We start from the raw sequence: 101968 nt of genomic DNA, 5'->3' as shown, positions 1-101968 counted from the left end.
CTTATAATAAATTGGTTGTGAGAATAGCACACAGATGATACTGATGAGACACGATATTCACTGATGAACAATCTTGTGGTCATCTGTCCAATCTGTGTCATCTGTGTTCAAAAACTTATAATAAATTGGTTGTGAGAATAGCACACAGATGATACTGATGAGACACGATGTTCACTGATGAACAATCTTGTGGTCATCTGCTCAATCTGTGTCATCTGTGTTCAAAAACTTATAATAAATTGGTTATGAGAATAGCACACAGATGACACTGATGAGACACGATATTCACTGATGAGTAATCTTGTGGTTATCTGTCCAATCTGTGTCATCTGTGTTCAAAAACTTATAATAATTTGAGGTAGAATTATGGAAGTAAGATATTCACCTGATCAAAATGGTTTTAAAAGAATGACCACTGAAGAATTAAGAAAAACTTTTCTGATAGAAAATTTATTTCAAGCAGACGAAATTCCAATGGTTTATTCAGATATAGATCGTTCAATAACAGGGAGTGCTGTTCCCAAAACTCGATCACTAAAGTTAACTGCCACAAAAAAGGAAATGGCAGCTGAATATTTTTGTGAAAGAAGAGAAATTGGAGTGATTAATATTGGTGGATCTGGTAAAATAATTCTTGATGGCAAAGAATACATAATGAATAATAAAGATGCTCTTTATATTGGTCGTGGTGTAAAAGATGTTGAGTTTATCAGTGATGATTCAAATAATCCTGCTCAATTTTATTTTGTTAGTTATCCTGCACATAAAGAATATCCATCAAAACATATTACTTATAACGATGCAATTCATCGTCATCTCGGTTCAGTTGAAACATCAAATAAAAGAACAATTCATCAATACATTATTCCAGAAATTTTACCAACATGCCAGATTGCAATGGGTTTAACAGAACTCGAAGATGGTAGTGTCTGGAATACTATGCCTGCTCATACACATCAAAGAAGATCAGAAGTTTATATGTATTTTAATTTGAAGCCAGATTCTTTTGTAGTTCATTTAATTGGCGAACCAACAGAAACAAGACATTTGATAATTCGTGATAGACAGGCTGTGTTATCGACAAGCTGGTCTTTACATTCAGGATGTGGAACGCAAAGCTATTCATTTATATGGGCAATGGGCGGAGAAAATCAAGTATTTGATGATATGGACTGGATACCAATGGAGAATTTAAAATAAAAATTAAAGGAGGTAAAAAAAATGGTTCTGGATCTTTTTAGATTAGATGGGAAAATTGCAATAGTAACTGGTTCTAACCAGGGAATTGGACAAAAATATGCACAAGCATTAGCAGAAGCTGGAGCAGATGTAATTGGCGTTTCTTATGTTGATGATTTTGCTGAAACAGAAAAACTGGTTACTTCAGCAGGAAGGAAATTTAAATATTATGTCGCAGATTTTTCTAAAAGAGAATCAACTTATGAATTTATAAACCAGGTTAAAAAAGATTTTCCACGTATAGATATCTTGGTTAATAATGCTGGTACAATTCTACGCAAACCAATTGCTGAGCATCCAGATGAATGGTGGGATAGAGTAATTGAAATTAATTTAACAGCTCAATTTATTTTAACAAGAGAAATTGGAAAAGATATGGTTGCACGTGGTTATGGTAAAATTGTCTTCATTGCTTCCTTGCTTTCATTTCAGGGTGGAATTCTTGTTCCTGGTTATGCTGCATCAAAAGGTGGAGTAAAACAATTAACTATGGCTTTTGCTAATGAATGGGCATCTAAAGGTGTAAATGTAAATGCAATTGCACCAGGTTATATTGCAACTGAAAATACAAGACCATTGCGTGAAGATCCTGTTCGTAATAAAGCAATACTTGATAGAATTCCAGCTGGTAGATGGGGAACACCAGAAGATTTAATGGGTGCTATGGTATTCTTGTGCTCAGATGCTTCGAATTATGTTAATGGAACTGTTCTTACTGTTGATGGCGGCTGGATGGGACGCTAAATTTTTTTACAATTTTGTTTTAGCGTTTAAGTAAAGCATAAAATAATAGGTGTTGCAAAATTATGTTATAAAATCAAATTCACTTTTATTATTTAAAGCAATTTTAGAATGTGTTTTAATTAAATTAAAAAATGGTTAATAATGAATGAACCTAAAAAAATATCTTATTAGAATAACTATTCTGCTTATCATTAATAATGTTTTAATGTTTTCTCAACAACTGGCTTTTCCTGGTGCAGAAGGTTATGGAAGATTTACCACTGGCGGAAGAGGTGGTGCTGTTTATGAAGTTACAACGCTCGAAGATAATTCACAACCTGGAAGTTTAAGATATGCAATTAATCAAAAAGGTCCCAGAACAATCGTTTTTAGAGTTTCTGGGACTATAAGATTAAAATCTTCTCTTTCAATTAAAAACGGAGATCTAACAATTGCAGGACAAACAGCTCCAGGAGATGGAATTTGTATTGCAGATTATCCAGTTACTGTTGATGCAGATAATGTAATTATTAGATTCTTAAGATTTCGCCTGGGTGATATTTATAAACTGGAAAGTGATGCGATAGGTGGTAGAAATAGAAAAAATATTATAATTGATCATTGCTCAATGTCATGGAGTGTTGATGAAACCGCAAGCTTTTATGACAACACAAATTTTACGATGCAATGGTGTATAATTTCAGAGTCATTATATAATTCATCCCATAGTAAAGGAGCTCATGGTTATGGAGGTATATGGGGTGGTATGGGTGCTACTTTTCATCATAATCTCCTGGCTCATCATTCAAGTCGCAATCCAAGATTTAATGGTAGTAGATATCATAAACAACCCGATAAAGAAATTGTAGATTTTGTTAATAATGTAATTTATAACTGGGGTGGCAATAGTGTATATGGTGGAGAAGAAGGAAATCAAAATGTTAGACTAAATTATTATAAACCTGGCCCTGCAACTAATTCAGGTGTGAGAAAAAGAATACTGAATCCTACTACCGATAGTGGTACAAATACAGGTTATGGAAAATTTTATGTAGATGGAAATTTTGTCGAAGGTTATCCTGATGCAACTGCTGATAACTGGGGTATTGGAGTACAGGGAGTCTCTTCAACAATTAAACAGCAAATTAAAGTCGATAGCCCATTCCCGATTGCTGATGTAACAGTTCAATCACCAGAAGAAGCTTATGAATTAGTATTAAAATATGCTGGAGCAATCTATCCTAAACGAGATTCTGTTGATTTAAGAATTATTGAAGAAGTAAGAACTGGTACAGCTAAGTACGGGAAAACGTGGGGCGGTGGTGGTAAAGGAATAATTGATTCTCAAGAAGAAGTTGGTGGCTGGCCTGAATTAAAAACTTATAATGTTCCTACAGATTCAGATCATGATGGAATGCCAGATGATTGGGAAATTCAACATGGACTAAATCCTAACGATGCTAATGATAGAAATATTGTTAATCCCGATGGCTACACAAATTTAGAAATATATTTAAATAGTCTTGTAAAGGAAATTATTGTAACAACAATAAAAAAAAATAAAGATTCGTTACCATTAAATTTCGAATTAAAGCAGAATTATCCTAATCCATTTAATTTAATGACAACTATTGGTTATCAAATATCAAGTGATAGTCAAGTTATAATAAAAGTTTATGATGTCTTGGGAAGAGAAGTAGAAACATTAGTTAACGAAGTCAAACAACCAGGAGTTTATGAAATTAATTTTGATGGTTCCAATTTATGTAGTGGAGTATATTTTTATAAAATGCAGGCTGGAGAATATTCTAACACAAAAAAGATGATGTTACTCAAATAAATTATTAAAGTGGTTCTGGAATTTAGTTATCCATAAATTCTATTCCATTTATGATTAACATATTTTTAATTATATCTTACAGGATTTCATTATGAAGAAAAAGTTAGCTCTGTTAACTTTTTTGGTTCTTGTAGTGAATCTATTTAGCCAGAATTCTAAAAATACACTTCAGAGTAATGAAGTATGGATTCCAGATAACAATGATGGAACTTATTCTAATCCAGTAATACATGCAGATTATTCAGATCCAGATGTAATTCGTGTTGGGAATGATTATTATATGACTTCATCAAGCTTTTCTCATTTCCCGGGCTTACCAATTTTACATTCAAAAGATCTTGTTAATTGGAAAATTATTTCACACGCAGTTATAAAATATCCAATCGATGAATTTAATAAACCACAACATGGCAATGGAATCTGGGCTCCAAGTATTAGATATCATAATGGTGAATTTTACATTTATTATGGAGATCCCGATTATGGAATATTTATGACAAAAGCTAAAGATCCAAAAGGTCCATGGTCCCCGTTAAAATTAATCAAAAAAGCAAAAGGCTGGATTGATCCCTGTCCACTCTGGGATGATGATGGTAATGCATATTTAGTTCATGCCTGGGCTCGAAGTCGTTCTGGTATTAAACATCGATTAACTGTGAATAAGATGAGTTGGGACGGCGAAAAAATTCTTGATGAAGGTGTTCTTGTTTTTTGTGATTCTATAAAACATCCTACAATGGAAGGACCAAAGTTTTATAAACGAAATGGTTACTATTATATCTTTGCTCCAGCTGGTGGTGTAAAATCTGGATGGCAGGTTGTTCTTAGATCTAAAAATGTTTATGGACCTTATGAAGATAAAATTGTTTTAGAACAGGGTTCAACAGAAATTAATGGACCACATCAAGGGGGTTGGGTGGAGACACAGAAAGGTGAATCATGGTTTATTCATTTCCAGGATTGTGGTGCTTATGGAAGAATTGTTCATCTTCAACCTGTGCAGTGGAAAAATGATTGGCCAATTATGGGAATTGATTATGATGGGAATGGAATTGGTGAACCAGTTTTAAAATTCAAAAAACCTGATGTTGATAATGATCTTGAGATTTGTGTTCCACAAACTACTGATGAATTTGATTCTTCAAAATTAGGATTACAATGGCAATGGCAGGCAAATTTTGATACTTCCTGGATATCTCTAAAAGAAAGAAAAGGATGGTTGAGATTTTATTCGCAAAAATTTCCTGATAGTTCAAAAAATTTCTGGAATGTAGCTCAACTTTTAATGCAAAAATTTCCAGCACGAAAATTTAGAGTTACAACTAAATTAGAATTTTATCCACAAAGTAATTTTGAAAAAGCTGGTTTAATAATCTTTGGTAACGATTACTCTTACATTTGCATTGAAAAAATAGAAAAAGGTTTTAAAATTTATCATGCAGAACGAAAAAATGCAGAAAAAAATAATTTAGAAGAAATTATTGAATCTAAAAAAGTCAATAACAATAAAATTTATTTTAGAGTCGATGTAAGTGAAAAAGCTATGTGCAATTTTAGTTATAGCTTTGATGGGAAAAAATTTATTCAAATAGGTAAAGAATTTCAGGCAAAAGAAGGTAAATGGGTAGGTGCTAAAGTAGGAATATTTTCTTTAACAAATTATAAATCAGAAAACAATGGTTATACAGATTTTGACTGGTTTAGATTTGAGAAAAACTAAGTAATAATTTTTTCATAATATGGAGAGCTTAATATGAGAAGAAAAAATACTAATAAGTTACTTCTTATTATCACATTAGCACTATTAATATTTTCTGAGTTTGAATTTGCTCAAACAAAGAGCAGAATTATTGGTACTGTAAAAGATGCTCAAACAAACGAGCCACTTTTTGGTGCTAATGTGATTGTGAAAGGAACATATCTTGGTGCTGCAACAGATATTAATGGTAAATTCTTTATTGTTAATGTTCCAGTTGGAACATACGATATACAGGTTTCGATGATTGGTTATACATCCCAGATTTTGACTGGAGTAATAGTTTCTGCAGATCGTGTTACAAATCTTGATATTGCTCTTCAACCAACTGTCATTCAAGGACAGGAAGTTGTTGTTACTGCAAAAAGAGATGAACTTCATAAAGAAGTTTCCAATACTCAAATGGTAGTTTCATCTGGACAATTACAGGATGCTTCTGGTGTAAGGGAAATAAATGCTTTTCTTGCAAAACTGCCTGGTGTATCAACTGAAAATGGATTTTTAACTATAAGAGGCGGAAGTGCAGATCAAACAGGTTCACTTGTTAATGGGCTTTCTTATGTTAATGCAGCAGTAGGAAATGCAGAAACATCAATTCCATTAAGTGCAATTGATCAGGTTTCACTTTTATCAGGTGGTTACAATGCAGAATATGGAAATTTTAGATCTGGCTTGATAAATATTACAACGAAAAGTGGTTCAAAAGATGGATATCATGGAAGTTTTTCTTTCTCAAGAGATAATTCTCATATGAGAAGATTTGGTGCATCTTTTTATGATCCCAAAAATGATGCACTTCGAGCTTATCTTGATGCTTCTGTAGCTTTTATAGGAACAGATGCAGCATGGGCAGATAATCCATATATGAAAGAACAGAATCCAAAATTCACAGGATGGATTAATCAAGCATCAATTTATAATAAAGGGAAAGCTCCAGAAAAACAAGTAACACCTTTCGATTTGTATTTATTTGCTGCATGGATGCATATGTCTGAACCTGATTATGAAGGACTTGCTAAATTATCTCCTGAACTCAAACAACAAATTGGTTATTATGAATTAACTGATGAACAAAAAAGATTATTCGCTAATCACAGAATGAAAGAAGATGGTTCAGATTGGAATTTTGATGGTGGATTTGGTGGGCCAGTTCCACTTATTGGAAAATTTTTAGGTGATGCTACATTTTATATTTCTAATAATTCAAGTGAAAGACATTATGTAATGCCATTAACTTTACGCAGTCAAAAATCATATACAACATTTTTAACTATTAAATCTCAACCCGTACAAAGTTCGAGTATTTCATTTAATGGTTTGTGGAAAAGACAAATTGGATTAAGCCCAATTCGTCCACCATGGGGTGATGCTCCAAATGCAGGTAATGCTGGTGGATTTATGCCACTCGATAATATTCGTTATGTTTATAATAATCCTGAATATTGGTACGATCAACCATTCTATCCAATTCTAAATCAAACGATATTAATGAATGGTGTTACAATTAATAAGGTTCTTAGTAACAAAACTTATTGGGAATTAACAGTAGGATATTTACATATAAAAAATCATACACCAACTGGTGATAATCGAGATACAACATTTATTACAAACTTTGGTCCTATTTATGTTGACGAATCTCCTTATGGTAAATGGCAGTTTGCATCAACACATAAAGTTTATAATCCAAATACTGGTGATTACTTTACATTTCCAAGTTATGATGCTCCTCCTGGAATGGCAAGAAGATTTAGAGGTAAAGAAGGTGATTTATATGACAGAACAAAAATTAATCAATTTCAAGTTAAGTTTGATTTAGCATCTCAAATTAATGAACATCATTTTCTTAAAGGTGGTTTTGAATATAATTATATTGATATCAATCATAACTTCTGGGAAAAATGGAATAATAATGCTTATAATACTTATGAGTTCAATTATCACAGATGGCCAAGTCAAGCAGCTGCATATATTCAGGATCAAATAAGTTATGAAGGATTAATTGCAAACTTAGGTGTTCGATTCGATTATTATAATGGAGGTGGTGGTTTATGGCCATCGGGTGATCCTTTTGCAGAAGAAGTTTTCAGACCACAAAAAGTCGATACGAGTCTCTATAGATATCTGGAAAAAGGCGGTTCTTATATCTGGGATACCTGGTTAAAATACAACGAAACTCATCCAGGATTTTTACAACCTGTTAAAAATTTCTTTACTGTAAGTCCTCGTCTGGGAATTTCTTTCCCGGTTACTATTAATTCTAAATTCTATTTCAATTATGGTCATTTCCGTTCAAATCCTCCTTACTATACAATGTATCTATTCCGCTATCGTTATGATAAAAATGGTTTGTATGATATGTCAAATCCAAATCTCGAACCTCCTAGAACAATCTCTTATGAATTAGGTGTAGCTTATAATTTTCTTGATAATTACTTATTACAGGTTTCCGGATACTATAAAGATATAACAGGACAGGCAGGTGAAGTAAATTATCAAACATCCAGTGGAACATTAAATTACACAGGAAGAGCAAATAATGAATATCAGGATATTCAGGGATTCGAACTTACTTTATCGAAGAATGATAACTCATGGATAAATTTCTGGATTAATTTTAATTACATGTTGAGTAAAACTGGTTTAACTGGTAAAGAAATTATTTCTGATGTTACAATTAATAACGATCGTGAAGGACTTTATCAGGGACAAGAATCGAGAGCTTTACCTCGACCAAGATTAAATGCAAATATTACATTTCGTTCACCGAGAAATTGGGGACCAGAAATATTTGGACACAGAATTTTAGGTGGTTGGAGTATGACTATTTTTGGTGAATGGCGTGCAGGAGATTATTTCACTTATAATCCATTAAGTAAATTACATGTAAGCAATAACATGCAATGGCCCGATTATTATATGGTAGATTTAAAATTAACAAAAGCATTCGACATATATGGATTAAAAGCTACATTCTTTGTTGATATTAGTAATGTACTTAATCTTAAAGTTAGCTTACTTAATAGAAGATATGCATTTCAGGACAATAATGATTTGAATAAATACTTAGCTTCACTTCGTCTGCCTATGTATGATTCACCAGAATTTGATCAACTAAGACAATCTCAACCTGGATATTATATCCCGGGCAATGATAAAGTAGGTGATTTAAGATCAGAAGAGAAACCTTATATAAACGATCCTAATTATTCATTCTGGTTATATGGTCAACCTCGTGATATTTGGGTTGGCTTTAGAATAGATTTCTAAATTTTGAAAACAGAACGGAGATAAATAAATGAAAATTAGAAAATTTATTAATAGTACATTTTTGGTTTTCATCATTGTATCCCTGAATTTTTATGCTCAGGGAACTGAAGAATTAAAAACTGCAATGATGAAAGTTGGTAGAGTCTGGATTGGTGTTACTGCAAATGCAGATAAAGGAAATTTTGATTATCGTGCAGGTTTCTTTCCAAATGATTATAACATCATTGGTTTTCGTGGTCAATATCGTGAATTAAATACTGGCTCTGGATTTCAGATAGGAACAACTACACCATGGTTTAATCCATACACTGGTACTTATGATACACTTCCTATCTATGGTCCAACTACACAATGGACTTCAATTGGAAAAGTAACTAAGCCAATGACAAATTATATTCGTTACAAATACCCAAAACAGGTTACAAACTTTCAAAGTGTAGATTTACAGGATTTTGGTGAATATGATCCTTCCAAATTTACTGATGGTACTTACGACCAGATAATTGAAGTTGGTAATGAATACATTTATGGAATTGAAATGACTCGAAAGATTATGGCGTGGAGTCAGAATTATAATGATAATTACATAATTTTTGATATAACATTTGAGAATAAATCTAATACTACATATGATTCGCTTTATATCAAAATGGAAGGGAATGGTGCAAATAGTTATTATTCAATTGGTATTAATCCTTCAGTTCCATCTAACGAAAGCCCGATGCTTACAAGAGTATGGAATCATTATTATGGAGGTAGAGTAGGTGATACTGCGAGAGTTTTTTATCAATATAGTGCAGACGATCCAGATAAACCAGGCGATGATATGGGAGCTCCTGTAGCCTCTCAGGATGGTAGATTACTTTTTGCAAATATTTATTTTTATACAATACTTCATGCATCAGAAAAGCCATTTAATAATTCTGCTGAAGACAGAGATGACTTTTTACAACCGAAAGTTACATATGCTGCTACGGCTACTTATATTCCTTATACTGTTGAAAATGATCAGTTTGGTAATAAAAATTTCTGGTCACTTGCAGGAGGTTTTTCAGATTATTTCCCTATGAGTGGTAATGTTCATCCCGGAACACATCATGGTGGTAATTCAGATGAGTTGGGAATAAGTGATTATTCAAATTATCCAGGTGGAACTAAACAAGGTCCGAATCCAATGATGGTTAGTGTTTTTGGACCTTATAGAAATTTTGCTCCTGGACAAAAAATTAGAATTGTTTATGCATCTGGTATTGCTGGATTATCGCTTCAAAAAGCAATTGAAGTAGGAAGAAAATGGTTAAAAGGAACTCTTGAAAATCCACCAAATATGCCAGATCCAGAAAAAGGTTGGTTGCCCAAAAATTTTGCTTTTCCACCAGATGCAACTGAAATGGATAAAAGAAAAGATAGATGGATTAGTTCTGGTATCGATTCTGTAATGTTAACAGCATACAGAGCAAAATGGAATTTTCAACATGGATATAAAATACCACAAGCTCCTCCACCACCAGAAGAATTAACTATAACTGGTTATGGTGATGGTGTTGAAATAAAATGGAAATGTCCCGAAGCTGAAAAAATGCCAAACTTTGCTGGCTATAGAATTATGAGAAGAGTCTCCAACCAGGATACTGTTTTCTATGAAGCAATTTATGATTCTGATGCATCTGATAAAGCAGAAGAACATGTCTACAAAGATAAATCAATTTTGTATGGTGCTCAGTATTATTATTATGTGCAGTCTAAAGCTAAGATTTCAGAAAATGATTTAAACGCCGATCCGACAACAAGAGGAAAAATTATGTATAGCTCGAGGGTTTTAGTTCCAAATATTTACTGGATTAATCCACCTCGACTTGCATATGAAGATATGTCAAAGATTCGAATAGTTCCTAATCCATACAACATTAATGATCCACTTCTTAAGTCATATGGATTTACCGACCAGAGAGGCATTATATTTTTTAATTTACCACCTGTATGCAAAATAAAAATTTATACAGAACACGGCGATCTAATTCAAACTATCATACATGATAACCCTGCTAAATCTGGCTCAGAAACATGGGATATGTTAACTTCAAGTCAACAGGTAATAAGTAGTGGTGTTTATATTGCAGTCTTCGAAAAACCAAATGGTGAAATTTCTTATCAGAAATTTATTGTAGTTCGTTAATAATTGAGGAGATGAATAATGAAACTAAATAAATTATTTATAGCATTATTGTTAATTGCTTTTTTAGGTAAAGATATTTTTGCTCAGGTTGGATTGAATAAATTAGCTCAAAGTACAATGAATTTTTTATTGGTTAGTGTCTCTCCAAAAGCAAGTGCAATGGGCGAAGCATTTTATGCAGTTGGAAATTCATCAGAAGCAATTTTTTATAATCCAGCTGGTATTTCTAATACAAATAATACTTTTGATGTAAGTCTTAACTATACACAATGGATTGCAGATATTAAATATCTTGCTGGTAGTGCTACTTACAATTTAGAAAATTATGGTGTACTTGGCTTTCATATTTTGACTGTAGATTATGGTGAAATTATTGGTACAAGTCTGGTTGATCCATCTCAACAAGCATTATATCCCGAAGGATACATCGACAATGGAAGACTTGGTAATGTAGGTGCATATTCAGTTGGGCTTAGTTATGCAAAAAGAATTAGTACACAATTTTCTATTGGTGGTAATGTTAGAATAGCAGGACAAAATTTAGGCGAAAATCACTTTATAAATGGTACTACAAAAAAGAATAATGCTGCAAAATTAGTTTTTGATGCAGGAGTACTTTACAATACTGGATATAAAGATTTTCGTTTCGGTATGGCAATTAGAAATTTCTCTTCAAATATTAAAAGAGAAGAAATTGATGAACAACTTCCACTATTGTTTACACTTGGCACAGCAATAAATCTCTGGAAATTTGTAGATGAAAATAATTCAAATAACGAACTTACTTTAGCAGTTGATTTTGCTCATTATAACAATTACTCAGAAAGAATGAATATAGGTCTGGAATATAAATTTATGAATATGATTTCACTGCGTGGTGGATATCAAACAAATCGAGATATTGCTTCGTGGTCTGCAGGTATTGGATTAAATACAGAAGTAGCAGGTAAACTTATCGAAGTTAATTATTCTTACTCCTATTTCAAAGTATTTGATAATGTAAATAGAATATCTTTAAATTTTTCTTTCTAAAATAAAGGTGAAAAAATGAAGCGACAAAAAATTAGTTTGTTGCTCCTCTTATTGATATCGTTATTATTTGGGAATTCAGAAAACTATTCAAAAAGTAAATTCAGCAAAAATTTGTGGTCAGTAAAATTTGCTGAATCATTTTTAGCACGACACCCTGGTAATGTTACATATGATTCCTTTATGACAAGTAAAAAGTGGAATTACGAACAAGGATTGATGCTCGAAACTTTACGAAAAATGTTTTATTACACTGAAGAACAAAAATATTTCGATTTCATTAAAGGCAATCTCGAACAATATATTGATGAAAAAGGTAATATTAATACTTATAAACTTTCTGATTATAACATTGATAATATAAAACCAGCTGGAGCAGTACTTTTTGTTTATCAGGTTACTGGAGAAGAAAAATTCAAGATTGCAGTTGATACTTTAAGAAAACAACTTGATGGAATGCCAAGAACAAAAAGTGGTGGTTTCTGGCATAAGAAAATTTATCCTTATCAAATGTGGCTCGATGGAATTTATATGGGACAACCATTCTATGCTGAATATGCAAAAGTATTTAATCGACCACAAGATTTTGATGATATAACAAAACAAATAATACTGATTTATGAAAAAACTCTTGATGAAAAAACTGGTCTACTTTATCATGCATGGGACGAAAGCAAGCAGCAAAAATGGGCTGACCCACAAACGGGGCGATCTCCTCATTTCTGGGGGAGAGCTATTGGCTGGTATGTAATGGCACTTGTAGATGTATTAGATTTTTTACCAGTTGAACATCCAGATAGACAAAAAATTATAAATATTCTTAATAATGTTTGCGAAGCTTTATTAAAAGTTAGAGATAATAAATCAAAAGTATGGTATCAAGTCTTAGATCAGGGAAACCGTGAAGGAAATTATCTGGAAGCTTCTGCTACTCTGATGTATATTTATGCTTTCGCTAAAGGTTACAACAATGGTTACCTTCCAGAAAAATTTATTAAAGAAGCTAAAGTTTCTTTCAAAGGTGCATTAAAAGAATTTGTTAAACTCGATAAAGATGGTTACTATAATTTATATGGAACTTGTCGTGGCGCTGGTCTCGGGGGTAATCCATATCGAGATGGTTCTTATGAATATTATGTGAGTGAAAAACCAAGAACAAATGATTTCAAAGGTTATGGACCATTAATCTTGGCTGCAATGGAAATTGAAAAAGCTGATGCCCATTTAAAAAAATATAATGTTCTTCTTGATAATTATTTCAATAATGAATATAGAACTAACAAACAGGGTGTAAAGGAAAGATTTCATTATATACTTGATGATACAACCAATTCTGGATTTTATGTTTTAGGAAACTTATTTAAAAAATATGGTGCAACAATTTCTGAATTAAGAAAAGCTCCTTCATTAAAAAACTTGAAGAATGTAGATGTATATATAATTGTTGATCCAGATACTCCTGCAGAAACTGAATCTCCAAATTATATAGATGAAAAAAGTATAAACGAAATTGAAAAGTGGGTTAAGAATGGAGGCGTCTTGATGTTATTTGCAAACGATAAAGGCAATTGTGAATTTGAACATTTTAATAAATTGGCAGAAAAATTTGGCTTTAAGTTTAACGAAGTTAGTCTCAATAGAGTTGAAGGAAATAAATATGATATGGGTGCATTTGTTAATTTACCATATAACCCAATATTTGCTGGTGTTGATAAAATTTATATGAAAGAAATATCTACAATTAAATTTGATGAACTCCCTTATGTATTGCTGAGAAAAGATAATGAACCAGTTATAATATTAAAGAAATATGGAAAAGGTTATGTATTTGCAGTAGGTGACCCCTGGCTTTATAATGAATATATTGATAATCGCAGATTACCAGAAGATTTTCAAAACTTAAAAGCCGCAGAAAATTTAGTTAAGTGGATGCTTCAACTATCAAACTTTGCAAAAAATTAAAAGGGGCAACATGAAGAAAAATTATTTTTTAATTATTCCCTTGTTAATAAGTAATTTATTACTTGCTCAGAATATTCAAGATGAAATAAAAAAGTATTATGAAAATTTACCTTTCGACATGCCAGTACTTAATGTACCGGAATTTCCTCAAAGAGATTTTTTAATAACTGATTTTGGTGCTGTTGGAGATGGTTTTACATTAAATACCGAAGCCTTCAATAAAGCTATGATTGAATGCTCAAAAAATGGAGGCGGAAGAATTGTAGTTCCAAAAGGAATCTGGTTAACCGGTCCCATTGAATTTAGAAGTAATGTAAACTTATATCTTGAACGTGGTGCTCATATTCAATTTTCTAAAAATTTTGATCACTATCCACTCGTCTTAACAACTTATGAAGGAACAGAACAATATAGATGTCAATCACCGATTAGTGGTAGAAACTTAGTAAACATTGCAATAACTGGTTATGGAGTAATTGATGGTGGTGGTGATGCCTGGCGCTATGTAAAAAAATCTAAATTAACTTCGCAACAATGGAAAGAATTGGTTGCTTCTGGTGGAGTAGTTGATTCAACCGGAAATAATTGGTGGCCATCAGAACAGGCAATGAATGGTGAGAAAATTTTAAAACAATTACAAAAACAAAAAGGAAAACTTACTAAAGAAGATTATCAGAAGGTTCGTGATTATCTTCGTCCAGTAATGGTGAACTTTATTAATTGTAAAAATATTTTACTTGAAGGTGTAACTTTTCAAAATTCTCCTGCATGGAATATTCATCCACTTATGAGTGAAAATATAATTTTGAAAAATGTAACAGTTAGAAATCCATGGTATTCACAAAATGGTGATGGAATTGATGTTGAATCGTGCAAAAATGTAATTATTTATGATTGCAAGTTTGATGTAGGAGATGATGCAATTTGTATGAAATCAGGAAAAGATGAATTTGGTAGAAAGAGAGGAATACCAACAGAAAATGTGATTATTGCTGATTGCATTGTCTATCATGATCATGGTGGATTTACAATAGGAAGCGAAATGTCTGGTGGCGTTAGAAATATAAAAGTAACAAATTGTAATTTTATTGGAACAGATATTGGCTTAAGATTCAAAAGCACGAGAGGACGAGGTGGTGTTGTAGAAAATATTTATATCGATAATATTTTTATGAAGGATATACCTACAGATGCACTTAGCTTTAATATGTATTATGGAGGACAGGCTCCTACAGAGGATCTTTCAATTGAAGAAAAATTAAAAAGCCGAAAAGGTTATCAGGTTAATGAAGGTACTCCGCAATTTAGAAACATCTTTCTTGAAAATATTTATTGTGTGGGAGCTAAAGATGCTGTTGTTATTCAGGGATTACCTGAAATGAAAATAAAAAATATTGTTCTTAAAAATGTCAAAATGAAATCACAAAGAGGAATCTCTATTTTTGATGCGGATGATATCAAGTTAATTAATACTGAAATTTATTCATCTGAACCAGTTATAAAAATATTTCAAAGCAAAAATATTTTGATTGATAATTTTATTACAGATTATAACATAAATACAATTATGAAATTAGAAGGGGAAGAAACTTCTGATATAAAAGTAAAAGGAAATAACGCAAATTTGATTTTAAAAAAGATTTTATTTGATAATAGTGTGAGTAAAGAGGCATTGAAAATTATTAATTAAAACATATTTCAGTAAATAACAAACGGTTTTATTTGCTATTAAAATATGAGATTTAATTTTTTCAGCATTCTTTGTATATAAATTAGATATACAAAGACATTTAATTTATCATCCATGTTACAATAAAATATAATTATAGAAATCAGAAAATATATAACTACAAGATAAAAACCTGATGATAATTTTATTCGCCTTTTTAGCTTCTTTTATAACACAAACCAATTTACCTTCTTTGAATGATTCCATTTCTGCAAAAGATATTAAACATGTTATCTATAATTCTATCAAATACCTGGATGAAAATGTTTCTGTTAATGGAGGTTATGTTTGGTATTATAAAACAAATTTGTCACGACGATGGGGTGAACTCGAGGCATATCCTTCTATGATCTGGGTACAGGGTGGAACAGTGGATATGGGAAATTTATTTCTTGATGTATATGATGTTACTGAAGATGAATATTATTATAACTTAGCAAAAAAATCTGCCTTAGCTTTAATTAAGGGACAACTCGAGTGTGGTGGCTGGAATTATTTTATTGATTTTGCTGGAGATAGCTCAACAAAGAAATGGTATTCTACAATTGGTGCGAATGCCTGGCGTCTTGAAGAATTTCATCAATATTATGGAAATGCAACATTCGATGATAATGTAACGGCAGGAGCAGCAAAATTTTTATTGAGAATTTATTTAATAAAGAAAGATTCAATAATCAAAAAATCACTTGATAAGGCAATTGAATTTATTCTGAAAAGTCAGTATCCAAATGGAGCCTGGCCACAAAGATTTCCCTTTATAAAAAACAGAAATGATTATACAAGATATTACACATTCAATGATAATGTAATCTGGAATAATATCAAGTTTTTAATTTTATGTTATGCTACTTTGAAATATGAGAAGTTATTAGAACCAATTAAACGAGGGATGAATTTTTTTATCTTATCACAATATAAAAAACCGCAAGCAGGTTGGGCTCAGCAATATGATTTAAAGCTTCAACCAGCTCGAGCAAGAACATATGAACCTGCTGCTTTAGATCCGCAATACACAGCCAGACATATTGAAATGTTGATCAAATTTTATGAAATGACTGGAGATAAAAAATATTTGAATGCTATTCCAGATGCACTTCAATGGGTAAAAAGTGTTGTTATTAATAATAAAGACTCATTAGCGTTAGTTCCAAAATTTGTAGAACTAAGAACAAATAAACCAATTTATCTCCATCGTAAAGGCTCCAATTTAAAATTTGGTTCTTATTATTTTGATTATTGTGATAGTAATATAGTTATTCATTATCCATGTACAAGATTGATTAATCTTCAAAGTATTGAAAGACAATATAAAAATGCACTACAAAAACAAATTAACAATAAGAAAGCAAACTACTTAAATCTTCCCGAATCAAATGATATATTGAATCTATATTACTTAATTGATGATTTCTTGCAACTTCCCAGTGATAATTTTATGATTAATAATAGAAATAAAATTACATCTGAAATTGTTAACAATATAATTTCAAAAATGGATAATCATTCAAGATGGTTAACCGAAGAAGTTTTTATCTCTAATCCTTTTATTGACGGAGAAATATCAGGAGATAGTGAAACCAAATCTTATTCTATTAGTTATGTTGGAGATAAATTTGATACTTCTCCATTCCCAAATAATACTAACGAAAAATTTATTTCTATAAGAGAATACATAAAAAACATAAAAATATTATTAAACTATATTAAAAGAACTTTATAATAAACTCAGGTAAAAAAATGATTAAAAAAATAGTAATCATTTTTATTTTATTGATTACTAATATTTACTCACAAAAATTATATGACATTATTGTTGCTCAGGATGGAAGTGGAGATTATAAAACAATTACCGAAGCAATAAATTCACTTCCGATGTTTAATTATCATAGAGTAACAATTTACATTAAAAGTGGTATTTATAATGAAAAGATTCGAATTGATCAGGATTATATAACGCTAAAAGGAGAAGATAAGGAGAACACAAAAATAATTTACAGTCAACTGCGAGAAGACTGGAATAAAAATCAGGACAATATTGGACCTGGTGTAATTAATATTTATGGAGACGATATAATACTTGAAAATCTTTCGATAGAAAATTCCCAACCTGAAGTTGGCCCACATGCTTTTGCAATTTATGGATTTGGAACAAGAACAATAATTCTTAATTGTAATGTAATAAGTAAAGGTGCCGATACAGTTTCTCTCTGGAATTATAAAGAAGGAATGTATTATCATGCAAATTGTTATTTTGAAGGTGCAGTCGATTTTGTTTGTCCACGTGGTTGGTGTTTTATAAGAGATTCAAAATTTTATGAAGTCAAAGAAACAGCTGCAATCTGGCATGCAGGTTCTTATGATAAAACTCAGAAATTTGTAATTGTAAATTCCTATTTCGATGGTGTAAAAAATTTTGAATTAGGTAGACATCACTACGAAGCACAATTTTATTTAATTAATTGCAAATTCTCTAAAAATATGGCAGATAAACCAATTTATCGAGTAACATATGATGATCCAAGCCGCAATCGTCAATTTATTTGGGGACCAAGATATTATTTCTATAACTCTCATTGCGATTCCATTGATTATGCCTGGATTCAAAATAATCTAAAAGATTCTGAAGAAATAGACAACCCGGATAAAATTAGTGCATTCTGGACATTCAATTATAAATGGGATCCCGAAGCAACAACAAAGGTTTTATTAAAGAATTTTTATATTAACAATAATAAATTAATACTTCAGTTTAATGAACCTGTTACAGTTATAGGAACTCCAATATTCAAAACAACCAATGGAATTGTCTTTATGTTTGCATCAGGTGGAGAAAACGATACAATTGAATTGGTTACAGAAAATAATTTTAATAAAGAAGATCTGATAGGTTTACAATTGATTAATGATGCTAAAATTTTTAGTAGTCTTGCTTCTATTAATCCAAGATACATTGAATTGAATTTTTAGTATTTGTTATAAAATTCAATTTATAACTTATCTTTATCTACAATAAGTAGAAATTTTTTATATTGCTCTCAAATAAATAAACTTTTCAATGGAAAACCTGATCGGAATCCTTATAGATAATTATCGAATTGTTTCTGTCCTTGGTAAAGGGGGAATGGGCATTGTATATAAAGCTTATGATACAAAGCTTGATAGATATGTTGCAATTAAAATGTTAAATGCAGATACTTTTGATAAAGCCCGCTTTGTTGAAAGATTTAAAAGAGAAGCAAAAAATCAAGCTAAACTTTCTCATCCAAATATTGTTACTGTTTATGGTTTTATAGAATATGATGAATTACTTGGAATTGTAATGGAATATGTAGAAGGAGAAAGTCTTGAAAAAGTATTACAACGTCAGGGACGATTTAATATTTATGATGTTATTTACATTTTAAAACAAATATTACTTGGATTGGGCTATGCACATTCAAAAGGATTTGTTCATCGAGATATAAAACCTTCAAATATAATTTTGAATCGGGAAGGTATTGCTAAAATAATGGACTTTGGTATTTCGAAATCGTTGTTTGATGATAAAGATTTCACGAAACCAGGTGCAAAAATTGGTACTGTTTATTATATGAGTCCCGAACAAATAAAAGGTGGAGATGTTACTAATCGCAGTGATATTTATTCAATTGGATGTACTGCTTATGAGATGATTGTTGGTAGACCACCATTTGATTATGATAGTGAATATGATGTAATGGAAAGTCATCTTAAAAAGTCGCCACAAAAAATTTCTTCAATTTTAACAGGTATACCTGAAGATGTGGATAAAGTTATTCTAAAGGCAATGGAAAAAAATCCATTAAATAGATATGAAACATGCGAAGAAATGTATGATGCTCTTCAGGAACTCGACAAATCTGTTTCTAAAATTTATACAAGTTATTTCAAAAAAACTGAGGAACGAAGTAAGTCTTATAAAATTGCATCAGCATCTGCTTTTGCTTTTTTTGTTATTTTGTTGATTGCATTATCTTACTTTGTATATAATCAAGTTCATGAATTAATCATTAGCAATAAATTAGAAACTTTAAAAAAGTATGATATAAAATCACTCTTCTCATCAAAAGAAGATGAATTAAAGTTTAGTTATATAGATAAAATAGAAAGCAATGTTAAAAATAATCTTAACTCAATCTTTTTCGTTGATGAAAAGAATGCAATTGCTGTTGGAGATTCTGGAACAATTATAATTTCTAATGATGGTGGACAAACCTGGAAACAAAAACCTGTAAATATTAAATCAAATCTCAGTGATTTATATATTTCCCCTTCTGGTAGAACTATAATTATTGGCGATTCATCAACTATTATTTATGGAAAAAATTTACTTGATAGCCTTCAATTGCTTCCCATTCAAAAAGATTTTACTTTCTTTCGAATTAATTTTATCGATGAGCATACTGGTTTTATAACAGGTAATAAAGGAGTAATATTAAAAACCATAAATGGAGGAATTAATTGGTACAAAGTAAATACAAATACAAATTCATTAATTTTTGATATCGACTTTTTTGATGATAGAAGAGGTTTTGCTGTTGGATGGAATGGATTAATTCTTAAAACTACTAATGGAGGCGAAACCTGGACTCGCATAGATAATGTATTAACTGATAATTATTTGAAATCAATTGATCTTGAAAGAAATGGTTTTGGAATAATTGTAGGAGGAGATGCTACAGTTCTTAGAACAACAAATTATGGTGAAGAATGGGAATTTAAAAAAATTGCAGATGTAGGAGCTTTACAAAAAGTATCTTTTATTTCAAAAAATTATGTTGCATTAATTGGTACAAAAGGAACTTTTATGATATCGAAAGATAAAGGTGCTAATTGGGATTTAGTAGATATTCATAATTTTACAAACATGAACGATATGGCTTTGAATTATAATGGGCATATATTTTTAGTAGGATATAATGGCCAAATCTTGAAAATTCATTAATGGAGGAATCATTGGAAAAGTTTGTTATTAGAGGTGGTAAAAAATTGAGTGGCAGAGTTGCAGTAAGTGGTGCTAAAAATTCTTCATTAGCACTTATGCCAGCAACTTTACTTACTTCAGGCATTAGTAAAATTTATAATGTTCCTGAAGTAAATGATATATATACAATGATAAAATTGATGGAACACCTTGGAGCGAATATTAAATTCGAAAATAATACTGTTCAGATTGATACGACAAATATTATTTCTCAGGTTGCACCTTATGAACATGTTAAAAAAATGAGAGCTTCAATTTATGTTTTAGGTCCTTTGCTTTCACGTTTTGGTTATGCTAAAGTTTCTATGCCTGGTGGTTGTGCTTGGGGACCAAGACCAATTAATTTGCATTTAGAAGCAATGAAGAAATTAGGAGCTTCAATAGATATTGATGAAGGTTATGTTATTGCAAAAGCAAATAAATTAACAGGAGCTAAAATTCACTTTGATATTCCTTCAGTAGGAGCGACAGGAAATACTTTGATGGCTGCTGTCCTGGCAAAAGGTACAACAGTAATTTCAAATGCTGCTATAGAACCCGAGATAACTTTACTTGCAGAATATTTGCAATTGATGGGAGCAAGAATTTCTGGAATAGGTACTACAGTTATAGAAATTGAAGGTGTCGATGAATTAAAACCATCCGAAATATTTAATATCCCTGATAGAATTGAAGCAGGTACTTTATTACTGGCAGGAGCTATAACTCGCAGTAATATTGAATTAAGTAATGTTATAAAAGAACATCTGGAATCCGTGCTAATAAAAATTGAGGAAAGTGGAGCTAAGTTAAGTTATGATAATGGAATAATTAAAATAAATGCAGAAAATCTTAATATTAAAAATATTGATGTAACAACAGCTGTATTTCCTGGATTTCCTACAGATATGCAAGCACAATGGATTGCATATATGTCTTTAGCTGAAGGAACTTCAAAAGTAACAGACACAATTTATCCCGATAGATTTAACCATGTGCCGGAATTAAATAGATTGGGAGCAAATATTGAAGTGATAAATAATAGTGCTGTTGTAAAAGGAGTAAAAAAATTAAAGGGGGCAAAAGTTATGTCTACAGATTTAAGAGCAAGTGCTTCTCTTGTATTGGCAGGACTTGCTGCAGAAAATGTTACAGAAGTTCTTCGTATTTATCATCTCGATAGAGGTTATCAAAGAATTGAAGAAAAGCTCAAAGCTTTAGGAGCTGATATTGAAAGAGTTCCAACTGAAGAATATTAAAAACTATTCATTTAGTCTCCCTTTAATTTTAGTTATAATAATTTTCTTAATAAATGTATTTTTATCAAAATTACCACTCGTAAATTCACTGGATTATGAATTTGCTGCCCTTAATTCAATAATACTTTTTTTCTTTTCCGGATTATTAGTAATTCATTCACATTACAAAAATGAACCAGATAATTTTATTCAACTATTTAAAATCATTAGAAAATATCTTTATGCTTTTTCTTTATTACCTTTTATTATTGGTCTTATATCTCATTTATTATATTCATCATGTCCGATCAGTGAAAACTTACTCTTCTATATAATATTAACTTTACCATCAATTTTATTTGGCTTTACTACCGGGAGATTTATTGCAGTAATATTTGAGAAATATAAATACACAATCTTCATCATTTCATTTTTACTCATTCTTTTAGTACCTATTTTAGAATTCTATTTTAATCCACAACTCTATTTTTTTAATCCAGTATTCGGATTCTACTCTGGTACAATTTACGATGAAGAGTTAAGTATAAACAATTTACTTGTATCTTACAGATTGATCAATCTTCTGTTCTTTGCAGGATTAATATTTTTATCAGACTATCTATTTAATAAAAAGAAAATTGTAAAAGTAAGTTTCTTTGTTTTAGTTATTATTGTTTCTATATGCTTCATATTTTTAAAACCAGTATTAAATTATTCTACTTCTAAAGAATCATTAAAAAACGCATTAGGTAAATATTTACAAACAGAACACTCAGAAATTTATTATTCAAATAAAATTAAAGACGAAGATGCAATTAAATTAATGGCTTTACTTCATGATTATTATTATGAAACAGTAAAAAATGAATTGAAGATAAAAAGTAAATCTAAAATTATTTCGTTCATTTTTTATAATGAAGAAGAAAAGAAAAAATTATTTGGTTCTGCAAAAGCTGATGTAGCTAAACCATGGTTAAATCAAATTTATTTGAATTTTCAGACATATAAAGAAACATTGAAACACGAGATAACACATGTCTTATCTTCTGAATTTGGAGCAACAATTTTTAAGACCGATAAAAACATTAATCCAGCCATTATTGAAGGATTAGCAATGGCTATTGAAAATAATTTTGACAACTATCCAGTTCACTATTTAGCTAAACTTGCTAATTCTTCGGGATATAATATTAAAATTAATGAACTATTTAGTGGATTGAAGTTCTTCTTAAATTTTTCAAATGTTTCTTACACATACTCAGGTTCTTTTATAAAATACTTAATAGATACTTATGGAATTGAAAGTGTAAAGAAATTTTATAATAACTCTGATTTCACATTAGCTTTTAAAAAAAATATTAATGAATTGGAAAAAGAGTATTATGATTTTTTAGTGAATCTTAAAATAGATGAAAATAAATATAAGGCTCAATTGTACTTTGGTAGTAAACCTATATTTAAAAAAATATGTCCAAGATATGCGTCGAGAAATTTAAAGCGTGCTCGCAAATATTTTAACGAAGGTAGATTATTAGATTCAGAAAAGTTATATCAGAAAATTTATAATTATACTGAGAGCTATGAATCATTAATTGGTTTAATTAATAGTTTGATAAAACAAAATAAAATAAAAGATGCAGAAAATTTATTAAAGAAAGAGATAAATAAGTTTAGAAAAGATGCACATCTTTTTAATCTTGAGCTGATTCTGTCTGATATTTACTTCATGAACAAAAACTTTGAATCTGCTGTAAAATTGATTGATAGTTTACTAATTCAAAATTCTCATATTGAATTTGTTAATTATGCTCTGACGAGAAAAATAATAGTAGAGCAAGGTAGTGATGATTTAATAAATTTTCTCAGGATGAATAATAATGAAAAGTTTAATTACCTGATAAAATTAAATGAGAAAGAGATTTACTATTTTACTATACCAATTGTTTTAAAATTATGTAATGACAAAGCCAAGCTTAAATCATTTATTTATGAATTGAGTAACAAAATTAAAGTGTACGATATTATTTCAAGTTATGCAGCTTATAAATTATCTCAGAGTGCTATTGAAATTGGTGATTATATAACTGCTAAAAAATTGGCAATTAAATCATTGGACTATAAAGGTGATGATTATTTTTATGAAACACTTGTCGAAAATTTAAGATTGGTTAATTGGTTATATAATGTTTCAACACTATAATTAATAATAATTTAGAATTACTATGAAAATAATAGATGAATTAAATAAATACGATTTTATAAAAATAGCATCTGAAATAGCAAAAATTAGAAACGAAAAATTATATCTTGTTGGTGGATTTGTAAGAGATTTAATATTAAACAGAAAAAGAGAAGAATTTGATTTCTTGATTGTGGGGGATGGACCTGCCTTTGCAAAAGATTTTGCTAATAAACTTGGTATTTCAGATATAATTATTTATAAAAATTTTGGTACTGCTCATTTTAAGTATAAAGATTATTCATTAGAATTTGTTGGGGCAAGGAAAGAATCTTATAAAAAAAATAGTCGTAATCCTTTGGTTCAACCAGGAACACTTGATGATGATATCAATAGAAGAGATTTTACAATTAATACTCTTGCGATTTCCTTAAATGAGGATTCTTATGGAGAATTACTTGATAAATTTAATGGAATTAATGATATCAACAACAGAATTATAAAAACACCATTAGACCCGTTTACAACATTTGATGATGACCCTTTAAGAATCATGCGTGCATTCAGATTTGCTACACAACTTGATTTTAAGATTGAAGAAAATACTTTGCGTGCTGCAAGGGAAATGAAAGATCGACTTAAAATTGTAGCACAAGAAAGAATAACAGATGAATTCTTAAAAATATTAGCATCACCAAAACCTTCTATAGGATTAAAATTACTTTATGAAAATGAAATAATGAAAGTAATATTTCCAGAGATTCATAATCTTGGTGGAGTCGAACAAAGAAGTGATTATCATCATAAAGATGTTTTTTATCATACTTGTATGGTAGTTGATAATGTTGCAATAGTTAGTGATAATTTATGGCTTAGATTTGCGGCATTAGTTCATGATATTGCAAAACCATTGACTAAAAAGTTTGTAGAAGGTATAGGCTGGACTTTTCATGGTCACGAAGAATTAGGTGCAAGAATGATGAAGGGAATTTTTACTAAATTAAAATTACCTTTCAATAAATTGCCATATGTAGAAAAACTTATTCGTTTACACTTAAGACCAATGGCATTAGTTGATCAAAATGTAACTGATTCTGCTATAAGAAGATTAGCTGCTGCTGCTGGCGAAGATTTAGATGATTTAATAACATTATGTCGAGCAGATATTACAAGTAAAAATATTGTAAAAGTAAATCAATATCTGGAAAATTATAATATCGTAATGCAAAAAGTTCGTGATGTTCAGGAAAAAGATAGATTAAGAGCATTTCAATCACCTGTTAGAGGGGATGAAATTATGAGGGTATGCAACATTCCACCATCTAAAACAGTTGGCAAAATTAAAAAAGCAATTGAAGAAGCAATTCTCGATGGCAAAATTCAAAATAATTATGAAGAAGCTTTCGCATACTTCCTGAAAATTAAAGATAAATTTCTTCAAGAAAATAATTTATAATAAATGTTGAAATATTTTGTAACTTTTAAACTAATAATATCGTCTTAATAACCAGAAAAACAAAGTGCTTATTGTTAATGCACTAAAAGGAGTAGAAATGAAAAAAATAATTCTCTCTTTATTAATGTTTATTACTACATTATCAGCACAAAAAAAATTAACGCTGGAAGATGCAATATCGATTGCTCTTCAAAGAAATACTGCATTAAATAAAACAAAGAATAATTTATTAACAAATCAATCTCAATTAAAAAATGCTTATGGTGAATTACTTCCAACACTTAATGCACAGGCTCAATGGAACTGGCAAAGAGTAAATGATGTAGGTGGTACTCAAAGAGATTTTTTTGGTAATATTGTAACTATTCCACCATCTCAAACAGATAGTAGAAATTATTCAATTGGTTTTGGTGGAGGCATTACTCTTTTTGATGGTCTTGCAAATATTTCATATATAAATCAAAAAGAATATAGCTTAAAAGCAGCAGAACTTTATCTTGAAAAAGCAAAACAAAATGTTGTTTATCAAACAACTGACTATTATTATCAAGTATTGAATGCTCAGGAATTAAAAAGAGTTCGAGAAGATAATGTAAAATATTATCAAAAATTTTATGAAACAGTGCAAGAAAGAAATAGATTGGGTTCAGTAGCAAAAGCTGATGTTTATACAGCTCAGGTTCAGTTAGGGAATGCGGAACTTCTTTTAATTCAAGCACAAAATGCATATGAAACTACGCTTAGTAATTTGCTTAACTATCTGGGTTTAAATGTATTAGAAGAATATGAATTGGTCGATCCATTCGGAGGTCAAAGAGCTATCGATACAGATTCCTACATGAAAGATTTTGAAGATATCCAGACAATGGTTAGTGTAGCTCTGGATAATCGCTTTGATTTTAAGAGTCAGGAATTAACTGTAAATGCAGCTAAAAAGGGTTTAACAATTGCACGTTCAGGTTTATTACCATCTCTATCAGGAAGTTTTTCCTGGTCAACATCTGCCATTGATGTAGATAAACTTTTTAATCGTAAGATTTTTTATGTAGGGATGACTCTAAGTTTTCCATTATTCTCAAATTGGTCAACAGAAAATCAAATTCAACTTGCAAAAGTAAATTATTTGAATGCTCAAGAAGATTTACTTGCTCTTGAGAGACAAATTAAGATTGAAATTAAACAAGGCTATCTTGATCTACTGGCTGCTAAAAAAAGTTTAGATGTTGCTACTAAAAATGTTATAGCAGCAGAAGAAAATAGAAAAATAAATCAAGAAAGATATAATTTAGGTTCGGGCACTATTCTCGATGTTTTACAAGCAGATAGAGATTATACAGATGCACTCAGAAATAAGATTAATGCACTTTATGATTTTTATACAAAACGTGATAAGCTTAATAATTCACTCGGCAAACTTGAATACAAAAAATATGAATAAAATATTTTTGGGAGTTAAATAACATGGCTAATGGAAAAAAGAAATCAAAAAAGAAACTTTTTATTTTTGGTGGACTGGGATTATTAATAGTTGTTTTAATTCTACTTGTTGCATTCAGTGGCAATAAAGAAGAAATAATTTCTGTCCAGACAGAAAAAGTTTCAAGAAGAACAATTACGCAGGTAGTTACAGCTACTGGAAAAATAAATCCAGAATATCAGGTTAAAATTATTGCAGAAGCTACAGGTGAAATTGTTTATTTACCTATTCGTGAAGGAGATATGGTTAAAAAGGGACAATTATTATTGAGAATAAAACCTGATATTTATGAAGCTCAAAAAAATAGTGCCGAAGCACGTTTAGCTCAGGCAAAATCATCTCTTAATGCTACAAAAGCTTTACTCGAAAAAGTTGAATCTGAATATAAACGTGTTCAGGGCTTAGCACAAAAAGGTCTTGCAAGTGATGCAGATCTTGAAACAGCTAAATCAACTTATCTTCAAACACTTGGTAATTATGAATCTCAAAAATCAATTGTATCTCAAGCAGAAGCTGCTTTGAAAGAAGCTATTGAAACATTAAACAAAACTTATGTTTACTCACCAATAGATGGAACTATAAGTAAACTATCAGTTGAATTAGGTGAAAGAGTAATCGGTAGTGCTTTTACTGGAACTGAATTATTAACAGTTGCAGATTTAAGTAACATGGAAGCAACAGTCGATGTGGATGAGAATGATGTAGTTTTGGTTTCGATAGGAGATACAGCAAGAATACATATCGATGCTTTTGGTGATAAAGTTTTTAAAGGAATTGTTTCACAAATTGGCAATAGTGCTAAAACAACTGGACTTGGTACTCAAGAAGAAGTTGTTAATTTCGAAGTGAAAATAAAATTAATTGACTTAGACGATAAGATTAGACCTGGAATGTCCTGCGATGCAGAAATAGAAACCGAAACAAAACAGAATGTTCTGGCAGTTCCTATCCAGAGTGTAACTGCAAGATTAACAGAAAAACCCAACCCTTCTCAGAATGACGAAGATAATCCTGATAATTCAAAGAATGGTAAAAGAAATAAACCAAAAGAAGTAGTATTTGTTGTTGAAAATGGTAAAGCTAAAATGGTAGAAGTTAAGACTGGAATTAGTGATGATAATTACATAGAAATTATAGAAGGCTTGAAAGGTGATGAAGAAGTAATTAGTGGTCCTTATAGAGCAATATCAAGAGAACTGGAAAATGGTAAAAAAATAATGGTATCATCTGCTAAATCAAAATAAAAAATAAAAGTGGTAAAATTATGAATATCATAAATATCGAACATGTTGCAAAAATTTATCAGGTTGGAAGCGAAGAAGTTCATGCTCTCAGAGACATATCATTGAAAATTAACAAAGGCGAATATGTTGCAATTATGGGACCTTCTGGTTCTGGTAAATCTACCTTGATGAACATACTTGGCTGTCTTGATACACCAACTCATGGTCTTTATGAATTTAAAGGTGTTAATGTAAGTCAAATGAGTGATAATGAACTTGCAAAAATTAGAAATAAAGAAATTGGTTTTGTATTTCAAACTTTTAATTTGCTACCACGCTCAAATGCTCTTCACAATGTTGAGCTACCTTTGATATATGCTGGAGTGCCTGCATCTGAAAGAAAAGAAAGAGCAAGATTGGCTCTTGAACATGTTGGACTTGGTGATAGAATTTATCATAAGCCGAATGAACTATCTGGAGGTCAGCGTCAGCGTGTAGCAATTGCAAGAGCTCTTGTTACAAATCCTTCTATTATACTTGCAGATGAGCCAACAGGAAATCTCGATACAAAAACAGGCGAAGATATAATGGCTCTGTTTAATGAAATTTATGAGCAGGGTAATACAATCATTCTTGTTACTCACGAAGAATACATTGCAGAACATGCTGAACGAATAATTAGAATTCGTGATGGTTTGATTGAAAATGATGAAAAAGTTTTAAAGAGATATATCCCGCAAAAAAATGGAGCTTCAAAACTTTAGGATATAAAATGAAAACATTTTTATATGAATTGAAAGAAGGTCTGCTAATTTCTTTTAGAGCAATTAGAAGCAATAAAATTAGGTCAATATTGACAACACTTGGAATTGTTATTGGAATTACTTCTGTTGTTCTAATGTCGACAGCAATAAATGGAATCAATAATGCTTTTCAAACTGGGATGGCATCGCTTGGAACAGATAATCTTTATATCGATAAATGGGCATGGTTTGATAATGAAAAGCCATGGTGGGAATTGCGTAATAGAAAAAATATAACAATGAATGATTATGAGCAATTTAAAGAACTTGCAAAACTACCACTCGCTGTATCACCAGATACATGGACAGCTCAAAATGTGAAATATAAAAATATAACTGCAGAAGCTGTTATTGTAAGAGGAACTAATCATAATTACATTAAAACTTCTGATTTAAATTTTAGTGAAGGAAGATTTTTTAATGAACTCGAAAGTAATGGTGGAAGAAATTTAGCTGTACTTGGAAGTCAAATAGCAAAAAATTTATTTAAAAATACGAGTCCAATAGGGAAAGAAATTAAAATTAAAGGTCATAAGTTTATTGTTATTGGAGTTCTTGCTGAACAGGGTAGCTGGTTAATGGGTGAATTTAATCCAGATAAGCAAATATTTATCCCGATACAAAATATTTTCAAATACTTTGCTAATGAAAATAATAAAACTATTACCATTACAGTTAGAGCAAAAAATCATCAATTACTTGAACAAACTAAAGATGAAGCTGTTGGAATAATGAGAAAAATTCGTGGTCTAAAATATTATGAAGAAGATGATTTTTCTGTTAATCAACAAGAAGGTCTGATAAAAAATATTAATCAAACTGTTGGAGTTATTCAAATTGCAGGTTTGTTTATTACTGGTTTATCGTTATTTGTAGGTGCAGTTGGAATAATGAATATAATGTTTGTATCCGTAAAAGAAAGAACTAAAGAAATTGGTATAAGAAAAGCAATTGGAGCAAAAAGAAGAACTATCTTAAGCCAATTTATTACAGAAGCTGCAATTATTTGTTTGATTGGTGGTTTAATAGGTTTATTTCTGGCAATTCTTTTAAGCAAAATAGTTAATCAGTTTTTACCTACTTCAGTTCAGATTGAAACAATTATACTTGCTATAACAATTTCACTTATAACTGGAGTGGTCTCTGGATTTGCACCTGCATATACTGCAGCTAAATTAGATCCTGTAGAAGCATTGAGGTATGAATAATGGAAATCTTAGAAATTATTAAAGTTGCTTTTAATTCTCTTAAAGCTAACAAGTTAAGATCATTTCTAACGATAGTTGGAATTGTTGTTGGAATATTTTCAATTATAGCTATTAGTACTATAATTGCTATGTTGCAAACAAGCATAGAAGAAGGAACATCGGTGCTTGGCCAAAATACATTTCAAATCCAGAAATGGCCTGCTGTACAAACAGGTGGACCTGGTTCTGGAATTAAATATCGTAATCGCCCAGATATTACTTTAGAACAATTTTATAGACTGAAAGAAAAACTTTCTAAAGCAAAATATATTGCAGCTGAATATTGGAACTATGGTAAGTTATTAAAAGCGGGTAATATAGAAACAAATCCTAATGTTGGTTTAGCAGGTGTTACTGCAGATGCTTTCCCGAATAATCAATGGTTTGTTGAAGAGGGTAGAGCAATTAATGACCGTGACGTTCAAAGATATGAACCAGTTATTGTACTTGGTGCTGATATAGTAAAAAAACTTTTTCCTAATGATAATCCTATAGATCAAAAAGTTACATTAGATGGTCATAAATTTAAAGTAATAGGAGTTCTTGAATCACAGGGAAGTTTTTTTGGACAAAGTCGTGATAATTTTGCTGTTATTCCAATTACAACATTTCAATCACTTTATGGTAAAAGAGGAAGTAGTATAAACATAACTGTAATGGCACATAATAGAGAATCATATAATGAATTAATTGAAGAAGCCGAAGGTTATTTTAGAGCAATTCGTAAAATTCCACCAGGAAAAGAAAATGATTTTGATATCTGGTCAAACGAACAATTGCTTACAAGTATAAATAAAATTACAGCTGGTGTACGTATTGGCTCAATTGTAGTTGCTGCTATAGCATTACTTGCTGCTGGTGTTGGTATTATGAATATAATGCTTGTCTCTGTTACAGAAAGAACTAAAGAAATTGGAATTAGAAAAGCTATTGGAGCAAAAAAAATAAATATTCTTGTTCAATTTATAATTGAAGCTATAACTCTCTCTTTAATTGGAGGAATAATAGGAATAATCTTAGGAATTATTGCTGGTAATATTGCTGGTTCATTCTTAAATGCTGCTGCAGTAATTCCAATTGATTGGGTTATTATTGGTGTATTACTTTGTATACTAATTGGAGTAAGTTTCGGAACTTATCCAGCCTACAAAGCTGCTAATCTCGATCCAATTGAATCACTTAGATATGAATGATATAATTTGTGTTTTAAATTATGTAACACTTTTTTTATTAATCTGAATCTATAAAGTACATTTTAAAAACCTTCCTTAATCTATTCAATTAAGTATCCTTAAAAAGTCTATTTAAATTATTGTTTTTATATATCAACTGAAAAATTTATATTGAGGTAATCATAATCATTATATAATGAAAAAATACTTTATTGAACTAAGGGAAATTTTTTCTATAGCATTTCAGGCAATAAGAGCAAATACATTACGCTCAGTACTTACAACGCTTGGAATTATAATTGGCATAGTTGCTGTCACTACAATGTCGACTGCAATTGTTGGTTTAAGAGAAGCTTTTATGAATTCAATTTCTTCTTTAGGTAGTGATGTTTTATATGTCGATAAATTTCCATGGTTTGCTATGGATAGATGGGAACAATTTAGAAATAGAAAAGACATTACTCTTGAACAATATGAAAAATTAAAAGCAGTACTCAAAAATTATGAAGCAATGGCTCCCACAAAAAGAACTTTTTCTGCTTCTGTTAAAAGAAAAGATCGCTCAGTTCAAGCTGCACTTGTTATAGGCACAACCGAAGAATATCAAAGAACAAGTCAATTGGTACTTGATGAAGGTAGATTTTTAAATGAACTGGAAGTAAAATCTGGAAGAAGAGTTTGTATAATTGGTAAGGACATCCAAAAGGAACTCTTTCCATCAGAAAATCCAATTAATAAAGAAATAAGAATTAATAATGTTCCAATAAGAGTAATTGGTATACTCGAGAAACAGGGAAGTGGTTTTTTAGGAGCATTTAGTATGGATGGACAAATTATTATTCCACTTAAAACTTTTGAATCGATTATTGGAGAAGCACGTAATAGAATGAGAATTGATATTAAAGTTGGTGATGTTACCAAACTTGAAGATGCTAAAGAAGAAATAAGAGCTGCTATGAGAATCATCAGAAAAGTTCCACCAGATAAACCTGATGATTTTGCAATTAATCAGCAGGAAGCTTTTAAACAGATGTACGATCAGACAATTGGAGTGATAGCTCTTGCAGGTATTGTAATTACTGCTTTATCTCTGTTTGTTGGTGCAATTGGAATTATGAATATCATGTTTGTTTCTGTTACAGAAAGAACAAAAGAAATTGGAATTAGAAAAGCTGTGGGTGCAAAAACCTGGTCAATACTTTTACAATTTCTTGTAGAAGCTGCTATAATTTGTATGATTGGTGGAACTATTGGTTTAATGATTTCTTATCCCTTAAGTTTGATTATAAATCAATTTTTACCAACTTCTTTGCCCCTGAGTATTGTAATTTTATCATTATTAATTTCTGGTTTTGTTGGTATAGTATCTGGGTTTATTCCAGCATGGAAAGCTTCAAGATTAGATCCAGTTGAATCATTGAGGTATGAATAATGCAGATAATTGAAAGTATTAAATTAGCATATTATTCAATAATAGGAAGTAAACTTCGCTCAATTCTTACATTGTTAGGTATAGCAGTAGGATTGTTTTCTATAATTATTGTAATGACAGCAATAAGTGCGATTCAGAAAAATATTGAGGATGTTTTTAATTCAGTCGGTACAAATAATTTTATAATTCAAAAATATCCAGCATTTCAGGCTGGTGGTCCGCATGCAAGAAGACAATATCGCAATCGAAAAGATTTAACTGTTGAAGAAGGTGAAAAATTACGCCAAATGACTCAACTTCCCGTAGCTGTTGGTATTGGATTGAATATAAGTGGTAAAGCTGTAAAATTTATTAATGAAAAAACAAATCCTGATGTAATTATTGCTGGTACCAATGCGGATTATTTTGTTGCTCTTGATATGAAAATTGCTGAAGGAAGAATTTATTCAAAAGCAGATGATGAATTGGTTCGACCAGTTGCTGTCCTGGGTGCTGATGTAGCAGAAAAATTATTTAAGAACATTAATCCAATTGGTCAAATAATTAAAATAGATAATTACAAATTTCAGGTGATTGGTGTATTTGCAAAAAGAGGTTCTGTACTCGGTAGATCTCAGGATGGTTTTGTTTGTATTCCTTTGAAAGTATTTCAAAAATATTTTGGTGAAGAACGAAGTGCATTCTTTTTAATAATGGCAAAAAACAAAGAATTACTTGAAGAAACTAAAGATGAAGTAATTGGGGCTTTAAGAAAAATTAGAAGAGTTGATGCATCACAGGAAAATGATTTTGAAATTGTAACAAATGATCAATTAATTGAACAGTTTAACGATCTTACAAAATATTTTAAACTTGGCGCAGGAGTAATTGCATTTATTGCCTTGATTGCCGCTGGTATTGGTATAATGAATATTATGCTTGTAAGTGTTACAGAAAGAACAAGAGAAATTGGGATTAGAAAAGCTGTTGGCGCTAAAAGAAAAACAATCCTTACTCAATTTGTTATTGAAGCTACTGCATTAAGCTGGATTGGTGGATTAATAGGAATAATTTTAGGATTAATTGGTGGTAATATAGTTGCTTTACAACTCGGCGTTCCAGTCTTCATTCCAGTTGAATGGATTGCAATTGGTTTATTTGTAACAACCTTTGTTGGAGTTGTATTTGGAGTCTATCCAGCAGTAAAAGCAGCTAATTTAGATCCAATAGAAGCCCTTCGTTATGAATGAATTTTTGAAAAGATTAACTTTGTTAATTTATATTAGGAAGAACTTATTATTGGCTTATTTGATAAACCATATAAACTAAAACGTTGTTCAGGATAATTAATTCGATTAACAAAAGAGCTTCGAATAAAATTAATTTAGGTAAATAATTAGAGGTAAAATAGATTTATATATACAGGATAAAATAAGAATTCCTTTGAGACGATATAATTATTCAGTTGTTATTCTATTTTTTTATTTACTTATAGATAATTATGCACAGACTGTTACTATAAAAGATACTTTCTTAGTTAATCAAAATAATCATTATAAAATATCTTCACTCAACATAATCCCTTTCAGCGAAAAAGTTTATGTCAATAAAAAATTAATTGACAGAAATTTCTATCAAATATCTTACGAAACAGGTGTTTTCTCTCTAAAAGATCCGAAGCTTAATCTATTGGATACAATTATAATATCATATAAAAGTTTACTGATTAACCTGAAGAAGGAATATAAAATTAGAAATCTTGTTACTGTTTTTGATAGTTTATCTAAAGATTCTGTTAGAGTTTCGAGACCTATGAGAAATATATTATCCACAGAATCAATTTTTGGTAAGAATATACAGAAGAATGGAGCAATAATTCGTGGCTTTACAATTGGTACAAATCAAGATTTAAAATTAAATAGTGGATTAAAACTGCAAATGAGCGGAAAACTATCTGATGATATTGAAATTATTGCTGCTTTAAGTGACGAAAATACACCAATTCAACCAGAAGGGAATACAGAGACTCTTCAAGAATTAGATAAAGTATTTATAGAATTACATCATAAAAATGCTACTGGTACTTTTGGCGATTTCGATTTAATAGAAAAACAATCTGAATTTATACAGCTTTCAAAAAAATTACAGGGACTAAAAGGTGAATTTAATTACAAAAAAAGTAAGAGTGCATTTGTTATTGCAAATTCAAGAGGCAAATTTAATACGATGCAATTTTATGGAAAAGATGGCAATCAAGGTCCATATCGATTATACGGTATTAATAATGAAAGAGCTATAATCATTATTGCTGGGAGCGAAAAAGTTTACTTAAATGGTGAATTGATGAAACGAGGTGAAAATAATGATTATATAATTGATTATTCAAATGCTGAAATTACTTTTACTCCACGCAGGATAATTACTTCTTTTACAAGAATATCAATTGATTTTGAATATACAGATCAAAACTATTCGAGAAATTTTTTTGGAGCATCATTATCATCTCAAATTGTTAATGATAAAATTAATTTGGCGATTAATTACTTTCGTGAGGGAGATAATGAAACTAATCCAGTAGCACTTACTTTAAGTGATGATGATATTAATATACTTAAAAATTCTGGTGACAATCGAAATTCAGCTATTCGTTCAGGTGTTACACTTGCCAAACAGGATTCAACAGGCAAAGTAAATGGTTATTATACCAGAATAGATACTGTAATTAATTCTCAAAACTTTTCTTATTACATTTATTTGCCAGGTAAAGAAAGTTCAATTTATAATGTTACTTTTAGTTATGTGGGAAATGGGAAAGGTGATTATGTGAAAGAAAGTATCGGGAATTATAAGTTTGTTGGAATTGGTAAAGGAGATTACTTACCTGTAATTTTTCTTCCATTACCAGAATTAAAACAAATTGGAAATATCTCTTTAAGTGCTGAAATAATAAACGGTTTTAAAATTAGCACTGAATTTTCTGGAAGCAGCTGGGATAAAAATAGATTTTCAAGTATTGATGATAATGATAATCTTAGTTATGCAAGAAACTTCCTTTTTGAAATTGAGCCTAAAAATATAAAAGTAGGGAAATTATCCTTAGGTAAAATTGGATTTAGTTTTAAAGATAGATACATTCAAAATAAATACACTTCTCTTGATAGAATTAATCCTGTTGAATTTAATCGATATTATAACTTGCCTGAATCTTCAAGTGAAAATCAATTGTTGCGAGAAATTGGATTTGTAATATTACCTTTGAAGCAGATGTCAATTAATTCTAATTATGGATTTTTGAAATATGGAGATAATTTTATTTCTGATAGATACTTTAACGAAATAAAATTGAGTGATAATACAAAGTATAATTTTAATTATAAACTTGATTATGTCAAATCAAAAGAATCAGGAAATTCTACTTTATGGAATCGTCAGAGTTCTACGAATTATTATTCTTTTGGAAATATTACACCTGGCTTAGAATTTTTATACGAAAATAAAGAAATAAAATTCAATGATAGCCTTCTTATAAATAGCTATAAATATGGAGAACTCATTCCATCTTTAGGATTTAGCACTTCCTATTTTGATATAAAGTATAGCTATTCATATCGTGAAGAATTTTTCCCATTAAATAATTATTTGAAAAAACAATCTACTGCAAATTTATCTCAGATTAATATAGAATTTAAGAAGCTCAAAGAATTTTCTACTACATTTAATTTTACTTTTAGAAAAAAATATTATACAGATGAATTTATTAAACTGGGATATTCAAATAGCGAAACTATTTTACTTTTATCACAAAGCAGATTTAACTTATTACAAAATTTTTTTTATGGCGATTTTTATTATCAGGCTGCAACAGAACAAACAGCCAGACAGGAAAAAGTATTCTTAAAGGTTTCTAAAGGTAGTGGAAATTATATTTATCTTGGCGATTTAAATAACAATGGTATACCAGAAGAAAATGAATTTGAACCAACATCCTATGATGGAGAATATATTTTAGTTACAGTACCAACTGAACAACTATTTCCTGTAATTGATTTAAAATCTTATTTGCGATGGACAATTGAGTTTGATAAAATAATTAAGAATGAAAATTCATTTTATTCTTTTTTAAAAAATATTTCTACAGAAACATTCTATCGTATCGAAGAGAACAACAAAACAAATCAAATATGGGATATTTACTTAATGCGGTTATCAAAATTTTTAGATGATTCAACAACGATTAGAGGCTCTCAATTATTTCAGCAGGATTTGAATATTCTTAAATATAATTCAAAGTTATCTTTTCGTTTAAGATTTTTACAAAGAAAAAGTCTCAATCAATTTAGTGGTGGTCTGGAAAGAGGATTTTTCAAAGAAAGAAGCATACGAATTAGATTTCGTCCATTCAAAGAAATAAATAATCAAACAGATTATGTTAATCAGATTGATAATTTAATTTCTAACACTTATTCTAACAGAAGAAGAAAAATTACTCGAAATGAATTGTCAACAGATTTTTCATATAGACCAATAAACATAATTGAAGCTGGTCTTAAAATCATAATTAGCAGAAGCAAAGACGAATATCCAGAAACTCCATCGTTAATTGATGTTAATTCAATATTATTTCGGATAAATTACTCGATTAAAAACTTTGGAAGAATTAGATTTGAAGCAGAAAGAACAGAAATGATTTCTAATTCAAGAACAAGTGAAATTCCATTTGAAATTACAAAAGGAAATGTAATTGGAAAAAATTATTTTTTGAGAGCCTTTTTCGATTACAGGATTGGTAGTAATGTTCAAACTTCATTAACTTATGATGCAAGATTATTAGGTAAAAATAAAATGATTCACACAATGCGTGCAGAAGCAAGAGCATTTTTTTAATATGAAAATAAAATCAAGCTTGGTTGAAGTACATATAATTAGAAAAATAAAAGACGACATCGAGTTTTTGCTACTTAAACGTTCTAAAGAAGTTGAATATCCTGATTTATGGCAGATGGTAACTGGAAGCATCGAAAAAGGAGAAGAATTTTTTCAAACTGCATTGCGAGAGCTGAATGAAGAGACAGGTTTAAAGCCTATTAAATTATGGCTTGTACCTAATATCAATTCATATTACGAAGAAGAAAAAAAAGAATTAAATCTTATACATGTTTTTGTTGCATTAGTTAATAAAAATAATCAGGTAAAAATTTCTAACGAACATACAGAGTTTATGTGGGTCGATAAAAAAACTGCGAAACAATTAGTAGCGTGGGATGGTCAGCGTAAATCCATGAATCTCATTTATGATTTTTTTATTAATAAGAAAAATGAAGACAAATTTCTTGAGATAAAATTTTAATAATGAATAAAAATAGTTTTTTAATTCTGTATATTAGATTTATGAAATAATATTTAATTGGGTAGAAAATGGGATTACTTATAGTTGGTTCAATAGGTTTTGATGATATTGAAACTCCTTTTGACAAAATCGAAAATGCACTTGGTGGTTCAATTACTTACATCTCACTTGCTGCAAGTTATTTTACTGGTCCAGTTAGTGTTGTAGGTGTTGTAGGAGAAGATTTTGATCATAAACATATTGAAATGCTGGAAAATCATAATATAGATCTTGAAGGCTTACAAATTATTAAAGGAGAAAAAACATTCAGGTATGGTTGTCGATATCATTATGATTTGAATGTGCGTGATTCATTATTTACTCATTTAAATGTATTTGAACATTTTAATCCAATAATTCCAGAAAAGAAAAAGAAATATCCATTTATTGTTTTAGGGAATATTTCTCCACAATTGCAATTGAATGTACTTGATCAACTTGAAAATCCTAAGTTTGTAGTTTGTGATACCATGAATTACTGGATAGATGGTGCAAGAGAAGAATTATTGAAAGTATTAAAACGAGTTGACGTTTTAATTATAAACGATTCAGAAGCAAGACTACTATCGAAAGAACCAAACTTGATAAAAGCTGCAAAAATTATTTCTGCAATGGGTCCAAAATATTTGATTATAAAAAAAGGGGAACATGGTGCATTACTCTTTGGAGAAGAAATGATTTTTTCTGCTCCTGCCTATCCAATGGAAAATATTTATGATCCAACAGGAGCTGGTGATGCTTTTGCAGGAGGCTTTACAGGTTATCTTCATAAAACTCGTGATCTATCGTTCGATAATCTGAAACGTGCAGTTATTTATGGTAGCATTATGGCATCATTCTGTGTCGAAAAATTTAGTACTAAAGGATTAGAAGATTTGAGTTATCTTGAAATACAAAATAGATTTTATGAGTTTAGAGAATTATCAAACTTTTCATAAATATGAATATCCCGCGTGCTTTAGAATTTAAAGACGATAAACTTATAATTCTTAATCAAACAAAACTACCTTTAATTGAAGAATACATTATTACCGATGATTATGAAAGAATTGCTCTTGCAATTGAAAGATTGGAAGTAAGAGGTGCTCCTGCAATTGGAATTGCTGCTGCGTATGCATTAGCTCTGTCAATTAAAAATATTGATGATAACATTGAAGAAACTTTTATAAAAGCTTATAATAGACTTTATTCAACTCGTCCAACTGCTGTAAATTTATTTTATGGATTAAATGAAATAAAAAAAGTTTTTGAAAATCATAAAAGTGAAAAGAACTTATATTCTCTTTTGATAAAAAGGGGAGAAGAGATACATAATGATGATATAAAGATGTGTGATGACATAGCAAAGAATGGTCTAAAAGTTTTTAAGAAAAAATCGAGAGTGTTAACTCATTGTAATACTGGAGCTCTTGCAACTGGAGGTAATGGAACAGCATTAAATGTAATAAGATTAGCTTATGAAAAAGGTTTAGTTGAATTTGTTCATGTTGATGAAACACGTCCTTTACTTCAGGGTTCAAGACTTACAGCATGGGAATTAAATAAAATGGGAATTCCATTTTCCATTAACACAGATTCAACTGCTGCTTTCTTGATGAAGGAAGGCAAAGTTGATCTTGTTATTGTTGGTGCAGATAGAATTGCCTTGAATGGTGATACTGCTAATAAGATAGGAACTTATAATCTTGCAGTACTTTGTCATTATCATAATATACCATTTTACATTGCAGCACCATCATCAACAATTGATAAAAATTGTGTAAATGGTTCATATATTAAGATTGAAATGAGAAACAAGAATGAAATAACTCATATTAACAATTATCAAATAACATTGCAGGAATTTGATGCATATTGTCCAGCTTTTGATATTACTCCAGCTGAACTTATAACTGGTATAATAACAGAAAAAGAATTATATCTTCCACCATATAACTTTAACAATGTCTGAAATAATAAAAACGAGAGCAATTGTTTTAAGAAAATTAGATTATGGTGATACAAGTAAGATTGCTCAATTTTATACAGAAGATTTTGGTAAAATATCTGCAATAATAAAAGGGGGGCGCACACCTAAATCAAAAATAGGTTTAATTGTTGACACATTTAATCTTCTTCAGATTATAATTTATCGAAAAGAAACTCGTGATGTTCAAATTATTAGTGATGCAGAATTACTTCAATATTATTCTAATATTAAGGAAGATTTTGAAAGATTAAAATATGCTTCTGCAGTCATTGAATTATTATTAAATTTAACAATTGAAAATGATCATAATCAAAGATTATTCAATGGAACTGAAAGGATTCTGGAATTATTAAATACACCTGATAAAAATCCTAAATTTTACTTTGCAAAATATTTCCTTTTCTTTATTAAAGAAATAGGTTACGAATTTCCAGTAAATCGTTGTTCACTTTGCAAAAAAGAATTGATTAATGGGATGCAGGTTTATTATAACTATGATAATGGAATTTTATGTAGTGAATGCAGTAAAGATAGACTGATTCATTTTGAATTTACAAAGGAACTTTTCAAATTACTAAAATGTCTAAACACCAAAATTAATAATATTCAATACACAGAAGATGACTTAAACAAAATAATCCAGTTACTCGAAAAATTTATAAAATATCATATTCAAGAATTCAAAGGATTAAAATCATTAGAATTAAGTTAAGAGGAGGTTTAATAAATGAAACGTAAAAATATTGTTGGAACTTTCTCATTGATATTATTAGGAGTAATATTTGGTGCGATACTTGTCTCTGGATTTGGCTGGGTAAAACCTGGCTATGCAGATATACAAATTGGAGCTACTCGTCCACCTGTGGAAAGTATAGATGCACAGGCAGAAGCATTTAATAATGCTTTTGTTCAGGTTGCAGAAAAAGTAACACCTTCCATAGTTCAAATAACAGTAGTAACAACTGTTAAAAATAAATTACCTGAAGAATTTCATTTCTTTTTCCCATTCAAAGATGATATACCAAGAGAACAGCAAGGAGGAGGTAGTGGTATTATAATTTCTGAAGATGGTTATATTCTAACTAATAACCATGTTGTAGAAGATGCAAAACAAGTTACTGTTACTTTACACGATAAGCGTCAGTATGATGCTGAAATTGTAGGAACTGATCCATTGACCGATCTTGCAGTAATAAAGATTGATGCTAATAATTTACCAGTTGCTTATCTCGGAGATTCAGATAAAATCAAGGTAGGTCAATGGGTAATGGCAATTGGTAATCCATTATCGTTAGCATCAACTGTAACAGCTGGAATAATAAGTGCGAAAAGTAGAAACATAAATATTATTAGAGACCAGTATGGAGTTGAAAACTTTATTCAAACTGATGCAGCAATTAATCCTGGAAATAGTGGCGGAGCATTAGTTGATTTAACAGGTGCTGTAATAGGTATTAATACAGCAATAGCTACAAATGGAATGACTCAAAGTTATATAGGCTATGGTTTTGCTATACCAATTAATTTAGCAAAATCTGTTGCTAAAGATTTAATCGAAAATGGAAAAGTAAGTCGTGGTTATATTGGAGTAAGTATCTCAGAAGTTGATGCTCAAACTGCTAAGGCAATTGGACTTAAAGAACCAAAAGGTGTTTTAGTTCAGGATATTGTTAAAGGTGGAGCAGCAGAAAAAGCTGATATTAGAGAAGGAGATGTTATACTTAAAATTGATGATAAAGAAGTAAATCAACCAAATGAACTACAATCTTATGTTGCTACAAAACGTGCTGGTACAGAAGTAAAATTAACCATTTTTAGAAACGGAAAAGAAATTGAAAAATATGTAACACTGAAAGCACGAGATGAAGATAAAAGTTCTAAAGCTAAAACAGTTTCTAAAAAAGATAAATCAAGTAAAGAAAAAGAAATTACTGAATTTACATTTGAAGAATTAGGTTTTACTGTTAGAAATATGAGTAGTAGTGAGTTAAAGGATTATAATGTAGAAAATGGTGTTTTAATTACAAATGTTAAAAGATTTAGTAAAGCATACAATCAAAGAATTGGAGAGGGTCTTGTTATAACTGCTGCAGATAAAAAAGAAATTCATAATGTATCTGAATTAAAATCAATTATTGAAAACAAAAAGGGTCAGGCAGTTTTACTTAAACTCGTTGATTCAGAAGGTAATTCAAGACTTGTTGGATTAGAAATTCCTAAATGATAATTTTTTTAGATTTTTCTATGAAAAAGCGTCCTAATTAAGGACGCTTTTTTTATATTTGTAAAACTTTTATTTGCGAGAATAACATGATAAAACTAATTACTGCAGGTGAATCTCACGGTAAATGTTTAACTTCTATCGTTACAGGCTTTCCTTCCAATCTTAAAATTTCTGCAGATTATATTAATGAACAGCTTAAAAGAAGACAGGCTGGATATGGTAGAGGACTTAGAATGAAAATAGAAACTGATAAAGTTGAAATAATTTCAGGTATTCGTCATGGTAAAACTTTAGGTTCACCAATTTCAATGCTAATCTGGAACAAAGATTGGGAAAACTGGAAAGAAATAATGAGTGTTGAACCTATCGATAAAAAAGTTGATAAAGTTACTATTCCCAGACCTGGACATGCAGATTTAGTAGGCATTACAAAATATAATTATGATGATATCAGAAATTCTATTGAACGTTCAAGTGCCAGAGAAACAGCAGCACGAGTTGCTGGATGTTCAATTGCAAGAAAATTTCTGAGTGAATTCGGAATTCATATTGGAAGTTTTGTTGAAAGCATTGGAGGAATCTATCCAAAAGAAAATTTTGCAGAAAAGTTTTTATTAAATAAAATACCATCCAGTTATTCAGCAGAAAAAATTAATCAATTATCCGATAAAAGTTCTGTAAGAGTCTTAGATAAAAATCAAGAGGAAAAAATCATTCGAAAAATTAAACTTGCAAAGAAAAGAGGCGATACTTTGGGTGGAACTTTTTATGTTATTATTACAGGACTTCCAGTTGGTATTGGTAGCTTTGTTGAATATAATACAAGACTCGAAGCGGAATTATCTTTAGCTATAATGTCTATTCAAGCAGTAAAAGGAGTTGAAATTGGTCTTGGTTTTCGTTCAGCTGAATTATTCGGTTCTGAAGTCCATGACGAAATTATTTTGAAGAATGAAACTTTTTCAAGAAAAACCAATAGAGCGGGTGGAATTGAAGGTGGTATTTCTACTGGATTACCAATTATAATTAGAGCAGCTATGAAACCAATAGCCACATTAATGTCTCCCCTTCAATCAGTTGATTTATCTAAAATGAAATCAATAGATGCGAGAAGAGAGAGAAGTGATTTTGTTGCTGTCCCTGCCTGTGCTGTAATTGCCGAATCGATGGCTGCCTGGGTTGTTGCAAATTTATTTCTACAAAAATTTGGTGGAGATTCAATGGAAGAAGTAAAAGATAATTATTCAAATTATGTTAAAAAGTATTTTACGAGAGTAAAGAAGAACTTTTATTCAAAATGATAAAAATTCAGAAGTTTATTTTTAATCCATTCTTTGTAAATACTTATATAATCTGGGATGAAGAATCAAGAGAAGCTGCTATTGTTGATCCAGGTTGTTCTAATTCAATGGAAGAGAAACAAATCTTGGAGTTCATCAATACCAAAAATCTTAAGCTCAATTATATTATCAATACACATTGTCACATAGATCATATATTTGGTAATTCATTTGTAAAAGAAAAATTTAATTCAAAATTGTTGATGCCAGAAAAAGATATTTTTCTGCTTGATATAATGAAAGAACAAGCTGAAAGTTTTGGATTTTCTTTTAATAATCATTCCCCTTTACCTGATGAATTCATTTCAGAAGACAAATCTTTGCACTTGGGCAATAGCAAAGGGAAGTTTATTTTTACACCAGGTCATACACCAGGGGAATTTTGTATTTTATTTGAAGAAGAAAAATTATGCATTACAGGGGATGTCATTTTCAAAGAGAGTATAGGAAGAACTGATTTATGGGGAGGCGATTACGAAACTTTAATTCATTCGATTAAAACAAAAATTTTAATTCTGCAAGATGATGTAATTATTCTGCCAGGTCACGGAGAAGATTCTACAATAAAACACGAAAAACAGTTTAATTATTACCTGATTAACTTATAAGTTTGATTTAAACATTTTTTTGAATAATTTGAGTTCTGTAAACTTTACTTAGAAAATTAAATTTCCATTTTTATTTAATTATTATGAACAATATCAATAATAAACAACAATTTTATTTTTTAATTACTATCATATTTGTTTATGTAATGTTATTTGAATTTGTGCTTCCAGTAAACAAAGTGTTACCGAGACCTACTTTGCTTGTTGAAGCTTTTTTTTCTATCTGGAAAGACTATAACCTGCTGTATTCTATGGCACTAACTACCACGAGTATTTATTTATCGTTGGCTCTTGGATCAATAATAATGATGTTTATATCAAAAAAATTACTCTATTATCTAATGCAATTCAAAGATCTTTTTGATTCAATAAAATTTTACAAATATATTCCTTTTATTTTTTTGATTGTGATTTTTATTTATTGGTTTCAAGATTCAATAATAGCAGAATTTATGTTTGGTCTCGTTTATGTTTTTGCTTTACTCAAAATCTCATTATTTGAAGAATTGAAGAACATTGATGAATATTACATTGTTGCGAAAAATATGGGACTGGACGAAAAAGAAATTCATAGTAAAGTAATATTTAAAACTTTACAACCTGCTCTCTTTGAAAAAATTATTCAAATTCATTTTTCATTATGGGGTATAATTTTAATATATGAATTTATAGATGGTAATGGTTTTGGTGGAGTTTATTCAAAGATTCTCTATTATAATGATTTTTCTGCAATTTTTGTCTTGACTATAATAATTACATTCTTAATATGGATAGGAAATTTATTGCTCAAGTTTATTCAATTAAAATATTATTTCTGGGAAAAATAAATGTTAGAAGTAAAAAATTTATCTAAAGAATTTATTGATGCATTTGGTATAAAGAAAATATTATTTAAGAACGTTTCTCTTAGAGTATATGATAAAAAAATTACATCAGTTATAGCTCCCATAGGTGCTGGAAAAACATCTTTACTTAAAATTATTAGTGGATTTGATAAAGAATATTCTGGTGAAATAAAACATAATATTAATAATAAAATATTTTTTATACCATCAATACCAATGTCATTTCCCTGGTTAAATGTAAAAGAAAATGTTTTGTTTGGATTAGAAAATTTCGACGAAAAAAAATATAAAGAGATAATCGAATTAGTTGGATTAGATGGATACGATTTGCACATTCCTAATAACAAGAGCTATGGATTTAGATTAAGAATATTATTGGCACAGGCATTAATGAGAGAATCTTCAATCATTTTACTTGATGAACCATTTTCAAAATTAGATTACAAAACAAAGAACGAATTATACTCATTAATAATAGATATAAATAAAAAATTGAATGTATCATTTTTACTGGCTACAACTAATATAACAGAAGCATTATTGCTTTCCGATAATATTTTTTTAATGAAAAGAGAACCTGGTCAGATAATTAATGAAATAGAAAACAAAGCTGATAAATCAGATTTTTTTTCATATTTAAAATCACAGGAATTTTTAAGAAAAAGAGAAGAAATCATAAATTCATTTAAATCTCTTGACATTTCAAATATATTCTCTGATTTGATTGTATAAAGTAAATCTCAAATTAACTTAATCTAATATTAATTCATTTTAGATTAATCAAATAATAAAGTTGTTTAAGTTATTTCTTGACAAAATTTTTATAAGACATTAAATTGCAAACAAAATTCTAATACGGAGTGTGTGTGAAAAAAATATTAATTTTACCAATCGTTCTTTTACTTGTTAACGCCTGCGGTACACTATACTCTCCAACACAAACTACACATCAATTAAATGATACATTAAAAAACACTGGTATTCAATCAATAGTAAATGAAATGCTTGAAAATGCTCGCAGAGATTACGTAAATGCACTTTATAAGCAAAGACTTGGTTTCAAAGTTGATGCAATTAATTATTATGAATCTGCATTATCAATTATCAATAAACTTAGTTATTATCCAAACATTGAAGAAAATACAACCTTTATTGAATTAGAAGGGGCAATAGTAGAGGATTATCAAAATTATATTAAAAGTTTAGTAGAATTGCCCGAAGAAGCTTCGATTAGTGCACTTGAAGAATGGATGAATAAAAGAATTCCAGAGATTCCAATGCTTGAGGATTCGATAGAAGTTGTAGACGATAATTATATTACTGTAATTGTTGGTGATTTTCCCTTAGAAGTTAACAGATATGTAGAAAAATACATCGAATATTTTACTGGTAGGGGAAGAAAGTATATTGAAACCTGGCTTTCACGCTCAGGTAAATATTTCCCGATGATGGCAAAAATATTTGCTGAAGAAAAAGTTCCTCAGCAGTTAATATTTTTAAGTATGCCTGAAAGTGGTTTAAATCCTACCGCACGTTCATGGGCACGAGCAGTTGGAATATGGCAATTTGTAAAAGGCACAGCACGATTATATGATCTTGAAATTAATTTTTATGTTGATGAAAGAAGAGATCCTGAAAAAGCAACACGTGCAGCAGCACGTCATCTTAGAGATTTATATTATTCACTGGGTGATTGGTATTTAGCACTTGCAGCTTATAATAGCGGCGAAGGTAGAGTTCGCAAAGCTATGAGAAGAGCTGGGTCAAGTGATTTCTGGAAGATTTTACCATATTTACCTCGTGAGACAAGAAATTATGTTCCTCAATATATTGCAGTAACATTAATTGCAAGTCAACCAGAAAAATATGGTTTTACCAATATTCAATATGAAAAACCACACGACTATGCAATCTTTAAAATTAATGAATCGATCGATTTGAATATTTTAGCAAAGTGTGCAGGTATAAGTGTAGATTTATTACGAGATATGAATCCTGAATTAACTCAAAACATTACTCCACCAAATTATGATGGTGGTTATCCTTTGAAAATTCCATCAAAAGTTTATGATGCTTTTGCAGAAAATTTAAAGAAGATTCCTGATGAAGCAAAATTGCCATATATTACTCATACAGTTCAACCTGGTGAAACTTTATCTCGAATAGCAAATTTTTATGATGTTAGCATTTCACAGCTTGCAAAATTTAATGGAATCTCTTCTCGCAAAAGATTAGCTCCAGGTACAGAAATTAAAATCCCTAAATCAACTATTAGTGTAGATGACCTTGCAATTAATACAGATATGCTTCCTGCAATTGAAGAAGAAATTAATTCATTGAATGATAATCCTTCATACAAACTTCAAATTACAACCGCTACAAACGACGATAAGTACGCTCAAATTTATTCAAATATGTACGAAGATTCTGTTGAGTTTATTGTTCCAGAAGGAAAAACACCAGTTAAGTATATTGTTAAAAGTAAAGATAATTTAGTTGATATAGCAGATTTATTCGATGTTAGAGTATCAGACATTAGAAATTGGAATAATCTGCCATATACAAGTAGAGTAAAAGTAGGTCAGGAACTTACAATTTATGTCCCAAACGAAAAAGCTGATTATTATGCAAAAATTAATGATATGACAGAAAAAGAGAAAAATGAAATACTCTTTGTAAGTTCAGATGAAAAATGGATAGAGCATAGAATTAGAAGCGGAGAATCTTTATCGAGTATTGCAGCTAAGTATGGAGTAACAGTTGATCAACTAAAAGAATGGAATAACTTAAAGAGTAACCATATTTATAAAGGGAAAAAATTAGTAGTATATTCTGGTAATCCTAAAAATATTGTTAATAATATATCTTCAAATAGAACCATTACAAAATATAAAGTTCGTAGAGGTGAAACTTTAAGTGAAATAGCAACAAAATTTGGAGTTACAATTGCTCAATTAAAAAAGTGGAACAATCTCAGTTCTAATTCTATAAAAATTGGGCAAGTACTTAAAGTTCATAATACAGATGTTATTAGTTCTTTAGGAGATAATACTACAAAGAGAAATTCAAATCCAGTTAAATATGTTATAAAACGTGGCGATACAATAGGAAAAATTGCTCAGCAATATAATGTTACAATAAACGATATCAAAAGATGGAACAACTTAAAAAGTAATAAATTAGTAGCAGGTAGAACATTAACATTATTTAATGATACTTACGATAAAGTTACAACAGTAAAAACAAATGAATCTTTAGTGAAAAATGTTTCAAAAGAACGTGTAAAAATTCATAAAGTTCGAGAAGGTGAATCTTTGTGGACAATAGCAAAATTGTATAAAGTTCTTGTATCGGACATAATTTCCTGGAACAATCTTAAAAACGATAAATTAAAAATTGGACAGGTATTAAAGATTAGACTTTAAATCTTGATTTATATACTTTTGTGTAGTAATTAAATTAACACTGTTCTTAAACAACAAAAAAGTCGTTAGGGGTGCTCCTGAATAATCAGGGGCTGAGATTATACCCTTTAACCTGATCTGGGTAATACCAGCGTAGGGAAACGGTAAAAGAATAATTAAGTTGTGCCGTTTTCCCAAAACGGCTTTTTTATTTTAAAACTCATATTTGTCTAAATTAAGGAGGAACGATATGAAAAACTTAATTATTCTTTTTTTGTTTTTATTGGGAAATATTTCTGCTCAGGTTCTTGAAGTAAGCGGTAGAGTAATTAGCTCTTCGAGTAAACAACCATTGCAATATGCAAATGTAGTTGTAAAAGGGAAATATATTGGAACAAGTACAGATTCTGATGGAAAATTCTTACTTAAAGGCGAATTTAATAAAGATGATAAATTAGTAATTACATATATAGGTTACGAACCAAAAGAAATTTTAGTAGATGATTTACTTAAATCAAGAAATAAAAATATTTTACTTGAAAGTAAAATTATTACAAGCCAGACTGTTCTTGTTAAAGGGACTGTTGCAAAACCAGGAATTACTCCAATTAGTTTTACAAAGATTGAAAGAGATAAAATAGCAGAAACTTATACATATCAAGACATACCAGAAATTCTCAGTTATACTCCTTCAGCTACGTTCTATTCAGAAAATGGTAATGGACTTGGATATAATTATTTAAGCATAAGAGGATTCGACCAGCGTAGAATTTCTGTTTCAATTAATGGGATACCACAAAATGATCCCGAAGATCATAATGTCTACTGGATTGATTTTCCTGATTTGCTTGAAAGTACCGAATTAATTCAAGTACAAAGAGGAGCAGGTTCTGGAATAGCTGGATATCCAGCAATAGGTGGTGCAATTAATATTATTACTTCATCTTTTGCAGATCAACCACGTGTGGAATTTTCTTCTTCAATTGGTAGTTATAATACACGAAAGTATTCTGCTGTAGTATCGAGTGGATTAATAAATAACAAATATTCTGTTTATGCAAAACTTTCTCAAACATTGAGTAGCGGTTATAGAAATTCAAGCTGGGTCGATTTGAAATCTTATTATCTATCTGCAGTAAGATTTGATGAAAATCTTACAACTCAAATAAATATTTTTGGTGGTCCTTTAGCTGATGGTCTTGCTTATACTGGATTACCAAAATTTGCAATTAAAGATAGAAAACTTCGTAAAGCCAATTATTCTTACTGGGAAGCAGAAAATAATAATTATACCTATACACTTGAACGCAGACCTGATGAGATTGAGAATTTCTCTCAACCTCATTTTGAATTATTAAATGAATATAAATTGAATAAAAATATTACAATTAATTCAGCTCTATTTTTAGTTCTTGGTAATGGATTTTTTGATTATGATGGTTCGTGGGGTGATACTACTTATTTTAGATTAACAAGAGAAAATGGATTTAATGCTGTACAAAATCCTGGTAATGTTTTAATTCGTGCAATGGTAGAAAATAAACAATGGGGATGGATACCTCGTGTAAGTATAAGTCACAAAAATGGTGAATTGATTTTAGGAGGAGAACTTAGAATTCACAAATCTGTTCACTGGGGTAGCATTAACTTTGGTGAGTATTTACCTGCTGGTCTTACAAAAGATTTTCGATATTACTATTACGAGGGTGGAAAAGATATGTTAAGTATATTTGCTAATGAAAATTATCAATTAACATCTGATATTAATGTTTTAGGTGAAGTTCAATTATCTTATCACAAATATAAAATCGAAAATGAAAGATATCTAAATAATAATTTTACAATTGATGATTTATATATAAATCCAAGAATTGGAATTAATTACCGTTATTTGCCAGAACTCAATTTTTATATTTCATTTGCAAGAGTAACAAGAGAACCAAGACTTAAAAATTATTATGATGCTGCAGAATCAAGTGGGGGAGAAGTCCCGCAATTTGAAACCAAACCAGATGGTTCTTATGATTTCTCAAAACCACTTGTTAAACCAGAGACAATGAATAATATTGAATTTGGTTCATCTTTTGTACGTGAAAATATTTCTGCTTCATTAAATTTATTCTATATGCTTTTTAATGATGAAATTGTTAAAAGAGGTCAAGTAGATCGATTTGGTCAACCAATAACTGGTAATATGGAAAGAACAATTCATTATGGACTTGAAGGAACTTTTTCAATTAAGCATAATGATTTTCTGGAAGTAATATTAAATGGTTCTTTAAGCAAAAATTATATCAGCAGTGGTTCGGCATATTTCTTTGATAAAAAAACATCTTCTACAATTAGATTGGATCTATCTGGTAATCGAATAAGTGGTTTTCCTGACATTACTTTTAATGCAATCTGCAAAGTCAATTACAAAAACTTTTTATTACAATTAACTGGTAAATATGTTGGTTCTTTCTTTACAGATAATTATGATAATAAACTTGTTGATTATCTTAAAATATATTCGAAAGCTGCTGATTACACAGATAATAAAGTAGATGCATATTTTGTAGCAAATCTTTATGCAAGCTATAATTTAATTTTAGATTCTTATTTGAAGAATATTAAATTGTATTTTCAAATAAATAATATTTTTGATAATCTGTATGCAGCATATGGAATTGGTAAAGAATTCTTTCCAGCTGCAGAAAGAAATTTCTTATTTGGATTTAAATTAGGTTTATGAAAAAGTGTATAATACTTGGTAACGGAAATCCACCAAAAAAATCTTTATTAAATTTTCTTGATAGTAAAGGTTATTCAACATTAATTTGTGCTGATGGTGGTTCTAATGCTGCACTAAAATATGATATTATTCCAGATGTAATTATTGGTGATCTCGATTCTATTAAACCAGAGACTTATGATTACTTTTATGATAAATGTAAGATAATTAAAATTAAAGACCAGTACAGCACCGATATTGAAAAATGTTTAATGTATTCGATAAAACAAAAATTTGTTGAAGCAGTTTTGGTTGGTGTTACAGGTGATAGATTAGATCATTCTTTTTGTAATCTTGGAATTGTTTTGAAATATTTTAATAAAATTAAGATCAAAGTGATTCACGAAAAATCAATCTTAGAAGCTATTACAGGTGATGTAATATTGAAAACTGTACCAGGAGAAATAATATCTTTGTATGGTTTTGATAGCAAAACAAAAATCAAATCATCTGGATTAAAATATCCATTGAGAAATATTTCATTACCATTTGGAAAGAAAGATGGTACAAGCAATGTTGCTCTTGGAAATGTTGTTAAGCTTAATATAAAGTATGGCAAAATATTTATTGTTCGAGATTTTAATATGATGAAACAGCATGGTCTCTTTTAGTTTTATAGATATTTTCATTATTGCTTTGTTCTTTCTAATAATTTTAATCATTGGTTTTTTACCAAAGAAAGAAAAGGAAGGAGATATATCAGAATATTTACTTTCAGGTAGAAAAGTAGGATTGTGGTTATTTGTTTTAAATAATGTATCTACATGGTATGGTGGTATTCTTGGAGTTGGAGAATTTACATATCAATATGGTTTATTAAGCTGGTTTACTCAAGGTTTACCATATTACATATTTGCAATAATATTTGCTTTGATATTTGCAGAAAAGATTCGGAATGCTTCTTTTTTTACAATACCGGATAAAATTGAACATGAATATGGAAAAACTGCAGGTATAATTTCTTCTATATTAATTTTTATTCTTGTTACTCCAGCTCCATATTTATTAATGATAGGAAGTTTATTACATCTGATATTTAATATTAATTTATTCTGGGGATTAATAATTGCAGCTTTATCATCATCAATTTATTTAATTAAAGGAGGATATAAATCTGATCTTTATACAGATGTATTTCAATTTTTTGTCATGTTTACAGGATTTGCTTTAATTGTAATTATATCATTTTTAGATGTTGGTGATTTTAATTTTCTCAAAAATAATTTACCTGATTCTCATTTGTCGCCAACAGGAAATGCATCGATTATATATGTCATCGTCTGGTTTTTAATTGCATTGTGGACATTTGCAGATCCTGGATTTCATCAAAGATGTAATGCAGCGAAAGATGGTAAGACAGCAAGGAATGGAATATTAATTTCAGTTATTTTCTGGTTAATTTTTGATTTTTTAACAACAACTACTGGACTTTTTAGTAGAGCAGTTATTCCAGATTTGAATAATCCAGTGCTTGCATTTCCATTATATGCAGAAAAAATATTGAGTTCAGGATTAAAAGGAATTTTTTTCGCTGCTTTGTTTGCTACAATAATTTCTACTTCCAATAGTTTTTTATTTTTAAGTGGAACTACATTTGGAAGAGATATAATATTCAAATCATTGAAAGTGAAAAATGAAAAACGAGTTCCATATTATACAAGGATAGGAATTATTCTATCTTCAATCTTATCAATATTACTTGCTTATAATGTTCAATCAGTAATTTATTTATGGTATTTAATTGGAAGCATATGTATTCCGGGAATTATTATTTTAATTTTTAGTGCATATTATAAAAAATATAAAGTTCCAAATAATGTTGCCGTAGTGGAATTAGTTGCTGGTGTTCTTACAGGTTTAATCTGGTTAATCATTGAACAAAATTTATCTACAGAATTAAAAGAGATTGAGCCGATGATTGTTGGTTTATTATTTGTTGTTTTAATTCATATAGTAGGTATTAAAATTTTCAAGATGAAGGCTTCTTATGAATAAGTGATACAATAATTGTAATTGCAAGGCATACAACAATAAACAATAAAGAGTAAAATATGGGAATAGTATAATAATCTGATATTAACATTTTGATTCCTACATAAGCTAAGATTATAGCAACACCATATTTTAGATAAATAAAGAGATCTACAATTCCAGCTAATGCAAAGTATAATGCTCTTAAACCAAGAATAGCGAATATATTTGATGTTATAATTATAAAAGGATCTCTGGTAATTGCAATTATAGCTGGAATTGAATCTATTGCAAAGACAATATCTGATGATTCAATTAAAATCAATGTAAGAAATAAGGGAGTTATAAAAATTTTACCACCATTTTTAATAAAAAATTTCCCACCTTCATACTCAGTAATAATTCTGAATTTTTTCTTAATGAATTTTATAAATGGATTTTTCTCGTAGTCAATTTTCTTTTCGTTACCAAATGCCATTTTATATGCAGCATAGAAAAGAAGTATACCAAATATGTAAATAATAGGATGAAAAATTTTAATTAAAGCTACGCCTGCAAGAATAAATATTATTCTCATCACTATGGCACTAATAATTCCCCATTTAAGTATATGAGGTTGATGAACATCTTTAATATTCATTACATTAAAAATCATTAAGAAAACAAAGAGATTATCAACTGAGAGGGATTTTTCTATTAAGTAGCCAGCGAGAAATTCTAATGCTTTTTGATGTCCGTCTTCAAGGAAGAGGAAAATTAGAAGATTAAATAATAGAGCGGTTAAAATCCAGATACCGCTCCATATTAAACTAGATTTTATACCAACTTTATCTTTACGATGGTCTGTAACGTAAAGGTCGATATAAAACATTATACTAACAAGTACGGAAAAAATTATCCAGAATAAAAAATGGCTATGTATCATAGTTTATGGCAAAAGAACTCCGACTGCAATTACTGTTGTCCAGAGTCCGTTTTTATCTCCTTGTGCTGATTGTGTAATATTAAAAGTACGAACAATTTTACCAGACATTTTGTAAACCTGTTCTCGTTCGTTCCAGGCCTTTTCTGCATCGAATTCAATACCTAAAGTAGTAGCAAGCATAGTAGCAGCTAAATCTTCAGCATAATCACCGGCGACTTTTTCTGTTTGTCCAAATGGATGATGTTCTGATAAATATCCATACATATTTTTATCGGCCGGAATAGCTACACCAATCGAAGCTGCTATTAATCTGTTCGGTTCATTAGTAGAATTTCTTGCTATTACGCAATGAGTTATTTGTCCAGGTTTTAATAACTTTAATCCTTGAGATCGAGGAATAATTTTACATCCAACAGGGAATATACTGCTTACTGAAACTAAATTACATATTTCTATACCGGCGCTACGAAGAGCTAACTCAAATGAAGCTAAATATTCTTTGTGCTTTCCAACGCCTTTAGTAAAAAATATTTTAGTGGGAACGTACAATTTGTTTACCTCCATTATTTAATCATGAATTAACTTAATGAAATTTCTTTTACCTACTTTTAATATCATAGGTTTTTCTAATTTAATAATTTGTTTTATATCAGAAATCTTTTCTCCATCTAATGTAACTCCACCTTGAATTACAAGACGTCTTGCTTCACTTCTTGATGGAGCAAAGCCAACTTTTACGATTAGATCAAGAATTTCGATTTCTTTTATATCGTTATCAAATTTATATTCAGGAATTTCGTCTGGTAAACCTTTCTTAACAAATATATTATCAAATTCCCGTTCGGCTTCGTAAGCTGCTTCTTCCGAATGATACATACTTACGAGCTTACGTGCTAAAGCACGTTTTAAATCACGTGGGTTAACATCTGGATTTGAAAGTTGTTCCCTGATTTTTTTTAATTCTTCGTTTGGTATATCTGTTGCTAACTCAAAATACGTATAAATTAATTCATCGGGTATCGAGAGCGTCTTTCCATAAATTTCTTTTGGTGGTTCATTTATACCAATATAATTATCATATGACTTACTCATTTTTTCAACACCATCTGTACCTACAAGCAATGGCATTGTAATAATTACTTGAGGAGATAATCCAAATTCTCTCTGAATATCTCTTCCTACAAGTAAATTAAATTTCTGGTCAGTTCCTCCCAGCTCAACATCACTTTGTATAGCTACAGAATCCATTGCCTGGGCAAGAGGATATAAGATTTCATGGATGCTGATTGGAATCCCATTTTTGTATCTTTTAGTGAAATCATCTCTTTCAAGCATTCTTGCAATCGTATATTTTGAAGCAAGTTTTATTACATCAGCAAAACTCATTTTACTTAACCATTCAGAATTATAAACTATTTTTGTTCTTTCTTTATCTAAAATTTTGGAAGCCTGTTCAAAATAAGTTTTACCATTTTCACGAGCTTCTTCAAAAGAAAGGGGAGGTCGTGAAGAATTTCTACCTGATGGATCGCCAATCATTCCTGTGAAATCGCCTATGATTAATATTGCTGTGTGCCCGAGTTGTTGAAATTGTGCTAACTTTCTTAAAACAACAGAATGCCCTAAGTGTAAATCTGGACGTGTAGGATCACATCCAAGTTTTATATTTAATGGTTTATTTTCTTTAATTGATTTTTCAAGTTTTTCAACTAATTCTTCCTCTGGTATAATTTCTGAAACACCACGTTTAATGATATCCATTTGTTCATTAACAGGTGGGAAGGAAATTTTTTTCTTCAATATAAACTCCTTTTAGTTCTGTCTTAATTTTCTTTGCATTTCTCTGTTTAAATCTTTTTTGGCAATACTTTCTCTTTTATCATATTTTCTTTTACCTGTTGCAAGTGCTAATTCAACTTTTACTTTTCCATTCTTAAAGTACATTCTTAATGGTATTAAAGTATTCCCTTTTTCTTCGATAGCTTTTTTTAATTTTCTAATTTCATTTTTTTTAAGTAATAATTTTCTTTTCCTAAATGGTTCGTGATTATTATAACTTCCTTGATCATAAGTAGCTATATTAGAGTTTATTAGCCATACTTCATCATTCTGAATTATTGCATAACTATCTACAATACTCGCTTTATTTTCTCGTAAAGCTTTTACTTCTGTGCCAACTAAAACAATACCAGCCTCAAATTTCTGTTTTATGAAATAATCGTGCTGTGCTTTACGATTTACTGTAATGTTCTTTTCTTCTATATTTTCGTTCATAGTTAAAAAAAAGCAAACAAAATTTATTTTTAATGCTAAATAAATGCAAGAATTTTGCTATCTCCAAATTTCATTTTTAAATTTTTTTTACTCACTTTTGTGAGCAAGTAAACTTTTCTTAATTTTTGAAACAGAAATTTATAAATAATTAATGGCAGAAAAACATTATTACGAACAAAAAGAATTTACTGAAAAATATTTAATCCCTTATTTTAAAAAATATATACCTCACTTTGAAAAGTTAAGGGTTTTAGAGATTGGTTGTGCCGAAGGGGGCTTGCTTGAAGAATTTTCATCTCTGGGTATTTTTGCAGTAGGATTGGAAATAGATGAAAAGAGAGTAGCAATAGCTCATCAAAAAAATCCCGATTTAAAAATTTATGTTGGTGATATTACAGATCCAGATTTGACAAAAAAATTATCTGCACATTCTGAGTTTTCTTCTGGCTTTGATTTGATTATAATGAGAGAAGTAATTGAACATCTAAAAAATAAAAAGAATGCATTTTATAATTTAAATTATTTATTGAAAGAGAACGGATATTTGTTTGTGAGTTTTCCTCCTAAATTTTCTCCTTTTGCTGGTCATCAACAGATTGGAAAAAGTTTTTTGAAAATCATTCCATATTTACATCTCCTTCCAAAATTTATTTTGAAACCACTTGCTGATATTCTACGTGAGAATAAAAATTATATTGATGAAATTAAACTTCATTTTTCAACAGGATGTACTATAAAATATTTTGAGAGATTATCTTCTGAGTTTGGCTTTGAAGAAGTAATAAAAGATTTATACTTTTTTAGACCTATATATAATATTCGGTATGGTATTCCTGTTATAAAACTTCCTGATATTGTGTTATTTAGAGAGATCATTTCTTTTGGGTGCGAAGCATTACTAAAAAAGGTTAATAACAAACAATAGGTTAAATATGAAAATGTCCAGAAAGTATTTATATTTTTTTATATTCTTTGGTTTATATACACTTGTTTATGGACAATTTGAAGTTGAATATAGCAAGATAGAAGGCTCATTAAATGCAAAGGATAATTACAGACAAAATTTTGGTAGATACGATGGTTATGAATTAGAATTATATCAGGGGGAAGCAATAAATGTTATTGTTTACTCAGATGTTTTTTCTCCAAAAATATTTTTTGTAAATCCAAAGGGAAGTGTCTTCAAAGAAGGATTCTCGGGAAAAACAAATGTAGCTACAATCACTACATCAATTCCAGAAAGTGGGGAGTGGATTTTGTATGTTGTGGGAGATTCAGCAGCTACAGGGAAATATTCACTGCAATTATCAATTGCTTCAGCTAATTCTGTTTCATTACCACCTGATGCAGATTTTTGTACTAAATTGAAATTTATTTTAGCACACGCTAATGCATATTTTTTTCTACTTGAAGCACCTGTAAATTCAAAAAGTGAATTTATAAAGCTCGATGGCTCTTCAGATACATTTATAGATGAGAATGATGGTTCGTATGTTTCAAAATTTTATGAAGGAAATAGTATTAAAGATGCCGAAAAAATTTTTAAAGATATTATTGCTAAGGTTAGAAATTGTTTGGATGGAAACTGGAAACTACAAAGCAAAGACTGGCAATCTGTTGATGATTACAAAATTAAAGGAATTATGTTATCTGAATCAGAAAATAATATTGAAAGATATATTCAGATTTCTTTAATTGATTTAAAGAAATCCAAACAAAAGTTTATGGGTGATTATATTGTTCAGATGGAAATCAATCGCAAACCTGATTAAAAGACTGTTAAAAAATCTAATCTAAGATTTTCTTATTTTTCATATCAAATTTGAGAATGTTTTTAATGTCTGATTCAAAAACTGCTAAAAGAAAAAAAGATCATATAAATCTTTGTCTAAATGAAGATGTAACTTTTAAATCAAAAGCAAATGGTTTTGAGAATTACGAATTTGAACATTATGCTATTACAGAAGTAGAGTTTGACAAAATCGATTTAAGAACAAAATTTTTTTCAAAAGATATTTCTTATCCTATACTTATTTCATCGATGACAGGAGGTTCAAAAGAATCAGAAAAGATTAATGAAAGATTAGCTATTGTTGCAAACAAATTAAATATACCTCTGGGAGTTGGAAGTCAAAGACAGGCATTGGAAAACAAAAAGTATTTATCAACTTATAAGATAATGAGGAAATATTGTGGTAATGCTCCATTATTTGGTAATCTCGGAGCTGCACAGATTGCGAACTCAAAAAATTTGAAAGATGAAATAAAATTTTTAATAGAAATTATTGAAGCAGATGCAATGGTTATTCATTTAAATCCTCTTCAAGAAATTTTGCAAAAAGAAGGTGAAATTAATTTTAAAGGTCTTCTAAAAAACATAGAGCAAGTTGTAAAGATTAGCAATATTCCAATTATTGTTAAAGAAGTTGGATGTGGAATAAGTAAAACTGTAGCAAAGAAGTTATTGGATATTGGGGTAAAAGGTATTGATGTTGCAGGGGCGGGTGGTACAAACTGGGCAGCCGTCGAGTTATTAAGAAATAATGAATCAAGTATTTTTAGAGATTGGGGATTACCTACTTCATATTGTGTTAGAACTGTAAACGAACTCAGGAAAAATTATAATTTCTTGTTAATATCATCAGGTGGAATATCTAATGGACTTGAAATTGCAAAATCTATTGCTCTTGGTGCAGATATAGTTGGAATTGCACGATTGATATTAAAATCAATTGTAAAAAGTGTAGATATTACTTTAGAATTAATAAATTTGTGGATTAATGAATTAAAAACAGTTATGTATTTAACTGGTGCTCAAAATATAAAACAACTTAAAAAAGTTAAGCTAATAAAAAAATCGGAACTATTTTGAAAACAATTATTTCAAAAGAAACTTTTCAAAAAATTTATCAGAAAGAATTAAATAAAATTGAAAAAAGATTAAACAAGTTACTTATCAAAAGAGAACCCCGTTCTTTGTATGAACCTTGTAACTACGCAATAACAGGTGGTGGTAAACGTATTAGACCTTTATTAGTTTTACTTTCTGCAAAAGCTACTGGAGGAAGTTTTAATGATGTATATAATGCTTCGATTGCTGTAGAATTATTTCACAATTTTACACTTGTACACGATGATATTATGGATAATTCTGATATTCGTCGAGGAAGATTATCTTTGCATAAAAAATTTGATATTAGTACAGCAATTTTAACTGGTGATAATCTGATTGCATTGGCTTATGAAAGTTTACTTAAAGATTGTAAAAATAATACTAAAGAAATTGTATCAACTTTTACAAGAGGAATAATTGAAGTATGCGAAGGTCAAAGTCTTGATAAAGAATTTGAGTTAAGAGATAATGTATCAATTGATGATTACAAAAAAATGATTTTTAAGAAAACTGCTGCTTTAGCCCAAATGTGTTGTTCGATTGGAGCAAAAATTTGTAATGCAGAAAATTTATATATTAAAATTTTAGAAAATTATGGAAAAAATCTTGGAATGGCATTTCAAATTCAGGATGATCTTCTTGATATTATAGGCGAAGAAAAAAAATTTGGAAAAAGAATTGGTAGTGACTTAATTGAAGGGAAAAAAACTTATTTATTTCTGAAAGCACTTGAAAAATCAAAAGGCTCAGATAAAAAGAAATTAATTGATGTAATGAAAAATAGAGGAATTAAACCTGATGAAGTAAAATTATATAAAATGATTTATGAGAAATACAATATTTTAGAAGATGCAAAAAAAGAAATTATTAATTATACTAATCAGGCATTAAAAAATTTATCTAAACTTCCTGATAAAGAAGGAAGTGACTTATTATACTGGCTGGCATATTCACTAATAGGTAGAAGTAAGTAATGATTGAAAAAAAAGTTAAAATAATAAATAATGCTGGATTACATACACGTCCAGCAGCTAACATTGTAAAACTTGCATCAAAATATAAAAGTGATTTTTATTTGCTTAAAGATGGAATGCAAATTAATGGTAAAAGTATTATTGGAGTTATGACTCTTGCTGCCGAAAAAGGTTCTGAAATTACTTTAATATTTGATGGTGAAGATGAAGAACAGGCAGCAGCCGAAATTGTAGATTTTTTCAATAGAGGATTTGACGAGTTATAAAATGATTGATAAACAGGAAAATATTTTGAAAGGAATTGCAGCAGCCCCTGGTATTGCAATTGCCAGAGCATTTATTTTTGCTAAAGAGAAGGAAGCCGTATCTCATGATAATGTTGATAATGTTGAAGAAGCAATCCAGAATCTTGATAATGCACTTGAACAATCTAAAAAAGAATTAAGAAAAATATTTAATCTTGCTGTAGATAAACTTGGTGATAAACGAGCAGCAATTTTTGAAGCTCAGATCATGATTCTTGATGATCCAATTTTAATTAATACTATAAAAGATAGAATAAGAAAAGAACGAAAAAATCCAGAATATATTGTTGAAGATGAAATCTCTAAATACATACGAATAATGAGTGAATCAAATGAACCTTACATGAAAGAACGGTCGCACGATATTGAAGATATAAAAAACAGAATTATTCGAAATCTTAAAAAGAAGAAATGGAAATCAAGAATAACAAGTGATGTAATTGTTGTAACTTCTAATTTATCGCCTTCAGATACTGTTTTATTTTCTCGTGTGAACGTTAAAGGATATGTGACAGATTTTGGTGGATTGACTTCTCATGCTGCAATCATAGCTCGTTCATTAAACATACCTGCTGTTGTTGGATTACACGAAGCAACAAGTAGAATTAAAGATGGCGATCTTTTAATTGTTGATGGTTTTCATGGACAGGTATTCATTAATCCAGATGATAAGTTATTAAATGAATATGAAAAGAAAATTGCAAAATTGTGTGAATATGACGAAGAATTAATGAAATTACGAGATCTCCCTGCAGAAACTTTAGATGGAAAAGAAATCAGTTTATTTGCAAATCTCGATCTATCTGAAGAAATGACTTTTATACTCCATAATTGTGCTAATGGAATAGGTCTTGTAAGAACAGAACAATTATTCGAAGAATATGAAGTATTTCCTGATGAAGATAAACAATATGAAGTTTATAAAAAAATTGCTGAACAAATATATCCTAAAATTGTCATTATAAGAGCTTTCGATATTGGTGGCGATAAAGTTTTGCCTGTAGATTTACATGAACCAAATCCCATGCTGGGATGGAGAGGTATCCGTTTGTTGCTCGATAATCCAACATTGTTTAAAACTCAAATTCGTGCAGTGCTTCGTGCAAGTTCACATAAAAATATCTGGTTTATGCTTCCAATGATTTCATCTCTTCAAGAAGTAATTCAATCAAAAAAAATTATAGAAGATTGTAAAAATGAACTTCATAAAGAAGGGAAAACTTTTGATAAACACATACCTATTGGGATAATGATTGAAGTACCTTCTGCTGCTGTACTTACAAGAGAATTTGCTAACGAAGTAGATTTTTTGAGTATTGGAACTAATGATTTAATCCAGTATTTGCTTGCAGTTGATAGAGGAAATGATATAGTATCTGGTCAATATCAAGAATTTCATCCTGCTGTAATTAGAACTCTTCATCATATAATTTCAGAAACAAAAAAAGCAGGTAAGCTTGTAAGCATGTGTGGTGAAATGGCTGCAGATCCTGTTGCAGTACCTTTATTAATTGGACTTGGTTTAGATTCACTGAGTCTTTCTGCAGCTGGTATCCCTTTTCATAAAAAAATTATCAGAAGCTTAAAATATGATGATATGAAAAAATTAGCCGATAAATGTTTACAACTTAAATCTGAAAATGAAATTAATGATACACTCCACGAATTTTTTAATAAGAAAATTCAAGATAAAATTAAAAACTTTTATTGAGGTATAAAATGAATATTACAGAAATGATCAAAAAACACGATGCTTCAAATCAATTCCAGGTCTTAAAAGATTCATATTCTCAAATCGAATACTCATGGAATCTTAAACTTGATTTATCTTCTATTGATACTTCAAAAATTAAAAATATTATTTTGACTGGACTTGGTGGTTCTGCAATTGGTGGTGAATTAATTCAAAATTATTTTAGAACTGAATTAAAGTATCCATATTTCGTAAATAGAAATTACGAACTTCCATTATTTGCAGACGAAAATACTCTTGTTATTGCTTCTTCTTATTCAGGGAATACTGAAGAAACATTATCAGCACTTAATCAAGCAATAGAAAATAATTGTCAGATTGTTTGTGTTACAACTGGTGGTAAAATGGAAGAAGTTGCTAATAAAAATAATATTCCACTTGTCAAACTTCTTAAAGGATATCAACCAAGATTTGCACTATGGATTAATTTCTTTGCAGTTGTAAATGTTTTTAATACTCTAAAACTTATTCCAGAACAAAATGAAAATGTTAAACAGGCAATTGACCTATTGAAGAGAAAAGGGGAAGAATATGCTAAAGAACAGAATGATGCTCTGAGTCTTGCCGAAAATCTTGTTGGTTATGTGCCTTTAATTTATTCTGTTGCCGATTATACATCAGTTGTAGGAACTCGATTTAAAGGTCAATTTAACGAAAATTCAAAACATCATGCTTTCTTTTCTTATTTCCCTGAACTTGATCATAACGAAATTATGGGATGGGAAGGATATAATCCTCAACAAATGAACATAAAACTTATTAATATCTGGGATGATGATTATCATCCTCAAGTGAAAAAAAGACTTGAAATTACTTCTGAAGTAATTAAAAAAACTGGTTGCGATATTATTGATCTTAAAAGTACTGAACCAACTTATAAATTAAGATTGATCGATTTAATTTATTTTGGTGATTGGACTACCTACTACTATGCTGTTATTCGTGGATATGATCCAACAACAATTGATAATATCAATTATCTAAAGGAACGTCTTTGAATTTTATTTTGAGGTTATTAAATAAAATCCGAAAATTTTTATTTCTGATTTTATTAATTCCTCATGTAAATTTTGCTCAATTTTACTTCTTCGGTAGAAATAAAGTTCAATATGAAAAATTTGATTGGAAAGTGCTCAGAACTGAGCACTTTAATATTTATTATTATGACGACTTCGAACAACTTGCTAAAATAGGAGCATATTACGCAGAAGAAGCATTCGAAGAATTCAAAGTAAAATTTAATCACTATGTAACAACTAAAATTCCTCTCATCTTTTATAATACTCATATTCATTTTCAACAGACAAACATCACACCTGGTTTTATTCCTGAAGGAGTTGGTGGCTTTTTTGAGTTTATGAAAGGAAGAGTTGTAATCCCTTATCTCGGTTCACTGGAAAGTTTCAAACATGTAATACGTCACGAACTTGTTCATGTATTTATGACAAACAAAATATTTAATGTTTTGAGAGATCACAGAATTGATACAGAAAGAATGCCACCACTCTGGTTTGTTGAAGGTCTGGCAGAGTACTGGTCTTATGAATGGGATACTCAAGCTGAAATGGTTATGAGAGATTTTGTTCTAAACAATTATTTTGTACCCCTTCATGAACTTGATGCGGCAAGTGGTTATTTAATTTATAAAGAAGGACAGAATTTTCTTGAATTCGTTTCTAAGAATTACGGAGAAGAAAAAATAATTCAGTTACTCGATAACTTCTGGAGATTTAATTCATTCAAAGATAATCTCGAATTTACCTTAGGCGAATCTATTCAGGAAATAGGAAATAAATGGTACTATTCACTTCAACAGAAATATTTCCCTTTGTTTAAAGATAATTTTCCTCATTTCATAAAATCAAAAAAGTTAACAAATGAAGGATACAATTTTGAACCAAAGTTTTTTGATAATAATGGTGTAAAAGAAATTTATTTTATTGGTAATCGCAATGGTTATTCTTCTGTATTTAAAATGAAATTTAATCCAGATAATTCAGAGCCAGAAAAACCAGAAGTATTAATCGAAGGAGAAAAGCAACCAGAATTCGAAGCATTTCATCTACTTGACAAAACACTTGATGTGTCTAAAGATGGTAAATTAGCTTTTGTTACTAAATCACTATATAACGATGTTATTCATATTTATTCAATTAAAGAGAAAAAAATTATTGAAACACTCAGATTTAATAATTTAATTACAATTCGTTCGCCAAGTTTTTCGAGTGATGGGAAATTATTATTGTTTACAGCTGCAGATAGAAAAGGCTTTACAGATATTTACATTTATAATTTTATTGAAAATAAATTAACAAGAATTACCAATGATTATTACTCGGATATTGATCCTGTTTTTAATAAAGACAACACAAAAATAATTTTTGCTTCTGATCGTACTGCAGGGGAATATCAGCAAAAATATAACTTGTTTGAATATAATTTGAATGACAATTCAATTTATTACTTAACTTATGTGAATGCCAATATCTCTTCACCACAGTTTACACCAGATTATTCTGAACTATTTTTTAATTGCGATTATGATGGCACTTATAACATCTGGAAATTAAAATATAACAGTAATAATTCTAATAAAATTGAGCAGGTTACAAAATTTTTAACAAGTGTTTATAGTTTTACATTTATTAACGACAGTAGCTTAGTTACTTCTGCTTTTGAAAAATATTCATTTCAATTTTATTATCTGGTTTTAAGTGAAAATGAAAACAATTACTCTTCTGTTAATTTCGATTTACTCAAATCAAGAAATTTATGGCTTGCTAAAGAAATTGTTGTTCCTGCTACAGATGAACGTTTGAAATATGAAACTGAATATACACTTGATTATGCTGTAGGACAATTGTCTACAGATCCAATCTATGGTTCTCGTGGAGGTGCATTATTTTCTTTAAGTGATTTAATGGGAGACGATAGATATCTGTTTTACATTTATAACACGGCAGAAGTACAAAGCGAAATATTAAAAAATTTTAATGTGGCTATTAGTAAAATAAGTTTGAAAAAAAGAACTAATTATGGTTTTGGAGTATTTCATTATGCGGGAAGAAGATATGATATCACAGAATCAGATGAATTTTTTTATGAAAGAGTTTTTGGTGGATATTTTGAATTACATTATCCCTTCTCAAGTTTTCAAAGAATTGAAGCTGATGTAAGTATTGCAAATTCAGATAAAGAAATATTTGGAAATATTTTACCAAGAAAATCTTTGTTGGTGTCAAATTCACTTTCATTTGTGCATGATAATTCAATATGGTCACAAACTGGTCCTATAGATGGTTCTCGATTTAGAATTTTACTCGGTTATACATCCGATGTTAAGTACAGCAATGTTAATTATTACTCATTTATTTTTGATTATAGAAAATATTTTAGATTGGGATTAAGAAGTTCATTTGCTACCAGATTTGCATTTTTTATTAATCAGGGAAAACAAGCCAGAAGATATTTTGCAGGAGGTAGCTGGGATTTACGTGGATGGCCAAGATGGTCAATCAGAGGGCAAAAGCTATGGCTCTCATCTTTTGAATTACGATTTCCGCTTATAGATAAAATTCAGGTCAATTTTCCATTATTTGGTTTAAGTATTTTTAATGTTAGAGGTGCTGTTTATTTTGATGCTGGTTCTGCTTGGGATAAATCTTACAAAGAAACTCTTGGTAGCATTGGCTTCGGATTCCGTATAAATTTATTTAATGCTATAACTCTTCGTTATGATATCGGGAAAAAAATTGAAAATAATTTTAGCAGATTTCAACCAAAATTATTTTATCAATTTTTCTTTGGATGGGATTTTTGAAAAAAATATTTCGACTTAAGAAAATATTTATCTTGGGGCTCTTACTAACTTTTTCGTGTACTCAAGATTTAATAATAAAAAATTATTTCCCTGTTGAACAGGGAATTGAAATGTTTGGAAAAGTTCCACAGAGAGATTTTTATGAAGATGCTGAGATTACGGACTCTTTACAATTATTATGGGAAGCACAAACCAATGGAAGTCATTCCAATACTTCACTGATAGTTAATAAGAAGTTTGTGTTTATTGGTGATTTATCGGGAAGGATTTATGGCTTTGATACTTACTCTGGTAAATCATTCGGATATTATAAATATTCAGGCGAAATTCCTGTAGCACCAATTATAAACAAATTAAGAATTTATTTTATTGTTAATGTTAAGAAAGAAAAATATTCATTATTTATTATGAAAGACTTAACTGATGGAAAAACAATCAGTGAAGAAAAAATAAATGGAAGTATTTCAAACGAAATGTTGAAATTAAATGATGGTATTATTGTAATTACTGATAATGGTGAAGTATTAAAGTTTAATTTTGGAGGAGAAAAAATCTGGCAATGTGATACAAAAGTAACCACTCACTCTTCACCAGCATCAAATGGAGAAATTATAGTTTTTGGTAATGATAGAGGAATTTTGTTCTTTGTTTCTGCAACTAATGGAAAAATATTACACAGACAAAAAATCTCTGATTATATTATAGGAAATATAACAATAGATAATAAATACATTTATTTTTCTGATTATTCTGGTACGTTATATAACTTCGATATGGTTAATAAAAAGATTGTATGGAAGTTTAATACAAAAACTAAAATTACTTCTGTTCCAGTCTTTAATAACGAAAATATTTTTGTCGGTAACCTTTCAGGTAAAATTTATTCTATTAAAAAAGTTGATGGTAAATTGAACTGGAGTATAAATACAAATGGGATAATCAATACAACTCCATTATTATTAAAAAATTTTTTAATTCAACCAGATTACAATAGAAAGATATATTTTATTAATCCATTTGATGGGAGAATACTTAAAACAATAAATTATGAAGCAAGATTAAAACTAACACCAGTATATTTTGATGGAATTTTATTCTTTGGAATTGATAGACGCATTTTAGCATATAAAACATTTAATAAAAATTAATATGAAATTTTATAAAGTAATCTTAATACTTTTTTTAATAGCTAATTATATTCAATCACAAAGTTGTAAAAGTCTTGTCTGGATAAATACGAATGATAGCAGTTCATATATATTTGTTGATAATTTGTTTTTAGGAAATGGCAGTATAAAAACAGAATTAGAGTCAGGTGTACATGAAGTTTATATTAAAAAGTTTATTAACAGATGGAATGGAAAAGAAGTTTATGATACGCTAAACATTGAAGATTGTAACAGAGTGTATAATTTATTTTATCAATTAAGTGATGATAAAATTAATATTGAAAATCATAATCAAATATTTGCTGATAATGACTTAACAAAAAATATTTATAATAACCTTTATAAAGAGGAAATATCAAAATCAAAATGGTTCAAAGTATTAATTGGAAGTACGGCAGTTTTTGGAGTTTTTGCTGCGTACTTTAAGATTTCAGCCGATGGAAAATATGATGAATACTTAAAAAGCGGTGATAGGGATATTTTAAATAATGTAAATCGTTTAGACCTTTATAGTGGTATTGCATTTGGTTTAATGCAAATAAATTTTGGTTACCTTATTTATAAATTTCTTATCGAATAAATTTTAGTGAGCATCCAGCCAGTTATCACCAATTCCAATATCAACAACTACTGGTATATTTAAAGGTAGAGCATTTTCCATTAAATCTTTTATAACAAATTTTAGTTCATCAACTTCGTTTTTATGAGCATCGAAAACCAATTCGTCATGAACTTGTAAAATCATTTTTGTTTGTGCTTTTCTTTTCTTTAGTTCATTATATATTTTAATCATAGCAAGTTTTATCATATCTGCAGCTGTTCCCTGAACTGGCATATTAATCGCAACACGTTCTTCAAATTGTCGTACAACTTTATTTTTACTATTAATATTTCTTAGATATCTTCTTCTTCCCATTAAAGTTTCTGCATAACCTTTTTGCTGTGCTTTTCTAATCGAATCTTCCATAAATTGTTTTACTTTTTTGAAGGAATTAAAGTAATTCTCAAAAATTTCTTTAGCATGAGATTGTGAAATTCCGAGACGAGTTTTTAATCCAAAAGGACCGAGTCCATATAAAATTCCAAAATTTACTTCTTTTGCTTTTCGTCTCATATCTGGTGTCACTTCTTCTGGATTGACTTTAAAAACAAGTGCAGCAGTTCTTCGATGAATGTCTTCACCATTTTTAAATGCACTGATTAATGTTTCATCGCCACAGATACTTGCCATTATTCTTAATTCTATCTGGCTATAATCTGCACTAAGGATAACAAAATTTTTATCGTGAGGAATAAAAGCTCTACGAATTTCTTTCCCTAATTCTGATCTTATTGGAATATTTTGAAGATTCGGATCATTGCTCGACAATCTACCTGTTGATGCAGCAGTTTGATTATAAGTTGTATGAATTCTACCTGTTTGTGGATTAATTAAATCTGGTAATGCATCTGTATAAGTTGATTTTAATTTAGAAACCTGTCTATAATCCATTATGATATCAATAATGGGATGAGTTCCTTTTAAGGATTCAAGAGCTCGTGCATCTGTTGAAAAACCTGTTTTGGTTTTACTTGTTTCTGGCAGTTTCAGTTTTTCAAATAATATTTTTTGTAATTGTTGTGTAGAATTGATATTAAATTTTTCACCTGCCAATCTATAAATTTCATTTGAATAATTATCAAGTAGAATTTGTAAATCTTTACTGAAATCCTGTAAAATTTTTGTATCGATTTTAACACCAGTTCTTTCCATATCTTCGAGAACGGGAACAAGTGGAAATTCAATTTCATATGCAACTTTATCCAGTCCTTCTTTCTTAAGAATTTCATCAAGTATTTTGTAAAGTCTGAATGTTATATCTGCATCTTCACAGGAATACTCAGCTAATCTTTCAGCTTCAACTTCAAAAATTTTTTCTGGTGTTTTTTTAGAACCAATTAATTCGAGCAACGGGATTGGTTTATAGTTTAGATATTTTTCGGACAATTCATCCATACCATGTTTTTGGTCTGGATCTATTACATAGCTGGCGAGCATTGTGTCAAAATAAAAATTTTCTACATTAATACCATATTTTCTTAAAATACCAATGTCATACTTCCCATTTTGACAAACTTTTTTGATTTTTTTGTTTTCAAAAATTGGTTTGAAAATTTTTATGAATCGATCAACTGGTAATCGCTCAGATAAATTAGCATAGAATAAGCCACCAGTTTCTTTATGAGGATTAATGGCAACAAACCATGCTTCTTTTGGTTTAGTAGCAAATGAACAACCTGCTAAATTTGCTTCAAATGTATTTAATGAATCTGTTTCAGTATCAAATACAAATAAATCGGAAGAAGAGAGTGTGTTTGCAAGCTTCTTAGCATCATCTTCAGAAGTAATTAAATGATATTTAACTTTTGTTTTATCGTAGACTTGAATATTTTCGTTCGTAGATGGTTTTATTTCAGCTGGTATAGTTTGAATCTCGCTTACTTCATCAGAAAATATTTTCTTGATTCTTGAAACAAAAGTTTTGAATTCGAGTTCACCAAATATTTTGAGTAGTTTTTCCAGATCAGGTTTTTGAAATTTTGCTTCTTCAAAATTAATTTCGAATGGTACGTTAGTATTTATAGTTGCTAATTCTTTTGATAAAAAAGCATTTTCTTTACTTTCAATTAATTTGTTTGCTATACTTTGCTTATCTATTTTATCAAGATTCTTATATATATTTTCAAGAGTTTTAAATTTCTGAATCAAAGGTAAAGCAGTTTTTGGTCCAATACCTGCTACTCCTGGTATATCATCTGATGAATCACCAACTAAAGCTAAAAAGTCAATCATTTGCTTTGGTTCAAATCCGTATTCTTCACGAACTTTTTCTTCATCTATTGTAATGATTTCATCAGTGGTTTTTCCAGGTTTAATAAGTTTAATATTTTCAGAAACTAATTGAATAAAATCTTTATCAGGTGTAATTGCATAACACAAAAACCCTTCCTTTGCTGCTTTTTTTACAGCAGTACCAATTAAGTCATCAGCTTCGTAACCAGGAAGTATATAAATCGGAATTCTAAAAGCTTCGATAATTTCTTTAATTCTATTTAATTGTTGAATCATATCTTCAGGCATTTCTTCGCGTGAAGATTTATAGTTCTCATACTTTTCATGTCTGAATGTTTTTTCTTTCGAATCGAATGCTACTGCTATATAATCTGGTTTTGTATCTTCAATAATTTTTAATAGTTGACTCACAAAACCATAAACTGCCGAAGTTGGTTCTCCTTTGGATGTCATTAGTGGTCTCGATATAAAAGCATAATAGCCTTTATACGCTAAAGCCATTGCATCAATTATTACAAATTTCTTTTTATTTTCTTTCATGTTATTTCTTTTAATGACTTAATTATTTTTTTATATTCTTAATTAAAAATAAAAATTAAGTTTAATAATAACCACACAATACAATATGAAAAAAATAAAAATTTTCGGTCAATCATTTATCTTGATTTTGCTTCTGCCTTTTACTCTAAGCTGTCAAAGTCATTTAGAAAACAATGAAATTTTTATTGCAACATGGAATGTTGAAAATTTATTTGATACAGAAGATGATCCTTTCAAAAATGATTCAGAATTTTTACCAGAAAGTAAAAAACAATGGACTGATGATAAACTTGAAACCAAACTTACTAATCTAATGCGAGTAATTAATTATATGAATGATGGATGTGGACCAGACATTTTAGCTTTACAGGAAGTTGAGAATATTAATGTAGTAAAAAGACTTCTTTACAAATTAAACTTTAGAAATTATGTACTTGTTTATAGAGAGTCACCAGACAATAGGGGAATAGATGTTACTTTGATTTATGATAGAGACATTTTTAATATTGTTTTTGCAGATACAATTAAGGTTAATTTACCCGAAAAACAAAAAACCAGACACATACTTTATGTTGTACTTAATCACAAGGCTAAAGATAAAAATCTCCATATTTTTGTTAATCACTGGCCATCAAGATTGGGAGGACAGATTAAAAGTGAGCCAAATAGAATTATAGCAGCAAAAACTTTAAGAGAAAAAGTTGATTCATTGTTTTTGAAGGATAAAAATACAAACATTATAATTCTTGGAGATTTTAATGATGAACCAGAAAATACATCAATTAGCGATATATTAAATGCAAAAAAAGTTGATTGCAATGAAGAGAATATTACTTCTAACGAATTGTTTAATGTAGCTTATAAAATGTATGAGTCTGGAAAAGGAACATATATGTATGGTAGTGACTGGAATATGCTTGATCAAATAATAATTTCATCATCATTAATAGATAAAAAAGATTTAGATTATTTATGTGATAGTTTTGAAATAATTCAACCTGAGTATATGGTACAAAAAGGAGGGAATAAAATTGGAGCTCCAATACCTACTTATTCAGGTAATAGATACATAGGTGGATTCAGTGATCATTTTCCTGTATCTGCTAAATTTAAATTTTTTGAAGAAAGGAAATAGTAATGGAAAAAATACTTTTATTGTTTGGTTCTTCGGGCCATCTTGGTAAAACAGCTATTTCATATTTTTTAAATCAAGATTATAATAAATATTACTTCTTTACCAGAAAACCACTTGATATCTCTCCTGCTGAAAATGTTAATATTATTTTTGTAGAAGATTTGAGTATAGAAAAAAATGTAGCCGATGCCTTTTCAAAGATAAATATTAATAACAATTCCTTATTGTTTTTATTTAATACCATTGGAACATACTATGGTGGAAAAAGGATTGAAGATACACCTTATGAAGAATGGAAAAGCTTACTTGATATAAATCTTAATTCATCGTTTTTTATTGCAAAATATTTTGTAAAACTTGTGAAAGAAGCAAAAGGTGGTTCAATTTGTTTTACAAGTGCATATTCGGCATTTTATAATGAGCCTAATATTGCAGCTTATGGAGTATCTAAAAGTGCATTAAATTATTTAGTCAAAAGCTTATCGATTGAAGGGAAAGAAATAAATATGAGTGCAAATGCTGTAGCCCCATACATAATCGATACACCAGAAAATAGAGAGTGGATGAAAGATAAATCAAAATTGATTCCTGCATTAAAAATATGTGAAGTTGTTCAGAAAATTTTTGATGAATGGAAAATTTTAACAGGAAATATAATTTCCTTTTTTGAATTCATAGAAAATTGATTAATTTTGTGTTGTTGATAAATTAATTTATTGACTTTTTTGGCTCATTTATTTAATGTTAGCCACACAATTTTTGAAAATTATTTTTTTTATTAATTAACATAATTGGAGGTTTACCTAATGCAACTTTCATTTATCACAGAAACTATGATGACAATTTTAGCCCAGGTTCAAGAACAAAGCTTGGTTGGATATTTACAACAAAAATTCATAGAAGGTGGATTTTTTATGTGGCCTATTTTAGGCTGTTTGGTTTTAGGTTTAGGTTTTGCACTTGAACGCTTATGGACTTTATCAAGAGCAACAATTAATACAAAGAAGTTTATTGTTCAGGTTAAAGATGCTCTAAAAAATGGTGGTGTAGAAGAAGCAATAAAATTATGTGAAAATACAAGGGGATCTATAGCTTCGGTGTTTCATGCAGGTCTTTTACGTGCAAATGAAGGTTTGGACGCAGCAGAAAAAGCCATTATGGCTTATGGTGCAATTGAAATGGGCTTCCTCGAAAAAGGTTTAATCTGGATTTCTACTTTTATTTCTCTAGCTCCATTACTTGGTTTTACTGGAACTGTTCAAGGTATGATTCAAGCATTTGATGCTATTAAAGAAGCTGCCCAAATTTCTCCAAGTATTGTTGCAGGTGGTATTTCTGTTGCACTTTTGACCACTCTATTTGGTCTTGTTGTTGCTATGACTCTTCAGATATTCTATAATTATTTTGTTTCAAGAATTGATAAGTTAGTAGCTGATATGGAAGAAAGTTCAATCGAATTGATTGATGCACTTTATGAATTGAAAACTAAAAATAAGTCATAATAAATCTGAGTATCTAAAAAATGGTAAAACTAAGAAAACGAAAACTACCAGAAGCGGAAATCCCAACAAGTTCAATGGCAGATATTTCATTCTTATTACTTTTATTCTTTCTTGCTTCTACAGTAATTGATGTTGATACTGGCATTGGACTTGTGTTACCAGAGTATATTCCGCCAGGTCAACAGGAATTAGTTCCAATTTCAAAAGATAGACTTGCAGCTGTATTAATCAATGAAAATGGTGATGTTCTCCTTAATAATGAAGTTATTGCAATACCTCAAATTTCTAAAATATTAAAACCAAGAATCGAAAGTAAAATTGATTTACCCGCTAACAAAAAGCTGGTAGTATCTATAAAGACGGATAGAAAAACAAATTATAATTTGTATATTCAAGCTCTTGATCAAATAAAGGAAGCATATTTTCAAGTAAGAGAAGAATATGCTCGAAAAAGATTTGGAAAACGTTTGATTGATATTGATGAGCGAAGTGAAGAAATGAAAGAAATTAAGGAAAAGATTCCTATAACTATAAGTATTGCAGAACCAGAAATCGTAAAAAAATAATTTTGAGGTTGATAAATGAAATTTCAGAAAAAGAGAGCTGCAGTTAAACAGCAAATACCAACTGCTTCATTACCAGACATTGTATTTATGTTACTGTTGTTCTTTATGGTTACTACAACATTACGAGAAGTTGATGTTTTGGTAAAATTTAAATTACCAGAAGCAAAAGCAATAGAAAAAATCGAAAATAAAAGATTAATCTCTTATATATGGGTTGGTAACGACGGTAGAATACAGTTGAATGATAGTATTACAAAACTTGAAGAAATCCAGAAAATTATGTATGCAAAAAGAGTTGCATTACCAAACGTTATCGTTTCTTTAAGAATAGATAAAAATTCTGATATGGGTATTGTCACGGATATTCAGCAAGAATTAAGAAAGGCTTCTTGCTTAAGAATAAATTATTCAGCTATGCTGAAAATTTAATTATATATTTCTAAAACACTGAGGCAGGTTGTTCATTTAATAGCCTGCCTTTTTTTTTGAGGTTGCTATGAATTTACGTGATAGAATAAATAATGATTTAAAAGAAGCAATGAAAACTGGCGATAAAACTCGCCTCGAAACGATTCGTTCCATAAGAGCACTAATCCTTGAATTCGAAAAAAGTGGTTCTGGCAAAGAACTTACATCTGATGAAGAGATACGAATTCTAACATCTGCTGCAAAAAAAAGGAAAGAAGCAATAGAACAATATCGTAGTGCTAACAGAAACGATCTTGCAGAAAAAGAAGAAACTGAATTAAAAATAATTGAAGAATATTTACCAAAACAACTTACATATGAAGAAATACTGGAAGAAGTAAAAAAAATTGCTGCTGAAATAAATGCTAAAGAAAAAAGTGACTTCCCACGTTTAATGCCTTTAGCTGCAAAAACTCTGAAAGGTAAAGCTGACGGTAAAGTAATAAAAGAGATTGTTGAAAAATTTCTGAGTATCAATTGAATTACGTTGATTATTTAATATTTATTATAATTGCAATAGGTTTTATACTTGGTTTTAAAGATGGATTAATTAGAAAAATTATTGGATTAATTGGATTAATCTTAGCAGTATTTTTATCTTTTGAATATTCCCAAACTTTAGGGAAATATTTAAATCCTATCTTTAATGAAGATGAATATTTTTCAAATATCTTTTCTGGTATACTCATTTTTTTAATTGTAATATTAATTACAACAATTTTAAAACGAATAGTTCATCCCGTAGATAAACTCAATAAATTTCTCAATCAATTTTTAGGTGGTTTAATTGGTATTGTTCAAATTGTATTTTTTTTAAGTGGATTATTAATTGTTTTAGATATTCTTGGTTTTCCTGATGACATAACTAAAAAGGAATCTTTTACATATTCACATGTAGCTAATATTATCCCTAAATCAATTGATTTTTTTATTGGTAAGCAATCAGAAGCTTCAGAAGTAATAAAAAATTTTATTGAAAACAAAGACACAATTAAAACACCACCTATAGATTCATTAATTATAAAATGATTAATTCAGAAGTATTAGAAAAACTCGAATTCCCGAAAGTATTAACTTATATTTCAAAATATTGTATTACAGAGAAGGGAAAGAAGAAAGTTCTATCGCTAATTCCATTAGATGATATTAATAAAATATTAATCGAGGGAGAAAGAGTTAATAAAGCAAAAGAAATTTTAATTCTTAATGATGTCCCCCCAATTGATTATTTGCCAGATTTAACAGAAACATTATATAGAAGTAGAATCGAAGGTGTTATACTTACGTCAAAACAAATTTTAGAGATATTAAAAATTGCTGAGGTATCAAGAAAGTTATATCAATATTTAAAACCCAAAGAAGAAAACTCAGATGTATTAGCTGAAATCAGAAATTCATTATTTGTAGATAAAGTATTTGAACATCAAATAAGTAGAATATTTACTGAAAGTGGAGACATTCGTGATGATGCATCTTCTGAACTAAAATCAATTCGTTTAGAAATAAAAGAAAAGGAATTTCATTTACAAAAATTAGTTAATAAACTTCTCAAACAATTCAGTGAATCTTACCTTGTTCAGGAAGAATACATAACACAAAGAGATGGAAGAATAGTATTACCTGTAAAAGCAGAACATAAACGACATGTAAAAGGTTTTATTCATTCAGAATCATCAACTGGTCAAACTGTTTATATTGAACCCGAAGAAACACTTGAACTAAATAACGAAATTCTCTCACTAAAATTTGCAGAGAAACGTGAAATTGAAAAAATATTAAGAAATCTTACACAAAGAATTGGAGCTCAAAGTAGTGAACTATTAAAAGCACTTGATGCTATTGCTGAATTAGATTCAATTTTTGCAAGAGCAAAATATGCGATAGAAATTATTGGCTCTTTTCCAACTTTTGATGAAAATAAACCATTCCAAATTATTGATGGACGTCATCCATTATTAATAAAAAAGATTGGAATTAATAATACTGTTCCGTTAAACATTAAAATAGATAAAGAAAAAGTTATTGTGATTACTGGTCCAAATGCTGGTGGTAAAACAGTAGCACTTAAAACAACAGGAATACTGGTTTTAATGGCACAATCTGGAATCCCAATTCCTGCAAGTCCAGATTCAAATTTTCATTTTTTTGAAAAAGTTCTTGTAGATATTGGTGATGCACAATCAATTGAAGATGACTTAAGCACTTTTAGTTCTCATTTAAAAAATATAAAGAACATAATTAATTCTACAACAAAAAGAACACTGGTTTTACTTGATGAAATTGGTACAGGTACAGATCCAACTGAAGGAGTTGCTATTGCAATTGGTGTATTAATTACACTTAGGGATAAAGGAGCAATTGTTTTAGCAACTACTCATCATGGACTGCTAAAATTATATGCAAATCAGCTCGAAGATTTTCAGAATGCATCGATGGAATTTGATACAAAAGAACTTAAACCAACTTATGTATTTAATCAGGGCTTACCTGGTTCGAGTTATGCTTTTGAAGTAGCAAATAGAATTGGCTTTGATGATGAATTTATAAAACTTTCAAAAAAATTTTTAGATACAGATAAAATAAAAATTGAGGAATTTCTTATAAGTCTTGAAAAAAAATCACAAGCTTTAAGAGAGCAATTGCATAAACTCGAATTGGAAAATCTGAGATTAAAAAGTTTATCAAATTTATATCAACAAAAAATTGATATGCTTGAAAAACAAAAGAAAGAAATACTGGCAGAAGCAAAAAAAAGAGCTGATGATTTATTGAATAGTATAAACAAAAAAGTTGAAAATGCTATAAAAAATATTCGTGAATCTAATGCAAATAAAGAGGTAATTAAAAAAGAAAAGCAGGAAATAGAAGAAATAAAAAAAGAAGTAAAGAAAGTTTTTGTTTCTAATATTAATAAAGAAATTCCAGCAGAACTAAAAATAGGTGATTATGCTTCTATAAAAGGAACAACTTCTGTAGGAATAATTGAAGAATTGGACAAAGATAAAGATAAAGCTGTTTTAACTATTGGTTCTATCAAAATAAAAGCTAAATATTCTGAACTAATTCCAGCAAAAAAATCTGAAATAGATTATCCCCAAACTAGAAATTTTAAAGTTGATACTAATGAAATAAATTATCGATTAGACATAAGGGGTAAACGTGCTGAAGAAGCAGAATTGGAGATTATTAAATTTCTGGATAATGCAAATATGATTGGATTAGAAAAAGTAGAAATTTTACATGGTAAGGGGACAGGTGCCTTAAAACAACTGGTTAAAAATATCCTTTCAAACTATAGAGGGATTAAAAATTATTATTATGCAAATATAGAATATGGGGGCGATGGTATTACGATTGTTGAATTTCAATAATTATATGTGAAAATTATTTTTTTTGCTTTTGTTTATCATTTAGCTATATTATCAATTGTCTTATAAACAAACATAGAGGAGGAAGTGTGAAAAAAATATTACCACTTTTTTTATTGGTTTTCTTATTATCGTCCAGCCTATTTGCTGGTGGATTTCAACTTAATGAGCATGGGGCACGTGCGATGGCAATGGGTGGAGCATTTACGGGTCTAGCAAATGATCCATCAGCCATATACTTTAATCCAGCTGGTATTACTCAATTAAAAGGAACACAATTTTATTTGGGTTCAACTCTTATAGCTCCTCTTGGTTCTTATACTGTACCTGGAACTACAAAATTAGAATATGAACAAAAAAGTCATGTGTTTACACCAATTAATCTCTATGTTACTCAACAAATTACTGATAAACTCCATGTGGGACTTGGTGTTAATAATCCTTTTGGTTTAGGGACAACATGGCCATCAAATTGGGTGGGAAAATATTTAGCTGTTGATACACAACTTAAATCATTCTTTGTAACTCCTGTAGTTGCATATCAATTATTGGATAATTTATCATTAAGTGTAGGTGGTATATTTGCATGGGCTGATGTTAAAATTAATCGAAAATCACCGTCACCTGTTGGAGGAGATTTTTCACTAACTTTGAAAGGGGATGGAACTGCATTTGGTTTTGTAGCTGGCATTTTATATAAACCTCTTCCAAAATTATCTATTGGTTTAAGCTATAGAAGTGAAGCAAGTTTTGATCTTAGTGGTACTGCAGAAAGTTCTCCTGCTACCTTTAAACATCCACAACTTGGTGATGTACCATTACCAACGGGAGATATTACTGCTCCATTAACAACTCCACAAAATGCAACCTTGGGAATTGCTTATAAAGCTGATGATAATGTTACATGGACTGCGGATTTTCAATATATAGACTGGTCAAGTTATGATAAACTCGAAGTTACATTCAAAAATTATGATTTGGACTTAAATCCTGTTAATGGAGTTCAAAATGTTTCTTCGGTTCCAAGAAACTATAAAAATACATTTATTGTTAGAACAGGTTTTGAATATGATGTTACATCTGCATTTAAATTAAGAGGTGGAATTTTCTACGATAGAAATCCAGTTCCCACAGAATATGTTGAACCAACTCTTCCAGATGCAGATAGAATAGGATTAAATATAGGTTATGGAGCAAAATTGACTGAAAACTTAAATCTGGATATTTCTTATTTGTTACTGCTTTTTTCTAATAGAGATGTATCAAATTCAAAGTTTGGTTTTAATGGTAAATACTCAAATACAGCGCATCTATTTGGTGTAAATTTACATTATACATTATAAGAATTAATGCTTAAGCTTAAAACTCTGTATCTCTTTTTCTAGAGATACAGAGTTATATTTATATTTGATATGCATAAATAGAATTATAAAATCCTTATAAATTACTTTTAATCAATCTATTTTTTACTGTAAAAAATTAAAAATAATTTAAATAGCTGATATTGGTTATTTCATTGATTAATAATAAATTTATTACATAAGGTGAAATAAATAAAGGAGAAGTAAATTGGCATTCTCATTAAACAAAGTAATGCTAATTGGAAATCTTGGAGCAGATGCTGAAACAAGATTTACTACAAATAATGTAGCTGTAACAACATTCCCATTGGCAACATCAAGAAGTTACAAGAATCAAAATAACGAATGGGTAAATGAAACAACTTGGCATACAATTGTGTGTTTCAATTTATCTGATTTTTATAAAGAAGCACTAAAGAAAGGGAAAAAATTTTATATTGAAGGAAGAATAAGTAAAAGAGAATATCAGGCGAAAGAGGATAATTCAAAAAGATATGTGACTGAAATAATTGCCGAGCAAATAATTCCACTTGACACAAAAGGGAATGCAGAAAATATAATTGATAATGATGTAGAAAAACCTGTTGAAAAAGAAATTAGAAATAATGACATTTCTGGATTAGAAGCTAATTCAGGATCAGAAGAAGGTGATTTACCTTTTTAATTGTTCTGTTTAATAACATAGGATAGTTTATAATTTGGATTTTGATTCGATAATACGTGTAATAGTATTGATTTTATGTTTAATATTATCTGCCTTTTTCTCAGGCTCCGAAGTTGCTCTTTTTTCTATCGACAAAAAAAGAGTACAGGAAATTAAAAAGGAGCACAAGCTTATTGGAGGGTATATTAATCTTTTAATTGAAAACCCCCGCAGATTACTTGTTACTATTTTATTAGGGAATACTATAGTTAATTCTGCGGCTTCTATTATATCTGTTTTAATGGCTATCGATATTGCAAATTCGTATAATATTTCAAAAGAAATTACATTAAGTATCCAGATTGTTTTACTTACAATACTTATACTTATCATTGGTGAAATAACTCCCAAAACGTGGGCAAATAAATATCCAGTTCAATTTGCAAAAATGGTTTCTATTCCACTTTACTGGATAAGTATAATATTTTTTCCTGTGGCAAAAATACTTTCAGATGCTTTAAAAGTTGGCATATCAAAGCTTAATTCGAATAAATTAAAAACAGCATTACATAGTAGCGAAATTAGTGAACTTGCAGATTTAAGTCTGGAAAAAGGTACAATTGAGCAGGACGAACAGGAATTAATTCAAAGTATTGTATCATTTAGAAGTGTTACCGTAAGAGAAATAATGACTCCTCGTGTGGATATTATTGCAGTACCTTTAACAGCATCGTTTGAAGAACTGATGAAAACAATTACAGAATCTGGACATAGTAGAATACCTCTTTATGGTAAGAGTCTTGATGATATCAGGGGAATAATTTATGCTAAAGATTTATTGCCTTATTTGAAAAATCCAGAATTAAGAAAAACTTTATCACTACAAAAAATAGCTCGAGAAGCTCTTTTTGTTCCAGAGACAAAACATATTAATGAACTCTTGCACGATTTTCAGGAAAAGAAACTTCATTTAGGTATTGTTGTTGATGAATACGGTGGTACCTCAGGTTTAATATCACTTGAAGATATACTTGAAGAAATTGTTGGCGATATTCGTGATGAATATGATAAAGAAGAATCAAAAATAATTAAACTCTCTGATAATGAATATTTGTTAAGCGGAAAATTATCTATTGATGAATTAAATGACTTATTAAATGATAATTTCTCATCTGATGCTAAAGATTATGATACTGTCGGTGGATTTATATTGAATCAAACTGGAATTATTCCTACACAGGGTTTTCATTTTGTTTATAATAACTATAAATTTACTGTTAAAGAAATCGCGAATAAAAGAATTAGAAAAGTACTTGTAGAAAAACTTTTACAGTCAAATAAAAATAATACATGAAAAAAGGCTGCTTTTTTGTAACCATATTTTTATTGACTATTTTAATTGCTGCTGGAATATATTTATACAGAAAATATAGCTATAAGTTAGAAGATTTTGGTAAAGAAAAAATAATGGAAATAACATTAAATAAATTAAATGAGAAATTAGAAAAATTAGAGAAAAATAATTATCGTGATTCTTTGAAATATGTTGTTAATAAAAAGGTACATGAACTAAAAAATCAAAAATTCGATATAGCAATGTATCAATTTCAAAATATGATTGATTTTATTAAAATTATTATTGAAGATGGCAAAATAGATTCTCTTGAATTTTATAACCTAAAAAAAATTGCAAGTAAAAATGAGAGATCAAAAAAAGACAGAAATTAAAGTAGGTATTACAGTTTTTATCGGGTTGATAATACTTTTCTGGATTTATAGCTGGGCAAAAAATATTACTTTAGGTGCAGATAGAAAAATAATAACAGTAGAATTTAATTCTGTTGCTGGTCTTGAAATTGGAGATCCTGTTACTGTAAATGGTGTAAAAAAAGGTTATGTAGATGATATTAAAATTTCTGATTCAAAAGTTAGAGTAACTTTAAATCTTGATTCAGATACTGAACTTAAAGATGATTCAAAATTTTATGTTATGATGCTCGATTTAATGGGGGGCAAAAAAATTGAAATCAATCCTGGTAGTTCCGAAAATGTTCTTAATTATAGTAAAATTCAAAAAGGAGAATTTTTAGGTGATATATCAACTGCTATGGCAGTGTTAGGAACTGTAGAATATGATCTTGTAGATGTAATAAAAGAAATTAAAATTACTTTATCATCTTTGAATAAAACACTAACAGATTCAGAATTTAGTGGTGAACTAAAAAATTCTGTAATACAGCTTAATAAGTTAACAAATAATCTTAATGAATTAATCAATAATAACAACGAAAAATTTAAAGAATTATTAAATGAAAGTACTGAACTCACAAAGTCTGTAAATAATTTTATAGTAATAAACAAAGATTCACTATCCGCAACAATTAACTTATTAAAGCAAACATTAGACAAATCACAAAAATTAGTTTCAAGTGTTGATGAATTTCTGGATAAAACTAATAAATCAGAAAACAATTTAGGTAGAGCATTAAACGACAAAGAAATTATTGATGATCTAAAAGTATCCATTAAACAACTTAAGGACTTAACTCAATTACTTTTAGAACAATTGAAATCAAAGGGTATTAAGGTTGATGCAAAAATAGATTTATTTTAATTGGTAGTTAGATAATGATACTGGGAATTGGGATAGATATAATTGAAATAGAAAGAATTAAAAAAAGTGTAGAACAATACGGCGATAACTTTCTAAATAGAATATTTACAAAAACTGAACTTGAGTATTCATTAAATAAAAAAAATAAATTTCAACATTTAGCAGCTCGATTCGCTGCAAAAGAAGCTATTACGAAAGCAATTTCTTCCCATCATAAATCTTTTGGCTGGAAGGATATTGAAATTGTCAATTTAGTTAATGGTATGCCAACTGTTAATCTTCTTGGTAAATTGAAAGATTTCCTGGGCAACGATAAAATAATTCATATTTCCATGAGTCATTCTGATCATTATGTTACCTGTGTTGCAATCTTATCATTAAAAACCTGATAATGAAATCTTAACAAATTTCATTAAATTATCTTGACTTCTTTATAAACTATTTTTGATTTGTGTTTGTTTAATCATCAAAAAAAGAAAGGGTTGAATTTGAACGAAAGAAGAGTCATAGTGGCAATGAGTGGAGGCGTTGATTCATCGGTAGCTGCTGCTTTACTAAAAAAACAGGGCTTTGATGTTATTGGAGTAACATTAAAGACATGGGGCTTTATGGAAGTGGGTGGAGCTCCAAAATTTGAATCTGGTTGTTGTTCCCTTGATGCAATATTTGATGCTAAAAATGTTGCAAATGTACTTGGCATTCCCCATTATACTTTAGACTTTACTAAAGCATTTGAAGATGCAGTTATCGACAACTTTGTTGAAGAGTATCTATCCGGGCGTACACCCAATCCATGTGTAATTTGTAATAGAAAAATAAAATGGGAAGAACTACTCAAAAAAGCAGATTCGTTAGATGCTAAGTATGTGGCTACTGGACATTATGCAATTCTTGATTATGATGAAATTAATAATCGATATAGATTAAAACATTCAGATGATAATCCTAAAGATCAAACTTATGCACTTTGGGGATTAACTCAAACAAGTTTGAGTAGAACTATTTTTCCCCTTGGAAATATGAAGAAAGATGAAGTAAGAAAGATTGCTGAAGAATTGGGATTAAAAACAGCTAAAAAGCCAGATAGTCAGGAAATTTGCTTTGTCGCAGATAATAATTACGAAAGATTCTTACGCGAAAGAGTTCCGGATATTATTAATAATATTTCATCAGGTGATATTATATACCACGGTAAAATTATTGGAAAGCATAAAGGTTTTCCTTTTTATACAATTGGACAAAGAAGGGGATTGGGAGTTGCTTTAGGAAAGCCTGTATTTGTTAAAAATATTGATGCAGAACAGAATATAATTGAAATTGGTGATAAAGAAGAGATACTCGAAAAGGATGTTATTGCAAATGATATTAATTATGTTAGTAGAACTGAATTAAAAGCAGGCGAAATAGTCTTTGGAAAAATTAGATATTCTGACAAAGCTACTCCTGCAGAAGTAATTTATGCTGATGATAAAAAAATTCATATCAGATTTATAAAACCTAAAAATGCAATTACGCCGGGACAATCATTAGTATTATATGATGAAGATAATTATTTACTGGCCGGAGGTATTATAGCAAGGAAATAGTTTTTTCTCTTTCATTATTTATTTTACTTTACGATATTTGTTATATATAAAAAGGAAATTATCATTAATTTCACGAAAAATAAAATTGGAGGAAAGTCTTCGAACGGAAATTTAATTCAAATGGTTCACTCAATGCCAGAGTATTGCTACTTAATCAAAGTTACGAGCCTTTAACATTATGTAATGTAAAAAAGGCAATTGTTTTAATTCTTTTAGGGAAAGCCGAATTAATAGCCGATAATCATCAAAAAAAAATTCATACGGTCTCAAAGACATTCCCATGGCCTAGTGTTATTAAATTGAATGATTTTGTTAAAGTCCCTTATAAAAAAATAATTCTAACAAGAAAAAATATATTAAAGCGTGATGGATACAAATGTGCCTATTGTGGAAGAGGGGATTTACCTTTAACTATTGATCATGTAATCCCGAAATCGAAAGGTGGCGATGATAGCTGGGAAAATCTTGTTGCAGCATGCCTTCCTTGCAATAATAAAAAAGGAGATAGAACACCGGAAGAAGCCGGAATGAAACTCCGTATTAAACCATATGCTCCCAACCATGTAATGTTTATTAAAGCTTCTGTTGGTAAAATAGAAGAAACCTGGAAACCTTATCTCTTTCAATAAGCATTAGTAAAAATTTTTTCATTATTTTTGTAACCACATTAATTAAATTATTCCATAATCGTATGAATAAAAAAAGAATTTTAAGTGGAATGAGACCTACTGGAAAACTTCATATTGGTCATTATGTAGGTGCTCTTGAAAATTGGATTAAGTTACAAAATGAATATGATAGTTATCATTTAATTGCAGATTATCATGTTCTAACTACAAATTTGTCAACAGACGATATTTATAATAATACAATAGAAATGGTAATTGATTGGTTAGCTTGCGGTTTGGATCCAGACAAATCTCCTTTTTTCAGACAATCTCAAATTAAAGAACATACTGAGCTGTTCCTTATTTTTTCGATGTTGATTACTAAAGCAAGACTTGAGAGAAATCCTACATTAAAAGAACAGGTACGAGATCTAAATATTGAAAATATAATTTATGGCCATTTAGGTTATCCTGTACTTCAAGCTGCAGATATTTTATTATATAAAGGAGAAGCAGTTCCAGTTGGAGAAGATCAGGTTCCTCATGTTGAAATAACAAGAGAAATTGCGAGAAGATTTAATAACCAATATGGCAAAGTTTTTCCTGAACCAGAAGCACTTCTTACAAATTTTGCAAGACTTCCTGGACTTGATGGCAATGCAAAGATGAGTAAATCTTTAGGAAATACTATTTTACTTTCTGATGAACCGGAAATTGTAAATCAAAAATTACGTAAAGCTGTTACAGATCCACAAAAAATTAGAAAAAACGATCCTGGTAGACCAGAAATATGTCTTGTATTTACATATCATAAAAAATTTAATCCTGAAGAAGTAAACGAGATTGAAAAAAATTGCAGAAGTGGAGCTCTTGGTTGTGTTGAATGTAAAGCTAAATGTGCTTCAAAAATAAATTCGTTCTTACAACCAATTATTGAGAAAAGAAAATATTACGAAAATAACTTGGATATAGTAAAAGAAGTTTTGATTGAAGGAGAAAAAAAAGCAAAAGCTGTTGCAACTGCAACAATGGAAGAAGTTCGTTCAAAAATGAAACTTGGATAAAGTGTACAAAATTAAACTTTCACAATTCGAAGGTCCGCTTGATCTTCTCTTATTTTTTATAAAGAGAGACGAGCTAAATATTTATGATATTCCAATATCCAAGATAACTAAGGATTTTATGGAATATCTTCGTATGCTTGAACAGTTAGACCTGGAAATTGCTGGCGATTTTATTTTAATGGCTGCTACACTAATGCAAATAAAAGTGAAAATGTTGCTTCCAAAAGAAATAGATGAAAAAGGAGAAGAGATTGACCCGCGTGCAGATCTTGTAAAAGCATTACTTGAATATAAAAGATATAAAGAAATGTCAGAAGAACTCAGTTATATGGAAGCTAATATGAGAAATTATAATTTCAGAGGGAATTTTAATTATGATTACAAAGAAGCTGTTACTAATTACGAAACTTTGTTGAAAAATATTACTATTTATGACCTGATGAAAGCTTTTAAGAAAATACTCCTGCAAAATGTTGAACAACCTGTTCATCAAATACAAAAATGGAATGTGACTATTGATGAACAGATGGTTTATATTTCTAATAAATTGAAAGAAAAATCTCAGATATCATTTGTTGAGATTTTAAAAGAATTAAGAAATAAAATTAGAATCATAGTAACATTTATTGCAATGCTTGAAATGGTAAAATCTGGCCAAATCGGATTAAGAGAATCACCAAGTTTTAATGATTTTATAATTTATAGATTGAACAATGGATAACACATATATATCTGTTATAGAAGCTCTAATTTTTGCAGCTGATGATCCCTTACCCTCAAAGGAAATTATCAATGCAATTAAAGAAATTGATGGGCCTGATATTGAGATAACTGAAGAAGATATTGAAAAAACTGTTGATGATCTTAACGAAAAATATAAACAAAATGGTAATGCTTTTGTTATTCTAAAAATTGCTAATGGATATATTTATGCAACAAGACCAGAGCATGCAAAATATGTGGGCTATTTATCTACCGAAAAAAGTAAAAGAAGATTAAGCCAGGCAGCACTTGAAACATTAGCTATAATTGCTTATAAACAACCCATAACTAAACCAGAGATTGAGCTGATTAGAGGAGTTAATTCAGATTATACACTTAATACATTACTTGAAAAAAATTTAATCACAATTCAAGGACGAGCAGATACCATAGGAAGACCACTGCTTTATGTTACAACAGATGAATTTCTAAAATATTTTGGTTTAAGAAATATTTCTGATTTACCAAAACCGAGAGAAATAGAAGAAATAATGAAAGATGAAGATTTTCAGGAACAAAAAAGAAGAATTATGATGAATGAAGTAGAAGAAAACTTAGAAGAAGAAACAAATTCCGAAAATGAAAGTGATGTAGATAATGAAAGTCCGTTTGAATAAATTTATTGCTGAATGTGGTATAACTTCGAGAAGAAAAGCAGAAAATTTTATTCTCGAGGGTAGAGTTGCTGTTAATGGAGTAACTATAACACAACTTTCATATTTAGTTGATCCAGATAAAGATATTGTTACACTTGATGGCGAAAAATTAAAAGCCGAAAAAAAAGTATATTTTTTATTAAATAAACCTAAAGGTTATATAACTACAACTAGCGATGAAAAAAATAGAAAAAAAGTTACAGATTTAATAAAAACAAATTATAAAATTTTTCCAGTTGGTCGACTCGATTACGATACAACTGGAGTTTTAATTCTTACTAATGATGGTGAATTTGCAAACTTTTTAACTCATCCAAGTAATCAAATCCCGCGTGAGTATAATGTGCTGCTAAATAGAGATTTAGAAATGAAAGATAAAGAGAAACTTCTTAAAGGAATAACTCTTGATAAAAGAAAAAGTAAATTCGAAGAAATTAATTTTATCAAAAAGGGAAATTTTAAAAGAATATCTGTTGTAACTGTTGAAGGAAGAAATCGATTTGTAAAAAGAATGTTTGAAGTACTGGGATACAGAGTTGAAAGTCTTGAAAGAATACGCTTTGGACCTTTTACAATTAAAAATTTACCAGAAGGTTATTATAGAAAATTAAGTTATACAGAAATTCAGGAAGTTTATAAAACCTATGGGAAATAAATTAATACTTCTTTTATTGATAGCAACAAATACATTTGCACAGCTGGATACTCTGGAAAAAAAGTCTAAAATAGATTATTATACACTCAATGAACTTAGAGAACAACTTGAAGATTCATTTAATGATCCAGCTTTATCTAATGCATTTTGTGGTGCTTTTGTACGTTCATTAAAAACTGGTGAGGTAATTTATAAAAAGAACGCAGATAAACTTTTTATACCTGCATCAAATATTAAATTATTTACTACTGTAGCTGCACTTATCTTACTGGGTCCAGATTATGTATATGAAACAAATTTATTTGCTAATGGAACTATAAAAAATGGTGTGCTCCAGGGTGATTTAATTATTCAAGGTACTGGAGATCCAACCATCTCAAATCGTTATTATCCTGGAAGTGAAGTGAAAATTTTTGAAGATTGGGCTGATAGTTTATTAGCTAAAGGAATTCTAAAAATTGATGGAGATATTATTGGAGATGACTCTGGTTTTGAAAATGGTGGTCTCGGAAAAGGTTGGTTAATTGATAATGAATCTTATTGGTTTTCAGCTCCATCGGGAGCTTTATGTTTTAATGACAATAGCATAGAAATTATAGTAAAACCTGGGCAACAAAATTTTCCTGCATCAGTAGAATTAAATCCAAATACACAGTATGTAAACATTATTGGTGGAGTTATTACAGTCGACAATTCTGAAGAACAGTTAATAAAATGCAATAGATTAAGAGGTACTAATTTAATTAGCGTTACAGGAAAAATTAAAAAGAATTCTAAACCAATCATTGAAAATATTTCAATATCTAATCCAACAATGTACTTTCTTACTGTATTCAAAGAAGTTCTCGAAAGGAAGGGAATTATTGTTACAGGTAAACTTACAAGTATTGGTAATTCTGAAAGAATGATTATATACCAGAATTTGATACCATTGCTTACTCATCAATCAGTACCACTAAAAACAATTATTAAAGAATTGAATAAAAACAGCAATAATTTTTATGCAGAACAAATATTGAAAACAATTGGTTATGAAATTTATGGTTATGGTACAACCGAAAATGGAATTAAAGCAAGTAAAGATTTATTTAAACAAATTGGCATCGATCCAGATAACCTGGTTATGGTTGATGGTTCTGGATTATCTCAGTTGAATCTAATAACACCACGTCAGGTTGTAAATCTCTTAAGTTATATTTATAAATCTAATATTTTTAACTATATATATGATTCTTTGCCAATTGCAGGAGTGGATGGTACTTTGTCTCAAAGAATGAATAAAACAACTTGTGAAAATAATGTGCGAGCTAAACCAGGATTTAATCTCAATAGTTCAGCATTATCTGGTTATGTTAAAACAATATCAGGCGAATTGCTTGCATTTTCTATTATGATTAATAATTTTCTCGCCCCGCCAAGTTTAATAAATTATATTCAAGATAACATTTGTAATAAATTATCAAATTTCGTAAGAAATTAAACGGAGGTAATTTGGAAAATTTCAACTTCGAACAGGATTATAATACTCTAATTAAAAGACGTTACGAAGAATTAAATGAACTCATCTCAAAAGGTATTTTACCTTATGCATATAGTTATGATGTTAATAATTATTCAATGAATATTAAAAATAATTATGAACTTTATGAAGGCAAAGATGTTCGAATAGCTGGTAGAATAATGACTTTGCGAAGAATGGGTAAAGCTACATTTGCTCATATTCAGGATAACGAAGGAAGAATTCAGATTTATTTAAAACGAGACGATCTGGGAGATAATTACGATATTTTTAAACTCCTTGATATTGGTGATATCATAGGTGTTGAAGGTTTTGTATTTAAAACTAAAACTGGTGAAATTTCTGTTCATTGTAAATCATATCAGTTACTTGCCAAATCATTAAGACCAATTCCAATTGCTAAAGAAGTAATTGATGAAAATGGAAATAAAATAATCTATGATCAATTTGCAGATAAAGAATTAAGATATCGCCAGAGATATGTGGATTTAATTGTAAATCCAGATGTTAAAAATGTTTTTATTACACGAGCAAAAATTATCACAGAAATAAGAAAATATCTCGATAACAATAAACTTCTCGAAGTTGAAACTCCTGTACTTCAGCCTTTATATGGTGGTGCAACTGCAAGACCATTCATCACACATCATAATGCTCTTGATATTGATCTTTATTTAAGAATTGCCGATGAATTATATCTTAAAAGACTAATTGTTGGAGGCTTTGATGGTGTTTATGAAATATCAAAAGATTTTAGAAACGAAGGAATGGACAAAACACATAATCCTGAATTTACTATGCTTGAATTATATGTGGCTTATAAAGATTATTTCTGGATGATGGAATTTGTTGAAAATATGATTTCTACAATTTGTAAAAATGTCTTTGGAAAAACAGAATTCGAAATAGAAGGTCAAATTATTAATTTTAATCCACCGTGGAAAAGAATATCTATGGTTGATGAACTAAAAAAATATACAGGAATTGATGTACTTACTGCAACATCTGAAGATTTAATCAAAGAATTAAAAAGTAGAGGTATAGAAATTAAAGGTGGTGAAAGTAAAGGTAAATTAATAGATGAATTATTTGAAATAACAGTACAATCAGATTTAATTCAACCAACTTTTGTTATGGATTATCCTATCGAACTTTCACCACTTGCAAAAAAACATAGAAGTAAAGAAGGATTGGTTGAAAGATTTGAAGGATTTGTACTTGGACGAGAAATTTGTAATGCATTCAGTGAATTAAATGATCCTATTGACCAAAGAAGAAGATTTGAAGAACAGGCAAAAATGAGAGAAGCTGGTGACGAAGAAGCTCATCAAATTGATGAAGATTTTATAAGAGCACTTGAATATGGAATGCCTCCAACTGCAGGCTTGGGAATTGGCATAGATAGACTTGTTATGCTACTTACAAATCAACCTTCAATAAGAGATGTAATTCTTTTCCCTCAAATGAAACCAGAAAAATGAACAAATGAAAAATAGAATAACTAAATACATTCCAGTTGTAATTATTACTTTATTGTTAGGAATTTATATTGGCTTGCAATTAAATAGATATATGTTGAGCTATAGAAATCCTCAAATAAGTAAATTCGAAAGGATTCTGAAATACACAGAAAACTTTTATATAGATACGCTTAAAAGAGAAAAACTGATTGAAGATGCAATTGAAGGAATGTTTAGCAATTTAGATCCTCATACTGTTTATATTCCACCTGAAGAACAATTAACCGAAGAAGAAGCATTTAGAGGTAATTTCGAAGGTGTTGGAATTGAGTTTCAAATAATTAAAGATACTGTAGTAGTTGTTTCTCCCATTACTGGTGGACCAAGTGAAGCAGTTGGAATTTTATCAGGAGATAGAATTATTAAGATTAATGGTAAAAGTTGCATAGGATATTCGAATGAGCAAATTATTAAGTTATTACGAGGCAAAAAAGGAACAAAAGTAGAAGTTACAATATATCGTCCATCAATTAATAAACTAATTAATTTTAATATTGTTCGAGATACTATTAATATTTATTCTGTCAATGCATATCTAATCTATAATAATGATATTGGATATATAAGCCTCAATCGTTTTTCTGAAACATCATTTGATGAAATGCTGGATGCTTTGAAAAAGTTAACTTCTGAAGGTATGAAAAAACTTGTACTCGATTTAAGAAATAATCCTGGTGGTTACCTCGAGCAAGCACATAAAATAGCAGATTTATTCATAGATGATAGAAAACTTATTGTTTATACAAAAGGAAGAATAAAAGAATTCAATGAAGAATTTCGAGCAGAAAAAGAATATCCTTATGAAAAAATTCCTCTTATTATTCTTGTAAATAAAGGTTCTGCTTCGGCAAGTGAAATTATTGCTGGTGCAATTCAGGATTGGGATAGAGGTTTAATAGTGGGAGAAAGAACTTTTGGTAAAGGATTGGTTCAACGACAGATTTTACTTCCAGATAAATCAGCTGTTAGAATTACAATAGCAAAATATTATACACCTTCTGGAAGAGTAATTCAAAGAAATTATTCAGATAAAAAAAATTATTATAAACAATTATACCAGCTTGACGAATCTGATTCGAATAATCTCAATCATAAAATTGAAGAAAATTCCAGTAAAGAAGTGTATAAAACAAGAATTGGTCGAAAAGTTTTTGGTGGAAATGGAATTACACCTGATTACATAGTAGAACCAGTAAGAGATTCTGAATTTTCTATTGAATTAAGGAAAAATAATGTTTATTATTTGTTTGTAAGAGATTATATGGATAAGAATGGTGAGAAGCTAAGAAATAAATATAAAAATGATTTAAATAAATTTATAAGAGAATTTAATTTTTCAGAATATGACTTACATAATTTCTTGAATTTTATAAAAAAGCAAAAAATAAAATTCTCACTTAAAGATTTTGAAAAAGATAAAGAATTAAATAAAGTTAGATTAAAAGCTTTTGTTGCAAGAGATCTTTTTAAGAATAAAGGATGGTATGCAGTAATGCTTCAATTTGATAGACAGTTTCAAAAAGCTATTCAACATTTTCCAGATGCAATAAAATTTCTTCAAATAAATACAGGAAATAATTGATTAAGAATTTATTTGTATATAACCAGAAGGGAATTAGTATAAACAAAAAGTCAATTCATAAATTAATACATTACTTGAAGCAGGAATTAAATTTTGTTATTAATAATCTGGAAATAAATTTTGTTAATCCCGAAACTATTTTAGAAATAAATAAAAATTATTTGAACCACAACTATTATACCGATGTTATTGCATTTAATTATTCAGAAGAAAATAATAATTTAGATGGAGAGATATTTATTTGTAATGAAATTGCAAAAGAAAATTCTAAAATTTATAGAGTAAATTACGAAGATGAATTAAAAAGACTGGTCATTCACGGTATTTTACATTTAATTGGTTATAACGATAAAATTCCAGCAGAAAGAAAAAAAATGAAACTGAAAGAAGATTCGCTTGTTAAAAAGACAAAAAAATTGGGAGATATATTAAAATAATATGAATTCAAAAATTGTTGACATCTTAACAAAAATTCTTGAAGGGATAGGAAAAGGTTATTCTATTGAAGAGCTAAATCAACATTTCATGAAGAATAAAAAATATGATCAGCAAACATTAAGTATTGCTTTTAGTTTATTGATTGACAAAATTACATTCGAAAAAAGTAAACTTGAAAATGAAGAAAGTTCTAACAAAAGTTTTCGCTTTTTAAATGAAGAAGAAAAAGAAATCTTGGGTCCAGAAAATTATAATTACCTTTTACATTTATTTAATATTGGACTTATAAATACTGATACTATGGAAGAAATTTTAGAACAAATCTCTTTATATCCAGAAAATAGAATAACAAAAAATGATATTAACTGGTTGGTTTTATTTTCAATTGTAGATAATAATTTAATTGTACCCCCCGGTAGTAGGGTCCTTTTATATACTTCTGATTCTGTTAATTGATGGTGAAAATAATGAGCAAAAATTTAATTCTTGTTGAATCTCCTTCTAAGGCTAAAACTATAAATAAATATGTTGGTAATAAGTATATAGTCGAAGCTACAGTAGGCCATATAAAAAATTTACCAAAGACAAAATTAGGTATCGATATTGAAAATAATTTTAAGCCTAATTTAGTCACAATACGTGGTAAAAGTGATATCATCAAAAAAATAAAAAGTCTTGCAGATAAATCTGAAAAAATATTTATTGCAACAGACCCTGATAGAGAAGGAGAAGCAATTGCACAGGACGTAGCTGATATTCTTGATGAAAAAAATAAAGAGAAAATTCATCGTGTTTTATTTAATGAAATTACTAAAAATGCTGTAATAAAAGCTCTCCAAAATCCACAAAAAATTGATACTAAACTTGTTAGCTCGCAAAGAGCAAGACGAGTGATGGATAGAATTATTGGATATAAAGTAAGCCCATTTCTATGGAAAGCAGTACTTGATTCTGCAGATAATTCTCTCTCTGCCGGAAGAGTACAATCGGTAGCATTAAGATTAATATGTGAACGCGAAGAAGAAATTGAAAAATTTATTCCTACTGAATATTGGTCAATTACAGCAATCTTCAAAACCGAAACTGGTGAAGAGATAAAAGCTAAGTTGTATGAAGTTGATGGAAAGCAAATTAAAATTCCACCAAAACCAAACATGTCCGAAGAAGAATGGAATGAATTTTTATCAGAAAATTTTGCAATAACAAATCAAGAATTAGCAGAAAAAATACTAAATGAAATAAAGAATGTTGACCAATTTATTATAGCGGATATTACTAAAAAGGAAATTAAAAAGAATCCTTATCCACCTTTTATTACAAGCACATTGCAAGCCGAAGCATCAAAACAACTTCGATTTCGTCCTCGTAGAACAATGATGATTGCTCAACAATTATATGAAGGTGTTGAAATTGGGAAAGAAGGTTTAACTGGCTTGATTACTTATATGAGAACTGATTCTACAAGATTAAGTGAAGAGATTTTATCAGAAGCAAGAAATTTTATAAAAGAAAATTTTGGAGAAAATTATTTACCAGAAAAAGCAAGATTATATGAATCAAAAAAGAAGAATGTTCAGGATGCACACGAAGCTATTCGTCCAACTTCTATGAAATATACTCCTGAATATGTAAAACCTTATCTTGATGAATCTCAATTTAAGTTGTATGAATTAATATGGAAAAGATTCATTGCTTCTCAGATGGAATCAGCTCGACTTGAAACAACAACTATCAATATAAAAGCAAATAAGTTTTTATTCAGAGCATCTGGTACATCAATTTTATTTGATGGATTCTTAAAAATTTATGATGAACAAAGCGAAGATACAACAGAAGAAAATGGTAATGGCAGCAGAATACCATTAGGTTTATATATAAATCAAGCACTTAATTTAGAAGAAATTAATTCTAATCAGCATTTTACTAAACCACCACCAAGATATACTGAAAGCTCATTAATCAAAGAACTTGAAAGCAATGGAATAGGAAGACCCAGCACTTATGCTTTAATTGTAAGTACTATTCTTGATAGAAATTATGTAGAACAAGTAGATCGTAAATTGATTCCTACACCTTTGGGCAAAAAAGTAAATGCTATTTTAATAAAAAACTTTCCAAATATTTTTGATGTAGGATTTACTGCAAAAATGGAAGAAGAATTAGATTCAATTGCAGAAGGGGAAATAGATTATACTAAAGTATTAAATGATTTTTATATTCCTTTTTCTCAAACTTTAAGCAAAGTTGAAAGTACTCTGGAGAAAGTAAAATGTGATAAGTGTGGTGCAGATATGGAAATAAAAATTGGAAGGTATGGGAAATTTTTAGCATGTACAAATTATCCTGAATGTAAAAATATAAAATCTTTAAAAGAACTTAATAATGATAATAACAATGAGCCACAATTTACCGGTGAAACATGTCCCAAGTGTGGTGCAAGAACAGTTTTTAGAGAAGGGAAATTTGGTAGATTTATTGGATGCGAAAAATATCCAGAATGTGATTATACTAAAGTAATTACAACTGGAATTCAGTGTCCAAAATGTAAAGAGGGAGAATTAACTACACGTAGAACTAAAAAGGGAAAATTGTTCTATAGCTGTAGTAGATATCCAGATTGTGATTATGCCACATGGAAACTTCCTAAATCTGAGACTGATGTAATCTCAGAAGAAGAAGAATTTATTTAATTATTATTATCTATAATGACAAATAATTTATCTACAATAATCGAGAATTTACTAACGGAGTTATCTGGAATAAGACGTGTTTCAATTAATACGCTACTGGCATACAAACGTGATCTCAATGAATTCCTTGAGTTTTGTAACGATAAAAGCTTACTAAATATTAATCAAATTACAGAAAAACATTTAAAACTATATTTAATGTCATTAAACGAAAAGCATATTGCGAAGAGCTCTGTTGCCAGAAAATTATCCGCACTTAGAAAATTATTTGACTATGCCATTAAAAATGAATTAATTCAAATCAATCCAATCAGAAATATTTCTAATCCTAAAGTTCAAAGAAAACTTCCCGAAACAATAAGTGTTGATTTTTATGAAGAGATATTAAAATCAATTGAAGAAAAAGTAAAAAATCCAGAGCAAAGAATTACAAATAAAGCTATATTTGAATTACTATATGGATGCGCATTACGTGTATCTGAAATATGTAACTTAAATATCGAAGATATAAATATAGAAAAAATGAATGTCAAAGCTTTTGGGAAAGGTTCAAAAGTTAGAATTGTTCCTTTGGGTACTAAATCGTTGCCTATTTTGATGGAATATTTAAAATTAAGAAATGAAAAATCAGGTGCTCTTTTTATTGATAAACAAGGCAGAAGAATAAATAGATTTTATGTTTATAAAATAATTAAAAGTTTTTTGAAAGATGCTGAAATTGTAAAAAAAAGTCCTCACATATTAAGACATAGTGCAGCAACACATATGCTTGATAGGGGTGCAGATTTAATGGCAGTTAAAGAAATACTTGGACATGAAAATTTATCTACAACACAAATTTATACTCATGTGAGCATAGAAAGAATTAAAAAAATTTACAAACAGGCTCACCCAAAATCACAAAAGGAGTAAAATATGAATATTAAAATTACATCTCGAAAATTTCGTGCAAAGGAATCATTAAAAAATTTCATCAAGGATGAAATTAAATCCTTAGAAAAATTCAATGATCAAATTCTTGACGTAGATGTAATTCTTAGTTATACAAAACCAGAAGATAGTATAAAAACAGCAGAGATTATTTTACAAATACCTCATAAAACAATTTCTGTAGTTCAATCGAGCGATGATTTTGAAAAATCTGTAAGTGGTGCTGTAGATAAATTAATTCGCCAGCTTGAAAAAGTTAAAACAAAAAGAATTGCCAGGAAAAGATCATGAAACTTGATGATAGAAATATCATAAAGAAAGAAAGTATATCCGTCGAATTTTTTTATAAAAATACAAAAGAAAGATTCAAATTAAGATTGCTAAATGACGAGGTTGGATTTGATAGACTAATTAAAGATCAGAATGTTCATAGACCGGGATTACCTCTGGCAGGTTTCCTAGATCTTTTTGCTTATAATCGTATTCAAATTTTTGGTAATACAGAAATGAGCTATTTGCATAACCTTAAGCCTGAGGAAAGAAAAAAATCCCTTGAAAATATTTTTAGATTTAATATTCCGTGTGTAATTATTACAAATAGTAATTTACCTTCCCCGGAAATGCTCGAATTAGCTAATCAATATAAAATACCTATCTTTGGTTCTGATTATTCTACTACAAAGTTAATTTATTTGATAGGCGATTTCTTAGATGATCAATTTGCACCAAGAATTACAATTCATGGTTCTTTTGTGGATGTGTATGGAGTTGGTATTCTTTTTACAGGGAAATCTGGAATAGGTAAAAGTGAGGTTGCTTTAGATTTAGTTGAAAGAGGTCATCGATTAGTAGCAGACGATGTTGTGATTCTAACTAAAAAGGGGGAAGGGATTCTAATGGGTTCAGGAACTGAACTTGTAAAACATTTTATGGAATTGCGTGGTATTGGCATTATCGATGTAAGAAGTATGTTTGGTGTTCGGGCAATTAGATTTCAAAAACGACTCGAGGTTGTGGTAGAACTCGAAATATGGAATGAAAAAGAAGATTATACAAGAACAGGTCTTGATGATATATATGTTAAAATTCTTGATGTTGAAATACCTTATATAAAATTACCAATTGTTCCCGGTAAAAATATTACTGTTATCTCTGAGATTATTGCAATAAATTATCTACTGAAACATTATGGTTATGATGCTGCAAAAGTTTTAAATTCAAAAATTCTTAAACATATTAGAGAAAAAGGAGAAAATTTAGATAGAACAGTTGAATATTTTGAACATGATTTTGAATAATAAATAAAACTATTTTCTTGACATGGGATTTTTCATTTATTATTTTCGCACCACAGTTTAGATATGAAAAAATTTTACTACTTTTCAAAATCAAAGCTCAAGTTTGTCGAAATACAAAACTTTTATAAAAAGTTTGTATTTCTTGTATTCTTTTTTTCTGTTCTGATTTCATTTTTCTTATTTGGAACTTATTTTGTATTTAATGAGTTTTTAAATCCCGATTCTGAAATCAGAGCATTAAAAAAGACAAACAAAGAGCTTAAAGAAAAACTCAACCAAATGGTTGAAAACTATAAAAGTTTGGATAAACGAATATCCGAACTTTCTCAATTGAGCTATGATTTAAGATTAGCTGTTAACTTAGAACCAATCTTAAATAATGAGGAATTTTACGGTACTGGGGGCTCTATTTTTATGCCTTTGAATTCGAATAATCCAGGGAAAGTTGCAGAATATTTAAATAAATTAGATTCTTATATTAATCAGATTTCCTTAAAATTTAATAAAGAAAAAAATAATTACGAAGAGATTTCAAGAAAATTAAAAGAAAATGAAATTTTATATGAATCTATACCTGCAATTAAGCCATGCGAGGGAACAATTGCCGATGATTTTGGTATGAGAGTACATCCAATTTTAAAAATTAGAAGAATGCATAATGGAATAGATATAATTACCGATGTGGGTACAAATGTTTATGCCCCAGGTTCGGGAACTGTTGATTTTGTAGGGAGTAGAAGTGGTTTTGGATTAACTCTGGAAATTGATCATGGATTTGGTTATAGAACACTTTATGCTCATCTTTCAAGCGTGAAAGTTAAACCTGGACAAAAAGTTAGTCGCGGTGACCTTATAGCTAAAACTGGAAATTCTGGATTTCTAACAACAGGACCACATTTACACTATGAAGTGCGACATGATGGTATAGCTCTTAATCCATTAAATTTTATCTTAGAAGATGTAAAACTATTTGAGATTGTAAAAAAATAAAGGGGGGATTAAGCTATGATTTGGACCGTTGAGTTAGCTTCTTATTTAGATGATGCTCCATGGCCTGCAACAAAAGAAGAATTAATAGATTATGCAGAACGTATTGGTGCTCCAATTGAAGTAATTGAGAACCTCCAGGAACTGGAGGATTCTGATGAACCATACGAATCAATCGAAGACATATGGCCTGACTATCCCAGTGACGAAGATTTCTTCTACACAGATGATGACGAAATTAAATCATGAACTATAACTGGGATAAAGTATTAGAACAAGAGCAGGCCAAAGAAATATTAACCAGTTTTTATGAAAGAAGGCGTGTCCCACACGCCTTTATTTTTAATGGTCCAGAAGGTGTTGGAAAATATTTTACTGCTCTTCAATACTCACAAATTTTGTATTCAGATTTTTCGGACAATATTAAAATTAATGCAGTAAGAAACATAAAAAATTTGCAAGAACCTTTTGTTAAATTAATTTTTCCACTACCACGCGCTAAAGGTGAAACTTCAGAAGACTCATCAATCGAAAAATTAAGTAAAGAACAAATAGAATTAATTCAGAATGAAATCAATAAGAAAGTTATAAATCCTTATTATAAAATATCTATTGAAGATGCCAACACTATAAAAATTAATAGTATAAGAGATATAAAAAAATTTATTGGTTATGAATATCAGAATGCTCCACTTAGATTTATATTTATAGTTGATGCTGATTTAATGAATGAACAAACTCAAAATGCATTATTAAAAAGTCTGGAAGAACCTCCTAAAGGAATAATCTTTTTTTTGATAACTTCAAATATTGATAAATTATTGCCAACCATTCAATCTCGATGCTGGATAGTAAATTTTAATCCATTAAGCGAACATGCGGTTACAAAAGTATTAATAGACTATTTTAATGTTAATGAAAATATTGCAAGAAAAGTTGCTCATTTTTCTGATGGTTCTGTCTATAAAGCATTAATTTTACTTGAGAGAAATTTAGATTTACTTTTAGAGAAAATTATTTCTGTACTTCGTTATTCAATTGGGAAAAGATTTTCTACAGCTTACAATGAATTATTAGAATCATTGTCAGAATATTCTAACGAAGAATTAAAAGTAATTATTAGTTTAATTAAAATATGGTTAAATGATGTAATAAAACATAGATACAATAATAATAATTTTTACTTTGTAGATTACAAGGAAACAATTGAAAAGTTTAATTCAAAATTCTATGATGCTGATGTCGAAAATTTGTATCACAAATTAGATGTAATAGAAAACTATTGTGATAAAAATCTTAACTTGAATGTATTATCGCTTAATCTTATATTTGAGTTAGCGTCATTATCAATAAGGAATTAATTAGTGTCTGAAATAAATTTACCTGATCTTGAAAAAGATATAAACAGATCGATTAATTTTAAAGATAAGCCTAATTATAACAGCTACTATTCATTAATCGTAAAAAAGCTACATAATTTTAATTCCAATATAAGTGGCTGTTTTTATTCTCATCATAAGCTACAATCTTACGTTCCAATTGATTTTAGGAATATTATAGAAATTCGGTGCAATGGATTATTGAGCAGTAGTTTTTGCACAATCCCGTCTGATTTTAAAGAAGAATTACATCCAGGAGATTTTATTATACTAAGAGAAGATGATTGTCTTGATATAGCCCAAGTTAAATCAGTTGGTGAATTAGTAAGATTAAAGAGAAACTGTTTGGGATTATTTGATGAATCCTTACCTGAGGTTATAAGAAAATGCACTAATGAAGATTTTGAAAAAGTAAGAAGAAATATTCAGGATGAAGAAAGAGCTGTACCATTTTTCAAAAAGTTGATTGAAAAACATAAATTGGAAATGAAATTAGTTAGTGTACATTTTCAGTTTGATCGAAAAAAATTGTTTTTCTTTTATACTGCAGATGGCAGAGTTGATTTTAGAGAACTTGCAAAAGATTTAGCTGCTGAATTTAAAACAAGAATCGAATTAAGACAAATTGGTGTTAGAGACGAAGCAAAAAAAATTGGTGGTGTTGGTACTTGTGGTCGAGAATTTTGCTGTTCTTCATTTCTTTGTAGCTTCAAAAAGATCACTACACAATTAGCAACAGAACAAAATTTATTATCAAATATGGGCAAATTGAGTGGACCATGTGGTAAATTAAAATGTTGCTTATCTTTTGAAATTAATGAATAATCGCAAATAATAATTCAGCACATAATGTATATTATGTAAACTAAGATAAACTGGAAATTAAATTAATCCCTTTAATTTTAAGTAGAAATAAAGAATAATTATAAATATTACCAACCAGTAAACTGGATTTCTTCCCTTTCTTTTGAATTTCCTTTTTCTATTAAATCCCAATCGACGTTTTAAGCGTTCTTCAGGATCTTTTTCGGGATCATAATATCTGGGAATGTATTCGAAATCTCTGGGTCTTATTTTTTTAAAAAACATATTTAATTAGAAATTATTTTTAATTCGTTTTTTAAGATCGTAATTTCAACCGATTTTGCAGATTCGGTTACTATTTCACCATCAGCATGAACTATTACTGAATCTTTCATTTGAACTCTGGCTTCAATAAATTTTAGTAAATGTGCTTCTTTAACTGTATGTAGTTTATTAAATAAAGCTTTAGGCAGGGATCTTAATAACTTCAATGTTGATATTGAATCGATTAAGCAAAGATCAAGTTTATTATCGTTTATAATTGCATCTGGTGTTAAATAGAATCCGCCACCAGTTGTAAAGCCATTTCCAATTGTAATTAAAAGTTTTTTGCCAGAAATATATTGAGTATTATCAACTGTTATGTCAGCAATAAAATCTTTTCTTTTAATTAATGCTAAGGAAATGGCATAAAGATAGGAAAATAAACCATTTAAATGCTTTGACCTTTGATTAATCTTAGCTACTAAAGCATCAAATCCAATACCTAAACTATTAATGAATCGATAATATTTTTTTTCATTTGATTTTTCTTCGAGAATTATTGATTGTCCAATATCAAATGAATAATGTTTTTTGCTATTAAAGATTACATCAAGATCTGAGTATAAATTTTTATACAAGTTTAAGTTTCTTG

General features: G+C 29.3%; 86 protein-coding genes and 1 riboswitch (1 of these 87 only partly in view). Of the genes, 79 read left to right on the top strand and 7 right to left on the bottom strand.

Annotated features, from left to right (window positions below):
- Positions 1–366 precede the first annotated feature (366 nt).
- The 36 genes from kduI (at position 367) to VJY38_RS10165 (ending at position 53455) form a co-directional block, all read left to right on the top strand.
- Complete coding sequence (gene kduI, locus VJY38_RS10340; protein ID WP_353680619.1) at positions 367–1200, top strand: 5-dehydro-4-deoxy-D-glucuronate isomerase; 834 nt, start codon at positions 367–369, stop codon at positions 1198–1200.
- A 21-nt stretch (positions 1201–1221) separates the two neighbouring features.
- On the top strand, positions 1222–1983 hold the full coding sequence (locus VJY38_RS10335) for an SDR family oxidoreductase (RefSeq protein WP_353680618.1): 762 nt from the start codon (positions 1222–1224) through the stop codon (positions 1981–1983).
- A 145-nt stretch (positions 1984–2128) separates the two neighbouring features.
- A complete protein-coding gene (locus VJY38_RS10330; protein WP_353680617.1) occupies positions 2129–3802 on the top strand; it encodes a T9SS type A sorting domain-containing protein in 1674 nt (557 codons plus the stop codon).
- Positions 3803–3893: 91 nt separating this feature from the next.
- Positions 3894–5522 carry a glycoside hydrolase family 43 protein gene (locus VJY38_RS10325; protein ID WP_353680616.1) on the top strand — a complete coding sequence of 543 codons (1629 nt, stop codon included), beginning with the start codon at positions 3894–3896 and terminating at the stop codon, positions 5520–5522.
- A 33-nt stretch (positions 5523–5555) separates the two neighbouring features.
- Entirely contained in the window at positions 5556–8828 is a 3273-nt protein-coding gene (locus VJY38_RS10320; RefSeq protein WP_353680615.1) for a TonB-dependent receptor, read from the top strand.
- Positions 8829–8856: 28 nt separating this feature from the next.
- Complete coding sequence (locus VJY38_RS10315) at positions 8857–11004, top strand: fibronectin type III domain-containing protein (RefSeq protein WP_353680614.1); 2148 nt, start codon at positions 8857–8859, stop codon at positions 11002–11004.
- Positions 11005–11022: 18 nt separating this feature from the next.
- The gene (locus VJY38_RS10310) at positions 11023–12036 is read left to right on the top strand and encodes a PorV/PorQ family protein (protein ID WP_353680613.1); all 1014 of its coding nucleotides are present in this window, start codon (positions 11023–11025) and stop codon (positions 12034–12036) included.
- 15 nt (positions 12037–12051) lie between these two features.
- A complete protein-coding gene (locus VJY38_RS10305; RefSeq protein ID WP_353680612.1) occupies positions 12052–13995 on the top strand; it encodes a glycoside hydrolase family 88 protein in 1944 nt (647 codons plus the stop codon).
- A gap of 10 nt (positions 13996–14005) precedes the next feature.
- Complete coding sequence (locus VJY38_RS10300; protein WP_353680611.1) at positions 14006–15685, top strand: glycoside hydrolase family 28 protein; 1680 nt, start codon at positions 14006–14008, stop codon at positions 15683–15685.
- Between the two features lie 175 nt (positions 15686–15860).
- A complete protein-coding gene (locus tag VJY38_RS10295; RefSeq protein ID WP_353680610.1) occupies positions 15861–17444 on the top strand; it encodes a pectate lyase in 1584 nt (527 codons plus the stop codon).
- A 17-nt stretch (positions 17445–17461) separates the two neighbouring features.
- On the top strand, positions 17462–18691 hold the full coding sequence (locus tag VJY38_RS10290; protein WP_353680609.1) for a pectinesterase family protein: 1230 nt from the start codon (positions 17462–17464) through the stop codon (positions 18689–18691).
- Positions 18692–18779: 88 nt separating this feature from the next.
- Positions 18780–20687, top strand: coding sequence for a protein kinase domain-containing protein (locus VJY38_RS10285; protein ID WP_353680608.1), 1908 nt, complete (start codon positions 18780–18782; stop codon positions 20685–20687).
- An 11-nt stretch (positions 20688–20698) separates the two neighbouring features.
- On the top strand, positions 20699–21964 hold the full coding sequence (murA, locus tag VJY38_RS10280) for a UDP-N-acetylglucosamine 1-carboxyvinyltransferase (RefSeq protein WP_353680607.1): 1266 nt from the start codon (positions 20699–20701) through the stop codon (positions 21962–21964).
- Positions 21936–24143, top strand: coding sequence for a hypothetical protein (locus VJY38_RS10275; protein ID WP_353680606.1), 2208 nt, complete (start codon positions 21936–21938; stop codon positions 24141–24143). Before murA ends, VJY38_RS10275 begins: the two co-directional genes overlap by 29 nt.
- A gap of 22 nt (positions 24144–24165) precedes the next feature.
- A complete protein-coding gene (locus tag VJY38_RS10270) occupies positions 24166–25578 on the top strand; it encodes a CCA tRNA nucleotidyltransferase (RefSeq protein WP_353680605.1) in 1413 nt (470 codons plus the stop codon).
- A gap of 97 nt (positions 25579–25675) precedes the next feature.
- A complete protein-coding gene (locus tag VJY38_RS10265) occupies positions 25676–27016 on the top strand; it encodes a TolC family protein (protein ID WP_353680604.1) in 1341 nt (446 codons plus the stop codon).
- 23 nt (positions 27017–27039) lie between these two features.
- Positions 27040–28299: an efflux RND transporter periplasmic adaptor subunit gene (locus tag VJY38_RS10260; protein WP_353680603.1), complete on the top strand. Its 1260-nt coding sequence runs from the start codon at positions 27040–27042 to the stop codon at positions 28297–28299.
- A gap of 20 nt (positions 28300–28319) precedes the next feature.
- Positions 28320–29042 (top strand): ABC transporter ATP-binding protein, encoded by a 723-nt coding sequence (locus tag VJY38_RS10255; protein ID WP_353680602.1) that lies wholly within the window; start codon positions 28320–28322, stop codon positions 29040–29042.
- A gap of 8 nt (positions 29043–29050) precedes the next feature.
- The gene (locus VJY38_RS10250; protein ID WP_353680601.1) at positions 29051–30289 is read left to right on the top strand and encodes an ABC transporter permease; all 1239 of its coding nucleotides are present in this window, start codon (positions 29051–29053) and stop codon (positions 30287–30289) included.
- Positions 30289–31521, top strand: a complete 1233-nt coding sequence (locus VJY38_RS10245) for an ABC transporter permease (RefSeq protein WP_353680600.1) — start codon at positions 30289–30291, stop codon at positions 31519–31521. Before VJY38_RS10250 ends, VJY38_RS10245 begins: the two co-directional genes overlap by 1 nt.
- A 175-nt stretch (positions 31522–31696) precedes the next feature.
- Positions 31697–32932, top strand: a complete 1236-nt coding sequence (locus VJY38_RS10240) for an ABC transporter permease (RefSeq protein WP_353680599.1) — start codon at positions 31697–31699, stop codon at positions 32930–32932.
- Positions 32932–34161 carry an ABC transporter permease gene (locus VJY38_RS10235; RefSeq protein ID WP_353680598.1) on the top strand — a complete coding sequence of 410 codons (1230 nt, stop codon included), beginning with the start codon at positions 32932–32934 and terminating at the stop codon, positions 34159–34161. Before VJY38_RS10240 ends, VJY38_RS10235 begins: the two co-directional genes overlap by 1 nt.
- 193 nt (positions 34162–34354) lie before the next feature.
- Positions 34355–37795 carry a DUF8818 domain-containing protein gene (locus VJY38_RS10230; RefSeq protein WP_353680597.1) on the top strand — a complete coding sequence of 1147 codons (3441 nt, stop codon included), beginning with the start codon at positions 34355–34357 and terminating at the stop codon, positions 37793–37795.
- A 1-nt stretch (position 37796) separates the two neighbouring features.
- A complete protein-coding gene (locus tag VJY38_RS10225) occupies positions 37797–38258 on the top strand; it encodes an NUDIX hydrolase (protein ID WP_353680596.1) in 462 nt (153 codons plus the stop codon).
- Positions 38259–38326: 68 nt separating this feature from the next.
- Positions 38327–39235, top strand: coding sequence for a PfkB family carbohydrate kinase (locus VJY38_RS10220; protein WP_353680595.1), 909 nt, complete (start codon positions 38327–38329; stop codon positions 39233–39235).
- A 2-nt stretch (positions 39236–39237) separates the two neighbouring features.
- A complete protein-coding gene (gene mtnA / locus VJY38_RS10215; protein WP_353680594.1) occupies positions 39238–40248 on the top strand; it encodes an S-methyl-5-thioribose-1-phosphate isomerase in 1011 nt (336 codons plus the stop codon).
- The gene (recO, locus tag VJY38_RS10210) at positions 40241–40978 is read left to right on the top strand and encodes a DNA repair protein RecO (RefSeq protein ID WP_353680593.1); all 738 of its coding nucleotides are present in this window, start codon (positions 40241–40243) and stop codon (positions 40976–40978) included. Before mtnA ends, recO begins: the two co-directional genes overlap by 8 nt.
- A 15-nt stretch (positions 40979–40993) precedes the next feature.
- Positions 40994–42490, top strand: coding sequence for a Do family serine endopeptidase (locus VJY38_RS10205; RefSeq protein ID WP_353680592.1), 1497 nt, complete (start codon positions 40994–40996; stop codon positions 42488–42490).
- An 86-nt stretch (positions 42491–42576) separates the two neighbouring features.
- Positions 42577–43791: a chorismate synthase gene (gene aroC, locus VJY38_RS10200; protein ID WP_353680591.1), complete on the top strand. Its 1215-nt coding sequence runs from the start codon at positions 42577–42579 to the stop codon at positions 43789–43791.
- Positions 43788–44438 (top strand): MBL fold metallo-hydrolase, encoded by a 651-nt coding sequence (locus VJY38_RS10195; protein ID WP_353680590.1) that lies wholly within the window; start codon positions 43788–43790, stop codon positions 44436–44438. The genes aroC and VJY38_RS10195 overlap by 4 nt, the downstream gene beginning before the upstream one ends.
- Before the next feature lie 83 nt (positions 44439–44521).
- The gene (locus VJY38_RS10190) at positions 44522–45265 is read left to right on the top strand and encodes an ABC transporter permease subunit (RefSeq protein ID WP_353680589.1); all 744 of its coding nucleotides are present in this window, start codon (positions 44522–44524) and stop codon (positions 45263–45265) included.
- Positions 45266–46015, top strand: a complete 750-nt coding sequence (locus tag VJY38_RS10185; protein WP_353680588.1) for an ATP-binding cassette domain-containing protein — start codon at positions 45266–45268, stop codon at positions 46013–46015.
- Between the two features lie 134 nt (positions 46016–46149).
- Complete coding sequence (locus tag VJY38_RS10180) at positions 46150–48708, top strand: LysM peptidoglycan-binding domain-containing protein (RefSeq protein ID WP_353680587.1); 2559 nt, start codon at positions 46150–46152, stop codon at positions 48706–48708.
- 57 nt (positions 48709–48765) lie between these two features.
- A riboswitch (TPP riboswitch) is annotated at positions 48766–48864 on the top strand.
- A gap of 73 nt (positions 48865–48937) precedes the next feature.
- Entirely contained in the window at positions 48938–51421 is a 2484-nt protein-coding gene (locus tag VJY38_RS10175) for a TonB-dependent receptor (RefSeq protein WP_353680586.1), read from the top strand.
- Positions 51418–52071 carry a thiamine diphosphokinase gene (locus VJY38_RS10170; RefSeq protein WP_353680585.1) on the top strand — a complete coding sequence of 218 codons (654 nt, stop codon included), beginning with the start codon at positions 51418–51420 and terminating at the stop codon, positions 52069–52071. Before VJY38_RS10175 ends, VJY38_RS10170 begins: the two co-directional genes overlap by 4 nt.
- Positions 52058–53455, top strand: a complete 1398-nt coding sequence (locus tag VJY38_RS10165; RefSeq protein WP_353680584.1) for a sodium:solute symporter family protein — start codon at positions 52058–52060, stop codon at positions 53453–53455. The genes VJY38_RS10170 and VJY38_RS10165 overlap by 14 nt, the downstream gene beginning before the upstream one ends.
- On the opposite strand, the gene VJY38_RS10160 is transcribed toward VJY38_RS10165, so the two are convergent.
- From VJY38_RS10160 to smpB, 4 genes are read right to left on the bottom strand one after another with little or no spacing between them, the layout of a single operon-like run.
- Positions 53430–54302 (bottom strand): TerC/Alx family metal homeostasis membrane protein, encoded by an 873-nt coding sequence (locus VJY38_RS10160; protein ID WP_353680583.1) that lies wholly within the window; start codon positions 54300–54302, stop codon positions 53430–53432. The two genes, VJY38_RS10165 and VJY38_RS10160, sit on opposite strands and share 26 nt — an antisense overlap.
- A gap of 57 nt (positions 54303–54359) precedes the next feature.
- On the bottom strand, positions 54360–54920 hold the full coding sequence (locus VJY38_RS10155) for a pyruvoyl-dependent arginine decarboxylase (RefSeq protein WP_353680582.1): 561 nt from the start codon (positions 54918–54920) through the stop codon (positions 54360–54362).
- Between the two features lie 3 nt (positions 54921–54923).
- Positions 54924–56117, bottom strand: coding sequence for a tyrosine--tRNA ligase (tyrS, locus tag VJY38_RS10150; protein ID WP_353680631.1), 1194 nt, complete (start codon positions 56115–56117; stop codon positions 54924–54926).
- 51 nt (positions 56118–56168) lie between these two features.
- Positions 56169–56630, bottom strand: a complete 462-nt coding sequence (gene smpB, locus VJY38_RS10145; protein ID WP_353680581.1) for an SsrA-binding protein SmpB — start codon at positions 56628–56630, stop codon at positions 56169–56171.
- A gap of 151 nt (positions 56631–56781) precedes the next feature.
- Between smpB and VJY38_RS10140 the strand changes: the two genes are divergently transcribed.
- From VJY38_RS10140 to VJY38_RS10095, 10 genes are all read left to right on the top strand, one after another.
- Positions 56782–57555, top strand: coding sequence for a class I SAM-dependent methyltransferase (locus VJY38_RS10140; RefSeq protein WP_353680580.1), 774 nt, complete (start codon positions 56782–56784; stop codon positions 57553–57555).
- Positions 57556–57568: 13 nt separating this feature from the next.
- A complete protein-coding gene (locus tag VJY38_RS10135; RefSeq protein WP_353680579.1) occupies positions 57569–58402 on the top strand; it encodes a hypothetical protein in 834 nt (277 codons plus the stop codon).
- Positions 58403–58467: 65 nt separating this feature from the next.
- A complete protein-coding gene (fni, locus tag VJY38_RS10130) occupies positions 58468–59502 on the top strand; it encodes a type 2 isopentenyl-diphosphate Delta-isomerase (protein WP_353680578.1) in 1035 nt (344 codons plus the stop codon).
- Positions 59499–60497, top strand: coding sequence for a polyprenyl synthetase family protein (locus tag VJY38_RS10125; RefSeq protein WP_353680577.1), 999 nt, complete (start codon positions 59499–59501; stop codon positions 60495–60497). Before fni ends, VJY38_RS10125 begins: the two co-directional genes overlap by 4 nt.
- On the top strand, positions 60497–60763 hold the full coding sequence (locus VJY38_RS10120) for an HPr family phosphocarrier protein (RefSeq protein WP_353680576.1): 267 nt from the start codon (positions 60497–60499) through the stop codon (positions 60761–60763). Before VJY38_RS10125 ends, VJY38_RS10120 begins: the two co-directional genes overlap by 1 nt.
- 1 nt (position 60764) lies before the next feature.
- Positions 60765–62513, top strand: coding sequence for a phosphoenolpyruvate--protein phosphotransferase (ptsP, locus tag VJY38_RS10115; protein WP_353680575.1), 1749 nt, complete (start codon positions 60765–60767; stop codon positions 62511–62513).
- Positions 62514–62521: 8 nt separating this feature from the next.
- Entirely contained in the window at positions 62522–63553 is a 1032-nt protein-coding gene (locus VJY38_RS10110) for a bifunctional phosphoglucose/phosphomannose isomerase (RefSeq protein ID WP_353680574.1), read from the top strand.
- Positions 63554–63684: 131 nt separating this feature from the next.
- Complete coding sequence (locus VJY38_RS10105; RefSeq protein WP_353680573.1) at positions 63685–66375, top strand: hypothetical protein; 2691 nt, start codon at positions 63685–63687, stop codon at positions 66373–66375.
- Entirely contained in the window at positions 66372–67523 is a 1152-nt protein-coding gene (locus tag VJY38_RS10100; RefSeq protein WP_353680572.1) for an outer membrane protein assembly factor BamB family protein, read from the top strand. The genes VJY38_RS10105 and VJY38_RS10100 overlap by 4 nt, the downstream gene beginning before the upstream one ends.
- 1 nt (position 67524) lies before the next feature.
- Positions 67525–68124, top strand: a complete 600-nt coding sequence (locus VJY38_RS10095; RefSeq protein WP_353680571.1) for a hypothetical protein — start codon at positions 67525–67527, stop codon at positions 68122–68124.
- A 3-nt stretch (positions 68125–68127) separates the two neighbouring features.
- Here the strand turns inward: VJY38_RS10095 and polA are convergent, their stop codons facing one another.
- The gene (gene polA / locus VJY38_RS10090; RefSeq protein WP_353680570.1) at positions 68128–70917 is read right to left on the bottom strand and encodes a DNA polymerase I; all 2790 of its coding nucleotides are present in this window, start codon (positions 70915–70917) and stop codon (positions 68128–68130) included.
- An 85-nt stretch (positions 70918–71002) separates the two neighbouring features.
- Here polA and VJY38_RS10085 point away from each other — a divergent pair, with 85 nt between their 5' ends.
- The 33 genes from VJY38_RS10085 to VJY38_RS09925 all read left to right on the top strand — a co-directional run bounded on the left by VJY38_RS10085 (position 71003) and on the right by VJY38_RS09925 (position 101073).
- On the top strand, positions 71003–72052 hold the full coding sequence (locus VJY38_RS10085) for an endonuclease/exonuclease/phosphatase family protein (protein WP_353680569.1): 1050 nt from the start codon (positions 71003–71005) through the stop codon (positions 72050–72052).
- Between the two features lie 2 nt (positions 72053–72054).
- Positions 72055–72738 carry an SDR family oxidoreductase gene (locus VJY38_RS10080; protein ID WP_353680568.1) on the top strand — a complete coding sequence of 228 codons (684 nt, stop codon included), beginning with the start codon at positions 72055–72057 and terminating at the stop codon, positions 72736–72738.
- Between the two features lie 120 nt (positions 72739–72858).
- Positions 72859–73554 (top strand): MotA/TolQ/ExbB proton channel family protein, encoded by a 696-nt coding sequence (locus tag VJY38_RS10075; protein WP_353680567.1) that lies wholly within the window; start codon positions 72859–72861, stop codon positions 73552–73554.
- 20 nt (positions 73555–73574) lie between these two features.
- A complete protein-coding gene (locus VJY38_RS10070) occupies positions 73575–74120 on the top strand; it encodes an ExbD/TolR family protein (protein WP_353680566.1) in 546 nt (181 codons plus the stop codon).
- Positions 74121–74135: 15 nt separating this feature from the next.
- On the top strand, positions 74136–74549 hold the full coding sequence (locus VJY38_RS10065; RefSeq protein WP_353680565.1) for an ExbD/TolR family protein: 414 nt from the start codon (positions 74136–74138) through the stop codon (positions 74547–74549).
- Between the two features lie 67 nt (positions 74550–74616).
- Positions 74617–75069, top strand: coding sequence for a GatB/YqeY domain-containing protein (locus VJY38_RS10060; RefSeq protein WP_353680564.1), 453 nt, complete (start codon positions 74617–74619; stop codon positions 75067–75069).
- On the top strand, positions 75066–75617 hold the full coding sequence (locus VJY38_RS10055; RefSeq protein WP_353680563.1) for a CvpA family protein: 552 nt from the start codon (positions 75066–75068) through the stop codon (positions 75615–75617). Before VJY38_RS10060 ends, VJY38_RS10055 begins: the two co-directional genes overlap by 4 nt.
- A complete protein-coding gene (locus tag VJY38_RS10050; RefSeq protein ID WP_353680562.1) occupies positions 75614–77959 on the top strand; it encodes an endonuclease MutS2 in 2346 nt (781 codons plus the stop codon). The genes VJY38_RS10055 and VJY38_RS10050 overlap by 4 nt, the downstream gene beginning before the upstream one ends.
- 86 nt (positions 77960–78045) lie before the next feature.
- A complete protein-coding gene (locus VJY38_RS10045) occupies positions 78046–79299 on the top strand; it encodes an OmpP1/FadL family transporter (protein ID WP_353680561.1) in 1254 nt (417 codons plus the stop codon).
- Between the two features lie 226 nt (positions 79300–79525).
- A complete protein-coding gene (locus VJY38_RS10040) occupies positions 79526–79981 on the top strand; it encodes a single-stranded DNA-binding protein (protein ID WP_353680560.1) in 456 nt (151 codons plus the stop codon).
- Between the two features lie 34 nt (positions 79982–80015).
- Positions 80016–81314: a hemolysin family protein gene (locus VJY38_RS10035; protein WP_353680559.1), complete on the top strand. Its 1299-nt coding sequence runs from the start codon at positions 80016–80018 to the stop codon at positions 81312–81314.
- Positions 81311–81688 carry a hypothetical protein gene (locus tag VJY38_RS10030; RefSeq protein WP_353680558.1) on the top strand — a complete coding sequence of 126 codons (378 nt, stop codon included), beginning with the start codon at positions 81311–81313 and terminating at the stop codon, positions 81686–81688. The genes VJY38_RS10035 and VJY38_RS10030 overlap by 4 nt, the downstream gene beginning before the upstream one ends.
- Positions 81660–82574, top strand: coding sequence for an MlaD family protein (locus VJY38_RS10025; protein WP_353680557.1), 915 nt, complete (start codon positions 81660–81662; stop codon positions 82572–82574). The genes VJY38_RS10030 and VJY38_RS10025 overlap by 29 nt, the downstream gene beginning before the upstream one ends.
- A 14-nt stretch (positions 82575–82588) precedes the next feature.
- Positions 82589–82963, top strand: a complete 375-nt coding sequence (acpS, locus tag VJY38_RS10020) for a holo-ACP synthase (RefSeq protein WP_353680556.1) — start codon at positions 82589–82591, stop codon at positions 82961–82963.
- Between the two features lie 99 nt (positions 82964–83062).
- Complete coding sequence (gene mnmA, locus VJY38_RS10015) at positions 83063–84160, top strand: tRNA 2-thiouridine(34) synthase MnmA (RefSeq protein WP_353680555.1); 1098 nt, start codon at positions 83063–83065, stop codon at positions 84158–84160.
- A gap of 143 nt (positions 84161–84303) precedes the next feature.
- Positions 84304–84789: an HNH endonuclease gene (locus tag VJY38_RS10010; protein ID WP_353680554.1), complete on the top strand. Its 486-nt coding sequence runs from the start codon at positions 84304–84306 to the stop codon at positions 84787–84789.
- Between the two features lie 62 nt (positions 84790–84851).
- Complete coding sequence (gene trpS, locus VJY38_RS10005; protein ID WP_353680553.1) at positions 84852–85832, top strand: tryptophan--tRNA ligase; 981 nt, start codon at positions 84852–84854, stop codon at positions 85830–85832.
- Position 85833: 1 nt separating this feature from the next.
- Positions 85834–86553: a segregation and condensation protein A gene (locus tag VJY38_RS10000; RefSeq protein ID WP_353680630.1), complete on the top strand. Its 720-nt coding sequence runs from the start codon at positions 85834–85836 to the stop codon at positions 86551–86553.
- Positions 86546–87211 carry an SMC-Scp complex subunit ScpB gene (scpB, locus tag VJY38_RS09995; RefSeq protein WP_353680552.1) on the top strand — a complete coding sequence of 222 codons (666 nt, stop codon included), beginning with the start codon at positions 86546–86548 and terminating at the stop codon, positions 87209–87211. Before VJY38_RS10000 ends, scpB begins: the two co-directional genes overlap by 8 nt.
- Positions 87192–87905: a pseudouridine synthase gene (locus VJY38_RS09990; protein WP_353680551.1), complete on the top strand. Its 714-nt coding sequence runs from the start codon at positions 87192–87194 to the stop codon at positions 87903–87905. The genes scpB and VJY38_RS09990 overlap by 20 nt, the downstream gene beginning before the upstream one ends.
- On the top strand, positions 87895–89385 hold the full coding sequence (gene dacB, locus VJY38_RS09985; RefSeq protein ID WP_353680550.1) for a D-alanyl-D-alanine carboxypeptidase/D-alanyl-D-alanine endopeptidase: 1491 nt from the start codon (positions 87895–87897) through the stop codon (positions 89383–89385). The genes VJY38_RS09990 and dacB overlap by 11 nt, the downstream gene beginning before the upstream one ends.
- 11 nt (positions 89386–89396) lie before the next feature.
- Positions 89397–90905 (top strand): lysine--tRNA ligase, encoded by a 1509-nt coding sequence (gene lysS, locus VJY38_RS09980; RefSeq protein ID WP_353680549.1) that lies wholly within the window; start codon positions 89397–89399, stop codon positions 90903–90905.
- A 4-nt stretch (positions 90906–90909) separates the two neighbouring features.
- Positions 90910–92526: a S41 family peptidase gene (locus tag VJY38_RS09975; RefSeq protein ID WP_353680548.1), complete on the top strand. Its 1617-nt coding sequence runs from the start codon at positions 90910–90912 to the stop codon at positions 92524–92526.
- Positions 92523–92963 (top strand): rRNA maturation RNase YbeY, encoded by a 441-nt coding sequence (gene ybeY / locus VJY38_RS09970; RefSeq protein ID WP_353680547.1) that lies wholly within the window; start codon positions 92523–92525, stop codon positions 92961–92963. Before VJY38_RS09975 ends, ybeY begins: the two co-directional genes overlap by 4 nt.
- Position 92964: 1 nt before the next feature.
- Positions 92965–93420, top strand: coding sequence for a DUF494 family protein (locus VJY38_RS09965; protein ID WP_353680546.1), 456 nt, complete (start codon positions 92965–92967; stop codon positions 93418–93420).
- A gap of 11 nt (positions 93421–93431) precedes the next feature.
- Positions 93432–95654 carry a type I DNA topoisomerase gene (gene topA / locus VJY38_RS09960; protein WP_353680545.1) on the top strand — a complete coding sequence of 741 codons (2223 nt, stop codon included), beginning with the start codon at positions 93432–93434 and terminating at the stop codon, positions 95652–95654.
- A gap of 15 nt (positions 95655–95669) precedes the next feature.
- The gene (locus VJY38_RS09955) at positions 95670–96566 is read left to right on the top strand and encodes a tyrosine-type recombinase/integrase (protein WP_353680544.1); all 897 of its coding nucleotides are present in this window, start codon (positions 95670–95672) and stop codon (positions 96564–96566) included.
- Between the two features lie 3 nt (positions 96567–96569).
- Complete coding sequence (hpf, locus tag VJY38_RS09950) at positions 96570–96875, top strand: ribosome hibernation-promoting factor, HPF/YfiA family (RefSeq protein ID WP_353680543.1); 306 nt, start codon at positions 96570–96572, stop codon at positions 96873–96875.
- Positions 96872–97882 (top strand): HPr(Ser) kinase/phosphatase, encoded by a 1011-nt coding sequence (gene hprK / locus VJY38_RS09945; RefSeq protein ID WP_353680542.1) that lies wholly within the window; start codon positions 96872–96874, stop codon positions 97880–97882. The genes hpf and hprK overlap by 4 nt, the downstream gene beginning before the upstream one ends.
- 63 nt (positions 97883–97945) lie before the next feature.
- Positions 97946–98872: a M23 family metallopeptidase gene (locus tag VJY38_RS09940; RefSeq protein WP_353680541.1), complete on the top strand. Its 927-nt coding sequence runs from the start codon at positions 97946–97948 to the stop codon at positions 98870–98872.
- A gap of 15 nt (positions 98873–98887) precedes the next feature.
- Positions 98888–99118 carry a DUF2795 domain-containing protein gene (locus VJY38_RS09935; RefSeq protein WP_353680540.1) on the top strand — a complete coding sequence of 77 codons (231 nt, stop codon included), beginning with the start codon at positions 98888–98890 and terminating at the stop codon, positions 99116–99118.
- The gene (locus VJY38_RS09930) at positions 99115–100230 is read left to right on the top strand and encodes a DNA polymerase III subunit (protein ID WP_353680539.1); all 1116 of its coding nucleotides are present in this window, start codon (positions 99115–99117) and stop codon (positions 100228–100230) included. Before VJY38_RS09935 ends, VJY38_RS09930 begins: the two co-directional genes overlap by 4 nt.
- Positions 100231–100233: 3 nt before the next feature.
- Positions 100234–101073, top strand: a complete 840-nt coding sequence (locus VJY38_RS09925; RefSeq protein ID WP_353680538.1) for a PSP1 domain-containing protein — start codon at positions 100234–100236, stop codon at positions 101071–101073.
- Positions 101074–101130: 57 nt separating this feature from the next.
- On the opposite strand, the gene VJY38_RS09920 is transcribed toward VJY38_RS09925, so the two are convergent.
- Positions 101131–101337, bottom strand: coding sequence for a hypothetical protein (locus VJY38_RS09920; protein WP_353680537.1), 207 nt, complete (start codon positions 101335–101337; stop codon positions 101131–101133).
- A 2-nt stretch (positions 101338–101339) separates the two neighbouring features.
- Positions 101340–101968 carry the 3' portion of a diacylglycerol/lipid kinase family protein gene (locus tag VJY38_RS09915; protein ID WP_353680536.1) on the bottom strand. Its footprint extends 292 nt past the window's final position, so only the last 629 of its 921 coding nucleotides appear in the window; the start codon falls outside the window, past its right edge; the stop codon is at positions 101340–101342.

The organism is Rosettibacter firmus, assembly GCF_036860695.1.
Lineage (GTDB): Bacteria > Bacteroidota > Ignavibacteria > Ignavibacteriales > Melioribacteraceae > Rosettibacter > Rosettibacter firmus.
The sequence above is the reverse complement of the archived record's forward strand: the minus strand, read 5'-3'. Positions and strand labels throughout refer to the sequence as shown.

What these genes read in the sequence shown, in the direction of transcription:
- kduI (WP_353680619.1), top strand. Translation starts at nt 367, where the DNA reads ATGGAAGTAAGATATTCACCTGATCAAAATGGTTTTAAAAGAATGACC.
- VJY38_RS10335 (WP_353680618.1), top strand. Translation starts at nt 1,222, where the DNA reads ATGGTTCTGGATCTTTTTAGATTAGATGGGAAAATTGCAATAGTAACT.
- VJY38_RS10330 (WP_353680617.1), top strand. Translation starts at nt 2,129, where the DNA reads ATGAACCTAAAAAAATATCTTATTAGAATAACTATTCTGCTTATCATT.
- VJY38_RS10325 (WP_353680616.1), top strand. Translation starts at nt 3,894, where the DNA reads ATGAAGAAAAAGTTAGCTCTGTTAACTTTTTTGGTTCTTGTAGTGAAT.
- VJY38_RS10320 (WP_353680615.1), top strand. Translation starts at nt 5,556, where the DNA reads ATGAGAAGAAAAAATACTAATAAGTTACTTCTTATTATCACATTAGCA.
- VJY38_RS10315 (WP_353680614.1), top strand. Translation starts at nt 8,857, where the DNA reads ATGAAAATTAGAAAATTTATTAATAGTACATTTTTGGTTTTCATCATT.
- VJY38_RS10310 (WP_353680613.1), top strand. Translation starts at nt 11,023, where the DNA reads ATGAAACTAAATAAATTATTTATAGCATTATTGTTAATTGCTTTTTTA.
- VJY38_RS10305 (WP_353680612.1), top strand. Translation starts at nt 12,052, where the DNA reads ATGAAGCGACAAAAAATTAGTTTGTTGCTCCTCTTATTGATATCGTTA.
- VJY38_RS10300 (WP_353680611.1), top strand. Translation starts at nt 14,006, where the DNA reads ATGAAGAAAAATTATTTTTTAATTATTCCCTTGTTAATAAGTAATTTA.
- VJY38_RS10295 (WP_353680610.1), top strand. Translation starts at nt 15,861, where the DNA reads ATGATAATTTTATTCGCCTTTTTAGCTTCTTTTATAACACAAACCAAT.
- VJY38_RS10290 (WP_353680609.1), top strand. Translation starts at nt 17,462, where the DNA reads ATGATTAAAAAAATAGTAATCATTTTTATTTTATTGATTACTAATATT.
- VJY38_RS10285 (WP_353680608.1), top strand. Translation starts at nt 18,780, where the DNA reads ATGGAAAACCTGATCGGAATCCTTATAGATAATTATCGAATTGTTTCT.
- VJY38_RS10270 (WP_353680605.1), top strand. Translation starts at nt 24,166, where the DNA reads ATGAAAATAATAGATGAATTAAATAAATACGATTTTATAAAAATAGCA.
- VJY38_RS10265 (WP_353680604.1), top strand. Translation starts at nt 25,676, where the DNA reads ATGAAAAAAATAATTCTCTCTTTATTAATGTTTATTACTACATTATCA.
- VJY38_RS10260 (WP_353680603.1), top strand. Translation starts at nt 27,040, where the DNA reads ATGGCTAATGGAAAAAAGAAATCAAAAAAGAAACTTTTTATTTTTGGT.
- VJY38_RS10255 (WP_353680602.1), top strand. Translation starts at nt 28,320, where the DNA reads ATGAATATCATAAATATCGAACATGTTGCAAAAATTTATCAGGTTGGA.
- VJY38_RS10250 (WP_353680601.1), top strand. Translation starts at nt 29,051, where the DNA reads ATGAAAACATTTTTATATGAATTGAAAGAAGGTCTGCTAATTTCTTTT.
- VJY38_RS10245 (WP_353680600.1), top strand. Translation starts at nt 30,289, where the DNA reads ATGGAAATCTTAGAAATTATTAAAGTTGCTTTTAATTCTCTTAAAGCT.
- VJY38_RS10240 (WP_353680599.1), top strand. Translation starts at nt 31,697, where the DNA reads ATGAAAAAATACTTTATTGAACTAAGGGAAATTTTTTCTATAGCATTT.
- VJY38_RS10235 (WP_353680598.1), top strand. Translation starts at nt 32,932, where the DNA reads ATGCAGATAATTGAAAGTATTAAATTAGCATATTATTCAATAATAGGA.
- VJY38_RS10225 (WP_353680596.1), top strand. Translation starts at nt 37,797, where the DNA reads ATGAAAATAAAATCAAGCTTGGTTGAAGTACATATAATTAGAAAAATA.
- VJY38_RS10220 (WP_353680595.1), top strand. Translation starts at nt 38,327, where the DNA reads ATGGGATTACTTATAGTTGGTTCAATAGGTTTTGATGATATTGAAACT.
- mtnA (WP_353680594.1), top strand. Translation starts at nt 39,238, where the DNA reads ATGAATATCCCGCGTGCTTTAGAATTTAAAGACGATAAACTTATAATT.
- recO (WP_353680593.1), top strand. Translation starts at nt 40,241, where the DNA reads ATGTCTGAAATAATAAAAACGAGAGCAATTGTTTTAAGAAAATTAGAT.
- VJY38_RS10205 (WP_353680592.1), top strand. Translation starts at nt 40,994, where the DNA reads ATGAAACGTAAAAATATTGTTGGAACTTTCTCATTGATATTATTAGGA.
- aroC (WP_353680591.1), top strand. Translation starts at nt 42,577, where the DNA reads ATGATAAAACTAATTACTGCAGGTGAATCTCACGGTAAATGTTTAACT.
- VJY38_RS10195 (WP_353680590.1), top strand. Translation starts at nt 43,788, where the DNA reads ATGATAAAAATTCAGAAGTTTATTTTTAATCCATTCTTTGTAAATACT.
- VJY38_RS10190 (WP_353680589.1), top strand. Translation starts at nt 44,522, where the DNA reads ATGAACAATATCAATAATAAACAACAATTTTATTTTTTAATTACTATC.
- VJY38_RS10185 (WP_353680588.1), top strand. Translation starts at nt 45,266, where the DNA reads ATGTTAGAAGTAAAAAATTTATCTAAAGAATTTATTGATGCATTTGGT.
- VJY38_RS10175 (WP_353680586.1), top strand. Translation starts at nt 48,938, where the DNA reads ATGAAAAACTTAATTATTCTTTTTTTGTTTTTATTGGGAAATATTTCT.
- VJY38_RS10170 (WP_353680585.1), top strand. Translation starts at nt 51,418, where the DNA reads ATGAAAAAGTGTATAATACTTGGTAACGGAAATCCACCAAAAAAATCT.
- VJY38_RS10165 (WP_353680584.1), top strand. Translation starts at nt 52,058, where the DNA reads ATGGTCTCTTTTAGTTTTATAGATATTTTCATTATTGCTTTGTTCTTT.
- VJY38_RS10160 (WP_353680583.1), bottom strand. Translation starts at nt 54,302, where the DNA reads ATGTTTTATATCGACCTTTACGTTACAGACCATCGTAAAGATAAAGTT.
- VJY38_RS10155 (WP_353680582.1), bottom strand. Translation starts at nt 54,920, where the DNA reads ATGGAGGTAAACAAATTGTACGTTCCCACTAAAATATTTTTTACTAAA.
- tyrS (WP_353680631.1), bottom strand. Translation starts at nt 56,117, where the DNA reads ATGGATATCATTAAACGTGGTGTTTCAGAAATTATACCAGAGGAAGAA.
- smpB (WP_353680581.1), bottom strand. Translation starts at nt 56,630, where the DNA reads ATGAACGAAAATATAGAAGAAAAGAACATTACAGTAAATCGTAAAGCA.
- VJY38_RS10140 (WP_353680580.1), top strand. Translation starts at nt 56,782, where the DNA reads ATGGCAGAAAAACATTATTACGAACAAAAAGAATTTACTGAAAAATAT.
- VJY38_RS10135 (WP_353680579.1), top strand. Translation starts at nt 57,569, where the DNA reads ATGTCCAGAAAGTATTTATATTTTTTTATATTCTTTGGTTTATATACA.
- fni (WP_353680578.1), top strand. Translation starts at nt 58,468, where the DNA reads ATGTCTGATTCAAAAACTGCTAAAAGAAAAAAAGATCATATAAATCTT.
- VJY38_RS10120 (WP_353680576.1), top strand. Translation starts at nt 60,497, where the DNA reads ATGATTGAAAAAAAAGTTAAAATAATAAATAATGCTGGATTACATACA.
- ptsP (WP_353680575.1), top strand. Translation starts at nt 60,765, where the DNA reads ATGATTGATAAACAGGAAAATATTTTGAAAGGAATTGCAGCAGCCCCT.
- VJY38_RS10110 (WP_353680574.1), top strand. Translation starts at nt 62,522, where the DNA reads ATGAATATTACAGAAATGATCAAAAAACACGATGCTTCAAATCAATTC.
- VJY38_RS10095 (WP_353680571.1), top strand. Translation starts at nt 67,525, where the DNA reads ATGAAATTTTATAAAGTAATCTTAATACTTTTTTTAATAGCTAATTAT.
- polA (WP_353680570.1), bottom strand. Translation starts at nt 70,917, where the DNA reads ATGAAAGAAAATAAAAAGAAATTTGTAATAATTGATGCAATGGCTTTA.
- VJY38_RS10085 (WP_353680569.1), top strand. Translation starts at nt 71,003, where the DNA reads ATGAAAAAAATAAAAATTTTCGGTCAATCATTTATCTTGATTTTGCTT.
- VJY38_RS10080 (WP_353680568.1), top strand. Translation starts at nt 72,055, where the DNA reads ATGGAAAAAATACTTTTATTGTTTGGTTCTTCGGGCCATCTTGGTAAA.
- VJY38_RS10075 (WP_353680567.1), top strand. Translation starts at nt 72,859, where the DNA reads ATGCAACTTTCATTTATCACAGAAACTATGATGACAATTTTAGCCCAG.
- VJY38_RS10070 (WP_353680566.1), top strand. Translation starts at nt 73,575, where the DNA reads ATGGTAAAACTAAGAAAACGAAAACTACCAGAAGCGGAAATCCCAACA.
- VJY38_RS10065 (WP_353680565.1), top strand. Translation starts at nt 74,136, where the DNA reads ATGAAATTTCAGAAAAAGAGAGCTGCAGTTAAACAGCAAATACCAACT.
- VJY38_RS10060 (WP_353680564.1), top strand. Translation starts at nt 74,617, where the DNA reads ATGAATTTACGTGATAGAATAAATAATGATTTAAAAGAAGCAATGAAA.
- VJY38_RS10050 (WP_353680562.1), top strand. Translation starts at nt 75,614, where the DNA reads ATGATTAATTCAGAAGTATTAGAAAAACTCGAATTCCCGAAAGTATTA.
- VJY38_RS10030 (WP_353680558.1), top strand. Translation starts at nt 81,311, where the DNA reads ATGAAAAAAGGCTGCTTTTTTGTAACCATATTTTTATTGACTATTTTA.
- VJY38_RS10025 (WP_353680557.1), top strand. Translation starts at nt 81,660, where the DNA reads ATGAGAGATCAAAAAAAGACAGAAATTAAAGTAGGTATTACAGTTTTT.
- acpS (WP_353680556.1), top strand. Translation starts at nt 82,589, where the DNA reads ATGATACTGGGAATTGGGATAGATATAATTGAAATAGAAAGAATTAAA.
- trpS (WP_353680553.1), top strand. Translation starts at nt 84,852, where the DNA reads ATGAATAAAAAAAGAATTTTAAGTGGAATGAGACCTACTGGAAAACTT.
- scpB (WP_353680552.1), top strand. Translation starts at nt 86,546, where the DNA reads ATGGATAACACATATATATCTGTTATAGAAGCTCTAATTTTTGCAGCT.
- VJY38_RS09990 (WP_353680551.1), top strand. Translation starts at nt 87,192, where the DNA reads ATGAAAGTCCGTTTGAATAAATTTATTGCTGAATGTGGTATAACTTCG.
- dacB (WP_353680550.1), top strand. Translation starts at nt 87,895, where the DNA reads ATGGGAAATAAATTAATACTTCTTTTATTGATAGCAACAAATACATTT.
- VJY38_RS09975 (WP_353680548.1), top strand. Translation starts at nt 90,910, where the DNA reads ATGAAAAATAGAATAACTAAATACATTCCAGTTGTAATTATTACTTTA.
- VJY38_RS09965 (WP_353680546.1), top strand. Translation starts at nt 92,965, where the DNA reads ATGAATTCAAAAATTGTTGACATCTTAACAAAAATTCTTGAAGGGATA.
- topA (WP_353680545.1), top strand. Translation starts at nt 93,432, where the DNA reads ATGAGCAAAAATTTAATTCTTGTTGAATCTCCTTCTAAGGCTAAAACT.
- VJY38_RS09955 (WP_353680544.1), top strand. Translation starts at nt 95,670, where the DNA reads ATGACAAATAATTTATCTACAATAATCGAGAATTTACTAACGGAGTTA.
- hpf (WP_353680543.1), top strand. Translation starts at nt 96,570, where the DNA reads ATGAATATTAAAATTACATCTCGAAAATTTCGTGCAAAGGAATCATTA.
- hprK (WP_353680542.1), top strand. Translation starts at nt 96,872, where the DNA reads ATGAAACTTGATGATAGAAATATCATAAAGAAAGAAAGTATATCCGTC.
- VJY38_RS09940 (WP_353680541.1), top strand. Translation starts at nt 97,946, where the DNA reads ATGAAAAAATTTTACTACTTTTCAAAATCAAAGCTCAAGTTTGTCGAA.
- VJY38_RS09935 (WP_353680540.1), top strand. Translation starts at nt 98,888, where the DNA reads ATGATTTGGACCGTTGAGTTAGCTTCTTATTTAGATGATGCTCCATGG.
- VJY38_RS09930 (WP_353680539.1), top strand. Translation starts at nt 99,115, where the DNA reads ATGAACTATAACTGGGATAAAGTATTAGAACAAGAGCAGGCCAAAGAA.
- VJY38_RS09920 (WP_353680537.1), bottom strand. Translation starts at nt 101,337, where the DNA reads ATGTTTTTTAAAAAAATAAGACCCAGAGATTTCGAATACATTCCCAGA.